Genomic DNA, 115,343 nt, shown 5'->3' with positions numbered 1-115,343 from the left:
TATCCGTTCCGATTATACGATCCATGCAGTGGATGATGTTTCCTTCAGTATCCGGGAAGGTGAGATCATGGCACTGGTGGGAGAGACCGGCTGCGGAAAATCCACGACAGCCAGAACGCTTGCAGGAATCTACCGGCCTACAGGCGGGGAGATCTTTTATCAGGGAGAAAGAGTGCCGGATAAAAAGGATCCTTTCGGAATGCGGAAGAAAATGCAGACGGAGATCCAGATGATCTTTCAGGATTCAGGCGCTGCACTGAATCCCCGAATGAGCATACGGCAGATCATGCTGGAGCCTGTAAAGATCAGCCGCAGGATCCGTGACAGAGAAATGCTGGAGAACAGGCTTCGGGAAATCCTGAAGGAGACAGGACTGGATGAAAGCATTCTTTCGAAAAAGCCGGGAGAGCTTTCCGGTGGACAGAGACAGAGAGTTGCCATAGGAAGAAGCCTTCTCATGGAACCACGTCTTATCATTGCAGATGAACCCATCGCATCGTTGGACATTTCTATCCAGGCACAGATCGTCATGCTTTTTAAAAAGCTTCAGCAGGAAAAAAGATTTTCGTTTCTTTTTATTGCCCATGATCTGTCCATGGTACGTTTTTTAAGTGATACAACCGGTGTGATGAAAAGCGGAAAGCTGGTAGAAATGGCACCTACAAAAGAGCTTTTTGAAAATCCGCAGCATCCTTATACACAGTCCCTGCTTTCTGCGATTCATATCCCGGATCCGCTGGAAGAGAGAAAACGGAGGCTGATCGAGTATGAAGAGCCACAGTCTCTTGGAGAGGGCTGGAAAGAATTATCCGCATGTCACTGTGTGAGAATATAAGAACATGATGGAATACATATGCATGACAAAATGGAATATGTAAAATCCCCCCGCCGGGGTTGTGGCAGAACAGCTGTGTTGTTAAACTTTTGTTATTCGAAATACTGAGAAACAAAGTGCGGAGAGGAAAATATGGGAAAATATATAATAAAACGGTTGCTGCAGCTGATCCCGGTCCTGATCGGGATCACATTTCTTTCTTTTGCCATGATGCGGCTTGCCGGCGGAGATGCAGTAACTTATATGTATGAAAATGCAGGCTCTGCAGTATCCCAGGAAGTCATTGACAAGGCAAAGGCAGAATATGGCCTTGATAAACCATTCCTTGTACAATATGCTGCCTGGTTTGCGGGAATGGTAACCGGAGATATGGGAGAGAGCTATGTGTCTCACAGAGATGTCTATGAAACCTTTATTTCAAAGCTTCCGGCAACGATGATGCTGACTCTGTCATCAATCCTTCTTACAATTGTTCTTGCGATCCCGTTGGGAATCCTGTCAGCAGTAAAGCACAACAAATGGGTAGATTATCTGATAAGATTTTTAAGCTTTATCGGCAATTCCATGCCGAATTTTTTTGCTGCCATGGTCCTGATGTATTTTCTGTCCATCAGGCTGGGCGTTTTACCGGTAGTCACAAATACAGATCTCGGACAGAGTATTATTCTGCCAACACTGACACTAGCAATCTCCATGGCTGCAAAATATACCAGACAGGTGCGTGCCACGGTTCTTGAAGAACTGAATAAGGATTATGTGACCGGAGCCCGGGCAAGAGGGATCCGCAGTCGTGTGATCATCTGGAAGAGTGTAATGAAGGCTTCCATGCTGACGATCATCACACTGCTGGCTCTGTCCATCGGCAATCTTCTGGGAGGAACTGCCATTGTGGAAAATATCTTTATGTGGGATGGTGTCGGAAAACTGGCGGTAGATGCGATCACCATGCGTGACTATCCGATCATCCAGGCTTATGTGGCCTGGATGGCGGTTATTTATGTTCTGGTAAATCTGGTGACAGATATTATTTACCACTATCTGGATCCGAGAGTACGACTTGGAGGTGACAGAGCATGAGTGGAAAAAATAATATCACAGTCCGGAAGCAGAAGATCCGGAAAAATCATACAAAAGCAAAGCTTGTCTTTTTTCTTGTGCTTACAGCATTGCTTCTGTTTGTAGCGGCATTTGCAAAATATCTCTGCCCTTATGATCCTTATGCCCAGGATCTGGCACTTGCCCAGAAACCGCCGGGACCGGAGCATCTGCTCGGGACAGACCGTTATGGAAGAGATATGCTTTCCCGTGTGATCATAGGAAGTACGACCAGTATTTATGCAACGCTGTTCTTGGTTGCGGTGATCACTGTGGCGGGAACGGCTATTGGTATTTTCTGTGGTTGGAAGGGCGGCAAAGCCGATACCGTTCTGATGCGTATCTCCGATCTGTTCCTGGCTTTTCCGGGACTGGTATTTGCCCTGGCAGTAGCAGGTGTTCTGGGAGGCGGTATCCAGAATGCGATCATTGCCCTGGCAGTGATCAGCTGGCCGAAGTTTGCGAGACTTGCCAGAGGGCTTACTCTGACTCAGAAGGACTCTGCATATCTTATGGCTGCGAAGCTTTCCGGAAGCAGTACAGGAAAGCTTCTGTTCAAACATATCCTTCCCAATATCGCAGGCCCCATCCTTGTTACCTCAGTTCTTGATATCGGAACCATGATGATGGAGCTGGCAGGACTTTCCTTTCTCGGGCTTGGGGTAAAGCCTCCAATGGCAGAATGGGGAAGTATGATCAACGATGGAAGAAGTATGCTGCAGATTTCACCATGGATGGTACTTGCGCCGGGAATGGCGATTTTTATTACAGTAATGATCTTTAATCTTCTGGGAGATACGATCCGGGATTATATGGATCCGAAGGAACGAAACAGGAGAAAAGGATAACAGGCACTTATAAATAAACATAATAGAGAAAGTGAGAGCGGAGATTATGAAGAAAAAGATTCTGGCAGCAGTGCTTGCAGCGGCAATGGTCATGAGCATGACAGGAGTTTCGGCAGCAGCAAAAAGCAAAGAAAAGAGTGAAGGAACTACCTTTGTTTACGGAACTACCGGATATAGTGAAGAAATGGGAGATGCAGGATTAAACCCTCACGACAATTATTCCGGATGGAGCTGTCTTCGTTATGGCGTAGGAGAAACACTGTTTAAGTACAATGACAACATGGAGGTAGAGCCATGGCTTGCTACAGACTATGAATTTACAGATGATAATACAGTAAAGATCACCCTTCGTGATGGTGTGAAATTTTCCAGCGGAAGAACCATGGACGGAGAAGCGGTAAAGGAATGCCTGGAGGATCTGATCGCAAACCATGACCGTGCACCTTACGATATGAAGATCGATAAGATCGAAGCAGATGGAATGACAGTAACGATCCATACTTCCGAACCATGTCCGGCACTGATCAATTATCTCGGTGATCCATATGGTGCTATCATTGATATGGATTATGGCGTACAGGGAGAGGGCGGCTCTGCAAATGTGGCAGGAACAGGCCCTTATGTTGCAACAGAGGTATCTCCAACAGAGATTAAGCTGGTAAAAAATGAGGATTACTGGGGCGGAGATGTAAAGGTAGACAACGTTATCGTAAAATCCTTCTCAGACGGAAGTGCTCTGACAGCGGCATTGCAGACAGGCGATATACAGGGAACCTATGGACTTCAGTATGATAACTATGCACTTTTTGACGGAAATCCGGACTATCAGATCAGCTCTGTAGCAACAAGCCGTTGTTTCTTCGGACAATTTAATATGGAATCCGAGCTGATGCAGGATCAGAATGTGAGAAAAGCCATTGAGATGGGAATCGATAAGGACGGCTTCTGCAGTGTGATCATGGAGGGACGAGGTGTTCCGGCAGTGGGAGCCTTCCCAAGCAGCTTTTCCTATGGAAACGATGCAGTAAAGGCACCGTCCTATGATCCGGAAGAGGCGAAAAAGCTTCTGGAAGAATCCGGATGGACAGATACGGATGGAGATGGCTATGCAGATAAGGACGGAAAGAAGCTGTCCATCACATGGCTGACCTATCCAACCCGTCTGGAACAGCCTAAGCTTGCAGAATATGCACAGTCCACTTTAAAGGACATCGGAATTGAGGTCAATGTTAACAATACAGCAGATCATGCGACGTATGCGAAGAACGGAGAATTTGATGTATATGTAAGCTCACTTACAACTGCACCTACCGGTGATCCGGAATATTTCTTCACAAGTACAGTTGTATCTGACGCTGCCAAAAATTATGGCAAATACAGCAATTCGGATGTTGATGATATCGTAGCGAAGCTGCATGAGACCTTTGATACAGATGAGAGAGGTAAGCTTGCTGTGGAAGCACAGCAGACCATTCTGGATGATGATGCGTATTTCTTTGTTTCTCATCTGAATATGGGACTTGTGTCAAAGTCAAATGTATCAGGGCTGACTGCTCATCCATGTGATTATTACGAGATCACGGCAGATCTGGAAGTGAAATAAGATGGAGTCATTGTTGAAGCTTGAGCATGTGACGATCTGCTACAACGGAGAGCCGGTTGTACGTGATGTGGATCTGGAACTAAATAAAGGGGAGATCCTGGGTGTGGTAGGTGAATCCGGAAGCGGAAAAAGTACCATTATCAAGGCAATCATGGGACTTCTGGGAAATGAAGGCATGGTGACAGAAGGGGATATCTGGTACAAAGGAAAAAATGTGGTGGATATGCCGGAAAAAGAATTACGCAGACTTCTGGGTCCTGAGATCGCCATGGTCTTTCAGGATTCAGGAGCAGCCCTTTGTCCCATCCGCACCGTAGGCGATCAGATCTATGAGAGTATGCGGGAGCATGAAAGGATCAGCCGTAAGGAATGTGCGGAGCGTGCCGTCCGGATGATGGCTAAGATTGGCCTCAAGGATGGGGAACGTGTTTTGCAAAGCTATCCCTTTGAATTGTCCGGCGGCATGAATCAGCGTGTGGGAATCTGTATTTCCATGCTGCAGAATCCGTCGCTTCTTCTGGCAGATGAGCCTACCAGTGCCCTGGATGTAACCATACAGAAACAGGTAGTTGAGGAAATGCTGCTGATGCGTGAGGAATACGGAACAGCCATGATCGTTGTCACACACAACATCGGTGTGGTGGAAAAAATGGCAGATAAGGTTCTGGTACTGAAAAACGGAAAGGTGAGGGAATACGGAAAAACAGCTCAGGTTCTGACAGCTCCGGAGGATCCCTATACAAAAGAGCTTATGAGTTCGGTACCTCGTCTGAAACGTACAGGCACCGGAAATGGAGGCAGATGATGGCAGAAAACAAAAACATTCTGGAAGTGCATCATTTGAAAAAAAGCTTCATCACCGGTAAAAAATCCTTCACGGCTGTAGAAGACGTAAGCTTTTCTCTGAAAACGGGGGAAGTATTAGGAATCGTAGGTGAATCCGGCTCAGGAAAAAGCACTGTGGCGAAGATGATCACACATCTGACAGAACCCACCGCCGGAGAAATTTTTCTCATGGAAAAGGATATCACACATGCAAGGGGAAAAAATCTCCGGGAAATCTACCGGGAAATGCAGATGATTTTTCAGACACCGGCAGAATCCTTTGACCCCAGATGCACTCTTGGGGACGGAATCGGGGAAAGTCTCCGGAATATGGGGATAAGTAAGAAGGAAACCAGGAACCGTGTGGAAAAACTTCTTCTTACCTGCGGACTGACTCCGGAATATGCAGATCGGTATCCCCATCAGGTCAGCGGAGGGGAGTGCCAGAGAGCGGCTATTGCCAGAGCCCTGGCTGTGGAACCCAGAGTGCTGATCTGTGATGAAGCAACCAGCGCCCTGGATGTGACTGTGCAGAAACAGATCATGGAGCTGCTTCAGAAGTTAAAAAAAGAAAACCAGCTATCCTTTCTTTTTATCTGCCATGACCTGGCCCTTGTCCAGCTGTTCTGCGACCGGGTGATCGTGATGCATGACGGACATGTGGAAGAGGAAGGGACACCGGAAGAGATCATTGAGCATCCGAAGACAGAGTATACGGAGCAGCTGATCCGGTCGGTGCTGTGATAATGACAGATAAAAACAAAAGAACGAAGTCCTCAGTAGTGCGAATACTGAGGGCTTTTTTGTATGTTACACGTTGACGCATTTTCCCTCACCCGATATAATTAAAAAAGAACCAAAACCGAATGAAAACGGAATAAATAATATAGAGGAGACCACAAAAAATGGCAGAAAATTTACAGATCAGACTGGCAGATCCAAAGGAGGCAGACCGTCTGGCAGAAATCGAGGCAATCTGTTTCCCACCTGCGGAAGCAGCAAGCCATGAGGACGTTGTGAACCGTATGGGAGCATTCCCGGAGAACTTTGTAGTAGCGGTAAAGAACGATCAGATCGTAGGATTTATCAACGGAGGAACCACAGATAAACCGGTACTTCCGGACGAATTTTATCATGATATCACTCTTCACAAAAAAGACGGAGAGATCCAGACCGTATTCGGACTGAACGTGATCCCAGAATACCGTCATCAGGGAATCGCCGGAGAACTTGTGGAATACTTCAAGAACCTTGCGAAAGAGCGTGGAAAAAAAGCCCTGATCCTTACCTGTAAGGAGCATATGATTCCATTCTATGAGAGCCACGGACTGAAGAAACTGGGCGTTGCAGATTCCTGCCACGGCGGAGCAACCTGGTATGATATGCAGATCTGGTTCTGAGAGAGGAAAAACAAATGAGAATACGAATGTACAATGTAGGATTCGGGGACTGTTTCTGCATTCGTGACAGAAAAAGCAGCCTGCTTGTGGATTTCGGGGCAGCCAACAGCAAGATCGAAGGACGGCCGCGCAGAGAAGTTTTTGACGTGATCATCTCAGACCTTACCACCATCCGCAAAAAAAATCTTCTTCTGACACATTTTCATCCGGATCATGTTTCCGGACTTCTTTATATGATGCGTTATCGGAGAGATGCCTACGAATTTGAAAAAATCTATCTTCCTGATGTGTTTTCCGGTCCGGAAATGAAATACACACTGGCACTTCTGCTCCTTGCGGATGTGACAAAAAAAGCCAGCCTTCCGGGAAGACGTGTGAGCCTTTTTGCCCTGGCAGAAGCCCTTTGCGCCAGAAAAGTAAAGATCGACCTGTTATCCAGAGGCTCTGAGTTTGAGGGAAAGTATACAGCACTCTGGCCGGATGTCAGTGAAGTCAGCCGGGAGACTGAGGAGGTATTTAATTCCCTGATCGAGAATCACGAAAACGCGATGACAGAGCTTGTGAACATTGCGGAGGAAGTGAGAGAGCTGTTTCTGTCCATGACAGAAGATAAAAAAGAAGCCGGACTTTCATCGGCAGACGAGGATGAGGAGAAAGTTACAGAACAGCAGGAGAACGGAGAATCTTCTGCGGAGCATACGCAGATAAAATTGGAGTTTGACAGCGAAGAGAAAGCTTTGGAAGATGTTGAAAAAGAAAAAATGCGCCGTCTCAGACCGGAAAAGCTGGAAAAGAAATTCCGTGAATTACAGGCGACAGAAGAATTTCAGGCACTTCTGGAAAGTGCGGAAAAACAGGGGCATTCCCTGCGGCAGTTCCGTCATAAGATCAGCCTGGCATTCCAGAATACCAGCGATGGTGAACTGAACCTTCTGTTTACCGGTGACGTACAGCCACAGTATATGAAGATGATTGTAGAGAACTACGATGGAAAGATTCCGCTTCATGAGCATTACTGGTGTATCAAGGTACCTCATCATGGAACAGAATCCCATTTCTTTGACTTCAGCGGTTTTTCCCCGGAGAACATGATGATCCCCAACGGAGCGTACTATGATAACAGCAAAAAGAAATCCAAAAATCAGCGGACGTCCATGCAGTATGGCGGATTATTCTATATCAGTGATGCCCACATGTATTGTTCTAACTGTGACTGTTGTGACAGTTATGAAAATGGCTGTTCCTGCAGAGAGTATGATGTAATTTCGCCATCCTATTATAAGGATATCTGATTAAGGGTCAGAGAGAAAATTTTTAATCTTCCTGATGAAGACAGAATGTATGAAAAAGAAAGAAGAGATTGTATGGATACAACAAATGAAAAACAAAGAGCAAAGAATCTGACCAGCCTGAATATTATTGCACTTCTTATTGCAATTCTTCCATTTCAGCTTACCTGGATTACTTATGCAGCAGGAATTTATTTTCCGTTTTCCTGGCTTTTGCAGCTTCTGGAGGCATTTGCAACAGGAATGGTTATTGTTTATGCATATCACAGAGAGTGGATGTATGTAATTATTTACGGCGTTTCCAGTACAGTTGGAAGAATTTTGCTCTGTCTGGTGCAGCTGAGTATGGGATATTATTTTTCTGGATGGAATATTATAGAGCTGGTTGCGGGAGCTGCAGTTGCCGGCGCCCTGTTTCTGGAGGAAGAGTATCTTCAGGAAAATTCCTCCAAAATTTTTATTATGACAGGATCTTCCATAGTTCTTTCATTGCTAACACAGTGGATTTCCATATTCAGAATACTGTTTTTTTACAGATATTCCATAGGAATTACAAGCTTTTCCCCTTCTCTGGATATGTTGATAATACTGGGTGTTGTTCTGATGTTTCTTGAGGAGAGTGACACGTTTTACAGCATTTTCTGGGGAAAGACAGAACAGCCGGGCTGGATGAGACAGCGCCAGATAAGGACGTACAGAAACAGTGGTTCAGTTGCTGTACAGGGCACTGGAAACGGTTTGGCTGTGATTGGCGGAAATCTGTTTCTGGCATTTGCGATTTTGTATTCGCTGCTTCTGGTATATGATATTTTTTCCGGATTTTCCATATTCAAGATATTTTTCAGCATTTTCAGTATTCTGACCTGCGCCGGAATCTGGATGGCGTACAGTTCCGTAAAAACCAACAGCCCCAGTTCCGCCGGATTTACAATGGTGTTTGTCATTATGATAATAAAAATTGTAGGAATTACACTTCTTGGCTTGGCGGTTACAGTGGGAGGTGCAATTGCGTGGGCGGCTTATGATACGGGAATTGCGATCGGCTGGGCCATTGGCTGTTTAGTGGTGGTTCTGATTACACTGGCTTATTATGGAACACTGGGAAAAACGGTAGAAGATCTGTCGAAAGCAGCTAAAGGGGGAAGAAACGGTATTTCAACTTATATCTATTCCATGGTTGGACTGGGATTCCTTGCTTTCCGGAAACTGCTGACCCTTATCTGGTCTCTGGCGCTTGCGGCAACGGCCCGTGGAATTACCAATGGTATGTATGGATATGGAAATGATTTCTCATCTTACATAGAACAGCTGTTTGAAGAGGCTGGCCTGGGGTACAGCTATGGTTACCGGGCTTCCTCATCCCTGACGCAGTCAATGATCCGGCCGCTAGCAGACTGGATTCAGAAAACTCTTGGATTATCCACAAATCCGCTTATTCTCATTGCAGCAGTTGCAATGCCAATACTTGAAATTATTATTCTGGTACAGATCCGCGCAGCGGAAAATCGTAGATGACAGATAATAAACAGATCTCTCTGGGGGAATAATAAATCTCTTAAAGATGATTTCCAACCTTCAATTATCCACGTATCCTTTTCAAAAAAGGAGTTGGAATACAAATGAAGGACGGATTATTAGGAGATACGATCCGACAGGCGAGAATGGACAATAAGATGACACAGGAGCAGCTGGCAGAAGCGATCAATATCAGTCCCACGCATATGAAACACATCGAAAGTGAACACAGGAAACCTTCCGTAGACGTACTGTTTTCCCTTGCGGATGTACTGAGTTTTTCCATGGATGCCATGCTTATGGAAACGCAGTCTACCGATCATGCAAAACGTGTAAATGAAATCAACCTGCTGATGAACAAATGCACAGATGAAGAGCTGGATATTTTTCTGGCAGCTTTGCGTGAACTGATGAAGCAGAAGAGATGAAATGGATAATTTTCCACAGGCAGCTTGACTTCCACAAAAAAATCATATATAATCCACTCATTAACGCAGACAAAGGAGTCTATAAATTCCTTTGCCTGCGTTTTTTATTTGGACTAAATTAGTCAGAACTAACCAATGACAGGCAAAAAGGAGGAAGAAACGATGAGACTTACCCCGAAGGAACAGGAAAAACTCATGCTCCATATGGCCGGAAATCTGGCAAAGGAGAGGAAGGAACGCGGACTGAAACTGAATTATGTGGAAGCGCTGGCTTATATAAGCTCAGAGCTTCTGGAGCTTGCACGTGACGGCAAAACAGTCGTGGAACTGATGCAGCTTGGAACCAAGATCCTCACAAAGGACGAGGTGATGGAAGGCGTGGCAGATATGCTTGGCGAAGTGCAGGTGGAAGCAACATTTCCTGACGGAACAAAGCTTGTGACTGTACACAATCCGATTCAGTAAGGAGGAATTGACATGAAAATTGGTGAAATCATTCCCGCAGACAGAGAAATTACACTAAACGAAGGGAAAAAGACCACAAAAATTCTGGTTGCCAACAAAGGCGACCGTCCTGTACAGGTAGGTTCTCATTTCCATTTTTTTGAAGTAAACAAATGCCTCTCTTTTGACCGTGAGGCCGCTTATGGATATCATCTGGATATTCCGTCCGGTACATCGGTACGTTTTGAACCGGGTGAAGAAAAAGAGGTACAGCTGACAGAGATGGGCGGCAGAAAACGCGTATTTGGTCTGAATGACCTGACAAGAGCAAGGGCAGCAGAGGACACTAAGAAAGCCTCCATGGAAAAGGCAGCATTAAAGGGATTCTTATAAGGAGGGACACAAATGAGCGTAAAAATTTCCGGTGAAAAATATGCAATGATGTACGGCCCTACAGTTGGCGACAAGGTAAGACTTGCAGATACCAGTCTTGTAATCGAGGTCGAAAAAGATTACACCACATATGGAGACGAGGTGAAATTCGGCGGAGGAAAAACCATTCGTGACGGAATGGGTCAGTCGGTAAAAACATGCAGCCGTGACGGAGATCTGGATCTTGTGATTACCAATGCTCTGATTGTGGATGCCACAGGAATTGTCAAAGCCGATATCGGAATCAAAGACGGAAAAATTGTCGGAGTCGGAAAAGCGGGAAACCCGGATATCATGGATGGTGTGACTCCCGGAATGACGGTAGGAGCTTCCACAGAAGCACTGGCAGGAGAAGGTATGATTGTCACAGCCGGTGGTATTGATACCCACATTCATTTCATCAGTCCGCAGCAGATTGACTGTGCCCTGTACAGCGGTGTCACAACCATGATCGGAGGCGGAACCGGTCCTGCAGATGGAACAAATGCAACAACCTGTACTCCGGGACCGTGGAATCTTAAGATGATGCTGAAAGCTGCCGAGGAATATCCGATGAATCTTGGTTTCCTCGGAAAAGGAAACTGCTCCGATGAGGCTCCACTGATCGAACAGGTAAAAGCCGGTGCCATGGGACTGAAGATCCATGAAGACTGGGGAGCAACACCGGCAGTAATTGACCATTGCCTGAATGTTGCGGATGAGTATGACGTGCAGGTTGCTATTCATACAGATACCTTAAATGAGGGTGGATGTGTGGAAGATACTCTTGCTGCCATCGGTGGAAGAACCATCCATACTTACCATACAGAGGGTGCCGGCGGCGGACATGCACCGGACATTATCCGTGCTGCTGCCGCAGGAAATGTTTTGCCATCTTCTACAAACCCGACCATGCCGTATACGGTAAATACGCTGGACGAGCATCTGGACATGCTGATGGTATGCCACCATCTGGACAAAAAAATTCCGGAGGACGTGGCTTTTGCAGACTCCCGTATCCGTCCTGAGACCATTGCAGCGGAAGACGTTCTTCACGACATGGGAATTTTCAGTATGATGAGTTCCGATTCCCAGGCAATGGGACGTGTAGGAGAAGTTATCACACGTACCTGGCAGACAGCCAGCAAAATGAAAGATGAGCGGGGGGCCCTTCCGGAAGACGAAGGAAAAGGAAATGACAATTTCCGTGTAAAACGCTATATTGCAAAATATACCATCAATCCAGCCATTACGCATGGAATTTCCAGTTATGTAGGATCTGTTGAGGAAGGAAAACTTGCAGACCTTGTTCTGTGGAATCCTGCATTTTTCGGTGTAAAGCCGGATATCATCATCAAAGGCGGAATGATCATCGCTTCCAAGATGGGCGATGCCAATGCGTCCATTCCAACTACACAGCCGGTTATGTATCAGCCAATGTTTGCTGCTCATGGAAAAGCAAAGAACGAGGCATGCCTTACTTTTGTTTCTCAGGCTGCATATGAGGCGGGCATTAAGGAGGCTTATGGTCTGGAAAAAACAGTCGTGCCTGTAAAAGGATGCAGAAACATTGCCAAGAAGGATATGGTATTCAACAACCGTACACCGGAAATTACCGTAGATCCTGAAACTTATGAAGTAACGGTAGACGGAGAGGCCATTACATCCAAACCTGCCGAGAAACTTCCGCTTACACAGCTCTACAATCTGTTCTAAAAGACATAGCAGTTAATATTCGTTCGGACTGCAGTCTTCCGGGACGCGTAAAGGTCTCCGGAGACTGTTTCCGGACGGACAGACTTTACCATAGGGAGGAAAACAGATGTTAGGAGTATGCCTTTTATTTGTAGGAATTGTTCTGATCAATAACGGAATGTGTACCTTATATAATGTAGATGGAAAATCCGCTGCAGTTATGAATATTTTTACAGGCGGACTGTCTCTGTTTATTAACTTTGTAAACCTTGTACAGGGAAATTACTATGCGGCGGGAACAGGACTTCTGTTCTGCTTTACCTACCTGTTTGTCGCTTTTTCAAAAATTCTGAAACTGAATCCGGTTCCTTTTGCCTGGTTTTCCACATTTGTAGCTGTCAATGCAGTTGTATTTGGAACCATTGAGGGATTTTTGGGCAGCGAGGTTCTTGGAATTACACCGGATCTTCGCTGGGCAGGAATCTGGTATCTCTGGGCAATTCTCTGGGGAACAGCCTTTGTGGAGGACATCATGGGCAAAAAACTTGGAAAATTTGTTCCGGGGCTTCAGGTGTTTGAAGGAGTGGTTACAGCCTGGATACCGGGCGTAATGATGCTTCTTGGAGTATGGTAAAAACAGAGGAGAAAATATATGCTTTGTGAAAAAATTCTGGGAAAATTAAAGGATTTTGATCTGACCGGAAAAACGGTGGAATATGTGGATATTGAGTGGCATGAAGCGTTCAAGAAAATTCACAGAAAGATTACGGACAAAGACCGTGAAATAGGGATTCGCCTGGATGATTCCGTGCTTACAAGAGGACTTTTTCAGGATGATGTGATCGGTGAAGAGGATGGAGCGATAATTGCTGTGAATACACCGCCCTGTGAGGTAATCGAAGTATCTCTGGAACCGGGACATGAAAAATATGTGGCAAAAGTCTGCTATGAGATCGGAAACCGCCATGCACCGCTTTTCTGGGGAGACCAGGAAAACACATTTATTACAATCTATAATGAACCGATGATGGTTATGCTGGAAAAGATTCATGGTGTAAAAGCAGAGAAAAAGACTGTGAAACTGGACTTTGACCGGAGAATCTCAGCAGCTGTCCACAATCATCATCATTGAGGAATCTGTATGGATAAAAAGAAAGAAATCCGCCGTTTTTTTCTTCTGCAGGTAAATGATGCTCTTTTTCCAATCGGAGGTTATTCCCATTCCCAGGGACTGGAGACGTATATTCAGCAGGGAAGGGTCCATGATGAAAAAACGGCGGCAGAATATATCAGCAAAAAACTGAAACTGAATCTGGCCTGCACAGATCTTCTGGGTGTAAGACTGGCTTATGAATATGCACTGAAAGAAGATGTGGATGCGCTGGATATACTGGAAGAAATCCTGGGTGCATCCAGAATTCCCATGGAACAGAGAGAGGCATCCAGAAAAATGGGTTCCCGCTTTACGAAAACGGTCTGCAAACTTCCACAGGAAAAAATTCCTATGGAAAAGAGAGAAGTTTTTGAAAAATATCTGGAAACCCGAAAGGGAAAACCGGTAAGCCACTGCTGTGCATATGGGGTATTTTGTGCCGCTCTTGGTATTGAAGAGGAAGAGACTCTTTATCACTATCTTTATGCCCAGACATCTGCAATGGTGACCAACTGTGTAAAGACTATCCCGCTGAGTCAGAGTGCGGGACAGACACTTCTCTGCGGGTGCTATGAGGAATTCGAAGAAATACTGTCCTATATTATGGACTGTACGGAGGACGATCTCTGCCTGTCCGCACCTGGATTTGATATTCGCGGAATTCAGCATGAGAAGCTTTACTCCAGACTTTATATGTCGTAAACAGAGAGGAGATTTTTTTATGTCATATGTAAAAATCGGTGTTGCCGGACCGGTTGGTTCCGGAAAAACAGCGTTGATTGAAGCCTTATCCAGAAAAATGGCAAAGGACTACAGCATTGGTGTTATTACAAACGATATCTACACCAAGGAGGATGCCCAGTTTCTTGCAAAAAACAGTGTACTTCCGGTAGAACGTATCATCGGTGTTGAAACCGGAGGATGCCCTCATACTGCCATCCGTGAGGATGCATCCATGAATCTTGAGGCTGTGGATGAAATGATGGAACGCTTTCCTGACATTCAGCTGCTCTTTATTGAGAGTGGTGGAGACAATCTTTCTGCAACGTTCAGCCCGGAGCTTGTCGATGCGACGATTTTTGTTATTGATGTGGCAGAAGGAGATAAGATTCCGAGAAAAGGAGGACCGGGTATTACCAGATCAGATCTTCTGGTGATTAACAAGATTGATCTTGCACCTTATGTTGGTGCAAGTCTTGAAGTTATGGAACGGGATTCCAGAAAAATGAGAGGGGAAAGACCTTTTGTGTTTACCAATATCCGCGGAGATGAGAACGTGGATACAGTTGTGGAATGGATCAAAAAGAATGTATTGCTGGAAGGTCTGTAAGAAAGGCGGGATAATTTTTGTCTGAGAATAAATTTGGAAAACTTTCCAGGCTTTCTCTGCGTACCGGATTAAGAAATGGAAAGACGATAATAGAAGATGTTGCTTTTACCGCACCTTATAAGATTATGAATCCCTTTCCAAAGAAAAACGGAGGAATCTCGGTAATGCCACTGTGTGCTTCTGCGGGGATTATGGAAGGAGACAGACAGGAGTTTGATTTTTCTGTGGCAGAAGGTACAGACATGGAATTTTTGTCCCAGTCTTTTGATAAGGTTCATAAGATGAAAGAAGGAGAGGCTGTCCGTCACGTAAAGGCTCAGGTGGAGAAAAACGCTGTTTTTTATTATTATCCACAGCCTGTGATTCCTTATGCCCAGTCTGCCTTTGACAGTACCATGGAAATTGATCTGGCAGACGAAAGTGCCAGGTTGTTTCTGCTGGAAATTATTTCCTGCGGAAGAAAGGCATCTGATGAGCAGTTCCGGTATCGGAAATTTGCGTCCAGAGTGAATATCCGACGGGAAAACCGGCTGGTTTACCGGGATAACACGCGTTATATTCCGGAAATAATGGACATGAAGTGCCTGGGAATGTATGAGGGGTGTACGCATATGGCAAACATATTCTTAAGTGGTCCGGCAGGCGATATGCAGGAGAAAATCTGGGAAATTCTGGAAGCTGAGAAGGAGTGTGACGGTGGCGTGACACAGCTGGTCCACGGAGATCTGGCTGTCCGTATTCTGGGACACCGTGCTCAGAAACTTCAGGAAGTGGCAGAGGAAATCAAGGCAGTTTTTGAAGAAAAAGAGAATCCCTTTTGAGGGGATTCTTTTTTTATGGGAATTTTTTCATAACAGGAAAATGGAAAACAGGATGTACATGCCGCCGGTGGGAAATTATAATACAGGTAGGAATGCTTTACTACAGGAGGAAAAATTTTGAAGCAGATTGCAGATTTACACATCCATTCCAGATTTTCCATGGCAACAAGTAAAGACGGGACGATGGAGATGTTGGATCTCTGGGCCAGAAAAAAGGGAATTACACTGATTGGAACAGGAGATATGACACATCCGCTCTGGAGGCAGGAATTAAAAGAAAAGCTGATTCCGGCGGAGCAGGGCCTCTTTCGGCTGAAAGAGGAGTATGTTCTCCCCGAAGCCTTGCAGTATCCGGGAAACGTCCCCAGATTTGTGTTGTCAGGAGAAATCAGTTCTATCTATAAAAAAGACGGAAAAACCAGAAAGGTACACAGCCTGATCCTGCTTCCCGGATTCCATGAAGCAGATGCTTTTGCCGCAAGGCTTGAAAAAATCGGAAATATCCATTCCGATGGCCGGCCTATTCTGGGGCTGCCCTGCCACGATCTTCTGGAAATCATGCTGGAAGTCAGTGAGGAAGGCATGTATATTCCGGCGCATATCTGGACGCCACATTTTTCTCTGTTCGGGGCAAAATCCGGTTTTGATACCATAGAAGAGTGCTTCGGGGATCTGACACCGTATATTCATGCGCTGGAGACGGGATTATCTTCAGATCCGGTGATGAACTGGCAGATTTCGGCACTGGACGGTTATCAGCTGGTATCTCATTCAGATGCCCATTCACCATCCAAACTGGGAAGAGAGGCAGATCTTCTGGATATGGAACTTTCTTACGAAGGTCTGTGGAATGCTGTCCAGAAGGGGGAAGGGCTTGAGGGAACTATTGAGTTTTTTCCGGAGGAAGGAAAGTATCATTACGACGGACACAGAAAATGTGGTGTCTGTTTAAGTCCACGGGAAGCCGAAAAATATAATGGAATCTGTCCGGTCTGTGGAAAGAAACTGACCATGGGAGTGGATCACAGAATTCTGCAGCTTTCGGACAGAGATGAAGGTGCGGCTGCCATGCCGGAAAGTGGACGACCCTATGAAAGCCTTGTGCCTTTACCGGAGGTGATTTCCGCCTGTGTGGGATTTTCCACAGCAAGCAAAAAAGTTCAGGGACAGTATGAAATGCTTCTTGGAAAACTGGGTGCCGAATTTGAAATTCTGCGTAAGGTACCCTGTGAAGATATCCGGACTGTGGGCGGGGCTTCCCTGGCGGAGGGAATTCGTCGCCTTCGTGCCGGAGAAGTTATACGGAAACCAGGATTTGACGGAGAGTATGGAAAGATAGAATTATTCTGACGGAGGAAGATATGAAAGAAAAAATTGGGATTATCTCAGATACCCATGGCCTTCTGCGCCCGGAGGTGCTGGAAATTTTGAAAGACTGTAAATACATTCTTCATGCGGGAGATGTGAATAAGGATGAGATTCTGGACGTGCTGCGTTCTATGGGAAACCTTTATGTGGTTCGTGGAAATAATGACAAAGACTGGGCAGAAAACCTGCGTACCAGTTTAAGCTTTACCATCGCCGGAGTGAAATTTTTTATGGTTCATAACAAAAAAGATGTGGCATGGGATCTGGGAGACACGCAGGTTGTAATTTTCGGGCACACCCATAAGTACTTTGAAAAGTACGTAGATGGCCGTCTGTGGCTGAATCCGGGAAGCTGTGGAAGAAGTCGTTTTGGAGGAGAGGTCACTATGGCGGTAATGACCGTGGAGGACGGACAGTATCAGATAGAAAAGATTATACTGTAGCTTTTTTGTACTTTATGGGAAACAATCCTTGTAATTTAAGATTTGGAGCGTATAATAAGAAAACGTTTAAAACAAAAAGTGGTAAGACCACTTTTGCAATGTCCGTTTGAAATGAATCAGGAGGGATGTAACATGAAGTACGTGCAGCAGTTCAGCATCATCCTGCTGATTTCCGTCATTGGAGAATTACTGAAAACTTTTCTCCCACTTCCGGTACCGGCCAGTGTTTATGGTCTGGTGATTATGCTGGTGGCACTGCTCACAGGTATTCTGAAACTGGATCAGGTAAAAGGTGCGGCAGATTTTCTGGTTGAGATTATGCCGGTGATGTTTGTGCCGGCAGGTGCGGGGCTGATTACAGCCTGGAGTTCTCTGAAACCGATCTGTGTACCGGTTCTCATCATGACGTTTATCAGCACGGTGGTTGTAATGGTCGTAACAGGAAAAGTGACACAGGGAGTAATCCGAAAAGGAAAGAGAGGAACTGAAAAATGATGGAATTCATAAAAAACTCCGCATTTTTCGGAGCGATGATAAGTCTGATTGCCTATGAGATTGGTCTTATCCTGAAAAAGAAATTTAAAATGGCGATTTTCAATCCCCTTTTGATTTCAATCATCTGTGTCATTGGTGTTCTTCTGATATTCCACATTGATTACAATGATTATAACGAAGGTGGAAAATACATCAGTTATCTTCTGACACCGGCAACCGTATGCCTGGCAGTACCTCTTTATGAGCAGATCCATCTGCTGAAAAAGAATCTCAAGGCAGTAGCAGCTGGAATTATTTCCGGAACCCTGGCAGGACTTTGCAGTATTCTGCTTATCTCCAAACTGTTTGGTTTCAACCATCAGGAATATGTCACTATGCTCCCGAAGTCCATCACAACAGCTATCGGAATGGGTGTTTCCGAGGAACTTGGCGGCATTGTGACGATCACAGTTGCCGTGATCATTATCACAGGAGTTCTTGGAAATATGATCGCAGAGGTTGTGTATAAGATTGCAAAGATCGAGGAGCCGATCGCAAGAGGACTTGGACTTGGGACTTCCGCCCATGCCATCGGAACAGCCAAAGCCATGGAGCTTGGTCCTGTGGAAGGTGCTATGAGCAGTCTTGCTATTGCAGTGGCCGGTTTGCTTACTGTTGTAGGCGCATCGGTATTTGCCGGAATGATGTAATCCTGTTTCCATAGAAAAGAAATGTGTATGAAAGGTCTGCTGTTATTGGCAGACTTTTTTCTTGCTGTAAAATCGAACATATTTTTGTGCAAAATAAACAAATGTTCGGAAAAACCATGTTTATACCGTTTTATCGGACTTATAATGCGCTATAATACCAACATACAGAAAATATGTTTGGAAAATATGTTCGATAAATCGTGAATGAACATATAACAGGGAGGATGGATCTTATGTGGAATACAGAGAACAGCAGGAAGGTTGCACTGGCAGAGGGAAGATACGTGGAGACAGAGCACAGACACACCGGGAAGCAGAAGCTTTCTTCCGGAATGGCTATGATTCTGGGAGCACTTCTGACAATAGAGATCATGATCGGTGGCGCGATGATCCTTAATTTTGATTTTAAGGGAGCGGATATCATTGCTGTTGTGCTCGCATTCATGGTATTATACTTTGCAGTGGTTGCCTCACTGACAGATAAATAGAACGGAGGAGTCGGAATGCCCAGGGTTTTTAACCAGAAAATAAAAATTTTATATCTGATGCGTGTTTTTCTGGAACGGACAGATGAAGAACATCCGATGTCTGTGAAGGAACTGATCATTTATCTGAACAGCCTGGGAATCAGCGCAGAGCGCAAAACCGTATACGATGACATTGAAACATTACGGAATTTTGGAATGGACATTCTCAACCGCAGAGAACAGCCGGCAGGTTTTTATCTGGCCAGCCGGAAATTTGAGCTTCCGGAACTGAAACTTCTGGTAGATGCGGTACAGTCGTCCAGATTTATTACCAGTGGGAAGTCCCGCCAGCTGATCGGGAAGCTGGAGAGCCTTGCGAGTGTCCATGAGGCCAGACAGCTGCGTCGCCAGGTTTTTGTGCAGAACCGTGTGCGGACTATGAATGAGAGTGTGTATTACAGTATTGATGAGATTCAGAGAGCACTTACCGAGGATCAGCAGATTTCGTTTCAGTACTGCGAATGGACAGTGGAGAAGGAGCTGCGGCTGAAGAAGAATGGAGAACGGTACCGTGTCAGTCCCTGGGGACTTGTGTGGCAGAATGAGAATTATTATCTGGTCGCCTGTGATGAGAAGTGTGGCAGAGTGAAGCACTACCGGGTAGACAAGATCATGCAGATCCGCCTTGAGGAGGCAGCCCGCAGCGGCAGGGAGCTTTTTGAGAATTATGATGCGGGAGAGCTGACATCCAGAACCTTTGGGATGTTTGGCGGTAAAGAAGAAACCATATGTCTGGAAGCGCATAACCGTCTGGTCGGAGTTGTACTGGACCGGTTTGGCAGGGACATTATGATCCAGAGGAAGGATCATGAACATTTCAAAACGCTGGTCCGTGTAAACGTCAGTGATCAGTTTTTTGGCTGGATAGCCAGTCTTGGCCCGGATGCGGTAATCGCGTCACCAGATGATGTACGCGGCAGGTACCGGGAATTTCTTGAGAAAAGTCTTTCTAATTACAAATGATAAATCTATACCAAAGAAAATCTGCGTATACTACAGATTCAGGAAGATTTATTCCTGAATCTGTACGTTTTCTGCAGAAATAATTCCCAAAAAAATTAATGAAAACAGACAAAAATGAGAAAAATTATATAATAAACATATCTGAAATATAAAAATAATATAGACAGCATATGTAAAAAAGATAATAGACATCGCGATGTTTAAGTGCTATAATGCTTTCGTCTCTTGGAAGGGAACAAATTTTGCCATTTCAGGCAGATTATGGACGGTGAAGATATGACTGTAAAAGCAAGAATGCTGAAGCTTCTGGAGCAGCACGAGAATGAACTGATATCCGGAGAAGCGGCAGCAGCAGAACTGAACTGCACAAGGGCAGCCATCTGGAAAGCTGTGAAATCCCTTCGGGAAGAGGGATATACCATAGAAGCGGGACCAAACAAAGGCTATGTACTTCGAGGCGGCAGCCGTTTATCAGAAGAAGGAATACGGCTTTACCTCGATCATCCGGATGTCCCTGTAAAAATATACAGAGAACTGGATTCTACAAACCGGGCAGCCAAGGAGGCTGCATTTTCAGGAGAAGCAGGCCATGGCGCACTGATACTGGCGCGCAGGCAGAAAAGCGGAAGAGGCCGCAGAGGCAGAAGTTTTTATTCCCCTGAAAATGCAGGACTTTATATGAGTATCGTTCTAAGACCAGACCGGACTCTGAAGGAAGGCCTTTTGATCACGACAGCGGCAGCAACTGCAGTGTGCCGTGCTGTGAAGAAAATCTGCGGGATTGACCTTGGGATCAAGTGGGTCAATGACCTGTATCTTCACGACAGGAAAGTGTGTGGAATACTGACTGAGGCTGTTACAGACTTTGAAAGTGGAAACATCGAGTTTGCGGTTGTTGGAATCGGATTGAATCTGTATGTACCGGAAGACGGATTTCCGGAAGAGATACAGGAAACGGCAGGTGCACTGTTTGGAAGCAGGGAGGCTGCAGAACATGTGAACTGCAGTATTCTTGTGGCGGAGATTGCCAATCAGCTTCTTATGGAAGTAGAAACTCCGGGACTTTCCAGAGAATATACAGAAAATAATATCATTCCTGGAAATATGATCGTGATCACAGACGGAGCGCGTACAAGGGAGGCTTATGCCGAGGCTATAGCACCGGATGGAAGGCTTGTTGTAAGAGAACAGGATGGTTCAGAAACCCTGCTTTCCTATGGAGAAGTTTCCGTACGCAGGAAGCCGGATGAGGATCAGTCAAAATGAATTGTCTATTTTGCACAAAAAATAGATACATTTTTATGCAAAACAGGCAAAAATAATATTGACATTCTGGAAATGCGGAGTAAAATAAAGTCAACTACAAGGCGTGGTCATACCAATTATAAAAAGATGCGATCAGCGCCAAGAGAAAAGGAGGGAGAAAAACGGGAGATTTATCAAGTACACTGGCAGAAGAGCTAAACAGCAAGACAGCCTTTACCATTCCGGTGTTTGGTGGAATACCAATTGCAGAATGTGTGGTAGTCACATGGGTCATCATGGCGGTTCTTGTGATTCTGTCTCTGATCTTAGTTCGGAATCTCAGTGTTGAAAATCCGGGTAAGAAGCAGTTGCTTCTGGAATCCGGGGTAAGTTTTCTTCAGGATTTCTTCATGGGTATCCTTGGAGAAGAAGGCAAACAGTATGTGCCTTATTTGATGTCAACCGTAATTTACATCGGAATAGCCAATATCGCAGGCGTGTTTGGTTTTACACCACCAACGAAGGACATGAACGTGACCATTGCGCTGGCGCTGATGAGCATTATTCTGATCGAATATGCAGGCTTTCACAAAAAGGGACTGAAAGGTTTCCTGAAAAGCTTTGCGGAGCCGGTTCCGATCATGCTTCCAATCAATATTCTGGAAATCGCGATCAGACCTACATCTCTCTGCATGCGGTTGTTTGGTAATGTTCTGGGAAGTTTCGTAGTTATGAAACTGCTGGAGTTTGTTTGTCCGGCTATTCTTCCCATACCATTCAGTCTGTATTTTGATTTCTTCGACGGATTCATACAGGCATATGTATTTGTATTCTTAACATCCTTGTTTATCAAGGAAGCAATTGAGTAGTGAAGCGGAACATCCGCTTGATTCAAAAATGAAAAAAATTGTATTTTACAGGAGGAAAAAACTATGTTAATCGCAATTGGTGCAGCTATCGCAGTTCTTACAGGTATCGGAGCAGGTATTGGTATCGGTCTCGCAACATCCAAAGCAGTAGAAGCTATCGCAAGACAGCCTGAGGCAGAGAGCAAGATCAGTAAAGCACTTCTTCTTGGATGTGCTCTTGCAGAGGCAACAGCTATTTACGGTTTCGTAATTGGTCTTCTGATCATCATCATGCTTGGCTAATAGGTAAAGACGAGACAATAAATTCAGGATTAAGAGAGGCAGGTGGACCAGGTGATTAAAATTGATATCAACCTTGTCTTTACTATTATAAACCTGATCGTTCTTTATCTTTTAATGAAAAAGTTCCTTTTCGGACCGATCATTGCTGTCATGGAAAAGAGAAAAGCCATGATCGACGAACAGTTTGCTTCAGCTGAGAAGACAACCGCTGAAGCAAACCAGCTGAAAGGACAGTATGAGGATGCACTGAAATCTGCGAAGGAAGAATCCTTCAGTATTGTAGAGCAGGCTAAGGACGAGGCAAAAGTACAGGCAGACAGCATCGTGAAGAGAGCCAATGATCAGGCTGGTCAGATTCTTGAGAAAGCAAGAAGAGATATCAGCACTGAGCAGGAGGCTGCTATGAAAGCGATGGAAGGCAAGGTTGCCGAGCTGGCTATGGATGCAGCATCCAGAATCATGGGAAAAAAGAACGACGAAGCACAGGATATGTCCCTATATGACCAGTTTTTAGAAGGAGCAGGTGATCCTCATGACAGAGACGTCCATTAATTATGCAAAAGCATTATACGGTCTTTCTGTCCCGGGGGAGGCAATCTGCGAAACAGGAAGGATTTTTAAGAATACACCTGAGATAGGTAAGATGCTTGAAAATCCACTTGTTTCCCTCAAAGAAAAAGAACAGGTAATAGAGCGGGTTTTTCCGCAGGAAATGAAGAGTTTTCTTAAAGTAACGTGTAAGTATCAGAAGATTGACAGAATCGGAGAGATCCTTGAAGCTTATGATGCTTACAGCCGGGAACAGAAAGGAATTCTCAAGGCAGAGCTTCTTTATGTAACACGTCCTGCCGAAGAGCAGGAAAATAAGATGAAGGAGTTTCTCCGTAGCCAGTTTTCTGCCAGAGAAGTGGAACTTACCCTTACAGAGGATAAAAGCCTTGTAGGTGGATTTGTTCTCAGGGCAGGAGATCGTGAGTACGACTGGAGCCTCATCGGACGTTATAAGAAACTGAAACAGAAATTAACCCGGAGGTGAAATTGAATTGGGTGCAATAAATCCAGATGAAATCATTTCGATTCTCAAGGAAGAAATAAAGAACTATGACGAAATCAGCAAGGACCAGGAAGTAGGCACTGTCATCTCCGTGGGAGATGGTATCGCAACTGTTTATGGCATCGATCATGCCATGTACGGTGAGGTCGTGACCTTCGAGAATGGTCTGAAAGGTATGGTACAAGATGTCCGTGCCAACAGCATGGGATGTATTCTTTTCGGAAAGGATACAGGAATCAAGGAAGGCACCAAGGTTGCCAGAACTGGCAAGCAGGCAGGTATTCCGGTAGGGGATAAATTTATCGGAAGAATCGTGAACGCACTTGGTGAGCCTATTGATGGAAAGGGAGAGATCCAGGCAGAGGAATACCGCCCGATCGAGAATCCGGCTCCTGGAATCATCGACCGTAAGTCTGTAACTGTACCTCTGGAAACGGGAATCCTTTCTATTGATTCCATGTTCCCGATCGGCCGTGGACAGCGAGAGCTGATCATCGGCGACAGACAGACAGGTAAAACATCCATCGCAACCGATACGATCATCAACCAGAAAGGTAAGAATGTGATCTGTATCTATGTTGCCATCGGACAGAAAGCTTCTACCGTTGCAAAGGTAGTTTCCAATCTTGAAAAATACGGTGCAATGGAGTATACAACCGTATTCTCCGCAACAGCCAGCGACTGTGCACCGCTTCAGTATATTGCTCCTTATGCTGGTACTGCTCTTGCAGAGTATTTCATGTATCAGGGTAAAGATGTACTGATCGTATATGATGATCTTTCCAAGCATGCAGTGGCATACCGTGCGCTGTCACTTCTGCTTGAGCGTTCTCCGGGACGTGAAGCTTATCCTGGTGACGTATTCTACCTCCATTCCAGACTTCTGGAGCGTTCCAGCCGTCTGAGTGAAGAGGCAGGTGGCGGATCCATCACAGCACTTCCGATCATTGAGACTCAGGCCGGTGATGTATCTGCATATATTCCTACAAACGTAATTTCCATCACAGATGGTCAGATTTTCCTGGAAAGTGATCTGTTCTTCTCAGGTATGCGTCCGGCAGTCAATGTTGGTCTTTCTGTATCCCGTGTTGGTGGTGCGGCACAGACCAAGGCTATGAAGAAAGCTTCCGGTAGCGTACGTATCGATCTGGCACAGTACAGAGAAATGGAAGTATTTACCCAGTTCAGTTCTGATCTGGATGAGGCTACAACTGCACAGCTGAAATACGGAAGCTGTCTGATGGAACTTCTGAAACAGCCTCTTTGCAGTCCGTTAAGTCTTCATCAGCAGGTAATTACTCTCTGTGTTGCAACTCACAAGCTGATGGTCGACGTAGAAAAGAAAGAGATCAAGAAATACCAGAAAGACCTTCTGGAGTATTTTGATAATGTATATCCAGAGATCGGCAAAGAGATCGAAACTACAAAACAGCTCTCTGATGAGCTTGTAGAGAAAATCATAAAGGCGGCAGAAGAATTCAGAGATAAGAGCAGGTAGGTGTTGATATGGCAAATGCAAAAGAAATACAGACTCGTATGAAAAGCATTCAGGACACCATGAAGATCACCAATGCGATGTACATGATTTCTTCTTCCAAGATGCAGAAGGCGAAGAAGATTCTGCAGGATACAGAACCATATTTCTATAATATGCAGGCTGCCATTGCCAGAATCCTCCGTCATATGCCGGATATCCAGCATCCTTTCTTCAGTGAGCGTCATCTTGTTCCAAAGGAAGAGAGAAAGGTAGGTACCATTGTCATTACAGGTGATAAAGGTATGGCTGGTGCATACAATCATAATGTACAGAAAATGACAGAAGATTTCATGGAAGAGGTACCGGGACATCATAAACTGTATGTTCTGGGTATGGTAGGACGTCAGTATTTCGGCAAGAGAGATGTGGATATGGACGGCAGTTTTCAGTATACAGTACAGAAGCCGACCATGCACAGAGCGCGTCTTATCACAGAAGAGATCGTACGGGCATTTCTGGAAAGAGAGCTGGATGAAATTCACATTGTCTATACACAGATGCAGAATGCAATGGCGATGGAGAATGTGAATATGCAGCTTTTACCGCTGAAAAAAGCTGATTTTAAAGTTGGTCAGGTTCCGGCAGACATTTACCAGGAGGAGATCGTGTTATCTCCATCTGCGGATGTACTTCTGGATACCATGATCCCGAACTACCTTACAGGTGTGATCTATGGATGTCTTGTAGAGGCATATGCCAGTGAGAACAATGCGAGAATGACAGCAATGCAGTCCTCTACAGATAATGCGAAGGCGATGCTGAAGGATCTTTCCATTCAGTACAACCGTGCACGTCAGGCTGCGATCACGCAGGAGATCACAGAGGTTATCAGCGGTGCTAAAGCACAAAAAAGGAAGTGATGACTATGAATAAAGGTAAGATTGTACAGGTTATGGGACCTGTTGTAGACGTTGTTTTTGAAGACGGACAGCTTCCGAATATCAAGGATGCGCTTGAAGTTGAGAACAACGGTAAGAGATGCGTTATGGAGGTGTCCCAGCACCTTGGAAATAATATCGTACGCTGCATCATGCTGGGAGCCAGTGAGGGCCTGCAGCGGGACAGAGAAGTAACAGCTACCGGAAGCGGTATCAAGGTTCCGGTTGGAGATAAAACACTTGGTCGTCTGTTCAACGTTCTTGGAGATACCGTAGATGGTGGTGAATCTCTGGAGGGCGAAGAGCATTGGGTCATCCATCGTGATCCGCCTTCATTTGAAGAACAGAAACCGGCAGTTGAGATCCTGGAGACAGGTATCAAAGTTATCGACCTTCTTGCACCATATGCCAAAGGTGGTAAGATTGGTCTGTTCGGTGGTGCCGGTGTTGGTAAGACAGTCCTTATCCAGGAGCTGATCCAGAATATCGCTACCGAGCATGGTGGATATTCTATTTTCACCGGTGTCGGTGAGCGTTCCCGTGAAGGTAATGACCTTTGGACCGAGATGAAGGAATCAGGTGTTCTTGAGAAGACAGCCTTAGTGTTCGGACAGATGAACGAGCCGCCCGGAGCACGTATGCGTGTTGCTGAGACAGGACTTACCATGGCAGAGTATTTCCGTGATCAGGAACACAGAGACGTACTTCTTTTCATTGATAATATCTTCCGTTTTGTACAGGCAGGATCTGAGGTTTCCGCTCTGCTTGGACGTATGCCATCCGCAGTAGGATATCAGCCTACACTGGCAACTGAGATGGGTGAACTGCAGGAACGAATCGCATCTACCAAGGAAGGATCTGTTACATCTGTACAGGCAGTATATGTACCGGCCGATGACTTAACTGACCCGGCTCCGGCAACAACATTTGCCCATCTGGATGCAACAACAGTTCTTTCCCGTAAGATCGTTGAGCAGGGTATTTATCCGGCTGTAGATCCTCTGGAATCTACTTCCCGTATCCTGGAGGCAGATATTGTCGGTGAAGAACACTATGAAGTAGCACGTAGAGTACAGGAGATTCTTCAGAAGTATAAAGAACTGCAGGATATCATTGCTATCCTCGGTATGGAAGAGCTTTCAGAGGAAGATAAGCAGACTGTATTCCGTGCAAGAAAGATCCAGAAGTTCCTTTCCCAGCCATTCCATGTAGCTGAGAACTTCACCGGTATCAAAGGTAAATACGTACCACTGAAAGAGACCATCCGTGGATTTAAGGCAATCATCGATGGCGAGATGGATGATTATCCTGAGAATGCATTCTTTAATGTTGGAACTATTGATGACGTAATTGCAAAAGCAAAAGCCGAGGAGAACCGGCAGTAAGGAGCGGCTATGAGTGAGACATTTGGCCTGGAAATTTACGCCAGCAATAAACTGGCTTATGCAGGACGTGCTCAGAAGCTCATTATTCCGGCAGTGGATGGTGAGCGGGGATTTCTTGCTCATCATGCGAATGTCGTAGAAGCTATCATTCCCGGTGAGATGCGTTTTGCGGATGCAGAGGGCAATGAGCATATTTTTGCGGTGAGCAGCGGATTTGTTGAGATGATCAACAACCGTGCCAAGCTGTTCTGCCTCAGCGTAGAGAGCCCGGAGGAGATTGATATCCGCCGTGCACAGGAAGCCAAGGAGCGTGCAGAAGAGCAGCTTCGTCAGAAGCAGAGCATTCAGGAGTATCATATGAACCAGATGGCTCTTGCGAGAGCGATGACACGTCTTAAAGTAACACATAAGCAGTAAAAAATATATTACAGAAAGCACCTGTTGAATAGTAAAATAAACGTAGATCATAAGTTGGTTACGTTTATGACCATGTGACAGAGCGGAATGAGAACAGCCGCTTTGTACAGAGAATATTCAAAAGGTGCTTTTTTATTATACTGATATAAAAAAGCCAGAGTATGCAAAGAAAAAGGAGGAGAAAAAATGAAGAAAGGAAGAGCAAAAAAATTACTGGGTATCTGTATATTTCTTATGGGTCTCATGATCTTTTCCGTACTGCCAGTGCAGGCGGCAGCACCCAGGATGTATACAATTCAGCCGGGAAAAACCTGGACAAGGTATGATATTACCGGCGATGGAAAGAAAGACAGGATTAAGGTTGTCCGGAAAAAAAGTCAGTATGATGGGTGCTGGAACGGTGCAGATATTTATGTAAATAATACAAAAGCCTGTGCAATAAATAAAGCTTTTATGGATATGTCCATTCGTATTATTACATTATCTAATGGAAAACCTTTCCTGTGTCTGAGAGGTGGTACGGATAATGATATCAGTGTATTCCACGGACTTTATCAGTACCGTAACGGAAAAATCGTTCAGGTTGTAAATTTCATTAATGAAACATATGGACGACCGGTAAATGAAGCGAAAATTTACCTGAGTGGTAATACAGTTCGTGTAAGAACGGAGGCTATGTCATATTCTCTTGGATATTGTACAACAGAATTTACATACAAATATCAGAAAGGAACATTACTTCGTACATCCAATTACGGAAAATATATAAAACTTAATGCTGCTAACAAGAGAACAGGACTTTTTGCAGCGGCAAAGAACATACAGGCGTACACAACTCCCACTTCCGGAAGTAAAGCATTTGTGATCCGCAAGAATACGGGCGTGAAAATTCTGAATTTCTGGATCGCTGGGAATAAGATGTATATTCGTGTAAAAAATGGTTCCAAAACAGGCTGGATCAAAGCAGTAACATTTAAGGAATCACAGGGCCATGCAGGGTCACCGCAGTTTTCCAGGGTTATGTATACAGGCTGATGAAAATAAAAAGATCCGTTGTCGGAAGACTTCGGATCTTTTTTTGAAGTTACTGATTATTCAGAGGAAGAGGTATCTTTCTTATTTTCGGAAAGGACAGCATTTTCAGAAGGAATACTATTTTCAGAAGAAATATTGTCCTGAGAAGAAAATGTCTCAGGATTTTTTTCAGCAGCTTCTGAATTATCATCAGGGGAAGCTATTTGCTGATATGGACGGTACGGTTCCCAATAATGCTCATCTTTATTTTTTTCTTCCTCCAGTTTCTTTTTTTGTTGAGTGAGCAGATAAATACCTGCAGCAATGATACCGATAGCAATGGCAATCTGAGGAAGACTATTGCAGATATTGTATACATAGTCTTCCAGATCATACGGTACAATGAGGTACAGAAGACTTGTGAAACGACTCCACAGGATACAGATACCAAACAGGATCAGGATCCAGGCAGTTGTATTTCGATGCTTCTGTAAGAATTTTCCGATATCACCGGAAAACTGATCCATGTGAAGAATGTAATTATCATCTACAGAATAAAATTCTTCTTTTGACAGTGACTTCAGATTATGGACATTGAAAAAACTGTAGAACCATATCACAGGGAGAAACATGGCCAGCCATCCAAGGCCGGTAATGGAAGCCAGCGCAATTGTTCCCCAGAACAGCAGCATAATACTGATTCCCTGTTTTTTGAATCCCATATACATTTCTCCGGCACCGGGGATCAGGGAAAAGATAAATACCCAGAAACCATGTTTTTGTTTTTTCATATATTTACTTGCCTCCGTTTATAATTTTATTCGTAAGATCACTCAGATTATCACTGATATTCTGAGAATTTTCACTGAGCTGGGAACCTACCTTCCTGGAAAGCTGGCTCAGATTGAAACCAATGTCAAGGGATGAAGATATCTTAGCTTTTGTTTCCGGTGAAGTATGAAGAGCTGTAAAATCTGTCTGCGATACAGAAAAAAGCATGATCAGCGCAACACCCATACCCACTGCAGTACGTAAGCCTGTGCAGAGAAGCTTCATCCAGTAAGCAGTTTCATGTATTTTTCTGGAAGTTTGTACTTCAGGAGAAGCTGCTTTTTTCAGAATTTTATCCTGAAGATAGGCAGGAGCATGTTCAGAAGAAGTTTCCTCATCCTGAAGCAGCTGTTCCAGGCAGAAATCACATTGATCTATATGTTCCAGAAAATAGATCATTTCGCCTGTATTCATAGTCCCGTCTTGAAATTTCTGTAATTCATCCTGTGGTATATGCATCTAATCACTCCTTTCCAACAGTGCCTTCAGTATAGATCTTGCACGGTAGATCTGAGTCTGGACTGTCTTTGTATTTTTATTTTGTGAAGCTGCAATCTCGGCTGCAGTTTTTTCTTCACAGAAATGAGCGGTGGCCACTTCTCTGTAGGGACTTTTCAGATCGGAACAAAGCTGTCGGATCCGATTCTGGAAATCTTTGTCCAGGCAGGCCTCTTCTGGGGAGAATTCTTTATCACGGAGCTGTTCAAAATAAGTATCCTCTGTGGGAATGGTACGTCTGCCGGCAGCCTTCAGGTGATCCAGGCATTTTCGGATTGCAATCTTGCTGAGCCAGGCTTTTTCGTAGGTACCGTCAAAACGGGAGAGATTTTTGTAGGCGGAAAGAAAAACATCCTGTGTCAGATCCTCGGCGTCAAAAGGATTGCCCACCGATTTCAGACAAATGGAAAATATTAAATTTTGGTATGTATGTATCAGATATTCCAGATATTCTTCCCGTGTGATGTGATCAGCTCCTTTCTCAGCCCGTTCACTTATTATAACGCGTAAGACAGAGATAAAACTTCAGTTTTAAAAGCAATTTTTTGAAAAAAATAGAATTCTTATAGCAGGGAACCCCAAATTGGTCTATACTATAAAACGTCAAAGCAGAGATGCAGAAAGGATGAGACAGATGACAGAGACAAAACGCTTATATTATGAAGATGTATATAAAAAAGAATTTACAGCCAAAGTCCTGGAGTGCAGAGAAGCGAAAAAAGGCTTTCATATTATTCTGAATGAGAGTGCTTTTTACCCGGAAGGTGGCGGACAGCCAAGTGATATCGGATATCTGGGCGATGTGAAAGTAAAGGAAGTTCACGAAAAAGACGGAGAACTTCTTCATTATACAGATAAACCGCTGGAAGCCGGAACCGAAGTACAGGGGCGTATCAACTGGGCAAGAAGATTTGATCTGATGCAGCAGCATTCCGGTGAGCATATGGTGAGCGGACTGATCCATGAGGCTTACGGATACGATAATGTAGGGTTCCATATGGGAAGCGATACTATTACGGTAGATCTGAATGGTCCACTGGATGAGGCACAGCTTGCCGAGATCGAGCGGAAAACAAACGAAAAGATCTGGGAAGATACGGAGGTTAAGATTTTATATCCTACAGCAGAAGAATTGGAAAAAATTGATTACCGAAGTAAAAAAGAACTTACCGGCCAGGTGCGTATTGTGGAATTTCCGGGCGTGGATATCTGTGCATGTTGCGGAACCCATGTGACACATACCGGAGAGATCGGTATGGTGAAGCTTCTTTCTGTGGAAAAATTCCGTGAAGGTGTCCGTATTGAGATGATCTGTGGAAAACGTGTTCTGGATTATCTGAATATGGTCAACGATCAGAACCATCAGATTTCTGTAAAACTTTCCGCAAAGATGGACAAGACCGCGCAGGCAGTGGAACGTCTTCAGGAAGAGAATTTCCGCCTGAAGGGACAGGTTGGCCAGATGGTAGATGACATGTGCCGTAAAGAGGCAGAGCGCTATGCAGGAAGCGGAAGTGTTCTTATCTTTATGGACGGAATGGATGCGGACAGTGTGAGGAAACTTGCGGATGCCGTAACACAGACCTGTCAGGGCTGCTGTGCGGTATTTTCCAAAAATGCAGATGGAAGTTACAAATATGCAATGGGTGAAAAAGATGGCGATTTCCGCCAGTTTACAAAAGAGATGAATGCAAAATTAAACGGACGGGGAGGCGGAAAGCCATTCTTTGTGCAGGGATCTGTACAGGCAACTGAGGAAGAGATCAGAAGATTTTTTGAGCAGTGATGAAAATGTTTGGAGAATGTCATGCACATATATTTCTCAATGGCTATGATTACCGGAAAGCCGTTGAGACACAGAAAAACGGGCCACAGGATGTACTGATCCGAAGCCATCTTGAGGAATACCAGAAAAGAGGAATCCGTTTTGTAAGAGATGGAGGAGATCATTATGGTGTTTCCAGAAGAACCGCGCAGCTGGCCGCAGAATATGGAATTGATTACCGTACGCCGGTTTTTGCTATTTATAAAGAAGGGCATTACGGAAAAATTGTCGGAAAAAGTTTTTCGGATATGAAGGAATATCACCGCAGAGTTCTGGAAGCCGCTGAGGAAGGGGCTGATTTTATCAAGATCATGACTACCGGCCTTCTGGATTTTGAGGATCACGGAAAGATCACGGGAACTCCGCTTTCTGCGGCCGAAGTGAAAGAAATGGTACATATTGCACATGAAGAAGGTTTTGCAGTGATGAGCCATACCAATGGAAATTATGGGGTGCAGGCGGCAGTTGAGGCCGGTGTTGACAGCATCGAGCATGCCAATTACATGGATGAAGAAACCCTCTCCATGCTGGCAGACAGCAAAAGTGTGTGGGTACCTACTCTTGTGACAGTTCGGAATCTGATGGACTGTGGGAGATTCGAAAATGAGATCCTGTCCTCCATTATCCGGACAGGAGAAGAAAATCTGAAAAAAGCTTTCCGAAAAAAAGTGCATGTGGCAGTTGGCAGTGATGCCGGTGCATTTAAGGTTCTTCACGGAAAAGGTGTGGAAGATGAATGCAGAGCTTTTTTTGACATCTTAGGTGAGACACCGGAGGTGTGCGCCTGGATGGAAGAGGGGGAAGAAAGAATCCGAACGCTCTTCCGTCACGGGTCTTCGAATTTAATACAGGTATAAATATTGGAGGTGCGTGATTTCGCAGGGTTAAAGGTAACCCGGATGTCCGCACCTTCTTCCATTCCACTGGTGGAAAGATCCTGTACATTTTCACGGCTGCAGAGAATTTTTACACCATCATAAGTCTGGATCAGTACGGTATTGGCGGTTGTGGCCAGGATTGTACCGGTTACAGTGGATGAGATATTGCGGACAGAAAGTGTATCCGGATCTTCACCGGTAATTCCGCGGATTTTCATGCCGCTGGTGGATTCTCCATTGAATTTACCGGTATAGATAATATTTACATAAGAACCAGGTGCCATGCCACCTTTAAAGTATACAGGAACAGAAGTGATTGGAACAGTCAGTTCCGAACCTGTGGTCTGAGGGATAACGGTCATGGTACTGGTGCTGACACTTACAATTTTTGCCCGGAGATGCTGTTCTATTTTCTTTGGTGCTGGGGAAGGGGTTGGGGTTGCGGCAGGTACTTTCAGAGGATCGGTGTCAGAAACACTGATCACTTTTGTGAAACTGCCATTGTACTGTTTGTCTCCGACTATGGTTTCGTTGATGAATTTGCCACGAAAATGGACATAGACCCACCTGCCGGCTTTGATTCCTTTTTTATAGTATTGTCTGACACCGGTGACAGGAAAAGTTACGGTATTGCCTTTTTCTGTAACAATAACGAGTGCGTTGGAAGTAAGTTTTTTTACTTTTCCTTTCAGGGTGCGGTTTTCCAGAGGGGTTTCGTTATGATATTTGTCAGTTACCTTGATTGGAGAAATGGTGCTGATATCGGTTCCGGAAAGCTGTCCCTGATAGATGATGCTGACCTGGTCGCTGAACACAACGCCGTATTTACATTCCAGCCGTGTGTTGGAAACGTCAAAGACATAGGTTTCTCCGTCACTGGAAATAGTCAGATTTGTGCCGTCAAAATTCTGCAGTGTGCCGGTAATTTCATCCATATAAACACGTTCTTCCTGGGAAGAATCCAATGTTTCCTGGGAAGCGGAATCTGAAGATGTGGCATTTGAAATTTTATCCTGAAGGGAAATAATGTGATCATCGATCTGATCATTGCTGCAGCCACCCACAAACAGGGAAAGGCCCAGAATCATACATGCAGCAGACAGTTTTTTCATTTGTGTCCTCCGACCTGGGATAACGGTCAGTCCTGTTTATCTGTAAGGTCCTGAGATTCCGGTACCGGCACAAAATCGAAGATCTGGCGGAAGGATTCCCATTGCTCACGGCTGTCTATTCCATGGTTGATCAGACCCGTGCATTCAGTACAGGCATTGGTATCCAGATAATTTTTGTAATTAATGTGATAGGGATTTTTTTTGTTTTTTTCCTGCGGATCGTTCATGGGATCAGTCTCCTTATTGATTGATAAGGATCAGTATATGAAAGCAGGAAAGATTCTATACATGTTAAAAGTATTATAGCAAAAAGATTTTTTGATTTCTACAGGGATTTTGTGAAAATCCCTGTATTTACTGAAAGCGTGTTCCGACAGGCTGTACGCGGAACCAGTAAGTATAAAAATACTGGAAACCAAGAGAGCTGTAAAGCTTTTCTGCGGAATCATTATTTTTTACCACCTGAAGATAAGCGTGACGTGCACCTCTTTTTTTACCTTCATTGAGAAGACCGGTGCAGATCTGACGGGCATATCCTCTGCGGCGGTAATCTTCACGTACATGGATTGCATAGATACCGATATAGTCACGGTCCAGAATTCCAAGCCCAGTGGCAATGATCTGGCCGTTTTTTGTGATGGAAGCGCAGACCGTCTCTTTAAGAATGGCCCGGTACATGGAAGGAACCACACTTCTGTGGATTGGATTGGTGGTTTTTTTCAGGTCAAAAAGACTGTGGATCCAGAAATCAGGGATCTCATTGGTAAAAAGAACATCTGTGACAGGGGCATCCAGAACAGCCTTATCCAGATCTACAGTCATGACATTGGTTACATGCTGAATGGAATAGCCACGGTTTTCCAGCATGTAGTCAAAATCCTGGGATACAAGTGGACTGATCTTAAAGATTGCAGGAGTTCCCAGACGCTTATAGACCTGCTCGCAGTAGGGGATTTTTTCCCGCCATGGGAGGGTGGAAGTTCCAAACTGTTCCACACTGTTGGTTCTGTGAGTGTAAAAGTAAGAAAAACGGAGAATCCATCCGTCATAAAGTTCCATTTTATGGGATGGCCAGGCGTTCAGTGACATATCTTCAATTTTTTTGATTGCTTTTTCCATAATATTACCTTTCTGATGTGATCAATGTATAAAGTTTTTCAGCCAGAATCCGGTGTCCCTGCCGGGTAAGATGAATGCCGTCTTCCGTTATGGCTGACATTCCATGCAGAGAAGCTTCCTGATTCAGATCGTTTTGCAGCGGGACAAAAACGGCACCGTATTTTTGACTGATTGTTCGGATATGTGAGGACATCTGCGAAAGAAGGGGAAACCAGGAAGCATAACAGCGTGGCCATGGAAAAACAAACGGTTCCAGGAAAAAGAGTTCCCGTTTCCGGGAGTCTGTGCCGGAGAGCTTCCGGGCAAGCTGTTCGTACCGGGCAGCGAATATTTCCATTAAATCCTGCTGTTGTGTGGATGAACGTCGGGTGTTCATCATGATTCCAATATCGTTGATTCCGATCAGCACAGTAACAATATCCGGATCAGAGGCTTTAAGCCAGAAATCCGTGTTCTGAAGAAGCCGTTCCAGGGTAAAACCATCAATTCCTTTGTTTTCCACGGAAAAATCATGGCCGGCATTATGAAGGAGGCCGGAGAGAATCTTCACATATCCATTTCCCAAAGGATCTGTGGAAAAAAGCCGGCCACAGTCTGTGATGCTGTCGCCAAGACACAGGAGACGGGGCATAAAAAATCCTTCTTTCTGTAACATTTAGTGCTTTGATAGTAGCACTTACACCCACAGTGGTCAAGCGCATGAAATACCGGAAAATGGGTAAAAAACGAATAAACATGAAAAACATGAATTTTTTTAAAAAAAATTAAAAAAAGTACTTGCATTTTGAAAGAAAGTGTTATATACTAACGAAGTCGGTTGAGGGAAACAACTTAAACGACAGAAACAAATGAATATGGCCAGTTGGTCAAGGGGCTAAGACGCCGCCCTCTCACGGCGGAAACACGGGTTCGATTCCCGTACTGGCTATCAGATGAAGCAGTTAGAAATCTTATTCTAACTGTTTTTTCGTTATATTCAGATAATGCAGCAATGAGATTGCGAACAGCTTCTTGAATGTCAGAATTTGTCGAACGAAAATGCTGGACAAAAGCTTTATAGAATCCTATAATAAATTTCACCAGAGATCTTCTGGTATCGATCACCGCCAGGTCAGGCGGGAAATTCCACATTTATCTAATTGAATAAACATATATTTGTAATAAGAAAGGGGTGTGTATGTCTTTTGGTATATTTTTACCTGTAGTGATTTCAGCAGTGGCCGTATGGATGGATCTGAGAGATGCATCTGTAGATAATGGCTGGATTTTGTTTTCATTTATTATGGGACTTGTGATCCAGGTTATGGAAAAAGGGCCGAAGGGAGGAATTATATTTCTGACAGGGGCTGCAGTTCCGGTCATTCTTCTGGGAATTCTTTTTGTACTTCGGATGCTTGGGGCCGGAGACATTAAACTTCTGTGTGCTCTGGGTGGAATTATGGGACCCCGGACAATTGTGGAATGTATTGTTTATTCTCTGCTTGCAGGTGCGTTCATCTCTCTGGCAATTCTTCTTTCTACAGGCGGTATCCGCCAGCGAATCCTCTATTTATGTCAGTATATGAATGAATTTTACTGTACAGGCGAGATACGGCCTTATTACCGAAAAGGAATGGAATTTCCGGAGAATTTTCATTTTACAGTGCCAGTATTTTTAAGTGTGTTGCTTTATGTAGGAGGTGTGTATTGAAGAAAAACATATTTGCAGTCTGTGATCTGGAAGTGGAATACGCTTTTAATTTCATGGACTATCTGAACCAGAAAAGAAATCTTCCCTTTGAAATCCAGGTATTTACCACGGCGGAAAGTCTTGTTGCCTATGGAAAAGAAAATCATATTGAGTTGCTGCTGATTTCGGATAAGGCAATGCAGAGAGAGGTACGTGAGCTTGGAATCGGAAAGATTATCATTCTTTCGGAAGGAGTACATCCGCCGGAACTGGATCAGTATTCAAGTGTGTATAAATACCAGTCCTCATCCGATGTAATACGCGAAGTAATGGCCTGCTATGGAGAGGAAAAGTCATTAAACCCTGTGGATTTTCCGGCAATGAAAAAGAATATGGACATTATCGGTGTTTTTTCACCACTTGGCAGATGCCTGAAAACATCCTTTGCGCTTGCGTTGGGGCAGATTCTGGCAAAAGAACGGGCGGTTCTTTATCTGAATCTTGAAGAATATTCCGGATTTGAGGAGCTTTTTGGAAAAAAGTTTTCTGCAAACTTAAGTGATCTTTTTTATTATGTACGGCAGGGAAATGAGAATCTGATTCGCAGAATGAACGGAATGATTCAGTCCGTGAATAATCTGGATTTTGTACCGCCGGTACGGACACCTTCGGATATTCAGACCGTGTGCTGGGAAGACTGGGAACGGCTTTTGCAGGCGATAACTCTGCAAAGTTCCTATGAAGTTCTGATTCTGGATATCGGAGGAGGTGCGGATGAAAATTTTCAGCTTTTGGAGTTGTGTAACAGAATTTATATGCCGGTTTTGAATGATACCATGTCTGCCTGTAAGATTACACAGTTTGAAAATCTTCTGCGTATCTGGAATAAAGAAAAAATTCTGGAAAAAACAGAAAAACTGCATTTACCCTTTCATGCAGATAACATATCTCCGGAATCTTACGTGGAACAGCTGGTCTGGAGCCAGCTGGGAGACTATATACGCAAACTGTTAAGAAAGGAGCGGACATGAACAGAGAACGTTTCCGGGAAATTCATGATCTCCTCATGGAACAGCTGGATGTTTCCCGTGAGCTGTCTGATGAAGAAATCCTGGAGGTGATCGATGATCTGATACTGAATCAGTCGGGCAAGACAGTTTTTTCACTGAAAGAAAAAGTGGAACTTCGTCAGGAGCTGTTCTGTTCGGTGAGAAAGCTGGATGTACTACAGGAACTGATTGAAGATGAAAGTGTAACAGAAATTATGGTCAATGGACCGGATGCTATTTTTGTGGAGCGGGCGGGAAAACTGACCAGATGGAATAAAACTTTTACATCAAAAGAAAAACTGGAAGATGTGATTCAGCAGATTGTAGGGCGATGCAACCGTGTAGTAAATGAATCCATGCCAATTGTGGATGCGAGACTGGAAAACGGAGCGAGGGTTAATGCGGTAGTTTATCCGGTAGCCCTCAATGGGCCAATTTTGACAATTCGTCGATTTCCGGATGATCCGATTACCATGGAGAAACTGATTTCCCTGGACAGTATTACGGAAGAATGTGCTGAATTTCTGAAGAAACTTGTGCAGGCAAGGTATTCGATGGTAATTGGCGGTGGTACGGGCAGCGGAAAAACAACATTTCTTGGTGCTGTTGCGGAGTATATTCCGAAGGATGAACGTCTGATTACGATTGAAGATAATGCTGAGCTGAAGATCCGTGGCATTGAAAATCTGGTATGTCTTGAGGCAAAGATGGCAAATATGGCAGGTGCGGCTTCTGTGACAATCCGTGATCTGATACGGTCTGCACTCAGAATGAGGCCGGACAGAATAATTGTAGGCGAAGTTCGAGGAGGAGAAGCGGTAGATATGCTGCAAAGCCTTATATGTACTATATAATAATTATATATATAACGTATATAAGGATGGAAAATATAGATTAGAGGGAGAGACATAGGAACGATATGAACATTAAGTATAGGTTATTGTGTAAAAGGTTAATAGAGGAAAGGAAGAGAGTAGGTGTCATTCAATATTATAATGTACTGTTCATAATGGAGTTAGTGTCAGATAAAGACATATGGTCTTTAGAACAGTGGGTGAATGGTATAAATAACATATATATGAAAGATATACATAATTGGTGTAGAATACATTTTGTTAAATATCACACTGTATTTGTTTACAGGAAAGAGTATCCGGTAAAAGCAAATATTTGGAATGGGTATTCATATATAAGGTGGCGGATGGAGCGGATGATGAATTTGGGATAAGATAAAATAGTGATTCTCTTATACGTTTGCCTATAAGTGCATAATTTATTTCCATGTCCTCACCTCCTTTCCAACACAACTTGACTTTTTTGTGTTGTAGATAGGAAAAATGGTGAGCTATACAACAGCAATTGGTTGTATAAAGAGAAGTATATCATATGTATATAGCAAAAAGAAGATTGTCGATTGATGGGAGAAAAAGGCGATAAGTGTAATTGAACAACAGCGAAAAAAGGGTTATCACTTATGTATTAAAAATTATGTTTGGGAGGAAAATACATGGCAGATAAAGAGGAAATCAAAACACTGGAGGAATTAGAGGAAAAAGGAAGAATACTGCGGGAGTACAAAGAAAAATTCCGGCAGATGTGCCAAGGAAATAAAATGATAAAGGGTTCGACAGTGCTGAAATTATATGATAAAATTGAAGAAATACAAAGAGAATATGAGCATTTAGATAATAAGCTGACATTAATGGAATACAACTTTATATAGTTCTATTTTTTTTGTTTTAATACTACTGTTTCCCTTAGTAAATACTTGTAAGATACATCTCTAATATTTTTGTGGATTTCTAGTTACAATTAAGGTAACTACTATCGGAAAGAGGTGTATTTACTTGCGTACAGAGGATTATATTGCGGACAATATTATAGCTTTATGTAAAAAACGTGATATGAGTAAATATCGGCTGTCACAATTGACTGGTATATCTCAATCTTCGATTGGAAAAATTATTGCTAAAGAAAGTTTACCAACTATGCCTACTGTAGAAAAGATATGTGATGCACTGGGAGTAACAATGGCACAATTCTTTGCCGGAATGGATGTTCCAGTAAGCTTATCAGAATCACAACAAGAGGTTCTGAATATTTGGAATAATCTTGATGAAAAAGAACAGAATGTAGTGATACAAATGCTCCGGGGACTTCAAAAATAAAGGAAACAGTTGTAACGAAAATGTTGACTGTTTCTTTTTTTATGGAGTTGGGAGATTATGGTGATTGAAAAGAAATATTATGATATTGCACAGCGTGAATTGGAAGAAATGCAAAGAGAAATTAATGAAGAAAAAGCGCAAATGTCAGAAGAAGAGATACTAGAGGATAAAAAATGGCATGATGAACAATTGGAAACAATTATTAAAAAGGCAGAAGCTCATATGCGTCGTTTTAAGAAAGTTCCAGATTCTCAAAAAGTAGTGAAATTCACTTTTTTACAAAAAGATGCATTGGAAATTGCACGAAATATGCAGATGAATATAAAAACTGAGCGTAAAGAAGATGATTTATGGGGGACGATAGAAATGTCATTTAATAATATGTGGTTTTTAGATTCGGCTCCTAGTGAATGGAAAGATATTTGGAATAACTTGATGAAGGAAGCTCAGAGAGTGTATATAGAAGCAAAAGATAACATGATCATGTATCAATATTATTATGATTTGGCGGTAGAAGTTCCTTGTGTGCAGACACAATACAAATAATGATATATGAATGCTGTTCTGTAATAATTTTATGATATACTGTGGATATGATATGTAAAAATAGTCGGAGAAAGATTTGTGAATGCACGATTATTTAGGAGGAAAAAAGCATGACAGATGCAGAACAAAGAGAGGCTGCCCGTCAATTTGTAAACCGATGGATGGGAAAAGGGAAAGAAGATGAAGATGGACGTTCTTATTGGATTGATTTATTGACGAACGTTTTGGGAATAGATAATGTGACAGAACATTTGAACTTTGAAAGCAAGTGGTATTCAATATAATATTAAATGGAATTATATTGATTCGAATACCAGCACTGAAACAACTGTTACAGAAAAAACTGATTCTGAAGAATAAAAGAAATCTTTAAACAAGAAGACATCAGCATTATGCTGGTGCCTTTTTTTTTGATTTTTCAATTTGGGGTAGGGAACCCAAATTGGCAGTTTTGCGGAAGTGTATCCACACTTCCTGTCCTTGCTGTTTTTATAATCACACAGTGATTTCACAGGGATATAGGGATATTTAGCCTATTTTATATCCCTGTGTTGTGACCGGAAAAATTCGGGGAACCAAGTGTATATTTATGCTGAATGTGAGGAACTGGGGAGCACAATCCTCAGCAAGATTCCTACGTCCGGAAAATACTATATTGCTAAAATAGCGATATGGTATTACCGGGGTGGATCTTGCTCTAGTGTGTACTGAGACCTCGGCATAAATAGAAAAATGGGTTTGGGGAATCCCCAGCAAGATGAAAACCTGATGAGAGAATATTGTGATGAAAGACAATATTGTTAAACACAGGTGGATCTTGCTCTGGGGTAAGAAAGAAGTATCTTTATATTATCAAAATGATATTTGGAGTTTATGTTGTTGGAAAGTCGTAAGCAGGAAGATAACTTCAAGTTGTTGGTGCAAATATAATGAATAGAAGTGTCCAGTACATTTTTGGTGATGGGTATTTTGGTGGAATCCATTTTTATTTATTTTTGAATAATAAAATTTTGAATCTGCAGCCGATTCTGCCTGCCGGACAATGTTTTTAGATATCTGTAAACGTCACGGACCGGAACTTGATGAAGAACCATCGGATGATGGAAGAAAGTATTTGGAAACACGATAGAAGCAAACGCTGTACTTATCGTCTTGTCTGGCAGGGAAGATTATTAGGCATTAACCAGAGAGATATCGGCAGAGAAAACAGAAGTGATAGACAATGATATTTGTTAGATATGCTTCTTGTCGTTGGCTGCATCATATTAAAACGCTTTTTACGTTAAAAAAGTGCTGTGATCACAAGGCTTTTTGCAAGCAAAAATGAAAAGGCTATATATAGGTAGCCTGTGAAACTGGAAGTGCCCATTTTGGGCCTGATTTAAAGAATAATGTTCTGACAGAGACCAATGGAATGACTCTCTGCTGGGGCTCCAAAAGAAAGGAGAAATGATTATGAAAAAAATGATGAATACAAAAACAGAGGGTAACACATTTACAAAGAAAATCGGGCAGACAGTCTATGTTGTCCGTTATCATTTCAATGAAAATGCAAAGGAAACAATGCAGGAGAAGATTAACCGGATGCTGGTTACAGAAGCAAGTCGACAGGCAGTGTATTAAAATTAGGTGGATGTAATTGAAGAAAAAATATGATATCATGTGAGTAACAAATCGGTATTTGGAGGTAATTTAAATGGAAAACAAAATTGTAGGTGCTATTTTCTGTTTCATGTCAGCAGTTTTAATTTCTGCACGATATATTTCTGCTGCGATATTTATGAGTGGAGTAGTTTCGTGGAATGCCACTTTATTTGCAGCCGGTCTTGAATGTGTAGGTCCTTTTTTAGCAATAGCGGCTGGTATTGCGTTTATTATTGGAATCCTTTTTCTGGGATATGGGCTGTATCTGGATATTAAAAAGATGAAGAAGTAGAACAATTCCCATTTATTGGGAAGTCGCTGAGAACGAAAAATCGGAATTTGTGTGTGGAGGTGATGGTTGTGAAGAAAAAAGTAACAATAGCGTTTGTCATCACTGGCATTCTTGCTATAAGTACAATGATTATATTTTCAACATATAAGTCTTCGGAAGCCTATCGAAAAGCAAAAGCAAAGACACAGTGGGAGTGTTCTGTGGTCTGTGCGGAAAAGTCAACGCCTGATTCCTATGTAATTACATATTCTGACGCAAAAATTTTGTCTAATACAGGCGTGTTGACAGTCCAGAACAGAAACGATTTTGACATTACTGTACATCTGCTCTGTGAAGGAAAACAGGAACTTGTATCTGACAGTATTCCTGCTGGCGGTTGCTATTCTTTTCAGAATGTTACAGATAAAGAATACACGGTAGGTATTCATGCTGAGGTTGATGAAAATACGGATATAAAAGCATTTGTATATGATGGAAAAGACACTGAACCATATACAAGATAAATGGTTTCTAATTGCAAGATAAATTCAAGTTTGTAGAATTCAAAAATTTAATATGAAATGTGAGATAGAGCGTATGGAAATAATCTATACGTTCTATTTTTTTGCCTTTTTTGAAAAAGTGATTAAAAAACTATTGACATTTTGTTACTGGTAGAAGCAGATGGTTATAAAAAGCTTTTGATAACTATGAGTGCAAAAACAGATAGCTGCGAAAATTTATTATGAGCTAATAGCAAAATTTGATATTTTGTGATATTGAGGGTATGGGGAATCGTAATCTCCATTAAGTTCGTCAGAGAATCATAATCCAGAAATGGGATTTTGAGTTACTCTAGGCGATACTTGCTTTAGAAAATGATTTGCCATAATGAGTTAGAACATGGGAGGAGGAAGCGTTAAAAAAAGAGAGAGCCATAAGCAACTCTCTCTGTGATAAAACCAAAAAGTTATAGTATCAGTGATTCGGTAAGATTACAAAAATCCTTAACAGGAATATTTTCTTTAAGTGGTAAAGCTGTCTCTAAAAAGGTTTCGTCTGCAAATCTTTCGAGTTCAGAATCAAAATGTATAATAGAAGCATTTGTATTTAATTGGTATGGCGGAATTGTAATAAAATAATCATAATCTTCGTAAGAAGGAGTGGCGCAAGAAACTTTGATTTTTCCGCCCAATTTCAATTTTGCAAATTCTCCATAAATGGCAGTTAAGGCTTTTTTCCTTTCTTCATCAGAAGCAATTCTATCTACATATCTAATATACCAATAATCTATATTTCCCTCTTTTAATTCAATTAAATAATCGTATGATCTGGGCGTTCCAGATTTTATTGTCCATTCAACTTTATGAAGACTTGTCATCATGGAAAGTCCACGCATTAAGGTAGAAAAAAACTTTTCATGCACCTGAACAGTAGAGAGATCCAAAGAAAATCCATTGTCTGCAATTATCTTTTTTCGTTCCCGTATTTTTTTAGAAGAATATCCCGTTGCATCATATAATTCTTGGATAAGTTCTGGATCATCAATGGCTTTTGCAATTTTATCAATAGTGCTTTTATATGGTCTTCCAGATCGGACACCGTTGAGCATTCGTGAAATGGTTGCATTATTTAAGCCTGTTTGTTCAGATAATTCTTTTTGTGTTTTTTTCTGTAAAATGATTTGAAGTATATTGATGAATCTTTCCTGATCGTAAACGCTGTCAGGATTTATTAGTGTGCCTGAATTTGATATAAATTCGTTCATTCAAATCTCCTCTTGACTTCTTTGACTTTGTATAAATTGACTTCTTGTATTTTATTTTATCAATTATATCCCTAAAAATCAATTTAAAACATAAAGAAATCAAAAAATGCTTTATTGATATTCTCTTAAAAGTCAAAGAAGTCAAAAACGTAATTGACATTTTGATATCTTTGTGTATAATGTAAATCAAGAAGTCAAAGAAGTCAAACGAATCGAAAAGAAAGGAAGGAGGGCTGTGGATTGAAATATAGGGTTGTTTCGGTTTTGAAAGATAATAGACCACGTTTTTTGATTATTTCTGATATTGAAGAAATTGAAATCCTTCCATCAAAGTATTTGAAGCATCTGGATCAGATTAATGCTTCTCCGAATACTGTAAAATCCGTAGCCTTCGCACTTTCATATTATTACAATTATCTGCAGGAGCAAACGATAGGATTGGATGAGATTACATTGCTATCCTATTCAGAGCAGAATAAACATTTTATTGATTTCTTGTATTGGGTTAAGAGTGGAAAGCATACTGAGCATAATACACAGACGAGCAATAAGACCTGCAATATGTATCTTGGTGCAGTCTTCAGATACTACCAGTTTTTGGCACTGGAAGATGTTTTGCCAATGCTTAAAGTCTTACGAGTAAAAAAAGTATCGTATTTTGACAGTATGGGAGTAAATCATCAAAATGCAGTGAATTCGTTTAAAGGTTTCTTCAAAGAAGAAGAACCTAATCTGGAAGAAATAACATCCGAAGAAATACAGGAGCTGATAAATGCCTGTTCGAATGATAGAGATCGATTGCTGATAGCAATGATGGCAGAAACCGGTCTTAGATTAGGGGAAATTCTGGGAATCCATTATACCGAAGATATTGATTTTGAAAGAAGGACGGTTCGGGTAAGGTATCGTGAATCCAATACCAACTTGGCAAGAGCAAAAAATGCAGAATATAGAATGGCTTTGTTAAGTAATACAACTTTTGAGTTCTTGGTTAAGTACATTTCTGATAACCGAAAAAGTCTGATGAACTCGGAGTATCTATTTACAAAATTAACTGGAAAAAACAAAGGAGAGCCATTAGATGCGGATTCTGTGTATAGCATGTTGAAAAGGCTATCCAAAAAAACGGATATCAATTCCCATCCGCATCAGCTCCGACACTATTTTGCGGAGGAAAGAAGAAAAGAAGGATGGGATTTGAATGACATTCGTTTTGCCCTGGGGCATAAGAAAGTTGAAACTACCATTAAATACTTGGGTGAAAATAATGAACGATTGATAGAAGCGACAGATCAATACTACTCAAATAATGAAGATTTATACCAAATTGCAGATTTTCTGTAAAAGGAAGGAGGGATTACCTTGGCAGTATTAAAAATTGTTCCGAAGTTATATCAGGAAAAAATATCCGAGAAATTAAAGGAAGAAATATCTTTAGTTACGAATGGAGAAGCAAAATACTATAACCGGTTATACAAATTTTTCCAGTATACAGATATACAGTGTACTGCAGATATTAACTATGAAACGAGAAAAATGTATATGGATTCTCTTGAAAAAGAGGATATTTCAGAAAAATATAAAGCGGAATTACTGAGCTTATTTGATCGTTTAAAAATAGAAAATATGCCGGATGTCTATTCACAAGGAAATCCCTTCTCTGTAGAACAGGAGTTTTTTAAGCAAGACAAATTGTTTTTGCTGTATGTCCCCAATAAGAAGAAAGCACAATCTTTTCGTCAGGTGGTCGATAAGAATGATTTGTTATGGGACTTAACGAGGATCCATTCATCACAGTTGGTGCGACAGACAAAAATATTGCTGTGTGAAATTCTGAATATGGATAAGGTACAAAGACATCGAAGATATTTTTTAGAACCATTAAAAGCACTTATACGGTTTTGCGATAAGTACGGAATAGATGATATTGAAGAAATGGAACAGGCAGATGAAAACAGATTTTATCTGTATTTAAACAAAGAGTCGGAAATTATAAAAAAACAGGCTTCTAAGATTGTTGAGTTTGCGAGAAGAACGTTATTTCTAACAGATTCAGAGACAAATTGGCAAGCGTGTATCTGGTATATGGATAGGTTTCAGTTTGATAAATCGAGAATCAATGCCAGTTCACCTGTTAAAAGCCTTTCATTTATTAATATTTACGAAAAAGAAAATCGTTGGTATTTACAATTATACGCAAAATATTTGGTCGGGATATCTGATCTGTCTTTATCAAATATCCGAAATACAATAAGTTTTATTTCACAATTTTTAAAATATCTGGATGGACAGAGTAAGAAAGTAACTGAACTGGAGATGCAAGATATAGCGGATTATGTGTCTGTTTTGGATGAGTCCGATATTAAGTATTCCACTTTTAACCGATATATCACACATATGCATACATTTCTACAGTTTTTGAAAATGAAAAATATTGAAGTGGTGAAGTTTTATCCTGAACGATTTTTAAAAAAAGGTTTTTCGGAACACAATGAAAGAAGTGTTCCAGAAAAAACAATTGCTCATCTAATTAAGGAGCTGCCGGCATTCCCAGAGCATTTACAGTTGATGTATTTGATTTTGTTTTGCACAGGAATTAGGAAAAGCGAGGTTTGTACAATAAAATCGGGAGCCTTTTATTCACAAGGCAATGAGAATTGGATGCGCATATATCAAAGCAAAATGCGGAGAGAAAAAGTCATTCCTGTTCCTAGTTTATTGGTTGGACTGGTGAATGATTATGAAAAAAAGTACGGAATAAAAAATGGGGAGTATTTATTCAAAAATAAAAAGGGTGGTGCATTTAATGGACAGACATTTTCAAATCAGATGATTCGGGAGTGTAAGGTTCGTGGGATTGCCTGCGGAGATTATATCTTTAGAGCACACGATTATAGACATAACCTTGCAACTTCAATGTACGGAAATGGGGTTTCTATACAAGGGGTACGAGATTATCTAGGACATTCAAGTGAGAATATGACAAAACAGTACATTGATTTCATGCCGGAACGTATTGTATCGGCTGAAGATAAATATTTCTCTAAAAATCAGTCATTTAAATTGAAAGGAGCAGAAGATGATGAAAGGTAATATTAATTTGATTTCGTATGACTGTTATCAACAAGCTACAGAAAAACAGTTGGCAGGACTGAAATGGAAGGAAAACAGGGTGTACTACATATCAGAGATTCATAATGAAAAGATGCAGGATGAGATTTATGGGTATATCGATGATAGATGTAGACGTTTGTCATTATCAACAGTAGTAAATGATATTTACAGATTTGATCTGTTGAAAGAATTTCTGAATGAGAAGTGTACAAGTTGTAGCAGCATCACTGATAAAAAATGGGAAGAACTGGAGAGAAGTTATAAAGCATTTTTATATAAAAAAGGATTGGCGCTGTATGTTAGAAGAAATAGACCGGATAGGCGGAATGTTGAGCAACAAAGTAGCGCTCAGATTTCTTTTCTGAAAATGTATTATGAGTATGTTGTGAAGTGTAAAACAGCAGATATTCCAGAAAATGAAAAAGATGTATGGGATATGAGAAAGTTGGATATTGTGCCAAGGAGTAATCCGATTCGTGGAAGATATAGATTAGATTTTCGTGAGATCAGGCAGAAAGAATTTAAAGAGATAATAAAGAAAATATTGTATAGCCACTGCCAGACAAAAGCAATGGGTAGTATAAAAGGTGAATTGCGTGGATTCCGTCGGTTTGCTAGTTTCATGTATGATCGATTCCCAGGAGTAAAGCACTTTACAGAAATTAGCAGGGATATGATAGAAGATTATCTGGTTTATATAAAAACGGATACCGGTCTTACATCAGTCAGTTACACGACAGAGCTGTCGGTTTTGGATAATCTGTTGGATGAAATAGGGCGTGAACTGGAAATAGGAAATATATGCAACCTTTTTCTGTCCAGTGATTGCAGAGCACATGACAACGCTTTACCAGAAGCGTATTCAGATGCAGAAATCAGAAGATTTAATTGTGCATTAACAAAATTAAAGCCCCAGTTAGGCAGATGTTTAATAATACATCAGATGCTCGGTACAAGAATAGAGGATACGTTGACTTTGCGAAGGGATTGCTTATCTGAGAAATCTGGACATTATTTTATAACTATTATCCAGCAGAAAACAAGGAAATACAAAAGACCAGTTAGCGATCAGCTGGCAGAATTGATTGGAAAAGCAATAGAAGTTTCAGAAAAGGAGCATCCAGATTCAGAATATATTTTTCTGCAAGATAATGGAAAATTGTATACAGATTCAATGCTGAAATATCATGTAAATATCATGATTTATGAAAATGATATCAGGGATGATAATGGAAATTATTTTGAGTTTCGTACACATCGTTTTAGACATACTTTTGGAGTAAAACTTACAGAAATGAAATTAGATGATGATAGCATTGCAAGGCTGTTGGGGCATAAGGATACACGAACCATACCACATTATCGGCGGTTAAGAAACGAAGCATTAGCGGAGGATACAAAGGCTGTACGAGATGAAATGAATGAATTATTAGCACAATACAGGAGGGAAAAGGAAAATGCAGAAACACGATAAAATGGTAGCACTGGCAAAAGAAAAAAGTGCGGAAATGACGGAAACAGCAATAACAGCTATTGAAACAATGTATAGAAAAAATATAAAAATTTCAGTTGCTGAACTTACAAAACTAACAGGACTTTCTAGAGGTTTTTTCTATAATAATCCGAATGTGAAACAGGTCATGATGGAATTGAAGGAAAAACAACAGGGAATGATATTGCGAAATCCTAAAAGTGATGCTATTGCAAAAGCACAGGAAGCACGGATTAAGAGTTTAGAACAGAAATTATCCGATAGTGTTCCGAAAAACGAATATGAAAGTCTTCAGAAAAAATATGAAGAATTACAGGTGAAATATAGTCAAATGAAAAAGGGAACACTGTTGAAGATGTACGACCAATTATAGGAAGAAAAGGAGAATATTTTATGCAGAACGAAATTTATGATGAGAAAAATGGACTTACTTATATGTTATGTGGTGATTATTATTTGCCAGAATTGGCACTTATAGATATCGAACCAACTTATGGGAAATATGGGATGCTTCGTAAAAGCTATTTACAGGAACACAGAAAGGCAAAATATCAAATATTGTTGTTACAAGGAAAACTTGTCGAGCATTTGAATCAGATTGATGCAGAAGCAAGGGATAGAGAAGAACAATTAGTAAAACAGATGATGGAGAAAGAAGGAATTACAGAGGAATTAAAAAGGCAAGACAACATGGAATGGACAAGGAGGATGAATACCCTTTGTCATGATGCAGAAGAGATGATTTTGACGGAAATGATATACACGAAAGGATAATGAACTGTATTGGATAGCAAGAATTTTGTAGCCCGGATAGCAAAAAAGTGGAAGTCCGGATAGCAAAAAAATAGAAGTCCGGATGGCAAGATTCTTGCTGTCCGGAAAGATAAAAAAGGGAGGGATTAAAAATGTTGGTTAAGTACATAATAAAAGTGTTTTTATATTTAATTCTTGCAGTAATGACCTTGATTCACTGGTTATTAAAAATTCCGATGATATTGGGAAATATTTTGCTTTACTTTTTATCAATTATATTTATTCTGACAGGTGTTTTGAGTTATGGATTTGCATTGGAATCTGTAAGAGAATGTGGTCGAATGATAATAATTGGGATGGCATTTGGTGCAATACCAGACTTTGTCCCATTTTTTGGAAAAAGTTTAGAGACATTGGTTGCAAAACTGTTGAGTATGACAAATGAATGAGAAAGTCGATATGAAAGAGGGCTGTGAAAGGCGCTCTTTTCTTTTTGCAACTGTGGAATGGCAAGATAATAACGTTATATACAGTGTATATTAAGTAAAGATATTGTATTTCTGCATGATGGAAACATAGGGAGTCCATATAAAGGCACTGAATACAGGACATGATGGGAGTCTGTCTACTCTTCATGCAAACAGCAGCAGAGATATGCTGTCCAGAATAGAAACTATGACGCTTATGGGAATTGATCTTCCCCTGGAAGCGATACGCAGGCAGATTGCCTCTGGCGTAGATGTTCTGGTACACCTTGGGCGAATGCGGGACAAAAGCAGAAAACTGCTTGAGATTACGGAGGTGTGTGGTTTTGAGAATGGAGAGATTCAGACACGGCCGCTGTATCGCAGGGAAGAAGGAAAAGGACTTGTAAAAGTAAATACACTTTTACGCTGTGAAAAAATGGAACGGGCGGGAATTAAATTATGAAAGAACGGAAAGGAAAGAAATGGGAATTTACGAGGAAAGATTACAGGACATATCATTTTACGGCGAAGGAGACAGCAAAGTATCTTCTGGAGGGAGTTGCCGTATGCGCTGCAGCCGATTATCTGTTTTATCAGAGCCTACCAGTACTGCTGTTTATGTTGCCGGTACCGGTGATTTTTCTGAAAATCCAGAAGAAAAAATGCATTGCAAGACAACAGCGGAATCTGAATTATCAGTTCCGGGATGCGCTGACATCCATGAATGTAGCCGTACAGGCCGGGTATTCTGCGGAAAATGCTGTGCGGGCCAGTGTGAAGGATCTGGGAAGACTCTACGAAAAGGGAAGTGATATTCTGGAAGAATTTCGTTATATCGAGAGTCAGCTGCGTTTAAGTGTTCCTGTGGAAGAACTGTTTCTGGATTTTGGAAAACGAAGCGGCGTGGAAGATATTGAGAATTTTGCGGCGGTATTTTATACAGCGAAACGGACTGGCGGAGATATGACGCAGATGATTCAGAAGGTTGCCAGGATGCTGGGAGATAAGATTGAAGTAAAAAAAGAAATAGAGGCAACGCTGGCTGCAAAAAAATCTGAACAGATGGTTATGAGCGTTATGCCGGCCGGCATTATCTGTTATCTGAAGCTGACTTCTCCGGGATTTCTGGATGTACTTTACGGAAATCCCTTTGGAATCTGTGCCATGACAGTTTGTATGGTAATTTATGGATTGTCTTACTGGCTGGGAGTGAAAATTGTAGATATAGAAGTGTAGGTGTGTGTGATGTGGATACATATTGTGATATTTATGGTGATTCTTGGAGCTTTTCTTGCCGGAAAGCTGGGGCGTCTGCCGCCGTGGGCAGGGAATGCAGAAGGACAGAAACTTTTTATCCTGGTAGCGCTTGCCGGAAATATCATCGGAATGCTTCTGACCGTTCAAAGTGGCGGAGGTACGGTGTATTCATCCGGATACCGTATGGAAAAAGAGGAGACAGGTGCTTACGAAGAGAAATTCATAGTATCTGTAGACGGAAAAAAAGCCGGCTCCCTGTATGTGCAGGTGCCGGAAAAGGAAACGGAAAAGTCCGGGGAAGAGCCGGAAACTGAGAAAGAACTGAGCGAAGAACAGCAGCGCGAGAAAGAACTGCAGGATATGATCGTACAGTATAACCAGAAAAAGAATGATCCCAGGTACTATTATCTTCCGGAAGAATGGAATGGAAAACACCTGGAATGGGAGCAGCCGAAGGATACAACCGGAAATCTGATTTCCGCATTGGGACTGGTTGCGGCAGCAGCAGTGGTAATCGCAAAAAGAAGAGAAGAAGAATCTGTTCAGATAAAGAGAAGAGAACAGATGCTGATGGATTATCCGGGGCTGGTTATGAAATTCACTCTTCTGGTACAGGCAGGTTTAACTGCGAGAAAGGCATTTCAGAAAATTGCCATGGATTATGGAAAAAGAGAAGAGGGAAATAAACGCGCAGCATATGAGGAAATCCGTACAGCATGTTATGAGATGGACAGCGGCGTTTCGGAAGCAGAGGCTTATCGTAGATTTGGAGAGCGGTGTGGACAGGTAAAATATAAAACGCTGTCAACACTTCTGATTCAGAATCTTCAGAAAGGAAGCCGGTATCTGTCTGATTTACTGGAAAAAGAATCTGTGGAAGCCTGGGAGGAAAGAAAAAGAAAGGCAAGAGTACTGGGCGAGGCGGCAGCAACGAAACTGCTTCTTCCGATGGTACTGATGCTTCTGGTTGTGATGGCAGTAATTATGCTGCCGGCCTGTCTTTCCTTTTACGGCGGATAGAAGAACCGTGTGAAAACACAGAAATGAGAGGTGACAAATGAAAAATATCTGGAAATATATGAAAGAATTTGTGGCGGAAGAAGATGCAGTGGGAGTTGTGGAGATTATTCTGATTCTGGTGGTTCTGATCAGTCTGGTTGTCATCTTTAAGCAACAGCTCACTTCGCTTGTTAAAAATATCCTTTCAAAAATCACCAAACAAAGTAATTCAATCTGAGAAGGATAAAAAACGGTAAGCGATGATTTACCGTTTTGGAAAGGAGAGGTACCCTTTGGCAAAGACAGTGAAAAAAGGCAGTATTACGATTTTTCTGGCGCTGATTCTGAGTGTTGTTCTGTCACTTGTATGTGCCAGTATCGAATCTGTACGTATGTCAGCTGCCAGGACGCAGATACTGAACAGTATGGATATCGGACTTTATTCCCTGTTCGGGCAGTACGACAGGACACTGCTTGAAAATTATGATCTGTTCGCATTCTATGCAGGTGGAAAAGATGAGGTAGATATGGCCTCTGTGTATGATAATTTTGAGTCCTATATGAAACCTGTATTAAAACAGAACAGTCAGAAACTGGAACTTTTGCAGGGAGGATTTAATGGATACCGTCTGCTGACTGACGGAGACGGAGAAGTTTTTTATCAGCAGGCTGCCGGTTATATGCGGGAAACACTCGGAAGTCAGGGGGTACAGATCCTTCTCGAAAAACTGAAAGACCAGGAAGAAAAAACAGACGAAGCGCAGAGAAAAGGAGAACAGTCTGAAAACGGTGGAAGTCTGGATTCCTATGATTCTGAGATTTCAAATGCGGCGCAGAAAAGTGAAGAAGCAAAGAATAACCAGGAGAATCAGAAGGAACAGGGAGATTTCGGAGATGGAGGAAGTGGAGATGATTTTACCGGTGGAGCAGATACAACCGTAGAAAATCCGATTCCGGTTATCAGAAGAGTCCGAAAAATGGGACTTCTCGATCTGGTAGTTCCGGCAGAACGTGGAATTTCAGATGCTTCCACAGACAGGAGAACATTGGCGTCAGGAAGAAAACTTCAGACGGGAATGGTAATGAATTCGGATATTCAGTCAGATACTTCCTATACTTCAGGAATTCTGTTTGGCCAGTATCTGCTGAAAAAACTGGGAAATTATCGAAAGCCTGCGTCTTCGGGACTGAACTACCAGGTGGAGTATATTCTGGGAGGAAAAAACAGTGACCGCGAGAATCTGAAATCTGTAGCAACAAAACTGCTTCTGATCCGTCAGGGCGTGAATATGGCATATTTAATTTCTGACGGAGGAAAACGTATCCAGGTAGAAACACTGGCTCTGGCAATTGCATCGGGTTTTTTGATTCCGCCGGCAGCAGTAGTAATTGAAGCTGCACTGATATTCTGCTGGGCGTTTGCGGAAAGTATTCTGGATGTGAGGGAACTGTTTGCAGGCGGGCATGTTCCGCTTGTAAAAACAGCAGCAGACTGGCAGCTATCTCTGGAAAATCTGGCGCATATTCTGGACAGGCTGGATTCTTCCAGAAAAGATTCCAGTGGAGGGATGTCTTATGAGGATTATCTCCGGGTTCTTCTTATGGCAAAAGGAAAACAGGAAAAAGTTACGAGAGGAATGGATATGATTGAATGTGCGATCCGTGAAAAAGGAAAAAGACCGGGATTTCAGATGGATCATTGTGTTGTTGCACTGGAAGCATCCGCAGATGTAAAAGCAAACAAAAAGAAAATATTTACGGTTACAAGGCAGTATGCCTATGAATAGAAAAGGAGGTGCACAGGGATGCTTTTTCAGAAAGAAAAAGAAGATAAAAATCAGATAAACAGACTGGATCAAAAAAGAGAAAGGCGCTCTCAAGGAAGGTTATTTCTGTTTTCCCCGATAAGCAGAAAACCGCTTTCTGAAAAAGTATCCCCGTGCACCTTTTTAAAGAAAGCAAGTCTTACACTGGAGACTGCACTGGTTTTGCCAATGTTCTTTTTTGGAGTGATTGCACTGATTTCATTTATGGATATTTACAGAGTCCAGACAGAGCATCTGACTGGTTTATGCCAGAAAACAAAAGAGGCAGGAATGTATGCTTATGGAACTGGCAGTTCCGGAGCAGAAACTGTTACATTGCCGGATGTATATTCCTATCAGCCTATCGGTGGTCTGATTCCGCTTCCAAAAATATGGTTCCACAACACGGTAAAGGTTCATGCATGGACAGGAGTGCTCTATGAAGAAGGAAATGATGCAGTGGAAAGCCAGCCAATGGTCTATGTGACAGAGTCTGGAACCGTGTATCACAGAACACTTGGATGCAGTTATCTGAATCTGTCTGTGCAGCAGTTATCCGGATCTTCGGTAAAAAATCTCAAAAATACATATGGGGAAAAATATCAGGCATGTGAACTTTGCAGTCGCGGGCAGGAACCGGCGGGAACTGTGTATATTACAAAAAAGAGCAATCGTTTTCACAACAGGGAAAGCTGCAGTGCACTGAAACGGTCTGTGCGAATGGTAAAAGAAGCAGAAGTATCCGGTGAAATGAGTGCCTGCGGGCGCTGTGGTTAAAAGGAGGAAGACTATGGACAGGCTGGAAATCTGTATGACTGTATTCCTGGGAATTAATACATGGACAGACATTCGGAAAAAAGAAATTTGTGTTCCGGTATTAAGTGTTTTTCTTGCAGGGGGAATTCTGTGGAGAATATGGGAAGGAACGTTTTGGGCAGATGGGCTGATTTCTATGGGAGCAGGTACAATTGCGGCGGTGATATCGGTGCTGACCAGGGGGGAAATCGGATTTGGAGACGGACTTCTGATTCTGGCAATGGGATCTGTACTGAAAAGTGGAGAATTACTGGGAGTACTCTGCGCTGCGCTTTTGCTGTGTGGAATCTATTCAGGCCTGCAGCTTCTGGTGTTTAAAAAGAAGCGTGATACGGAAATACCTTTTGCACCGTTTCTGCTGGTCGGATATCTGGGAGGAATACTTTTATGAAAAAACTGAAAAAAGGAAGTTTTACAATAGAAGCGGCATTATTGATGCCGTTGATCCTCATGGTGTTGATGGGGCTTCTGTATCTGGATTTTTTTGTACATAACCGGGCATGGCTGACGTCAGCGGCATATGAGGCGGCAGTCAGTGGAAGTATGGAAGGTTATAAAAAAGACGGAGACATATATGAAAAAGCAGATATTCAGGGTAGAATGCTTGGGAGTACCGGACTTCCGGGTGGTGAAAACCTAAGTATGCAGACCAGTGCAGGGAAAACCGTACAGGTAACCTATCAGATGGATGTACCGGCTGGTTTTCTGTCACAGAAATGGAAGATTGAAGTTTGCGGAAAGGCAGCTGTTTTGCGTCCGACAGGATGGATACGTAAAGTGAAGGGAACGGTGGATGTTTTGGAAGAGGTGAAAAAATAAAATGAAATCAGAATATAAGAGAGACATGAATCATAATTATCTGATTCTGACAGGAGAAGAGGCAATTGATACCAATTCCTATCAGGTTCGAATGATTGTGGCAAATGCAGTACCGGATCTTCTTCAGTGCCGGATTCAGGGGATAGATGGAAAATTCATGGTGTATTACGATGTGACTTCCAGGCATTCAATGACTGCTCTTTTTGAAGAAAAAAAGATTGGGATGGAAGAACTTCAGGTAATTCTGGGAGGATTTGTCCAGGTTATGGAAGCAATGTCCGAGTATCTTCTGAATCCCTGCCAGTTGATTCTGGAACCGGAATATATTTATCTGGATGCGGAAAAACAGAATGTCCGGTTCTGTTATCTTCCAGGATTTCACAGCGAGATACAGAAACAGTTTCAGAATCTGGCTGAATATATTCTTCCAAAGCTGAATCATGAAGACGGAAAAGCGGTTATGCTGGGATATGGCGTATACAGACGTGCACTGGAAGATAGTTTTCACCTGGAGTATATCAAAGAAGAACTTTATAAAGTGAAAAATGGAAAGGCATCAGATTTTGCCGCATACGAAAAAAAGAAGCCATTTAAGCAGGCAGAGAAAAGCCAGGAAGAGCATAAAGAACAGGAAGAACTCTGGCAGATGGAAAACTGGAACAGAGAAGACCTGGACGGGGTGGAAAAAAAGAAAAAGGACAGTAAGCCAAATAACAGAGAGGTGAAAAAAGAGAACAGGGACAGACTGTGGAAAACGGCAGGGTTTCTTTTGGCACTTCTGATTCTTCTGGGAATTACTGCGGGAATGGCGGCAGGATATCTTCCAAGAGTAAGCACCGGCGTATTTCTGTCTGTGATTCTGGGGTTGATGGTCCTTGGAATGCTGAGTTATATTCTGATGAAAAAGATTCCTGAGAAGAAACAGAATCCTCATGAGGAAACAGACAGGATCAGAGATTTTCAGGAAAAGAATATTTATGAGATTCCGCAGGAAAAAGAAAAACAGCCGGAAATAAAAGAGCACGAAGTATCAGAAGAAAATACGGAGTGTTTTGGAGAGACCGTAGTTCTTTCGGCAGGAATAACAAAGGGACCGGCTACTCTGGTCAGCCATGAGCCAGGAGAGCTGGCAACCATATATCTGGACCGGGATATTACAGTAATCGGAAAGCTGGAGACTGCAGCGGATGCAGTGATCAATATGCCTACCGTAAGCCGTATCCATGCAAAGATTCGAAAAAGAGATGGGGAGTATTATCTGACAGATCTGAATTCCAGAAATGGAACATCTGTTAATGGCCAGATCCTGAAAAACGGAGAAGACCGCCTTCTGGAAGACGAAGATGAAGTGGATTTTGCACAGGCTCGTTATATTTTTTTGAAATAACAGAGCGAAAATATCAGGTTTATGTCGTATTATATAATGGACCACAGGTTGTCTGTATAATGGAAATCTGTTAAAATAGTCCAATAGATTTGAATTTTCAGATTATAACGGCGCAGTTTTTGAGACTATCATGAAAAACTGCAGAAAAGAGGACTAAAGTGGAAGAAATAAAGAGAGAACCTGTGACTGCACTACTGATTTTGTTGAATACTCTTATTTTTCTTATTGTGGAATTCACCGGTGGTTCAGAGAATGGACAGCATATGCTGGAATGTGGTGCTGTTTATGCACCACTTATCATAGAGCAGGGACAATGGTATCGCATGATTACCAGTATGTTTCTGCATTTCGGTGCGCCACATCTGATTAATAACATGCTGGTACTGTTTGTTCTGGGACAGCGCCTGGAACCAGTTAACGGAAAAATGAAATTTCTGCTGATTTATATTCTTGGAGGACTGGGCGGGAATCTGATTTCTCTGATCTGGGATATGCGGACAGGAAATTATTCACTGTCAGCAGGAGCTTCCGGAGCTGTTTTTGCAGTGATGGGTGGAATGATTTATGTGATCATACGTCACAGAGGAAGAGTCGCAGATTTGAATATGAAGCAGATGCTGCTTATGGCTGCATTTTCTCTTTATTTCGGCTTTGCAAGTGGTGGAGTAGATAATGCAGCCCATGCAGGCGGTCTGTTGTGTGGCTTTATTGCTGCTGTAATCGTTTATCATCCAAGAAAAATATGGAAAACGGTTCCCTGACCAGGAGTACTCTCTATGGAGATACTGCCGTGATGAGCTTCAATAATCTGTCTGGAAATGGCAAGTCCGAGGCCGGTGCCAGATTCTTTTGTTGTGAAAAACGGCTGAAAAATATTGTCCAGCAGTTCTTTTGAAACCCCGCATCCATTGTCTTTAATATCGATACAGATACCGGATTTTTTGGAAAAAGCAGATACGGAAATTTTTCCGCCGGGAACAGGAACGGCTTCCCATGCATTTTTCAGAAGGTTCAGCAGCATTTCCCGGATTCGAATTTTGTCAAGCATTAAAACTGGAAGAGATTCCGGGATATGGGATTCAAAAGTAATACCCAGATAATCAAGAGTAGGTTTGATGGAAGAAATTACTGTTTTCAGATAATCGCAGGTATCTGTGGCTTCCAGCCGGATACGTCCTGCATTATTAAAAACAGAAAGATCATCAAGAAGATCTGTTACATAAGCGAGATTATCCATGACATCGTTCCAGTGGTCGTAATCTTCAACTTCTGGATGAGCGGAAGAAATCATCTGGAGTTCACTGCTGATCAGTGTTAGAGGATTTCGGATTTCATGAGAAAATTTGGAAAGTGTGTAATGAAAATCGTTTTTTAATTTACTGACTGTGTCATCGTTGCACATATTATCACCTCGGAGAAATATTAACATCAGAAATTTCAAATATCAACAAGAACAGTATTGAAAAAATCGACAAAATACGACACAATAAGAATAAGTGAAAATATTTTCTGAAACAGGAGGGCAATAAAATGGGAGATTGTATATTTTGTAAAATTGCAAATGGAGAAATTCCGGCAGCAACACTTTATGAGGACGAAGATTTTCGGGTAATTCTTGATCTGGGTCCTGCCAGCAAGGGGCATTCACTGATTCTTCCAAAGAAACATGCAGCCAATATTTATGAGCTTCCGGATGAAACTGCAGGAAAAGCTATGATCCTTGCAAAAAAAATGGCTGGCAAGCTTAGCGACGCACTGAATTGCGATGGCTTTAATATTGTGCAGAACAATGGAGAAATTGCGGGACAGACTGTATTTCATTTTCATATGCATCTGATTCCGAGATATAAAGGAGACGGAGTTGGACTGACCTGGACTCCGGGAGAACTCAGTGATGAGGTGAGAGACGAAATTCTAAAAAAGGTCAGAGACTAATCAATACCTACTAAAGAGGAAAAATGAAAAATCAGACATATGAAGAGTTTTACCTTAAGTATCGAAAAATATCCAGAGCATATGCATACGGAGTTTTGCATGACTGGAACATATCCGACGATGTCAGTCAGGATGTACTCTACAAAATGTATACCAAGCGGAAACATCTGAATATTGATAATGAAAAAATGATGTATTCTCTGATACGGAGAGCATCGGTGAATAAGGCGATGGATTACAAAAAGAAATCCAGTTTCCGGCATGAAGTTATCTGCACAGCCGACGTTACAGAAGTTCTGAATGTATATAAGACGGTTGATGCGGAAGAAGAACTTCTGCGTAAAGAGAAGAATAAATTTATGTATATGGTACTGGAAAGATTTCGTGAGTAGCAGCCTGTTAATTATGACATTCTGATTCAGGTTAAATATCTGGATGTTCCCGTTGAAGTAGTTGCAGAAGAGTACGGACTGACCAAAAGTGGCGTTAATAACAGGATATATAAGGCAAAGCGCTGGCTGAAAGAAGAATTTCGGAAAGTATACGAATAAAAAAAGAAAACCCTGCCGTATCTGAAAAAGAAATGGCAGAGTTTTCTGTATGAGAGCGGTGTGTCAGGAACGGGCACACTCTTCAATAAGATCGGTAATCTTGCTGATAGAATCCACACGGCCGTTTCCTGCCATGGCATCTGTATATTTCTGGCGGTCAGTATAAAGCTGGCGGATTGTATCCAGAAGTTTGGCTTCTGTGATTTCTTCTTCCTCCAGTACCATGCTGAAGCCCTGACGTTCGAAAGAACGGGCATTGAGAATCTGATCACCACGGCTGGCTTTTGCTGAGAGTGGAATCAGAAGATTAGGCTTATGAAGCTCGCGGATTTCGCAGATTGCGTTGGCACCTGCACGTGAAATTACGATATCAGCCATGGCGAACAGATCTGGAAGCTCATCCTGAATATATTCATACTGAACATATCCGGCAGTACCGTTAAGGCTTTCATCTGTTTTACCTTTTCCGCAAAGATGGACAACCTGGAATTCTTTCAGAAGTTCAGGGAGAATTTTGCGTACATTATCATTGACGGAGGCTGCACCAAGGCTGCCACCGATGACCATAAGTACCGGTTTGTCCGCTGTGAAACCACAGAATTTGCGTCCGGCTTCGGCACTTCCGGAAAGAAGTTCCTGGCGGATTGGAGTTCCTGTAAGAACTGCTTTTTCGGCAGGAAGATTTGCAACTGTCTCAGGAAAATTACAGCAGATTTTAGATGCTGAAGAGAGACAGAGTTTATTGGCAAGACCCGGGGTCATATCGGATTCATGGATAAGAGCCGGAATTTTTAAGCGTTTTGCAGCAATTACAACTGGAACGGTAACGAATCCACCTTTGGAGAAAACAACGTCCGGTTTCAGCTCTTTGAGAATTTTTCTGGCCTGGCTGAAGCCCTTCAGGACACGAAACGGGTCAGAAAAGTTTTTGAGATCGAAGTAACGTCTCAGCTTTCCGGATGAGATTCCATAGTAGGGAATTCCCAGTTCTTCGATCAGTTTTTTTTCGATTCCATTATAGGAACCGATATAGGAAATTTGATAACCAAGCTCCTTGAGCCTTGGAATCAGGGCAATATTTGGAGTTACATGGCCGGCAGTACCACCGCCGGTAAGTACGATGTGTTTCATTTGGATTCCTCCTGAATAGTCATATATACTATCATTAAATATGAACTCTAACGGAGGAATTGTCAAGGAAAGATACGATTGCAGGAGAAAAATAATGGTAGATTTCAGGGATGATGAACTGAAAAAATGGTTGGCAGAAGAATACGAACGAGAAATCGACGAAATGGAAAAAGTGCTGTTTCCGGATGGAGTCCTTCCAGATGACGGGGAAACAGAAGAAGAGGCAAAAGCTGCTTATCAGAAACTTGTAGCGAGGCTGAAAGCAGATGGGGTTTATGAAGAAGATGAAGAAAATGGCAGCAAAGAGGCTGATGACCATAAAGCAGATACAAAGGAAAAAATTGTCTATCTTCCTGAAAAAAGGCATCATAAACTGGCCCGTGTGGCGGCTGTGGTGCTTGTATGTGCAGCAGGCGTATTCGCCGCAGGAATGACCAGCCAGGCGAATCGGAGTTATTTTATTGATTCTGTGAAGATATGGACGGGAAATGATACGAGCATTAGTATAGATAATGATGCGACCAGTGATGAAGTTGAGAGAGATGAGCAAGGTGCGATTGATGATATAAAAAATCAAATGGGATTTGATAAAATTCCTAAATTTATGTATCGTCCCGAAAATTTTAAGTATAAAGATTATTTAATCCATTCCAATACAGGTATTGCATTAATGGAATACTGTTATGGAAAATCTGTTATAACGGTTTATATCAGTGATTATAGAAATAACAGTAAGACAACGGATTATGTTCTTGATGGGCAGATAATAGAATCATTAAAAATAAAAGATGAAAAATTTGAAATTGAAATACGAAAAGTAAAAGATAAGCAGGATAAGAAAGAAAATTATGTTGCATATTGGAAAACAGATAGAGCATTTTATCAAATCAGCGGAAATATGGAAGAAAAAGAATTTATAAAATTAATAGAAAATATACATTTTTAAGAGAGCATTTTATTTTAATATCGTATAAGTTTATGTAATGGAAGTTACAGGAGTGAAGGGAGCAAGTATGATAGGAAAAATGAAAAGAGTGCTCGGAATCTTATTTTTAGTATTATGTCTTGGTAGTATAGGTGTAGTTACTGCTTCAGCCGGAGAAATAGCCGATAGTGATCTGGAAACAGATGAAGATTTTGCTGAAGATACAACGTATAGCATGTTACGTGGAAATAATCTGAACTTTGGAACTACAGCTATCAATAAATTGGCCAGCAATAAAGTTGCCATCTCAGGAATTACACAGTGCCATCATGTCTGCAGTACAGTTTATTTGACTTTAACACTGGAGCGAAAAGTGAAGGGAACATATTCTACATATAAGAGTTGGGAATTTACAGCCTCTAATGCTACCAATCTTGATAAAAACTTAACAGTACTTGTACCAAGCGGCTACTACTACCGTGTACGTGGCTATCATGCAGCAAAAGACGGAAGTAAAGAATCTGTCTCAACCTTAACCAAAGGCGTTCTGGTAAAATAACAATCATCAAATAAAAAAATCCAAAATTCAATCCCCGGTGATGTTCACCCCCTTTTAAAAAAAACAAAAATCCAGTAAACTTACATTACCTTCGCCGGGGAGAATTCAAAAATTCTGAAATATTCTGAAAAATAAAAACAATTCTCCAAAAATCAATTCTAAAAATTCGATATATTCCACAAAAAGACTGTCAAAAATAAAACATTTCGTGTATAATAAATACAATAACAAGCCGTTTCTAAACAGAATGTCCGTTAATTCTGTTTGAACACGTTATTTTATAAATTGCGGTGTTTCAGGAAATTCTCTGTATGATTGCCAGATTCAGCGCTTTCTGTGATACAGAAATTTTTAAAACACCGGACGGAAAAGGGGGCTTATGCATGAAGATAACATTTATCGGCGCAACGCATGAGGTGACCGGAAGCTGTTATTATCTGGAAGCGGCGGGCCGGAAGTTCCTGGTAGATTATGGAATGGAACAGGGACCGGACTACTACGAAAATAAGGAATTGCCAGTAGCTCCAGGTGATCTGGATTTTGTGCTTCTGACGCATGCACATATGGATCATTCAGGAAATCTTCCCGCTTTGTATGCCAAGGGTTATCAGGGACCGATCTATGCAACAGAGGCGACCTGCAATCTCTGTGATATTATGCTTCGTGACAGTGCACACATCCAGATGTTTGAGGCAGAATGGAGAAACCGTAAGGGCCGCAGAGAAGGCAAGCCGGAATTTGTACCTGCTTATACTATGGAAGATGCCATGGGAGTGCTTCGGAATTTTGTCAGATGTCCGTACGATAAGATTATTAAACCTGCAGAAGGAATAGAGGTACGTTTTGTAGATGCAGGACATCTTCTTGGTTCCAGCAGCATTGAGATCTGGCTCACCGAGGATGATAAAAAGGAAAAAATCGTATTTTCCGGTGATATCGGTAATCTTAATCAGCCGCTGATTAAGGATCCGGTATATATTAAAGAGGCAGATTATGTTGTTATGGAATCTACCTATGGAGACAGAAGTCACGGAGAGAGGCCGGACTATCCGGCTATGCTGGCTGAGATTATCCAGAGAACCTTTGACAGAGGAGGTAATCTGGTAATTCCGTCCTTTGCAGTAGGCCGTACCCAGGAGATGTTGTATTTTATTCGTCAGATCAAGGAGATGGGTCTGGTCCATGGACACGATGGATTTACCGTATATGTAGACAGTCCTCTTGCCAATGAGGCAACTACGATTTTCAGTGAGAATGCCTACACCTGCTATGATGAAGAAGCGATGGATCTTTTAAAGAAGGGGATTAATCCACTGTCTTTCCAGGGTCTGAAGACGTCAGTTACTACAGATGATTCCAGAGCCATCAATTTTGACGAAAACTGCAAGGTGATTATTTCCGCCAGCGGTATGTGCGATGCAGGACGTATCAAGCATCATCTGAAACACAATCTGTGGGACCCGAGAAATACAGTACTTTTTGTAGGATACCAGGCAATTGGAACACCTGGCCGGGCTTTGCTGGAAGGTGCCACAGAGATGAAACTGTTTGGTGAGACTGTGCAGGTAGCAGCGGAAATCTGTAGGATGCCCGGAATCAGCGGCCATGCAGATGTAAACGGGCTTCTGGACTGGGCGAAGGCATTTGAGACGAAACCGAAGCATGTGTTTGTCACACATGGAGACGATACGGTAACAGAGGTTTTTGCACAGAGACTGAGAGAAGAACTGGGATATGATGCCACAGCGCCGTTCAGCGGAACCGAATATGACCTTCTGGAGAATAAATGTATCCATGAAGCTGTGGGAGTCCGTATTGTAAAGGCAACCGCTTCACCGAAGACAACCAAAGCTGCACGTGCATACGAGAAACTTCTGGCTATGGGACGCCGCCTGATGACCATAATCCGGAAGAATGAAGGCTGCCCGAACAAAGATCTGGATCGTTTTGCAAGAGATATTCAGTCACTGTGTGATAAATGGGACAGAACGGATATCTGACAGAAAAAAATCACCCTGCGGAAAATCTTCGCAGGGTGATGATTTAACAGAATCTCTGATTGGCAGATCAGCCTTCGTTCAGTGCCTGACGGATAGCTTTTGCCAGCTGATCCGGACATGAAGTAGGCTTGAATCCACAGCGTATTCCTTCCAGACGGCTGATTACTTCATCTGCATCCATTCCTTCTGCAAGATGGGCAACGCCCTGAGTATTTCCGGAACATCCACCTGTGAATTTGATGTTGTGAACTTTCTTATTATCGTCGATCTCGAACTCAATTCCCTGAGCACAGACACCTTTTGTCTTATAAACCATGAATGGTACCTCCTTATATTTATTTGCTGTTCACAAAGTGAGCAGTGACTTTCTGTATCTTCCGATTATATCATCTCTCAAAAAAAGTTTCCATAAAAAATAAAATTTGTTATAATGAACGTTGTAGAAAAAGAAAAAGCACTTCTGGGCAGAAAAAAACAGAAACTCAGAGGGATACTATATTGAAAGAGAGGATTTACAGATCATGAAATGTGTTGGAATTATAGGTGCAATGGAGCAGGAAGTTGCAAGACTGAAAGAAGTTATGGAGAATGTTTCCATTACAACAAGAGCTGGCATGGATTTCTATGAAGGAATTCTGGAAGGAAAGAAAGTAGTAGTAGTACAGTCCGGAATCGGTAAGGTAAACGCGGGAATGTGTACCCAGATTCTGGTGGATCTTTTTCAGGTAGAGGCTGTAATCAATACCGGTATTGCAGGCAGTCTGAATAATGATATCAACATCGGAGATATCGTACTTTCCACAGATGTTCTTCATCATGATATGGATGCAACAGGATTTGGATATCCGAAGGGACAGATTCCGCAGATGAAGGAATTTTCCTTCCAGGCAGATGAGTGCCTGCGTAAAATTGCTCACAATGTATGTGAGGAAGTAAATCCGGAAATTCAGGTTTTTGAGGGAAGAATTGCTTCCGGAGACCAGTTTGTATGTGATCAGGGCGTGAAGGATGCCATTGTAAAAGAATTTGGTGCATATGCAGTTGAGATGGAGGGTGCGGCAATTGGACAGGCAGCAGCCCTTAACGGGGTACCGTTTCTGATTATCCGTGCAATTTCCGATAAGGCAGACAACAGTGCAAATATGGATTATCCTGCATTTGAGAAACTTGCCATTGAGCATAGTGTCCGCCTGACACAGGGAATGCTGAAACAGATGGCATAATAGGGATATCCGCTTTACAGGCAGAACGGGAACCGTCGTATTTCTGCTGCATATACTGGAAGAGATAGCAGAGAGAGGACATAAGGACTGTTATGCTTTATCGAGATTTTTATCCGTTTTATGCTGCACAGGGGAATCCTGTTTTTTATAATGAAGAGCGGGAGCAGGAGAGAGAATTTGATCTGATGAGATCCTACTATCCGGATACAGCCAGAAAGATTCAGGAGAAGGCGGAAGCACAGTGTCAGCTTCTGGATTATGAAGGCAGCCGTCTTTATGATGAATATCCGGATCGTTTCATGCTTTATCATATATGCAGCCAGATAAAAGAGGAAATGGCAGCAGATACCAGTGCACAGGAAATGCCGGGAGGTTTTCTGGATGATCTGATTGAAGTACTGGTATATCAGGAGATTTCCAGAAGAAGATGCAGAAGACGGAGATGCAGGTCGTATTTTCCACGTTGAAAATACGCTTACCCCTGGATGAGGACAGAATCAATGACAGGTTCGTCCAACATCTGTCCATATACAATAAAACAAAAAATGAATATAATGGAAGTATGATGAAAACAATAAGGGAATTTTTAGAAGAACAGATTAATGAACAGCTGATTCAGGCTGTTGTCAGCGGCCGCAGGACCGGCGAGGGACCTTCCAAGGTGAAGCTTCGTCCTGTGGAGCTGAAAGGAAAGATTTTTTACCAGGCGTCCATGACTGAGGGGCCGAAGGTTTATCATAAGAATTATTCAAGAGAAGAGATGATTGATTATCTGGAACATGCCATGGAGGAATTCCGACAGCTTCAGGCAACCGGACGCAGTCAGGATGGAAGCATTCTTATCAGCAAAAAAGGAAAGGCAACCATCAAAACCAAACATCATGAAACCACACAGAATGAGAAGGTAAAGATTGCGCCCCACAACCGGGTAAAACAGTATATTCTCAAGGAGGGAACGGCAGCCCCGTTTCTGGTAGACCTGGGTGTGATGACAAAAGACGGGAAAATTGTTGCTTCCCGATATGATAAGTTTAGACAGATTAACCGTTTTCTGGAGTTTATCCGGGATATTCTTCCGAAACTTCCAAAAGACAGAGAGATTACGATTCTGGATTTTGGATGCGGAAAGTCCTATCTGACATTTGCGATGTACTACTATCTGCGGGAGCTGGAGGGATTCGATGTAAATGTCATAGGTCTGGATCTGAAAGAAGATGTGATCCGTCACTGCAGTGAACTTGCCAGATCTTACGGTTACGACAAGCTGCATTTTTATCAGGGAGATATCGCCGGATATGAGGGCGTTTCTTCTGTAGATATGGTGGTGACGCTTCATGCCTGCGACACAGCTACAGATTTTGCCCTTGCGAAGGCGGTGGAATGGGGGGCACAGGTAATTCTCTCGGTTCCGTGCTGCCAGCATGAACTGAACCGTCAGATCAGAAATGAAACTTTACAGCCGATTATGCGATATGGGATTCTGAAAGAGCGTATGGCGGCACTGATTACAGACGGTCTGCGTGCCGAATTGCTGGAAAGTAAGGGATATGATACGCAGCTGCTTGAATTTATTGATATGGAACACACACCGAAGAACATTCTGATCCGTGCAGTAAAAACCGGAAAGAAAAAGAGCAGGGACAGTTTTGCGGACTCCATGAAAGCTCTTCACGTGAATCCTACACTGGACAGGCTCCTCTATCCGGATGAGTCAGCCTCACAGAAGGGAGAGTGACATGAAAAAAATCCTACGCAAGGGAGCAATACTGCTGGTGATTTTTGTGGCAGTTGTGGCAGGTACGTCACTTCTGATGAACAGTCAGTCTACGGATAACCGTTCTGATATGAATGATGCCACGCTTCCGGAAGTAATGGTAAAAATTGGAAGCACGCAGGCGAATAAAATGTATGGCTATAAGCAGCAGATGCAGACAGATTTTATGCGTGGCAGTATTACACCGTTGGATACAACCAAAAAGGTGACTTTTGAAATCAATCCATATTCAGATACAGTAACAGGACTTGCTTATGAAGTACGGACTTCAGATGGAAGCAAGGTTATGGAGAACCGTAAGATCAAGAATCTTACAAAAGAAGAAAATGGATATCTGAGTACGGAGATCGAAATAGGAAGCGATCTTCGCATGAACCAGGAATATTCCATGCAGATTACACTGGATACCAATGAGGGAGAAGTTTATTACTATACCAGGGTGGTTTCCAGAACGCAGTTGAACACAGAGGAGTATCTTCAGTTTGTAAAAGATTTTTCTGTTAAATGTCTTGATAAGGAACAGGCAGATACCCTGGCCGGTTACCTGGAAGCGGAAGATACATCCAGTGGAACGAATTTTAATAATATTACGATTAACTCAGGACTGTCCAACATCAGCTGGGGTTCACTTTCCCCAAAACTTTATATGGAAGGCGTTCCGCTGATTGATGATATCAATGAGACGACCGCAAGTATTACACTGAATTATCAGATTTCCGCACAGAATGATGAGGATAAAACCGAAATTTATGATGTTACGGAATTTTACCGTATGCGTTACACAGAAACAAGAATCATGCTTCTTGATTTCAAACGGTCTGCAACAAAAGTTTTTGATCCATCTCAGACAGTTGTTTCGGATGCAGGCCTTCTTCTTGGAATCCGGGACAAAAATGTCACCTATGCAGTAAACGGCGATGGAAAAATTGCTGTTTTTGAACAGGATGGAGATCTCTGGTCTTATGCACCGTCAAGTGGTAAGATTACAAGAATCTTCAGTTTCCGCAAGGATGAAGAGAATGATTCGCGATATGTGCGAAACGAGCACGATATCAAGATCATTCGTGTGGCTGATAATGGAGATGTGGATTTTGTATTATATGGTTATATGAACCGCGGTGTTCATGAAGGATACAGCGGTGTCTGTGTCTATCATTACAACAGCGACCGGAATGTGGTAGAAGAAAAAGTTTTCATACCAAGCACGGAATCTTACGAGTTTCTGAAAGAAGATCTTGGTACGCTTACTTATGTAAACAAAAATAATCAGCTGTTTCTGCTTTTTGCCCAGAAACTTTATCAGGTAGATATTGAGACGGGAACTTCAGAGGTTCTGGAAGAAGGTATCAAACAGAATCATTTTGTGGTTTCCGATACCAAGGCACATGCCGCATGGCTGATTACCTCCGGAGATGACCAGGGGAAAATCAGGGAGATTGAATTTGATTCACTGAAAACAAGAGATCTTTCCCCGGAGAATGGGCAGAAACTGCGGGTTCTGGGATTTATGAATGAAGATCTTGTATATGGAATTCTTTCGGATGCGGACATCCTTACCGATGCCAACGGACATGAGACAGAAGGTCTCAGTACTTTCCGCATTGAAAGTTTTAAAGGCAAGGTAAAGAAAGAATACCATCAGGACGGACTTTATATCACAAATGTAACTGTCGGCAGTACCATGATGGAGTTTGAGCTTTCTGCCAAATCCGGAAATGCCTATGCTGTTCAGAAAAAAGATAATATCATGAATAACAAAAAAGCATCCGGAAGTCAGGTGGATGTAGCTCTGATTACTACAAACCGTGCCGGAACCATGATTCGTTTGACCATGAATCAGAAACCGGAAACCGATAATCCGCTGCTTGTTTATTCAAAAATTGAAAGTACAGAGGATTCACCGGTAACACTGGACACTACAGTTCCACAGGGAGAACTCTACTATGTCTATGCATATGGTACGCTTGACCGGATCTATACAGATCCTGCGGCTGCTGTAAAACGTGCAGATGACCAGACAGGAGTTGTTCTTAACCGTGCCCAGCAGTACGTATGGGAACGTGGAAATAAGAAGACAAAGATGCAGCTGAATATAGAGGATGTACCGGAAATCATACGTACAGCCAACTGGAAAAAGAAAGAGCTTCAGGATGGCCTGGGAGATGCCGGAACCGTGATTGACCTGACTGGCTGCAGTCTTGACAGTGTTCTTTATGAGGTAAGTGCCCAGAGACCTGTAATTGCCAAAACAGGAGAAAATTCCAGTGTGGTGATTGTAGGGTATGATGAATACAATACGTATCTTTATGATCCGTCTACAGGACAGACAGCGCCATATGGACTGAATGACAGTACAGCACTGTTTGAAAGTGCGGGAAATGTATTTCTTACTTATATAGAAAATATTACCGAGTAATATAAAAAATGGCCGGACAGAGGCCCTGGGGTTACAGCAGAATGGCATACGGGAAATCCCGTTTGGCATAAATCGGAAAACGTGGTGAAACATACACCCGTTTTCCGGAAAAAGCGCGACAGGAAAGGGGAAAATGCAATGTTAAGTGAAAGTATCAAAAAACTGGTGCAATATGGAGTGGAGAGTGGTATTACACCGGAATGTGAAAGAATCTATGCAACAAATCTTCTTCTGGATGCCTTCGGTGAAAGCGAATATACAGAACCGGAGACAGAATATGCTAAAATTGACCTTGAGGAAACTCTGAATGAGCTTCTTGATGAAGCTGTAAAGAGGGGCATTATTGAGGACAGTGTCGTATACAGAGATCTCTTTGATACAAAACTTATGAACTGTCTGATGCCACGTCCGGCGCAGGTGCAGAAAGAGTTCTGGGATGCTTATAAAGAAGATCCGGAAAAAGCTACGGATTTCTTTTATAAACTGAGCCAGGACAGCAACTACATCAGACGTTACCGTGTGAAAAAAGATCAGAAGTGGACAGTAGACAGCAAATATGGTAAGATCGATATCACCATCAATCTGTCCAAACCGGAAAAAGATCCAAAGGCAATTGCAGCTGCCAAACTGGTGAAGTCCAGCAGTTATCCGAAATGCCTGCTTTGTCCGGAGAATGAAGGATATGCAGGAAGGGTGAACCATCCGGCGAGAGAGAATCACAGAATTATTCCAATTACGATTAATGACAGTCCATGGGGCTTCCAGTATTCCCCATATGTTTACTACAATGAACATTGCATCGTATTTAACAGCAAACATACTCCGATGAAGATTGAGAGAAATACATTTATCAAGCTGTTTGATTTTGTGAAGCTGTTCCCGCATTATTTCCTTGGTTCCAATGCAGATCTTCCGATTGTTGGTGGTTCTATCCTGAGCCATGATCACTTCCAGGGCGGACATTATACGTTTGCCATGGCGAAGGCTGAGATTGAGAAACATGTGACGATTCCGGGATATGAAGATGTGGAAGCCGGTATTGTTAAGTGGCCGCTTTCTGTTTTACGTATTCGCAGTAAAGATGAGAAACGACTGATTGATCTGGCAACACATGTGCTGGCGAACTGGAGAGGTTATACAGATGAAGCGGCATTTGTTTTTGCAGAGACAGATGGGGAGCCTCACAATACGATTACACCAATTGCACGTAAAGTGGGAGATACTTTTGAACTGGATCTGACACTTCGAAACAACATTACAACAGACGAGAATCCCCTTGGTGTTTATCATCCTCATGCACAGTATCATCACATCAAGAAAGAAAATATCGGTCTCATTGAGGTTATGGGACTGGCAGTTCTTCCGGCTCGCCTGAAAGAGGAACTGGAACTTCTGGAAGAGTATATTTTAAGCGGCAAAGATATTGCTTCCAACGAGAAGATTGAGAAACATGCCGCATGGGTTGCAGAATTTCTGCCGAAATATGAGAAACTTGACAAAGATAATATTCAGGAAGTTCTCCGCAAAGAAGTGGGCAATGTATTTGTTCACGTGCTGGAGGATGCCGGTGTTTATAAATGCACACCAGAGGGCAGAGAGGCATTTATGAGATTTATCAACACTCTGTAGTATACGGAGGCGCACCGGTGATGGGTATGTATTTCAGGAGGAGTTTATTTATATGAAAAAAACACAGAGAACCGGAAAAGCCTTTCGAATAAAATGGCTTGTACTGGCACTTGCTGCGATGGCACTGATTCTTATGCCAGCTGCTTCGCAGAAGGTATCAGCAAGTAAACTTGTTTATACTGTGAAGTTTAATAACAATTCCGGTACCAGTAAAAGCAAAACCTATACATCATTGACACGGAATGTCACACTGAACACAACGATTAAGCTTCCGTCCGTTCCGAAAGCAGTCGGTTATCAGAACCTTGGCTGGACCACACAGAAAGGAAGCACCAAGGTTGTATATAAGGCCGGCGCAAGTGTAAAAGTCAAAAAAGATATGACACTGTATGCGGTTCGCAGAAAGAGCAAGTACTATACAGTAAGTTTTTATCTCGGAAACGGAAGCACCAATGCTGCCTACAAGAAACTTACCAAGAGTGTGGAAGAGGGCACTTATTATACATTGCCTTCCGTACCGTCCAGAACTGGTTATGTAAACCTGGGATGGTCCACAACCAAGAATGGCAAGTCTTCCACCGCAAAAAAAGCAGGAACAAAGATCAAGATAGCAGGCAACATCAAATACTATGCAGTGCAGATGCAGTCAGTCAGTGTAAATCTCTGCAAGGCAAACGGAACCGTATGGAAGACGGTAACGCTTGGAAAAGGCGGATACCTGAAGCTTCCTTCCGCATCCAATGCATCAGGATATACGTTTATGGGATGGTCGAAGACTAAACGCTCCGGCTCAGCGGCAGCTCCGGATTATGAAGCAGGCGAACTTTTGAAAGTCAGCAAAAACACCGGCCTGTATGCTACAGTATTTAACCGCTCTAAAGAGAGAGATATTACAGCAGATGAGATGGCACGCCCGGCTGTCGGAATGAAATACAGCAAAGTGATTTTTGTAGGAGATTCCCGTACAGTTGGAATGTATGCAACACTGAATAAGCAGATCGGCAGTTCATCGTCCAGTGGAGTTTCCTTTGTGGCAAGTGCAGGCCAGGGCCTGAGCTGGTTCCAGAGTGAAGGCTATGCAAAATTGCTTAAAGAGGTTGAGAAAGCCGAAGGATCTCTTCCGGTGGCGGTAGTCTTTAATCTTGGTGTAAATGATATGGCGAATGCAAGCAATTATGTAAGCTATATGACCAATATTGCATCTACACTGAAAAATAAAAACTGTAAACTGTTTTACATGTCTGTAAATCCGCTTAACAGTACCATGATTACGAAAGCAGGAAAAGGAAGCCGAACAGAGGCACAGGTCAGAGAGTTTAACAGCAAGATCCGCTCGGGACTTTCTGCAAATTACAAGTATATTGATACCTACAGTGTACTGATGAAAACCGGATACGGAACCAACGCTTCTTATAATGGGGAAGACAGTGTCAGTGACGACGGACTTCATTATACAACCAAAACATTCAAGAGAATCTATTATTACTGCGTGATTTATCTGAATACAGGAAGCATTGATTCATTCTATTATTAACGGTTTGACAGCAAAGCTGATCCCGCATACCGGAATCTGTCCGGTATGCGGGATTTTTTATCCCTGTGAGAATTACTCCTTGCACGAACCATAAGAATAGTCTATACTTAATTCGATACGGACATTTGGAAGTCCGCAGGGACGTGTAATCCTGAATATGAGGAATGAGGTATAGATTATGAAACTGACAACAGTGAAAGAAATTTACAGAAACCGTGAACAGTATCTCGATAAAGAGATCACCGTAGGCGGCTGGGTACGAAGCGTTCGTGATTCCAAGGCTTTTGGCTTTATCGTACTTCATGATGGAAGTTTTTTTGAGACTCTTCAGATTGTATATCATGACAATATGGAGAATTTTGCAGAAGTTTCCAAACTGAATGTTGGAGCAGCCATCATTGTAAAAGGTACACTGGTAGCTACCCCGCAGGCGAAGCAGCCATTCGAGATCCAGGCAACAGAGGTATCCGTAGAGGGAACTTCCGCACCGGATTATCCGCTGCAGAAGAAGCGTCACAGCCTTGAATATTTAAGAACTATGACCCATTTAAGACCGAGAACCAACACTTTCCAGGCTGTATTCCGTGTACGTTCTCTCTGTGCATATGCCATCCATAAATTTTTCCAGGAGAGAGGCTTTGTTTATGTGCATACACCGCTGATCACAGGAAGTGACTGTGAAGGTGCCGGAGAGATGTTCCAGGTAACAACACTTGATCCTGCGAACATGCCGATGACAGAAGATGGAAAGGTAGATTATTCACAGGATTTCTTTGGAAAAGAGACCAACCTTACTGTAAGCGGCCAGCTGAATGGTGAGACTTATGCACAGGCATTCCGTAACATCTACACATTCGGACCGACTTTCCGTGCAGAGAATTCCAACACAACCCGTCATGCAGCTGAGTTCTGGATGATCGAGCCGGAGTGTGCATTTGCAGATCTTCAGGATGATATGGAGCTTGCGGAAGCTATGCTGAAATATGTGATCCGTTATGTCCTTGAGAACGCACCGGAAGAGATGAATTTCTTCAATTCTTTCATAGATAAGGGACTTCTTGACAGACTGAACCATGTGCTTAATTCTGAGTTTGCACATGTAACTTACACAGAGGCTGTTGAGATTCTTGAGAAAAACAATGACAAATTTGACTATAAGGTATTCTGGGGATGCGATCTTCAGACAGAGCATGAGCGCTATCTGACAGAACAGATTTACAAGAGACCGGTATTTGTTACTGATTATCCAAAGGAAATCAAAGCATTCTATATGAAGCTGAATGAGGATGGCAAGACAGTTGCAGCTATGGACTGCCTTGTACCGGGAATCGGAGAAATCATCGGAGGAAGCCAGAGAGAGGATGATTACGGTAAACTGAAAGCACGTATGGACGAGCTTGGACTGAAACCGGAAGATTATGACTTCTATCTGGATCTTCGTAAATACGGTTCTACCCGTCATTCCGGATTTGGCCTTGGATTTGAGAGATGCGTTATGTATCTCACAGGTATGGGTAACATCCGTGATGTGATTCCGTTCCCGAGAACTGTAAAGAACTGCGATCTTTAATGATTGCGTGTAAGGAATACACAAGGGAGACACTATTATGAGATTTATTCATCTTGCAGACGTGCATCTGGGCGCTGTTCCTGACAGGGGCTGCCCATGGAGCAAAGAGCGGGAGGAAGAAATCTGGAGCACTTTCCGCCGGGTTATTGCGGGCATCCGCGAAGATCCGGTGGATTTGCTATTTATATCCGGAGATCTGTTCCACCGCCAGCCGCTTATGAGAGAGCTTAAGGAAGTGAATTATCTGTTTTCCACCATTCCGGACACCAGAGTGTATCTGATGGCGGGAAACCATGATTTTATCAGCAGGGATTCTTTTTACAATACATTTGAGTGGAATTCCAATGTGACTTTTTTCAAAAGCAGAGAACTGACCTGTGTCAAAGATCCAAGGCTGGATGTTTATGTGTACGGACTCAGTTATTATGACAGAGAAATCAAAGAAGGGCTTTATGATAAAGCTGTGCCGATTCAGGAAGAGGGAATTCATATTCTTCTTGCCCATGGCGGAGATGAGAAACACATTCCGTTAAGTGCGGCTTCCCTGGCTGCGGCAGGATTCGATTATGTGGCACTGGGACATATCCATAAACCACAGATTCTGATTCGTGACCAGGCCGCTTTTTCAGGTGCGCTGGAGCCCATCGACAGGAATGATACCGGAGAACATGGCTATATGGAAGGACGTCTGGTGGATGGGAGAATCCGCACGGAATTTGTTCCGTTTGCCTGCCGTTCCTATCAGCAACTGGTGATGCCTCTTCATGAAGAAACAACGCAGATTTCCTTGGAAGAAGCTGTGAAATCTCAGATTTTCCGCAGAGGCGGCAGGAATATCTACCGGATTATCCTTCAGGGAATGCGGTCGCCGGATATTCTTCTGATTCCGGAAAAACTGAAAAGTCTGGGAAATATCACAGAGGTGGTAGATGAATCCTGGCCTGCCTATGATCTGGAAGATCTTTATAAACGGTACAGCGGTACGCTGATTGGCGATTATATCGGTTATTTTCTTGCCAAGGGAAGGATGGATACTGTGGAAAAAAAGGCACTGTATTATGGACTTCAGGCACTGCTTGAGACAAGCAGCAGGCGATAACCAGAAAGCGCAGGAGGATAGTGGAAGATGGTTATCAGACGTTTGAAAATAAAAAATTTCGGTAAAATACGGGATAAGGATATGGAACTTTCTCCGGGGATCAATGTACTTTACGGAGAGAATGAGAGCGGGAAAACAACAACACATACCTTTATCCGTTCCATGTTTTACGGGGTTCGCAGACTTCGTGGAAAAGCCTCTCAGAATGATACATATACGAAATATGAACCCTGGGAAAATCCGGCGGAATATGGCGGAATTCTTTGGTTTACAAGTAAGGGAAAGAATTATCGTCTTACCAGAAATTTTTACAAAGAAAAAAAACTGGGGGAGCTTCTCTGCGAGGATGATGGAAGTCTTGTGGATGCGGAACAGGGAGCTCTAGGTACGATTCTCGGAAATGTGAGTGAGGCAGTTTATGATAACACGGTTTCCGTGGCGCAGCTGAAAAGCGTTACCGGAAAAGATCTCGTCCGCGAACTGCAGAACTACATGGCAAGCTATCAGGGAACCGGCGACAGTTCCGTGGATATGGGACGTGCCATGCAGATGCTGAAAATGTCCAGAAAAGGATATCTGACAGAATCTGCACGCAGAAAAAAAGACCTGGAAAAAGAAAAGGAAAAAATTTCCGCAAATATGGAATATATCCGTCGGGAAATCAGAGAACTGGATGAAAAGCGGGACAGAATTACACAGCAGCAGAATGGCATGAATATGGGAACCCGGGATAAAAGCACGGAAGATCTTCTGGAACTTCGAATTGACCGTGTGAAAAGAAGACGGGAGCTCAACGGGGCATTCCTGGCGGTTGTTTTTCTGTGCGGTATTGCCGGAACCGGCTGCCTGGCAGCTTTTTCCGGACAGATTATTTTAAGTCTCCTTGCCGGTGTGGCAACAGCGGGAGTTACAGTGGCAGCTTTGTTTTTCCATGTACGGCTGAGCCGGGAACTGAATAAAAGAGAACGTCAGAGAGAGCGCTGGCTTTCCAGACATGATGAACTGACCTGGAACCGCAACAGCCTGGACAGTGACTATGAAGAAAAATATACGGCACTTTCCAATCTTCAGTCAGAACTTCAGGAATGTGAGGAAAATACAGAGGTATTAACTCCGGAAGAAATGGAAATCCAGGCACTGAATATGGCTATGGATACGATTGAAGCACTTTCAGGAAACATCACCGATCAGGTAGGAATCCGCCTGAAACGCCGTACCTCAGAAATTTTAAGTGAGATTACCGGTGGAAAATACCGGGAAGTTCTGATGGATGAGGAACTTCACATGTCTGTGAATACCGGTGACAGAACCGTTTCCATTGAACGACTGAGCCGGGGGACTCTGGAGCAGATTTATTTTGCACTCCGTATGGCGGCAGGAGAGCTTTTTTGTAAAGAAGAACCGTTTCCTGTAATCCTGGATGATGTATTTGGAATGTATGACGAAGACCGGCTTGCGGCAGCTCTCCGGTGGCTTCATAAAGAAAACAGACAGGTGATTATAAGCACCTGCCACAAGAGAGAAATGGAAATTCTGGATAAAGAAGGAATTCCATATCAGAAACTTTTTCTGTGAGGATGAATAAAAAACAGCGGTTACACTTTCTGACAATCAGGATACTGATTACAGAAAGCGTAACCGCTGTTTCTTTTTTGGGATTATTTATTTCTCATACTGGCTCATGTAGTTTGTTACACAGCGTTTGATTCTGTCTACCGGATTCAGAAGGTGGCTGACAGAAGTATCATGATTCAAAGTATCAATAATCAGTGCGATGTACTTGCTCATATCACAGCTGATGTAGTATGGCTTCTCAAGAAGCTCCGGTGCCTGGTAAACCAGGTTGGTAGTAAGGAGTTTGTCGAAGTAGCCTTTCTTGTAAGCATCGTCAAATTTCTCAAGCCCGTCTGTGAAGAAACCGAATGTAGAGCAGATATAAACCTTGCCTGCTCCTTTCTCTTTCAGGAGAGAAGCGATTTTCAGGATTGTATCACCGGAAGAAATCATATCATCGATCAGGATCATATCCTTGCCTTCAATCTTCGGTCCGAGGAACTCATATGCAGCAATCGGATGACGGCCATTTACATATCTTGAGTAATCCAGACGTTTGTAGTACATACCCATATCAACACCAAGAACGTTGGCGAGATAGATTGCACGGCTCATGCTTCCCTCGTCCGGGCTGATGGTCATGAAATGATCTTTGTCAATGTGGAGTCCTTCTTCATTTTTAAGAAGAGCCTTGATAAACTGGTAAGATGGCTGTACAGTCTCAAAGCCGTGAAGAGGAGTTGCGTTCTGTACACGGGAATCATGTGCGTCAAAGGTGATGATATTCTCAACACCCATGTCGATCAGCTCATGAAGTGCATTGGCACAGTCAAGAGACTCTCTTCCGACACGTTTGTCCTGGCGGCTCTCATAGAGATATGGCATGATTACGTTGACTCTGCGGGCCTTTCCGCCTACAGCAGCGATAACACGCTTCATATCCTGGAAGTGATCATCCGGGGACATAAGATTTGTGTAAGGTCCGATCGGATAGGATAAACTGTAGTTAGTTACGTCTACCATGACGTAAATATCATCGCCACGGACAGATTCATTGATGGTACATTTACCCTCGCCGGAACCGAAACGTGGAGTCTTGGCATCGATGATGTAAGAGTCACGCTTGTATCCCTCGAATGCGAAGGAATCCATTCCAGGATACTGTCTTTCGGCACGCCATTTAACCAGCCAGTCGTTCACTTTCGCACCTAATGAGCTGCAGCTCTGAAGGGGAATCAGTCCAAGTCTTCCTACCGGGAGTGTGGAAAAATCTTTTGTAGTTACCTGTGCCATTTTAATTTCCTCCTAAAAATATTTTCTGTATACGGATGTCTTTCCCGATCAGCGATATCATCTGATAATTGCTGGCAATACGGGAAAAGGTTCTCTCGGAATAGGTATCCGAGAAATTCTTGAGCGTCAGATTCGTGGAAATGATCGTAGATTTTCTACGCATGATCCGTTCATTGAGACAGAGAAAAAGCTGTGAGGATACGAAACTGTTGGTAAGTTCCGTTCCCAGGTCATCAATGATCAGAAGATCACAGTCATAGATCAGTTCCTCATCAGTGCCGGTATCTTTTCTGGAAAAAGAATTCGCAGCCATCATATCAAAAAGATCGTAGGCTGAAAAGTACAGGACACAGTGGGTGGATCTGAGAAGCTCCCGTGCGATGCAGTGTGAAAGAAATGTTTTTCCCACACCGGTATCGCCATACAAAAACAGGTTTTCAAATTTATGGTCGAAGTCCTGCACAAAGCGCTGTGCAGTATCGTAGGCCCGTCTGGCTGTTTCCAGTGCAGACAGTCCCGTGGCTTCGTTTTTTATTGTAGCAGAATAATAGTCAAATGAAAAGCTGTCAAAATTTTCTTTTTCCAGAATTTCGTTCAGATTGGACTGTGCATAGAGCAGTTCGATCTCAGCTTTTTTAAAACAGGTGCATTTTTTGCTGCCAATGTAGCCGGTGTCCTGACAGGCAGGACAGGTATAAGGCATTTCCAGATAATCTCCGGGGAAGCCGTTGGCAACAAGAAGAGTGATACGCTCATCGGAAAGTTCCTGAATGGCAGCTCTCAGATCAGCAGTGCCCTTCTCTTCCTTGTTTAGGAGACGCCGTACTTTGGCTGCGCTTAAGGTTGCCACCTCATCGTCAATTTCTTTCAGACGGGGGATTTTTCCGTAAGCCTCGGCAGTATGTTCTTCCAGAATCCGGTGGTTCTGTGCCTGACGGCGGCTGTATTCTCTCATTATAGTATCATACTGAAAATTCTGTAAAGGCATAAAAAGCTCCTTCCAGTTTCTGTTACTGGTTGTTTAAAAGACGTTTTTCGTATTCTGCAAAATCATAATCACGCTGGTGGAAATTGTTGAAACGGTTATTATTCTGGGGCTGTGTGGCTTGCTGCTTTTTGGGGGCAACAGATTTCTCAAGCTGACGTTTCTTGTGTTCGGCGTCCAGAATACGGATATCCTCCAACGTATGTACATTTTTCTTTTTCCAGCCCGAGAGTATTTTATCTGCATACTGGAAACTTGGCTGTCCGGTAGCGAGAACTGTCCGGCTGCAGGCTTCCTGGATCAGGTCCAGGTCAAAACCGTAAGTCTTGCGCCAGGTATCAATATAAGTGATTTCGTTATCAACCGGATTACGGCCGCTGATTCCCATTGCTTTCAGAATGGTATAATAATCTTTTGAAAAACGGGAGCTGGCATCGCGGGCCATTTCAACGGTGGTGACGCCGTCTTTCGCCCAGGCGAGGGCAACAGTTTCAATATAACGCATACTCTTGCGGCCTCTGGAAACACAGTATTCCACAAGATATTCAATCAGATCCGCGGACATGTGCAGTTCATCATAGAAGAAAAGAATCTTCTGCATTTCCGTAGGAGTCAGTGTCTTGGCAAGGTACTGCTCGGCGATGTAGAGAAGCTGGCTGATCTCTTCTTTCTGTTTCAGCTCCTTAATCCGGTCCGGAGTAAGGCTGCGGATATAATCAGAAGATTCCGGAATGGTGGTATCTGTATTACCGGAAACGGCAGCAGGTGTTGTCTGAGCAGCAGTTGTACCTGCTTCCATGGAAGCGCTGCTCTCCATATGACCGGCGTCCGCAAATGGTTCCAGAAGAGTAATTCCGGAAAGCTGCTGGTTGGCTGTATAGGTCAGTGAAACTAGTTTCTCAGATTCCCAGTATTTCAGTGCACGGGAGATATCTCTTTCAGTGCAGAAGAGGCAGTCAGCCATACGCTCCAGACTGAAAGAAGAAGGAGCGGCAGATACCATCCGCAGAAGATAGATATATACCTTCACGAACTCTCCGTTGGCACGCGGCATAAAATTGTCAATAAAACGATTGGAAAGAATCGTCACCTCCTGTTCGGAGGAATTCTGAAGCGAAACCAGACTCATGATCAGCAGCTCCCTTTCTTTATCTTTTTCTTTAAGCGGTGCAAAAGCCCGCTTTTGCTAAACAGGATTATAGCACAACCACTTTTAGTTGAGAATAGTTTATTTTCACAGGGGGTGTGCATCAATCCACATGTGGAAAATGTGGATAATGTGGAAAACTTTGAGGATAACATTATCAGCAACTTGCAAAAACCTCGATTTTATAAGAAAAATGCGGTATTTGTTGAAATTGGCTGTTGAATTATGTCAAGTGGGTTATACACAAAAAAATCCACATGCCAGGCACGTCTGGAATGTGCATAAGCATGTGGATAATGTGGATAACTATTTTCCGAGGAGGTGTTCTCCAATATTTACAACGTCTCCGGCGCCCATAGTTATCAACAGATCACCATGTGCACAACTTTTTAAGAGGAAGCTCTCGATTTCATCAAAAGTCGGGAAATATTCGCAGGGGGTTCCAAGTTCCTGGATCTGTTTCTGGAGATCCTGGGAAGAAATACCAAGATCGTCTGTTTCACGTGCGGCATAAATATCAGCCAGCACAACATGGTCAGCCAGAGTCAGGGCTTTTGCAAATTCAGGAAGAAGAGCCTTGGTACGTGTGTAGGTATGAGGCTGGAATACACACCATACTTTCTGATGCGGATAATTCTTCGCCGCGTGAAGGGTAGCTTCGATTTCTGTTGGATGATGTGCGTAATCATCAATGATGGTAACGCCGCCGATTTCTCCCTTGTACTGGAAACGGCGGTCTGTGCCTGTAAAGCTTCCGAGGCCTTTGACAATCACATCATCCGGAAGATCCAGAAGGCGTCCTACGGCAATGGCGGCCAATGCGTTGGAGACATTGTGGATGCCCGGTACACGAAGGTAATAGCTGCCGATTTTTTTGCCCTGGAAAAGAACAGAGAAGGAAGGATGTCCGTATTTATCCCAGGTGATATCTGCAGCTGTATAATCTGCGTCATGCTCAAGACCGTAAGTAAGAACATGACATGGAAGATCACGGGTAATAGTTTCATATTCCGGTGTGTCAGCATTGATGATCAGGGTGCCGTCAGCAGGAAGAAGTTCTGCAAACTTCCGGAAGGAATGGCGGATATCGTCAATATCCTTGAAGAAATCCAGATGGTCCGCATCCATGTTCAGGATGACACTGATTTTCGGGAAGAAGCTTAAGAAGCTGTTGGTATACTCGCATGCCTCTGTAACAAAAGTTTCAGAATTTCCGACGCGGATATTTCCGTGGATAGCAGGAAGGATTCCTCCTACACTGATGGTAGGATCACATTCGCCCTCAAGAAGGATGTGGGAAACCATGGAAGTTGTGGTGGTTTTTCCGTGGGTACCGGAAATTGCGATCGGTGTATCGTAGTTACGCATGATCTGACCGAGAAGTTCCGCACGTGTGAGCATTGGAAGCCCTTTTTCTTTTGCACAGGCGAATTCCGGGTTGTCCGGATGGATTGCTGCTGTATAAACAACCACGTCCACATCATCTTTGATGTTGGCTGCACGCTGTCCGTAGTAGATTACGGCACCGCGCTCTTCCAGGGTACGGGTCAGCGGACTGGCCTTGGCATCGGAACCGGAGATCTTAAAATCTTCTTCCAGAAGGATCTCTGCGAGGCCGCTCATGCTGATGCCGCCGATGCCGATAAAATGAATATGGAGTGGTTTATGAAAGTCTATCTGATACATAATAATCTCCTTATATATGTTATTTTCGGGGTTCTTTAGTCTGTTTTATTATAACGCCAACAGAAACAATTGAAAAGTGGTACTTTTGGATAAAAAATGGTTTTCTACGGAGTGTAAAAGTAACTAGAAAATATTGTTGAAAAATGTTGAAATTTACCAGAAGAATGAAAAGAATGACAAGTCTTACCAATTTATAGTATACAATAGCGATAAAAAAAGTAAAACGCAATCAAAATAATTGTAAAAAATGTTCACTAATACAGTAAAGTATGTTATAATTAAATAATCATAACATACAAGAGGTGATCGCATGATTAAGAAAGAGATGATTGCCATGCTCTTGGCCGGTGGGCAAGGTAGCAGGTTAGGAGTTTTGACAGAAAAGGTTGCAAAGCCGGCAGTCGCTTTTGGTGGTAAATATCGTATTATCGATTTTCCACTGAGCAATTGTATTAACTCGGGAATTGATACGGTGGGTGTGCTGACACAGTATCAGCCGCTTCGCCTGAATACACATATTGGGATTGGTATTCCGTGGGATCTGGACCGTAATGAAGGCGGTGTTACAGTTCTTCCGCCATATGAGAAGAGCACAAGCAGCGAATGGTACACAGGAACTGCAAATGCGATTTATCAGAACCTGGCTTATATGGAACAGTATAACCCGGATTATGTACTGATTCTTTCCGGTGACCATATTTATAAGATGGATTACGAAGTGATGCTGGATTTCCACAAGGTGAACAAGGCAGATATTACCATTGCATGTATGCCTGTTCCGATCGAGGAAGCCAGCCGTTTTGGTATTATGGTCACTGATGAGAGTAACCGTATCACTGAATTTGAGGAGAAACCGGAACATCCAAGCAGCAATCTTGCTTCTATGGGTATTTATATTTTCTCATGGCCGGTTCTGAAGGAAGCGTTGATTGCGCTGAAAGATCAGAACGGATGTGATTTCGGTAAACATATTCTTCCGTACTGCAAGGAGAAGGGACAGCGCCTTTTTGCCTATGAGTACAATGGTTACTGGAAAGATGTCGGAACACTGGGTTCTTACTGGGAAGCAAATATGGAGCTGATCGATATCATTCCGGAGTTTAATCTCTATGAAGAATTCTGGAGAATTTACACCAAGGGTGATGTGATTCCTCCGCAGTATATTTCCGAAGATGCGGTTGTGGACAAATGTATCATTGGTGAGGGAACCGAAATCTACGGTGAAGTACATAATTCAGTAATCGGTCCGAATGTTGTTATTGGCAAGGGCAGTGTGATCCGTGATTCTATCATCATGAAGAACACATCTGTTGGTGAGAATGTTGTTATGGATAAAGCCATTGTGGCAGAGGATGTTGTTGTGGGAAATAACGTTGTAATCGGATGTGGTGAGGAAGCACCTAATGTTCTGAAACCTGCCGTATATTCCTTCGGCCTTGCGGCAATCGGAGAAAACAGCGTGATTCCGGACAATGTTAAGATCGGTAAGAATACCGCCATCTCAGGCGTTACAACGAAAGAAGACTACCCTGACGGAGAGCTGGCAGCTGGCCAGGTAATTGCAGCAAAGGACGGTGGGAAAGAATGAGAGCGATAGGTATTATTTTGGCAGGCGGTAACAATAACCGTATGAGAGAATTATCAAACAAAAGAGCGATTGCGGCGATGCCTATTGCAGGAAGCTACCGTGCAATCGATTTTGCCCTCAGTAACATGGCGAATTCACATATCCAGAAGGTTGCTGTGCTGACACAGTATAATGCCCGTTCCCTCAATGAGCATTTAAGCTCATCCAAATGGTGGGATTTCGGAAGAAAGCAGGGAGGGCTTTATGTTTTTACGCCAACCATTACCAGAGACAACAGTTTATGGTATCAGGGAACTGCTGATGCGATTTATCAGAATCTGACTTTCCTTAAGAACAGCCATGAACCGTATGTTGTAATTGCTTCCGGCGATGGAATCTACAAGCTGGATTACAATAAAGTTCTGGAGTATCATATTGCGAAACGTGCAGACGTTACCGTTGTATGTACCACATGCCAGGATCAGAGCCAGGTTGAGAGATTTGGTGTTCTTCGTATGAATGAAGACTGCCGGATTGAGGAATTTGAGGAGAAACCGATTGTTTCTTCTTATAACACTGTGTCTACAGGTATCTATGTCATCCGCAGAAGACAGCTGATTGAGCTGATCGAGCGTGCGGCCCAGGAGGGAAGACATGATTTTGTAAATGATATTCTCATCCGATATAAGAATCTGAAGAGAATTTATGGATATAAGATCGATACCTACTGGAATAACATCTCTACTGCAGAGGCTTATTATCAGACAAATATGGATTTCCTGAAACCAGAGATCCGTAATTATTTCTTTAAACAGGAACCTGCAATCAAGACCAAAATTGCAGACGTGCCACCGGCAAAATATAATCCTGGTGCAGCTGTAAAGAACAGCCTGATATCCAGTGGATGTATTATCAACGGAACCGTAGAGAATTCTGTTTTGTTCCGTGATGTATTTGTAGGCAATAACTGTGTAATCAAAAACTCTGTAATTCTCAATGATGTATACCTTGGAGATAATACACATATTGAGAATTGCATTGTTGAGAGCCGGGATACCATCCGGGCGAATTCATATTACTGCGGCGAAGAAGGAGAAGTGAAAATCGTCGTGGAGAAAAACGAGCGCTACGTATTGTAAATGCAGAAATTCCCGCAGATACGTTTAGCGAAATGAAAGGGGCAAGTAACAATGAATATTACAGATGTACGTGTGAGAAAGGTAGCAAAAGAAGGGAAAATGAAGGCCGTTGTGTCTGTCACTATAGATGACGAGTTTGTGGTACATGACATTAAGGTAATCGAAGGAGAGAAAGGTCTGTTTATCGCAATGCCGAGCCGCAAGGCAAGTGACGGAGAATATCGCGATATCGCACATCCCATTAACTCCGCAACAAGAGAGCGGATTCAGACCATTATCCTGGACAAGTATCAGGAAGTAATGGCTGAGGAAGCTGAAAATGAGGTTCTTATGGAGGCTGCAGAGTAAATACAGCCAAAGGGTGTATGGCAATGACAGCGGAGAAAGATCCGCATAGCTGACGACTTGGGAATTGAGACTGCATAAGATAAGGTAAATAAAAAGCTGTTGTTTTACATGGAAAATCTGTAAAGCAGCAGCTTTTTTGGTGGGCTTTTGTTGCAGAGAAATTGTAATTATTACGTATTTGTTACAGAAATAAAATAAAATTGTTGCTTTTTATGAAAAATGTGTTATACTATAACCCATGAAAGGACGAAAGGTGTTTATATGAAGAATAGAAAAGTTTTCACATTACTGCTGACAGGTATGCTCACCCTTTCCATGGGAAGCACTGTATATGCATCCAGCACAGAAGCTGCCATTGCAGATGCACAGGCGCAGAAACAGGCCGCTCAAGAGGGTCTGGCGCAGGTACAGAGCAGCATCGGAAGTCTGGAGAGCAAGAAGCAGGAGCTGGAGAGCTATCTGGCCGATTTAAACGCACAGTATGAGGATCTTACCAACAGTATTGCAGAACTGAGCATTCAGGCTGCCGAGAAGGAAGAAGAATTAAATAGAGTAAAAACCGAACTTACAAAAGCAAAAAAAGCTTCTGCAGATCAGTACGAATCCATGAAGCTTCGAATTGCATATATGTATGAGAATGCCGGAACTTCCGCATTGGAAACATTGCTTTCCTCCGAGAGCCTGGCAGAATTTCTGAACCGCGCAGAGAATGCGATCCAGATTTCCACATACGACAGAAATATGCTGGATAAATACATAAGCCTTCAGAAAAATATTCAGGAAAATGAACAGAAGGTAGAGACAGAATCAGCAGAGATTGATAATCTGATGACAGAGCGTGCGTCCAAACAGCAGGAAGTGCAGTCCATGGCCGCAAGTACAAGCAGCGATATCAACTCTTATGTGAGTCAGATCAGTGCCAGCCAGGAAGAAGCCCAGCAGCTGATGGCGGATATCAGCAATGCGGACAGCAGTATTACTGCTCTGGTACAGCAGGCAGAAGCTGAGAAAGCAGCCGAAGAGAAAAGACAGGCGGAAGCTGCAGCAGAGGCGAAGAGACAGGCAGAGGCAGAAGCAGCAGCTGAGGCGGAAGCCGCACAGGATACAGAAGAGAGCGATGCAGACAGCAGTTCCGGTTCTGAGGATACAGCAGCGGATGATTACGATTACGGATATGACCCGGATGAGGATACTACAGAATCTTCCAGCAGCTCTACAAGTTCTGAGGTTGTTGTAGAGGAAGAAGATGAGGAAGACGATGTACAGTCTGGAAGTTCTTCAGATTATTCTGATGAGAGTTCTGAGGACACATCATCCGAAGATACATCTTCAGATACAACCGATACATCTTCAGATTCCGGTTCTTCCAGTCAGGGAACTTACCTTGGAAACTTTACACTGACTGCATATTGTAACTGTGCACAGTGTTGTGGTACAGCAGGTAATCTTACAGCCAGTGGTACGGTTCCGACAGCAGGACGTACAGTTGCAATGGCAGGAGTACCTTTTGGAACCAAACTTCTGATCAATGGTAATGTATATACAGTAGAGGATCTTGGAACTCCTTACGGACATGTAGATATTTATTGTGGAAGCCATGAGGAGGCATTAAGTTTCGGACTTCAGTCTGCGGATGTATATCAGGTAGGCTGATTCTGACAGGGGGAGAAAATATATAAGATGAAGACAGCACCGCAGAATCGTGTTACGATTTTCTGTGGCGCTGTTTTTTGCGGTAACAGGGTTACAAAAATTTTCTATAAATATGGGGTACCAGGAATCTCCGGATAGGTTCCCATGCCGATAAGAAGTTCAAGTCCTGTCTGACGGCCTTCCAGTACGGCTGCTTTTACTGCACTGGCGTCACCGGAGATGGCAATGATTACCTCGTTGGAATGGCTGGTGCCGATATCCGGGGTCATGTATTTAGTAATGGAAACAGCAGCGGATTTTACGGCATTGTCAGCCATAACAAGTCCGATTGCGGCGGGGGAACCTGCCATGAATCCGAATGCTTCACCAAGTGGTGTGCCGAAAGCTTTATGGATTGCAGGGCCTGCGCTGGCAGAAAAAGCAAATTCCAGATGTCCGGATTCGCTGATGTAAACTTCACCGGCATTTTTGTTGGTCAGTTCCAAAGCCAGTGAAATGGCGTGGCGTACATCGGATACGTCATTTCCACCAAGTACAATGTAGTTTCCATGTCCGCCCCAGCCTTTTGTGTCTCGTGGAAGTTCAATGGAAAGAACTTCCGTATTGGTTGCTTTTACTGCATCATCAATGGCTGTGATCTGTCCGGCAGCACCTGTTCGGGAACTGAAAAGTCCGAGACAGTGGTATTTTGTGCCGACATTCATCTGCTGAAGAAGGGAATCGTCAACTCCGGAAATCACAAGTCCGATGGTGTCAAGGACTGCAGTTCCCACGAATTCCGTCCGGGTGCAGGTTGTGCTGATGTTGTGTATATCATGTATATCCATATGGAAAAATCCCCCTTTTTAGGCTGAAAAATCATTACTTTCAGTATAACATCGGAGAAGAAATTTTGAAAGCAGAAAAAACGTAAACTGTAAGAGAAGAAATTGGTTGACAATCTAAACGCGCTGTGTTAAATTATTAACAGCAAAAGACGGAAATCATTAGGAAAAGATGTAAGACGATTTTCCGGCAGGGAAAGCAGAAAAGGAAAGAGAGGACTTAGGTTATTATGACAACAGCGGCAGCAACCAGAAGCAAGACTTACGATCTTGTTTATATCGCGGTTTTTGCAGTAGTGATGGCAGTTTGCTCATGGATTTCCATTCCGGCACAGGTACCATTTACTTTGCAGACATTTGGTGTATTTATGGCAGTAGGTGTACTTGGAGGAAAAAGGGGAACTCTGGCAGTTCTGGTTTACGTTCTTCTTGGAGCTGTAGGCGTTCCGGTATTTGCGGGATTTTCCGGAGGAATCGGATCTCTTCTTGGAAATGCAGGTGGATATATTATCGGATTTATCTTTTCCGCACTTGTTATGTGGGCCATTGAAAGTGTTTTTGGCAGAAAGCCGGTTGTTCAGATCATTTCCATGATCATTGGACTGATCGTATGCTATGCATTTGGAACCGCATGGTTTATGTTTGCTTACACAAGAAGCACAGGTCCGGTAGGTCTGATGGCAGTTCTTGGCTGGTGCGTATTCCCGTTTATCATTCCGGATCTTATCAAGATCGCACTGGCTTATGTTTTATCAGGAAAGGTACGTAAATATGCAAGATAAAAGCATTGCTGCGGCATATGCTTCTGATGAGGGCACAGAGGAAATAATCATTCCTCTGCGCCCTCATCATGGTATGTGCCTGGCGTATTTTAAGGGGGAAGGCTACAGTAACGGTTTTACTGCACATATGTCCGAGATGCTGAAGATTTTTCTGGAGGGAAAGAAAATAAGGCTTCATGTGGATACGGATGAGATCTGCTCTGCCTGTCCGAATAATCTGGGCGGACATTGCGAAGCCGGAGATAAAGTGGCAGAGTATGACAATGCCGTGCTGGAAAAATGTGGACTGAAGGCCGGACAGACATTGCACTTCAGCGAATTTACAAAAAAAGTACAGGAAAAAATCCTTGCGATGGATAAACGTAAGGAAATCTGTGGAAACTGCCAGTGGAACAGTATCTGCGAAGAACAGAAGAGCCGCTGGGCATAAAAGAAAGCAAAAATATAGAAATATAAAAAGTATATGATCTGAGAATGCCGGAGGAAATGGCAATGGCTGTTGCATTTCCTGAAATGATGTCTTGGAATATATACTTTTTTTATTTGAAATATCAGATAATAATATAAATATTTTGAAAACAATTTCTAGTTGAGAAAAAAACAACAATAACCGTGAGGCTTTTTTGCCAGATATGTATAGACAAATAATTTAAGCATTGATAAAATGACAATATGTTAGTTTGAACAAACTAAAGCGTGCTTGACAGAGCACTTCTGCAGAAACTGACATATGTTGAATATCCTGCAGAAGAAATTTCAATTAACCAGAGCAGCTGTAAGGTCATAATCTGGTATAAAGTCGTGTAATATAAAAGACAAAGAGGAGGACAGGTATGCATAAGTGGAAGCTTTTTAAGAAGTCAGCTGCACTCGTTCTGAGTTCAGCGGTGATCGCGTCAGGAGTGCCGGTAACGGCAATGGCGTCTGAGGCGGAAGTTTTTAGTGATGTGTCAGGAGAAACACAAGGAGAGACAGCACAGGAAGAAGGAGAGAACGAGGATCAGGAGTCGGTTTCCCAGGACCAGCTGGAAGTTGGTGAAGCTGATATTCAGTCGGAAGAGCCGGAAGAAAGTGATGCAGAAGCTATTCAGGAAGAAGTAGCAGAAATTTCAACAGAAGAGATTCAACAGGAAGAGGAACCGCAGATCCAGGAGGATACAGAAGAGGCATTCGGTGATGGAGAAGCATTTATGGCAGAAGCAGGCGAGGTTCTTCAGGATGCTTCTGAGATCACTGTTGCAGGAGTGAAATATCTCTGGTCCATGCAGCCGGCAGAGGGATATACACAGATAGGAACAACAGGCGTTTATGTAAAAGTGGCAGACGGGCAGACAGCTCTGAACGGAAAGCTGTACGGAACGACAACCTTAAGTTATTCGGAATTTTATGCCGGGGATACCACTCAGGAGAGCTATGACGCTATCACTTCGGCAACAACGAGTAAAAATCAGATTTTTGCTAATGAGGACAGCACAGAGGTGACCTCTTCCGGATATCAGATCCAGGGTGTGAAGAATGTAAGTGTTGCAGTGGACGCGGAAACCTATGTAGATGCACAGGCGCTGAAAGCTGCTTCCAAGCTTCCGAGAGAGGGTGTCTATACAGAGGCAGCAGATATTACATTGAATGAAGCGCCGTCACAGGAAACAGGACAGTATAAAACACTGAATACAGACGGAACATACAGTGCAACAAAATTCGATGTAAAAGCAACAGTCACAGATGCATCTGCCCAGATCCAGGCACCATCGATCTGGGGCGATTACATGCTGGTGGTAAAAGAAGCCAGCACAAAATATCTCCGCAATTCCAGGCAGGGTGATTTTGCCGTAGGTGGAAATACACTGGGAGTGATCCTTGAAACTGCCTGTGGTAAGAAGGTAGGACTTCGTCATACCTATGAAATCTGGGTACAGCCTTATGAACTTGCATTTTCAGCAGAGTCCGGGCTTATCGGGGAAAAAATTTCAAAAGTGACTTATATTACTCCGGATGGTTCCTACGTATATGAGTTTGGAGATAAAGCACCTCTTGTGAAAAAACAGCCTGAAGAGGGAATGAAAGTACAGGCGGCTTTTGTAAAAGAGAGTACAACCCAGATTAAAGTGGACGGACTTGACAAATATGAAAATCCCAAAGTTTCTGTCTATTATACAACAGGAAGCGGACATGGAAAGCAAACAACCTATGTCGTAGACCATGCAGTGGCAGAAAACGGAATTGTAACTTTTGACAGCAGTGTTGCCAGAGCAGAAGATGAGATCTACACAGTTATGATCTCAAGCGACAATTACGTGGATATGACAAAGAATATCACGCTGACAGGAGAGCCGATCACAGTTGCCAATGTATCTTATTACTGGGTAAAAGGAGCAACAGAAGGATATACACAGATTCCGGGAAGTGATATTTATTATAAAGTGGCAAACGGTCATGAAGCGCTGACAGGAAATCTTTATGGTACAGCGACTCTGACATATGAGGAATTTTATGCAGGAGATGCAACGAGCCGCAAATATGATTCCGTTACATCTGCTACAACCAGAAAAAGCACTGCTTTCGGAAATGCAGATGTTCAGAATCTGACAGAAAATGGATATGAGATCGCAGGAGTAAAAAAGGTTAGTGTAGCTACAGATGCAAAAACGTATGTAGAGGCGCGGATCCTTTCAGAAGCGGGAGAACTTCCGGAAAGCGGAGTATATACAGAAGCAGCAGGGATCACCCTGGGGCGTACTCCGGCGGTAGAGCCTGGGCAGTATAAAAAATTGAATACAGATGGAACATACAGTGCTACAAAATTTAATGTAAAGGCAACTGTGACAGATGCGGAGGCAACACTCAATACATCTTCTCGTTGGGGAGATTATGAGATCAAAGTAAAAGAAACCAGCACAAAATATCTCCGCGACACAAAGAGTGATGCTGATTTTGCAGTTAACTCCGGGATCCAGGGAATGATCCTGGAAACAACAGATGGCGGAAAATATGGTATGCGCCATATGAGCGAGATGTGGCTGCAGGTATATGAGGTTGCGTTTGCAAAAGATGCAGGTCTTGCAGGAAAAACCGTAAACAGGATTACATATATCATGGCAGATGGAGCTTATGTATATGAGTTTGCAAATGGTATTTATATCAAACCGCAGGCAACAGAAGCAATGGCTGTTTCTCCGGAATTTACAGACAGTACCCATGTAAAACTTGCAAATCTTGATAAATATAAAAATCCGAAAGTATCTGTTTTCTATACAACAGGTGTGGGACATGCTTCAAAGACAACATATCTTGCACAGGATGTGGCTGCCGCAAATGGAGTGGTTACATTGGATTCCACTGTAGCGAGACCGGAGAATGAAACTTATACGGTAAAAGTTTCCAGTGATGATTATGCGGATGTTTCTGTTCAGCTGGTGTATGGAACAATTGCCTTTAAAGAAAAGTCGGGAATTCTTTACATTGGAAGTTCCAGACAGCTTGAAGCTACAGGTGAGAACTGCAAAGATGTAACATATTCTTCCAACAATGAAAAAGTTGCATCTGTGGACGCAAACGGAAAAGTAACTGCAAAGGCAGCGGGAACAGCCGTGATCACGGCAACATCTGCAGCAGGAAAGGCTGCACAGTACAAACTTACGGTAAAAACTCCATCCGTGAAACTGAATGTTTCAGCAAAAACACTTTATGTAAAAGGAACTCCGGCTACTGTTACACTGAAAACAACAACAGCAGGTGTTACCGGAAAAGTAACTTATACAAGCAGTAAATCTTCCGTTGCTTCTGTAGACGCAAAAGGAAAAGTAACTGCTGCGTCAGCAGGAACTGCTGTAATTACAGCAAAATGTGGTAATTATAAAGCAACCTGCAAAATTACCGTTAAAAAACCAACTGTAAAAGCTACGGCATCCGTAAACACTTTGTTTGTAGGCGGGACAAGTCAGGTTAAGGTGGACAGAACAGGGCTTACCGGAAAAGTAACTTATGGAAGCAGCAGTAAATCCGTTGCCACAGTAAGTACAAGCGGAAAGATAACAGCGAAAAAAGCCGGAACAGCTACGATCACAGTAAAATGTGGAAGTTACAAAGCAACCTGCAAGATCACTGTTAAAAAAGGCAGCCTGAAGATCACGTCTAAAACTGCGGTAACTGTAAAGACAAAGAAAACAACAACCATCAAGGCGACAGCTACTTCAAAGGCAAAGATCACTTACAGAAGCAGCAATACAAAAATTGCAACGGTAAGCAGCAAGGGTGTTGTCAAAGGTGTGAAAAAAGGAAAAGCTGTTATCTATGTAAGCAGTAACGGAGTTACAAAGAAAGTGACAGTTACAGTAAAGTAATATCCGCTGATATTCCATCTGAAATATTATAACCGAAATATAAAAAACCTTTCCAGAAACCACTTCAGGTCTGCGAAAATACAGTCCTGAAGTGGTAAAAAATAAAAAATTCGATTTTTTTGAAAAATTTTGATTTTTTCTATTGACAAAGGACAGAAACTCTAATATAATAGCTCTTGCAGTTGAACAACACACAAACAACTGAAAACAAAATAACGAAGCGTGGCTCAGTTTGGTAGAGCGCTGCGTTCGGGACGCAGAGGTCGCAGGTTCAAATCCTGTCGCTTCGACTAAAGCTTTAAGAATCCCTTGGCTGAGGGATTCTTTTTTGTTTATGAAAAATAAAAGAACGTAAGTTTGAGTTACCTCGTGTTACCACGACAGGAAAGCCGGAATGGGAATGTACGCTTTCCTGGAATGATTTCCTGCAATTTTCATATATATTAACGAAACCGAAATATCGGAGGGACGTGCGTTGGCTGGATATCAGCGTTTTGTTGCATATGTATATGAGTATCGCAAAGGAAAAAAAGACAGCAGCAGCGGCTATGTGAGAGTGGAAGCAAGAGATCGGCGGTGTCTGATTGAAGTTCATCTTCGCTGTGTTGGGCTGGAGCCGGGGAGCCGGTGCCGGGTGTACGGATTTGTGCGGCGGGAAGGCCTGATGGATGGAATCTTGATCGGAAGCTGTGTGACCGGGCGGGAACAGATTGAGTGTGTTCTGGAAACAGAGACGGAGAATATCGGGGATAGGGGAAAAAATCTCCGGGATCTTGGGGGAATGCTGCTGATTTCAGACGCAGGAGGATTCTGGGGAACAGAGTGGGATGACCAGCCCATCCGGCCGGAGAATTTCCGGGAGTGGAAGAAGGAGAAAACGGAGCCGCAGAAAAAATCGGAGAAAACAGGCATAGAAAAGGCAGGAGCGGAGGAGCAGAAAAATCAGAAGGAAGCAGACAAGATTATGACGGTGGAGGAAGTTCAGGAAGAAGAGGAAGGGATTTCCGCGAGCATGATGAATCAGGAGTCAAAGAAAGTGCCGCAAGAGGACAGAATTGTTCCGGAAGAGAATAAGCTGGAGATGTCAGAAGCAGGCCCCCCACATCCAGGCCCGGGCCCAAGGCCACCGGAACCACCGCATCCAGGTCCGCGGCCGCCCAGACCACCGCGCCCGGTTCCAGGTATCCCCTACGATCCATTTAACGATGGTCAGTTTACAGACTGCCGCAAGATCAAACCATCCGACTGCAGTACCCTGTGTAGAAAAAACGGCTGTTTCTGCAACAACCGTTTTGTCATGTACGGATATCAGAATTTCGGGCATCTTCTGCTGTGTCAGAACTACCGGGGACAGTACATACTGGGAGTCCCCGGCAGCTACAGTCAGCAGGAACGATTTATGGCAAATATGTTCGGTTTTCCCTATTTCAGAGAAAGCCCTGAAATTCATATTCCGGGAGGAAAAGGCGGATACTGGTATTGTTTTATCAATGTCTGAACAGAATAATTCTCCGGAATTACAGATCCATACCACGAATTTCAACTATCGGGATTGTCCGAGAAAGGATATCCCGGTAGTTTTTCATTTCATCCTCTGAGCAGGAAGAAAATCCGGGCATCAGAACTCCATCGGAATCCCGGTAAGCCTGAAGATAATAAGCCTTTGCATCATGTAGCCACTGACCGATTTCCAGGAAATCTTTTTCTGTATGAAGCTCCCGTACAACGGTGGTACGAAATTCATAGTCCAGATCGCCCTTCAGCAGCCACATGGCAGTTTCACGGATGGCATCCAGGTCGGCAGCTACACCGGTAAGCACATGATAATTGGAAGGACAGGCCTTGATATCCATGGCGACCTTGTCGATGAGGCCATCGGCTGCGAGATTTTTTACCACAGAAGGACGGGAACCGTTGGTATCAAGTTTTACATCGTAGCCAAGATTTTTGATTTCATGAAGAAAATCCGGAAGCTCAGCGGAGAGCGTCGGTTCTCCACCGGACACGCACACGCCGTCCAGAATTCCCTTCCTTTTTTTCAGAAAAGAGAGAATCTCTTCCCGGGAATATTCCGGCTGTGTATCCGGTTCCACAACAAGCGCGCCATTCTGGCAGAACGGGCAGCGGAAGTTGCAACCGCCAAGAAAAATGGTGCAGGCAACACGGCCCGGGTAATCCAGTAAAGTTGTTTTATTAAATCCACATATTTTCATAGGAAAATCCCCTTATTTATCTTATTTATGATACTACAAGCATACTCTCCCTCGGGAAAAGCCGCAAGAGCATGATTGCACAGGAAAGGAAAAAAACGTATAATTTATTCCAATTAATAGCCTTATATTGCAAAAGAAAGGATATAGACATGGCAGAACATACATTGTTAAGAAAACTGGAAAGCCTGTGGGGAGTTCCAATTTTTTATGCAGACGAAACAGGGGAAAATATCCAAAGTCTTGGAGTGTTTTCTGAAAAACAGAATCCGTTGACTGTATCTGAAGAATTGCGTCGGTCTCTGATCTGCCAGGCAAAAGAACAGAATGTACCGGCTATTTGCAAAATATCCGGGAAAATCTATTTTTTCTGCGTACAGAGTGGAGAAAAATATTATCTGTCAGGCCCTGTTTGTGTGGAACAGCTAAGTTATGTGGAAATTCACCAGTTTTACAAAAAATACCATATGTCTGTGAGGGAGGAGCGCCATCCGGACAGAATGACCCTGAACCGGATGCTGAATTTCGTAAGTTTTCTGTATGAGCTCCTGGAAGGAAACGATGTACAGCCAGACGATCTTATGGAGAAAAACAACCTCATCGAGGAAAAAGAGATCCGGGAGGAGAACGATACGGTTCGTATCGAACTGGATAAACCAGATGGGACAGCTTACCACCATACATACATGGAAGAACGCTATGTAATGGACTGTATCCGAGAGGGAAACGTGGAGGAAATTAATGAGCGGGCATCCGGACTCTTTGAAAAAGCAGGAATTCTTTCCAAGAAACATTTTAATAATCAGCGAAATCTGGCTATTGTAACAACAACTATGGCTACAAGAGAGGCCATAGCGGGAGGCGTAGCGCCGGCAGATGCCTACCGCCTCAGCGACTATCTGATTAACCAGATTGATCAGTGCCAGACAATGGAAGAGATGATTGAGCTGAACCGAAGATGTCTTTATAAATTTACAAAACTGGTGGCAGATACCAAAAAAACGAGAAATTTTTCCAGCTACACAGAACAGTGCAAGGATTATATCTCCCAGAATTATCACCATAAAATCTATCTGGAGGATATTGCAGAAGCCATTGGAATCAGCCAGGGGCATCTTTCCAGGATTTTCCGTCAGGATACAGGGGAAAAGATTCAGGATTATATTCTGAAATTCCGCGTAAAAAGAGCTGCCAATCTCCTGAAATATTCGGATGCGACTCTGTCGGAGATCAGCGATTATGTCTGCTTTAATTCCCAGAGTCATTTTGGCAGTGTATTTAAAGAATTTATGAAGATGACTCCCAGGCAATATCGGGAAAAATATAAGCGTAAGGAATTTTATTCCTGAATGAGTTTATAAAAATATTAGAATTATGTTGGAAAAATAACAAAAACATCAAAAATATGATAACGAAAATCGAAAATCTTTGCTTATAATATGCTTGTGGTTGAGACATACCTAATTGATCCGCCAGGAGCAGGGCGCGCAGAAAAATTTACATGTTCTGAAACGGATCGTTAAATCAACATAAAAAAGGTGGAGGAAAGAAATGCAAAAGTTAAAACACGAACCGGCATATTATGAAACGACAAAGTTTAAATGGAGACAGCGTATCGGTTTTGGTATCAGTGACTATGCTTGTAATCTTGCATACCTTCTTGCCAATACATATCTTCTCTTCTATTACACAAACTGCGCGGGACTTGCAGCTGGAGCTGTTGGATTTATGTTCGTTGTAACAAAATTCATCGATGCTTTCACAGACTACATGGTAGGTGCAATGATCGACCGTACAGATACAAAAATGGGACGTTACCGTCCGTGGATGCTTTATGGAGCACCGGTCCTTGCAGTTGGTATGGTTCTTCTGTTTTCCGTTCCGACAGGATGGAGCGCAGGCGCAAAACTTGCATGGGCATATGTAACTTACGTTATCTTCTCATTTGGTTACACTCTGGTAAACATTCCGATGGCACCGATCGTATCTTCTTTGTCACCGTCCGCAACAGAGCGTACAAAGATTTCAACAACACGTACTGTATTTTCAAACCTTGGATCACTGACCTCTTCCCTGTTTGTGCTTCCGATGGTATACTTCTTCTCCGGATCCAAAAATGCAACAGGAGCAGCACTGGCTACCGGATACCGTAACACAAACATTGTACTTGGAATCATCGTTATCATCATCATGGCAATCTGCGTATTCTCTATCGTGGAGATCAACCCGCCGACACAGTCCGCAGGAAAAAGCTCCCTTGTTAAAGATATCAGCAGCCTTGTAAAGAACAAATATTACATCATGTTCCTGGGTGAGGTATTCTTCCTCTTCCTTGGATACCTTTCCATGTACGGAGCAATGCAGTATTACTATACTTACATTGTTGGTGATGTAAGCGGAATGTCACTTGCACTTACTTTACTTACCTTACTTGCTATCCCGACCATGATCCTTGCCGCTTACCTCAATGGTAAGGGAATCGCGAAGATCAAACTGATCCAGTTTGGTGCGATTGTAGATATCATTGGTTATGCAATCCTGTTCTTCACATCTGACGGAACAATTGCAACCGCAGCACTTGGACTGATCGGACTTGGATTTGGTTTCCGTTCCAGTATGTTCTTCTCCATGATGCCTGACATCTTTGACTACACAGAGTGGCAGGTAGGAAGAAACCTTGGTGGAACACAGAACGCAATCCAGGGATTTGTAAACAAAGTTTCATCTGCAGCAGCATCTGCTATCGTATCTGCTCTTCTTGTATGGGGTAACTACGATGCATCCAAACTTGACAAAGCAATCGCAGATGGTGTAGATATCGCAACAAAATATCCGCAGACACATACAGCAATCAACTTTGCATTTGGTGGTCTTGCGCTGGTATCTACAGTGATGGCAGTTGTTGTACTTCTTCCGTATGATCTGGATAAAAAATATCCGCAGATTCGTGCAGATCTTGACAAACGCCATAAAGAGAACGCATAAAACAATACAGAAATCAAAATAAGGAGCATCGAAAGGTGCTCCTTTCAATTACAGAAAAAGAAATTTTCAGGAGGAAAAATAATATGTGGAATTATGCCTATACAGTACCGGAAAACAAAAAAGTAAGAGTGATTGTGCACACAGACTGCAAAAACGAGGCAGATGACCAGTATGCGGTAGCACATCATCTCATGACACCAAGATTCGATGTAAAAGGTCTTGTTGCAGGTCATTTCTGGAAAAACCCACAGCAGTACGGTGAGCTTGGTACTGCACAGGCAAGCTATGATGAGATCATCAAAGTTATGGATCTTATGGGCCTTAAGGACCAGTATCCGGTAAAACTTGGTGCGCCGCGTGCCCTTGAGGATGAACACACACCAATCGATTCCGAGGGTGCAAGATTCATCATTGAAGAAGCGATGAAAGAGGATAAAAGACCGTTATACATCGCATGCCAGGGCGCTATCACAGATGTTGCATCCGCACTTCTGATGAAGCCGGAAATCGCAGAGCGAATGACAGTAATCTGGATCGGTGGAGCGGATTATCCAAAGGGAGGATTTGAGTTCAACCTGATGATGGATATCAACGCCGCAAACGTAGTATTTTCCTCCAAAGTACCGGTATGGCAGGTACCGATGAGCCTTTACAAAGTGATGGCTGTTTCTCTTGCAGAGCTTCAGCTGAAGGTCCGTCCATGCGGAAAGATCGGAAAATATCTTTTCGAGCAGCTGGTAGATTTCAACCATGTAGCAGCCAAGTACGAAATGGACTGGCCGCAGGGTGAAATCTGGGGACTTGGCGATCAGGGAACCATCGCGGTTCTGATGGAAGAGCTGGAAAAAGTAAGCTACGATATGGTACCTGCTCCGAGAATCGCTGAGGATATGACTTACATTCACGGACAGAACAACCGTGAGATCCGTGTTTACAAATATCTGGACGCAAGACTGACACTGGAAGATTTCTTTGCAAAACTTGCACTGAATTTCGGTGACGAGAAATAAATTCTGAGGTAAAATGAAAATGAAAAATTATCTGGTTTTTGATGCAGGCGGAACATTTACGAAATACGCGTTAATGGACGAAAATGCAGAAATTCTTGAAAAAGATAAAGTTCCTACACCGGACTATCGAACAAAGACAAAAGAGGACTATTATGCGGTTCTGGACGGTGTTGTAGAAAAATACAGAAACCGCATCGAAGGGATTGCCATCAGCATGCCTGGTATGCTGGACAACAAGGACGGTTACTGTGTAACCGCGGGATATCTTGCATATCTTGCAGGAAGCACAGTTGGAACAGAGCTTTCCAAACGTTACGGAATCCAGGTTTCTGTAGAAAACGATGGAAAATGTGCGGCACTTGCCGAGTTCTGGAGAGGAAGCCTTAAGGGCTGTACAAACGGAGCGGTTGTTGTTCTGGGTTCCGGCGTTGCAGGCGGAATTATCCTCAACGGAAAACTTTTCCGCGGAAATCATTTCACAGCGGGTGAGTACAGCTATGTGTGCACAGATGCGAAGAAGCCGGAAGAGATGGACAGTTACTGGGGAATGAGCAGCGGTGCGGAAGGTCTTGCAAAGATTGTTGCAAAGCATACGGGTGAGGACTGGCAGACTTACGACGGGCTGAAGATATTCAGCCTGGCAAATGACGGTGATGAAAAAGTTCTCGCAGGACTTAAAGAATATACGGACAGTCTGGCTGTACAGATCTACAACCTGAATATTTATCTGGATCTGGATATTATCGCGATCGGCGGCGGTATCAGTCAGCAGCCGATTCTGCATAAATATCTGCAGAGGAGCCTGGATGAGGTACTGGAAAATATTCCGCTGAGAAAAATCTCTCCATACGTTCCGGAACCAAAGATCACAAACTGTAGATTTTACAATGATGCAAATTTGATTGGTGCTTTATATCACTTCATGAACAAATAAGCGGTGAAAACCACTTATTTATTCATGAGGAAGTAGCGAAGCGGATTCCGAATGTCCGTTTGAATATATTACATAAGGAGGACTCCAGAATGTCATTTCCAAAGAATTTTTTATGGGGCGGCGCAGTTGCTGCCAATCAGTGCGAGGGTGCATACAATGAGGACGGAAAAGGTTTATGCACACAGGATGTAACACCACACGGAATCGTAGGACCAAGAACAGAAGAGCCTACAGAAGACAACATGAAACTTATCGGAATTGATTTTTATCACCGTTACAAAGAAGACGTGAAATTATTTGCAGAGATGGGATTCAAAGTATTCCGTACCTCTATTGCGTGGAGCCGTATTTTCCCGAACGGAGATGAGGAGACACCAAACGAAAAAGGCCTTCAGTTCTATGATGATCTTTTTGACGAGTGCCATAAATACGGAATTGAGCCGTTGGTAACAATTTCCCATTATGAGACACCACTTCATCTTGCAAAGACCTACGATGGCTGGGTAAACAGAAAGATGATCGGCTTCTATGAGAGATATGTAAGAACTATTTTTGCAAGATACGGAAAAAAAGTTAAATACTGGCTGACATTCAACGAAATCAACTCCGTTCTTCATGAGCCATTCTTAAGCGGCGGCATTTACACAGAAAAGGACAAGCTTTCCCAGCAGGATCTTTATCAGGCTGTTCATCATGAACTGGTTGCAAGTGCCCTTGCTACAAAGATCGGCCATGAGATGATGCCGGATGCCAAGATCGGCTGCATGATCTTAAGCATGCCGATGTATCCGCTGACACCGTGCCCGGATGATGTGATCAAGACTATGGAGAGCGTTCACAAGAACGATTTCTTTGGCGATGTACATGTTCGTGGATACTATCCAGGATACATGAAACGCTATTTCCGTGAGAACAATATTGAGATCAAATTTGAGCCAGGCGATGAGGAGATCCTCAAAAATACCGTGGATTTTGTTTCCTTCAGCTACTACATGAGCATCTGTGAGACAGCAGATCCTGCAAAGCAGACAAAAGGAAAAGGCAATCTTATGGGCGGTGTTCCGAACCCGTATCTGGAAGCTTCCGACTGGGGATGGCAGATCGACCCGAAAGGTCTCCGCTATGTGCTGAACTACTACTGGGATCGTTACCAGAAACCGCTGTTCATTGTTGAGAACGGACTGGGCGCAGTAGACAAGCTTGTTGAGAAAGACGGCGTTATGACCGTTGAGGATGACTACCGTATCGACTACCTCCAGAAACATCTTCTCCAGGTAGAGGAGGCGCTCGAAGATGGTGTAGACGTTATGGGTTACACATCCTGGGGCTGCATCGACCTTGTCAGCGCGTCCACAGCAGAGCTGAAAAAACGCTACGGCTACATCTACGTAGACCGCAATGATGACGGAACCGGAACTCTGAACCGTTATAAGAAAAAATCTTTCTACTGGTATAAAGATGTGATTGCTACCAACGGAGAAGCACTTCATAAATAATTACTCAAAATATGAGAAAGCGCCGCAGGAACTTTTTTTCTGTTCCTGCAGCGCTTTTTTTTGTGTGCTGCGAAGAAAAGCAGCGGCTCAGACTGAAGTTCCGGCCCGGATTGACAGGGGAAGGGACGGCAGATATAATTCTAACAGAAAGCAGATGTTTGATTAAAACCACAGGAGGAAAAAAACGTGACAGACCAGGAACGTTTTATGAAAGAGGCGATCCGCCAGGCAAAAAAGGCCCGTGCGCTGGAGGAAGTTCCGATTGGCTGTGTAATTGTACACGAAGGGAAAATTATAGCCAGAGGCTACAACCGCCGCAATACAGATAAAAATACGTTATCCCACGCAGAGCTGAATGCAATCCGGAAAGCCAGCAAAAAACTGGGCGATTGGCGACTGGAAGGATGTACCATGTATGTGACACTGGAACCCTGCCAGATGTGTTCAGGAGCTCTTGTACAGTCCAGAATTGATGAGGTGGTCATCGGCTGTATGAATCCGAAAGCAGGTTGTGCAGGTTCTGTCATGAATCTTCTTCAGATCGAAGGGTTTAACCACCAGGTAAAGATTACCGAAGGAGTACTGGAAGAAGAATGTTCGGAAATGCTTTCTGCATTTTTTCGTGAGCTCCGCGAAAAAAAGAAGCAGGCAAAAATTCTGAAGAAACAGGAAGCAGAACGCCTTGCCGGGCAGCAGACACAGACGGATGGCACAGAATAAAACAGAACGGGATAAATATGGAACAAAAAGTTCTCTGCGATTTTCTCTTGACAGAATTACAGAGAAATATCAAAATAAAACCAGATAAAAATGAAAGCCGTTCCGGCAGAGGACGACAGAAAATGGAGGACCACATAATGGAACTTGAAGTTTTAAGAAAAGATATGGTAGCAGCAATGAAAGCCAAGGATAAGGTAACCAAGGAAGCAGTTTCCTCACTGATCGCAGCAGTAAAGAAAGTTGCCATTGATGAAGGATGCCGTGATGATATTAAAGGAGATCTGGTAGACAGAGTTATCCTGAAAGAGCTGAAAACAGCAAAAGAACAGATCGACACCTGCCCGGCAGACCGTACAGACCTGAAAGAAGAGTATCAGGCAAGATATGACATTATTGCAAAATATGCTCCGAAGCAGATGGATGAAGCGGAGATCAAGGCTTATATCGAGGAGAAATTTGCAGATGTTCTTGCAACCGGAAATAAGGGCCAGATCATGAAAGCAGTCATGGGAGACCTGAAAGGCAAAGCTGACGGCAAGTTGATCAATCAGGTAGTTGCCGGATATTGTAAATAATACAGAAATACAGGAAAACACCGGAAGCCGGTTAAGGACTTCCGGTGTTTTTTTTAATAAAAAATCCCGCCGGATCAGTCATAAATGACGAACCCGGCGGAAATGCTGTTTATATAGAGATCATATATTATAACCTTTTTTTACGCGCGCCGCACCTCGGAATGGTCTCACAGACGTTACCTTTACAGTTAACTCAGCCCAGGCACCCTCACGGCACACAAGAGCTTCTGCTTAGTGCTGCTGCATTCCTGCCCTGACACGGTTCACAGATTCCTGTTGCGTAAGACCCAGACGTCAACGCCACTTATAAAGGGCTGCTCCACAAGATACAAGCCTCAGATTGGCATCACCCCTGCTGTAGCGGATTGCAGGTACAGGGCACCGCTATCTCCCCGGCTGCGCGGAATTTAATTATAGACTCTTATGGCGGATTTGTCAAGAAGCACGAAAAAATTTCTGCCGGATGAAAAAGGAGCATTTCATGTTGTATACAGCCTGAAAATGCTTTATAATATTATAATGTGTAAAACTCTGTGAAAAGAGAAAACAATGGAGCTGTTTTGCAGGAAAAGATCCGCCAGAATGCCGGATTTCTGTAATGGACAGCAACAAATAAAATGTGCACATAAGAGGGCACAGAATGGAGGACGCTATGATTAAAAGAATCGGCCTGCTGACAAGCGGTGGTGACTGTCAGGCATTGAACGCGACCATGAGAGGCGTTGTAAAGGGACTGAGCAACAGCGTTGAGAACCTTGAGGTTTATGGTTTTGATGACGGATATAAGGGACTGATCTACGGGAAATACCGTATGCTCACAGCCAAGGATTTTTCCGGAATCCTGACTCAGGGCGGAACCATTCTCGGAACATCCAGACAGCCGTTTAAACTGATGCGGGTTCCGGATGAGAAGGGACTGGACAAGGTTGAGGCAATGAAGCAGACTTACTATAAACTCTGTCTTGACTGTCTTGTGATCCTCGGCGGAAACGGAACACAGAAAACAGCCAATCTTCTCCGTGAGGAAGGCCTGAATATCATCCATCTTCCGAAGACCATTGATAATGATATCTGGGGCACAGATATGACCTTTGGTTTCCAGAGTGCTCTGGAGATCGCAACCAATGCTATTGACTGTATCCATACAACAGCTGCATCCCACGGACGTGTATTTATTGTTGAGATCATGGGACATAAGGTTGGAAGCCTGACGCTGAATGCTGGTGTAGCAGGCGGAGCGGATGTAATCCTGATCCCGGAGATCCCGTATGACATCAACAAGGTAGCGGAAGCCATCCAGAAACGTAACAAGGCAGGCAAGCGTTTTACCATTCTTGCAGTAGCTGAGGGAGCCATCTCAAAAGAAGACGCAGAGCTTCCGAAGAAAAAATACAAAGAGAAACTTGCGGAAAGAGCAAAGAAATATCCGTCTGTATCCTATGAGATCGCAGACCAGATCCAGCAGGTAACCGGAAGCGAAGTACGTATCACAGTTCCGGGTCATATGCAGCGAGGCGGAGAGCCATGTGCATATGACCGCGTTCTTTCCACAAGGATCGGTGCAGGCGCAGCACAGGCGATCATGGATGAGGAATATGGCGTTATGATCGGTGTTATCAATGGCAAGATCAAACGTGTTCCTCTTGCTGAATGTGCAGGCAAGCTGAAGATGGTATCCCCGAAAGATCAGCTTGTAAAAGCAGCCAAACAGATTGGAATCAGTTTTGGCGATTAATGAATCATAAGTCATCTGGCCGCCGCGGAAGTCTTTCCGCGGCGACTGTGGCGAAGAGAAGGAGAGTTTTATGAGTTATACTGCTCTTTACCGTAAATTTCGTCCCGATAATTTTGACGACGTAAAAGGACAGGATCATATTGTGACAACACTGACCAACCAGATCAAGGCGAACCGTATCGGACACGCATACCTGTTCTGCGGAACGAGAGGTACCGGAAAGACTACGGTTGCAAAGATCCTGGCGAAGGCAGTAAACTGCGAACATCCTGTAAACGGCAGTCCCTGCAACGAATGTGCCATGTGTAAGGCTATTCAGGCAGGAACCGCCATGAATGTGATCGAGATCGATGCGGCATCCAACAACGGTGTTGACAACATCCGTGAGATCCGTGAGGAAGTTGCCTACCGCCCGACAGAGGGTAAATACAAGGTTTACATCATCGATGAGGTGCATATGCTCTCAACAGGAGCATTCAATGCTCTTCTGAAAACACTGGAAGAGCCGCCTTCCTACGTTATTTTTATCCTGGCGACCACAGAAGCCCATAAGATACCGATCACCATCCTGTCCAGATGCCAGCGTTATGACTTCCACCGGATTTCCATTGATACCATAGCAGCCAGGCTTTCCGAGCTTCTGGCAGCAGAAGGCGTGGAAGCGGAGGAAAAAGCCGTGCGCTATGTGGCAAAAAAAGGTGACGGATCCATGCGAGATGCCTTAAGTCTTCTGGATCAGTGCATTTCTTTTTATCTGGGACAGGTGCTTACCTATGATAAAGTCCTGGACGTTCTGGGAGCTGTGGATACAGAGGTATTTAGCAAGCTCCTTCGGAAAGTGCTTTCCGGTGATGTGACCGGTTCCATCCATGTGCTGGAAGACCTGATTACAGGAGGTCGGGAACTGGGGCAGTTTGTATCCGATTTTACCTGGTATATGCGAAATCTTCTCCTTGTGAAGACTTCCGAGAATCCGGAGGAGGCAATTGATGTTTCTTCCGAAAATCTGAAGCTTCTGAAGGAAGAGAGCGAGATGACAGATGTGGAAACCCTGATGCGGTATATTCGTATTTTTTCCGATCTGTCCAATCAGATCCGTTTTGCAAGCCAGAAACGTGTGTTGGTGGAAATTGCGCTGATCAAGTTGTGCAGACCGGCTATGGAGACCAATCTGGACTCAGTTCTTGACCGGCTCCGTGTTCTGGAAAAACAGATGGAAGAACGGCCGGTGCAGCAGGTGATCGTCCGGGAAGGCGATGTCGGCACATCCGGGGAACCGGGGAATGCAGTGCCAGGTGCGGTGCAGTCACAGCAGCCCAAACCACAGAAAGCAGCTCCAGAAGATCTTCAGAAGATCGTAGCAGGATGGCGAGCCATTGTGGGGCAGACGACAGGACTTTTCAAACAGTCCCTGCAGCGGGCAGTCCCCAAGTATAACGGGGAAACAGGGGATCCTATCCTTTACGTGGAATTTCAGGATTTCCTGGGAATGAATTATGTAGACAATCCGGAGGCGCAGAAAGAACTTCAGGACATTATCGCGGCCCGGACAGGCAAGAGCGTGGAGATACATATGCTGGTAGCCAACAAACATCAGCACACCAATCTCGCGCAGATCACAGTAGACGATGCACTCCGGGAGAACATCCACATGGATATCGTAGTGGAAGAAGACCCGGACGATGAGTCATAAATCTGTAAAATAAAAATAGGAGGATCATTATTATGGCAAAAAGAGGTGGATTCCCAGGCATGGGTATGCCGGGAAACATGAACAATCTTATGAAACAGGCGCAGAAAATGCAGCGTCAGATGGAAGAGAATCAGAAGGCTCTTGAGGAAAAAGAGTTCACAGCAACCGTAGGCGGCGGAGCTGTTTCCGTTACCGTTTCCGGTAAACGAGAAATAACAAAAGTCACACTTTCCGAGGAAGCAGTAGATCCGGATGATATTGAGATGCTTGAGGATATGATCGCGGCAGCAACAAATGAGGCACTCCGTCAGGTTGAGTCTGAGTCAGCAGCAGTGATGTCCAAACTGACAGGAGGCCTTGGCGGTCTTGGCGGAGGCCTTCCTTTCTGATGGAATATTACAGCAGCCATATCAATAAACTCATTGAGCAGCTTTCCCATCTTCCGGGAATTGGAGCAAAATCTGCCCAGCGTCTTGCGTTTCATATCATGAATATGCCAAAAGACCAGGTTGAGCAGCTGACAGCTTCCATTACCGATGCAAGGCAGAACGTTCAGTACTGCAAATGCTGTTATACACTGACAGACCAGGAACTCTGCCCGATCTGTGCCAATCCAAAACGAGATCACAGCACCATCATGGTCGTTGAGAATACCAGGGATCTGGCAGCATATGAGAAAACAGGCAAGTTTGACGGGGTTTACCATGTACTTCACGGCGCGATCTCTCCAATGCTTGGAATCGGACCGGATGATATCAAGCTGAAGGAACTGATGAAGCGCCTTCAGGGAGATGTAAAAGAAGTTATTGTGGCGACCAATTCCAGCCTTGAGGGTGAAACTACAGCCATGTACATCAGCAAACTGATCAAGCCCACCGGAATCAAAGTAAGCCGTATTGCCAGCGGAGTTCCGGTTGGCGGTGACCTGGAGTATATTGATGAAGTGACACTTCTACGCGCCCTGGAGGGAAGGGTAGAACTTTAACCGGATCAGGTGAAAAATTTTCCCAGGCAACAAAGGAGGTGAGCCGGTGGCAAAAAAGAAAGCAACTTCATCGGATGTGGCAGCACGCGCCGGGGTTTCCCAGGCAACGGTATCTATGGTGCTGAACCGGAAATACAATGTTTCCTTTTCAAGAGAAACCGTAGAACGGGTGGAGCAGGCAGCCAGAGAGCTTGGCTACGAGCTTCCGGGACGTCGGAAACATAAAGATAACAGAAAAGAAAAGTTGATCATTGTTTTCTGCCCCACACTCACCAGTCCCTATTATGTACTGTTGCTTCAGGGAATCGAGGCCGTAGCCAATGAGCAGGGATACGGGGTATTTATCTGTAACACCCAGCGAGATGCAGGTTTGGAAGAAAAATATCTCCGTATGATGCAGACCATGCGGCCGGCAGGAATCATTTATACCTGCAATCCCCATCCGGATTTTCAGCATCAGGTAGAAAAGATCGCAAAAGAAACGCCCCTTGTTATCATCAGCAACAAGGAAAAAACAACCACAGTAGATGCCATCAATCAGGATAATACGGTGGTAGGAAGGCTGATGGCCAGGCATCTTCTGGATCTGGGGCATACCGATGTGGCGTTTATTACGCCGCCTCTTACCAGACGCCAGTGGCAGCGCTCCAAACGTGTAGAAGGTTTTGTCCGCGAGTTTGAAAAAGAGGGCAAAAAAGATCACGTGATCATCAAGGCGGCAGATGAGTCCAATGACAGAAAAATCCCGCGAATGGATTCGGAGTATGCCATGGGCTACGAGCTGACTATGGAGCTTCTCCGTGAAGGCAGAAAATTTACGGCTATCGCAGGCCAGAATGATATGATGGCCATAGGTGCCATTGATGCACTGCATGAGATGCGCCTCCATGTGCCAAAGGATGTTTCAGTCATCGGATGTGATAATATTTTTTATTCCAGTATCCGCAGGATTTCACTGACCACCATTGATCATTTTGTAGCGCTGAAGGGAAGAGATGCCTGCGACATCATTATCCGTAAAATCGATATGAATGATAAATTTTACCTGGATGAAAGACCTGCCAGTCTGTATAATATCGAATATACCCCGAAACTGATTACGCGCCGCACAACGGGGTATGCAAAACTGGACAGAAACCTGCCCGGCGAGCAGAAAAATAAATAATGGCGTATAAATTATTAATAATAATATATAAAGAGAGTTTCTATGACGTATTCGAATAAAAACTGTGGTAACAGTGGTAATTGCAGCGATATTCGAAATCGGTAAAAATGGAGATAAGCTGTTTTGGGTGAAAAAATTGACAGACACTGTTAATAAAACAACATTTTATTAATAAAATATTTATTAATAAAAAAGTAGTGTCTTGACCCTCACAATGAGTTTGTTATAATGGAATCATCAAGAAAAAGAACGAACGTAAAACAGGAGGAAAAAACAATGAAATTTTTTATCGACACAGCTAAAGTAGAGGATATCAGAGAAGCAAATGACATGGGAGTTATCTGTGGAGTTACAACAAACCCGTCTCTGATCGCCAAAGAAGGAAGAGACTTCAACGAGGTGATCAAAGAGATCACAACGATCGTTGACGGACCGATCAGCGGTGAGGTTAAAGCTACCACAACAGATGCTGAGGGAATGATCCGTGAGGGACGTGAGATCGCAGCCATCCATCCGAACATGGTTGTTAAGATTCCTATGACAACAGAGGGACTGAAGGCAGTTAAGGTTCTTTCCTCTGAGGGGATCAAGACAAACGTTACTCTGATCTTTTCTGCTAACCAGGCACTTCTTGCAGCAAGAGCAGGTGCTACATATGTATCTCCGTTCCTTGGAAGACTGGATGACATCTCCACAGATGGCGTTGAGCTGATTCAGCAGATCGCTGAGATGTTTGCAGTTGCAGATATCCCGACAGAGATCATCGCAGCAAGCGTTCGTCATCCAATGCATGTAACTGCATGTGCACTTGCAGGCGCAGATATCGCTACGGTACCGTTCAAGGTAATTGAGCAGATGACACATCATCCGCTGACAGATGCAGGTATCGCTAAATTCCAGGCTGATTACAAGGCAGTATTCGGTGAGTGATCGAAACCTCTTTTATATACAAATTCCCTGTGAACAGCAGGGCACTAAAAAGGAGACATTAATAACATGGATAAGTTAGAACTTCAGAAAGTTGCCAACGAAGTCCGCAAGGATATCGTAACAGCAGTCCATGCAGCAAAGGCCGGCCATCCGGGCGGATCCCTTTCTGCAGCAGACGTGTTCACCTATTTATATTTTGAAGAGATGAACATCGATCCGAAGGATCCTAAGAAGGCAGACCGTGACCGTTTTGTCCTTTCCAAAGGACATACAGCACCGGGACTCTATTCTGTACTTGCAGAGAGAGGATATTTTCCAAAAGAGGATCTGAAAACACTTCGTCATCTGGGCTCCTATCTTCAGGGACATCCGGATATGAAGCATATTCCGGGCGTTGATATGTCCAGTGGTTCTCTTGGTCAGGGAATCTCTGCAGCAGCAGGTATGGCTCTTTCTGCCAAACTCAGTAATGATGACTATCGAGTATATACATTGCTGGGTGATGGTGAGATCGAGGAAGGCCAGGTGTGGGAGGCAGCTATGTTCGCAGGCTTCCGTAAACTGGACAACCTGGTTGTGATCGTAGATAACAATGGACTTCAGATCGATGGTGACATTGCAGATGTATGCTCCCCGTATCCGATCGACAAGAAATTTGAAGCTTTCAATTTCCATGTGATCAATGTTGCGGACGGCAACGATATGGATCAGCTGAAGGCTGCTTTTGATGAGGCAAGAGCTACAAAGGGTATGCCGACAGCTATCATCATGAAAACAGTAAAAGGTAAAGGCGTTTCCTACATGGAGAACGCAGTAGGCTGGCACGGAAAAGCTCCGAATGATGAGCAGTATGCACAGGCAATGGAAGATCTGGAGAAGGTAGGTGAAGCATTATGTCAGAAGTAAAGAAAATCGCAACGAGAGCAAGCTACGGCAGTGCCCTCATAGAATTAGGAAAAAAACACGAGGATCTTATCGTTCTTGACGCTGACCTTGCTGCAGCTACACAGACAGGTATGTTTAAAAAAGAATTCCCGGAGCGTCACATTGACTGCGGTATCGCAGAGTGCAACATGATGGGTATTGCAGCAGGAATCGCTTCCACAGGTAAGGTTCCCTTTGCAAGTACTTTTGCAATGTTTGCAGCAGGACGTGCTTATGAGCAGGTTCGTAACTCCATCGGATATCCGAAGCTGAATGTAAAGATCGGAGCAACTCACGGCGGTATTTCTGTAGGTGAAGATGGCGCCACACATCAGTGCCTGGAGGATTTTGCCCTGATGAGAGTGATTCCGGGCATGGTCGTTGCAAGTCCTTCTGATGATATCGAAGCAAAAGCTATGGTTGCTGCTGCTTACGAGCATCAGGGACCGGTATACATGAGATTCGGACGTCTTGCTGTTCCGGTTATCAATGACAGACCGGATTATAAATTTGAGCTTGGTAAGGGCATCGTTCTCCGCGAGGGAAAAGATCTTACCATCATCGCAAACGGACTTTGCGTTGCACCGGCTCTTGAAGCAGCTGAGAAGCTTGCAGCAGACGGAATCGATGTAAAAGTAATCAACATCCATACCATTAAACCTCTGGATGAGGAGCTTGTTGTTGCAGCTGCCAAAGAAACAGGTAAAGTTGTAACTGTTGAGGAGCATTCCATCATCGGTGGTCTTGGCGGAGCTGTATGCGAGTGCCTGGCTGAGAAGGCACCGGTACCGGTAAAACGTATCGGAATTCATGATGTATTCGGTGAGTCCGGACCGGCTGTAGAGCTTCTCCATAAATATGGTCTTGACGCTGAGGGTATCTACACACAGATCAAAGATTTCGCGTAATCTGTAGGAGGTAAGTCTGCTTCTGCAGGGAGGATCTTCAGGATTCCTCCGGCAATTGCATCCGCCAGAGTGACCACGGTAGAGAGCCGTGTAGTCTGCAAGGTAAGATGCTCCATGATCCCGGCGGTATTTACAATGCCGGTAATGTGAATGTCACCTACAGGAGGAAGATTTTTCTGAACACCAGCACCTGGGTAAAGTGCACCATTTCCAATGGTCACATAGCCCAGGTGCTTTTTTTGTCCAAGAGAAGCATCTATGGCGATTATAAGGGCATGGGGATGAAATCTTTTGATCAGCGATGAAGTTTTTTCCAGGTTTAAGGCATGAACCGGACAGGAAAGGGTACCGTAGACAAAAATATGCCCGGTTTCATGTGGCGTAAGCAGGTGTCCAATATATGGGCCTAAGCAATCGCCGGTAACACGGTCACTGCCGATACATAGAAAAACGATTTCAGTCCATTTTTTTGGACAGTGAAGAATGCATTTTTTTAAGAGATAAGCAATCTCGCCGGATGAACCGTTTTTTCTGGCATCAATGTAAAAAGCCATGGGGAACCTCGATTCTTTTTTCCCTCTATCATATCCTGAAAAAAGGAAAAATATGCATGATGCGGAATCTGTCGTTAAATTCTCTGGATAGGCTCTTACATTCTGCTAAAATCCGCATTTTTACTGTGTTATGCTTGGGGACAGAAGGGGTGATATGAGATGATAGAGGTCATTTATAAGGAGGACAAGGAAGATCAGGAAACCGTACAGGAACCGTTTTCCATGCCGAGAAACGTAAGACAGATCGGTCTGACGAATGGAGATTATAGAATCTATGTGGAAGACTATGTATACACTTTTCTCAGCAGTCTGGCAGAGGAAGAGAAGGCGGAAGGCCGGGGAATGGCAGCAGTGCTTACCGGAGAGATTCAATGGACAGCAGATATGACCTGTATTTTTGTAAAGGGAGCGATTGCCGCGGATTCTATGGATGCGGCTGCGGAACATATCGACTTTTCAGAAAAGGTCTGGCAACAGCTTCAGGATGATAAAGAACAGTATTTTCCGGAGCAGGAAATTGTGGGATGGTTTTTTGCACAGCGGCAGATGGTATTGGAGATAACAGAACTTTTTGTAAAAGTGCATCTTCGGCATTTTGGAGGGGAAAAAGTTCTGATGCTGATGGAACCAGGAGAACGGGAAGATGCTTTTTTTCGTTATGATAACGGGACGATGGTTCAATTAAACGGTTATTATATTTATTATGAAAAAAATTCTCAGATGCAGACCTATATGATTGAAAGAAATCAGAGGAAAGGCCAGGAGACGTCAGAGAAAGTGGAGGACAAGGCTGTCAGGAATTTCCGAAAAATTATAGACAGCAAGAAGCCAGAAGAACGGGAGGAGGAAAAAACTTCCGTTTTTTCTTATGCTGCTACAGTATGTCTGGCTTTGGCTGTTCTTGTGGCAGGTGTAAATTTTTATCGGAATCAGCAGGAAAACGCAGGAATCCCGGAAGATTTCCGCGAAACTTCCGCAGCTGTGGCACAGATGACGCCGGTAATCACAGCTGAAGAGATTGTGACTCAGACGGAGACACCGACACCGACCGCAAGAGCGCAGAACAGGGAAAAAATCACAGCAACTCCGATTGCAGGCACAACAGTAACGGTAACAAAAGTTCCGGTTCCTACGAAATCTGCAGAAATAAATAAGGCAGATACAAAAAAACAGAAAAGCTCAGAAGAAAAGAAGAATTCGGATTCAAAAATTTCTGCAGAAGAAACTGTCACATCAACAGAAAATAAAAGGGAAACGTATGTGATACGTCCTGGTGATACTTTGTATCAGATCAGCCTGAATCGTTATGGAACAGTGGAGGCGATGGAACAGATCTGTGCATTGAACGGAATTTCTGCCAACGAAATCATTTATCCGGGGCAGGTAATTGTTTTACCATAAAGAACTGTGCTATAATAACTGGAAAATAAAACAGATAAGGTAAGGGATACAGTTGTGAATATTATAAAAAAAATACAGAAACGACAAAAGCGCAAAAAGCTTATGAAGCAAAAAGCAAAATTGGCACAGGAACAGGCAGCGCAGGAAGGCGCTTACCGTGGAAAATCCTCCCATCATCGTAGGATTTCCAAAAATGGAAAAAAGGTGATTGCAGTTGCCGCGGTTGTTGCAGCAGTCTGCCTGGTTTTTCTTTTTGTGGAAAAAAGAAGTTATCACAGTTATAAGGTATTAAATACAAGTGAGCAGGAGGATGTTGTTTCCACCCAGTATGTGGAAATGGATGGCGATATTTTAAGATACAGTCCGGATGGCGTGTCCGTAGTAGATGGCAGTATGAATACCGTGTGGAATGAAACGTATACCATGCAGAACCCTATTGCAGATGTAAACGGAAGCAAAGCGGTAATTGCGGACAGCGAGGGAACATCTCTGTATATCTGTGACAAAAAAGGAATTACAGGAACAGTTACCACTTCCTATTCCATCGTAAAAGTCCGTGTTGCGGCGAATGGAATGGTTGCGGCGATTCTTGATAATGATGAAAATACCTGGATTAATTTTTACAATCCGGATGGAAGTCTGGTTGCGGAAAATCTTACCAAGATTGACGATCCGGGATATCCACTGGATGTGGCAGTATCTGACAATGGTGTTATGATGGTGACATTCCAGTATGTAGACGGAAACAAAACCACAAGTTATGTGGCATTCTATAATTATGGAGATGTAGGACAGAACGAAGCAGACCGGATTGTAAGCGGTTATACTTATGAGAATGTAGTAATTCCACAGGTAGAGTGCATCAGCGCGAACCAGTATATTGCCTTGCGTGATGATGGATTTTCTACTTATCAGGGAAGTCAGATTCCAAAAGAAAGCAAAACAATTAATGTAAAGCAGGAGATTGTAAGTACATTTTTCAGTGATGACAGAATTGGTCTGGTGTTTAAGAACAATAATAAAGATGACCTGTATACAATGGAAGTTTATAATATGAGCGGACAGCTGAAATTCCGCAAGAATTTCAATGTTCCATATACGACCATAAAAATGAGTGGAGATAATATTATCATGTACAACAGTTCTCAGATCTGTGTGATGAACAGCCGTGGTGTGCAGAAATATATGGGAAGTGTTGATGGAACGATCCGCGACTTTTTCAAGATCGGTTGGAACAAATATCTTATGGTGCTGGATACCGGAGTCAGTACCATAAAATTCAGTTAGGGAGGCAGACATGAGCTGGACATGGCTGGGACTGGCTGTGCTGGTCCTTCTTGCCTTTTCTGTAGTAGACGGATACAGAAAAGGATTTATAAAAGAAGCAGTATCTGTACTCCTTGTGCTGATTTCCGTTGTTCTGGTATGGTTGATTAATCCTTATGTTAATCAGTTTCTAAGAGAGAATACATCGGTTTATGAAAAAATACAGACTTCCAGTGAAACATTCGTGGATTCTCTGGCAGCTGGAAATGGGGTACTGGACGAAGAAACACAAAATGAATTGATCAGTAATATGGGACTTCCGGAACTGCTTCAGAAGGGAATGAGTGAAAACAATACAGCATCGGTATATCAGTATCTGGCAGTTAATACATTTGCTGGATATATTTCCGGTTATCTTGCAAATGTGGCAGTGAACTGTCTTTCTTTTCTGGTATCGTATATATTGTCATCAATATTAATTCATGTGCTGGCATATGCACTGGACATTCTGGCAAAACTTCCGGTCATATGTGGGATAAACAAACTGGCTGGAGCGGTAATTGGCGGAGGAAAGTGTATTATCTTCGTATGGGTAGGAATGCTGGTGCTGACAGTTTTGTGTAACACAGAAATCGGACAGAAAGGTCTGGGATTGATTCGGGGAGATACCGTGCTGAATTTCCTCTACGATAAAAACATCTTTATCCGTATTTTTACGGGAATATTTTATCAAAGTTAAATAAAACCGCATTCTGCAGACAGAAGAATACCTGAATTCAGGTGTTACACGGTCCGCAGAATGCGGTTTTTTACGCAAAAACACGTTTTTTGAAAAAAATGTAAAATTCTGTAAAAAACATGTTGACAGAAAAAAGAAAAGATGCTATTCTATCAGAGTTGTTGGAAACAAATTGTTTTTGCGAAAATGATAAAGAAATCATGTTTCAGAAAAAATAAAAAAGTAGTTGACAAAAGACAGAAGATATGATAAAGTATCCAAGTCGTCAACAAAACGACAACAAAATCTTAACTCAAAAATGTTT

117 protein-coding genes, 2 tRNA genes, 1 other RNA gene and 3 pseudogenes (1 of these 123 running past the window's edge) are annotated in these 115,343 nt (G+C 43.2%); 104 read left to right on the top strand and 19 right to left on the bottom strand.

Features of this window, described 5'->3' with window-relative positions; all coding sequences use genetic code 11:
- The 34 genes and pseudogenes from GPK88_RS19240 to GPK88_RS02455 form a co-directional block, all read left to right on the top strand.
- A protein-coding gene (locus tag GPK88_RS19240; RefSeq protein ID WP_274602769.1) for a dipeptide ABC transporter ATP-binding protein crosses the window boundary here: on the top strand, window positions 1–835 show its 3' end. Its footprint begins 1,115 nt before the window's first position; only the last 835 of its 1,950 coding nucleotides appear in the window; the start codon falls outside the window, past its left edge; it ends in the stop codon at window positions 833–835.
- Window positions 836–967: 132 nt separating this feature from the next.
- Window positions 968–1,912: a nickel ABC transporter permease gene (gene nikB, locus GPK88_RS02610; protein WP_118062337.1), complete on the top strand. Its 945-nt coding sequence runs from the start codon at window positions 968–970 to the stop codon at window positions 1,910–1,912.
- Window positions 1,909–2,778 (top strand): nickel transporter permease, encoded by an 870-nt coding sequence (gene nikC, locus GPK88_RS02605; RefSeq protein WP_173722334.1) that lies wholly within the window; start codon window positions 1,909–1,911, stop codon window positions 2,776–2,778. The genes nikB and nikC overlap by 4 nt, the downstream gene beginning before the upstream one ends.
- A gap of 46 nt (window positions 2,779–2,824) precedes the next feature.
- The gene (locus tag GPK88_RS02600) at window positions 2,825–4,381 is read left to right on the top strand and encodes an ABC transporter substrate-binding protein (protein WP_173722333.1); all 1,557 of its coding nucleotides are present in this window, start codon (window positions 2,825–2,827) and stop codon (window positions 4,379–4,381) included.
- A 1-nt stretch (window position 4,382) separates the two neighbouring features.
- Window positions 4,383–5,186, top strand: a complete 804-nt coding sequence (locus GPK88_RS02595) for an ABC transporter ATP-binding protein (protein WP_148446036.1) — start codon at window positions 4,383–4,385, stop codon at window positions 5,184–5,186.
- Window positions 5,186–5,950, top strand: a complete 765-nt coding sequence (locus GPK88_RS02590; RefSeq protein WP_114001506.1) for an ABC transporter ATP-binding protein — start codon at window positions 5,186–5,188, stop codon at window positions 5,948–5,950. The genes GPK88_RS02595 and GPK88_RS02590 overlap by 1 nt, the downstream gene beginning before the upstream one ends.
- A 161-nt stretch (window positions 5,951–6,111) precedes the next feature.
- Window positions 6,112–6,606: a GNAT family N-acetyltransferase gene (locus GPK88_RS02585; RefSeq protein WP_173722330.1), complete on the top strand. Its 495-nt coding sequence runs from the start codon at window positions 6,112–6,114 to the stop codon at window positions 6,604–6,606.
- A gap of 14 nt (window positions 6,607–6,620) precedes the next feature.
- Window positions 6,621–7,898, top strand: a complete 1,278-nt coding sequence (locus GPK88_RS02580; RefSeq protein WP_243278937.1) for an MBL fold metallo-hydrolase — start codon at window positions 6,621–6,623, stop codon at window positions 7,896–7,898.
- 72 nt (window positions 7,899–7,970) lie between these two features.
- On the top strand, window positions 7,971–9,410 hold the full coding sequence (locus GPK88_RS02575) for a hypothetical protein (protein WP_173762921.1): 1,440 nt from the start codon (window positions 7,971–7,973) through the stop codon (window positions 9,408–9,410).
- A 104-nt stretch (window positions 9,411–9,514) separates the two neighbouring features.
- Entirely contained in the window at window positions 9,515–9,838 is a 324-nt protein-coding gene (locus tag GPK88_RS02570; protein WP_148446028.1) for a helix-turn-helix domain-containing protein, read from the top strand.
- A 162-nt stretch (window positions 9,839–10,000) separates the two neighbouring features.
- Entirely contained in the window at window positions 10,001–10,303 is a 303-nt protein-coding gene (gene ureA, locus GPK88_RS18775) for an urease subunit gamma (RefSeq protein ID WP_148446026.1), read from the top strand.
- Window positions 10,304–10,315: 12 nt separating this feature from the next.
- Window positions 10,316–10,675, top strand: coding sequence for an urease subunit beta (gene ureB, locus GPK88_RS18770; protein ID WP_148446024.1), 360 nt, complete (start codon window positions 10,316–10,318; stop codon window positions 10,673–10,675).
- Window positions 10,676–10,687: 12 nt separating this feature from the next.
- Window positions 10,688–12,409, top strand: a complete 1,722-nt coding sequence (ureB, locus tag GPK88_RS02560; protein WP_148446022.1) for an urease subunit beta — start codon at window positions 10,688–10,690, stop codon at window positions 12,407–12,409.
- A 106-nt stretch (window positions 12,410–12,515) separates the two neighbouring features.
- Complete coding sequence (locus GPK88_RS02555) at window positions 12,516–13,022, top strand: AmiS/UreI family transporter (RefSeq protein ID WP_148446020.1); 507 nt, start codon at window positions 12,516–12,518, stop codon at window positions 13,020–13,022.
- 18 nt (window positions 13,023–13,040) lie between these two features.
- Entirely contained in the window at window positions 13,041–13,520 is a 480-nt protein-coding gene (locus GPK88_RS02550; RefSeq protein WP_173762377.1) for an urease accessory protein UreE, read from the top strand.
- A gap of 9 nt (window positions 13,521–13,529) precedes the next feature.
- Window positions 13,530–14,243, top strand: coding sequence for an urease accessory protein UreF (locus GPK88_RS02545; protein ID WP_173762376.1), 714 nt, complete (start codon window positions 13,530–13,532; stop codon window positions 14,241–14,243).
- 19 nt (window positions 14,244–14,262) lie between these two features.
- Window positions 14,263–14,871 carry an urease accessory protein UreG gene (gene ureG / locus GPK88_RS02540; RefSeq protein ID WP_173762375.1) on the top strand — a complete coding sequence of 203 codons (609 nt, stop codon included), beginning with the start codon at window positions 14,263–14,265 and terminating at the stop codon, window positions 14,869–14,871.
- Between the two features lie 17 nt (window positions 14,872–14,888).
- Window positions 14,889–15,692 (top strand): urease accessory protein UreD, encoded by an 804-nt coding sequence (locus tag GPK88_RS02535; RefSeq protein WP_173762374.1) that lies wholly within the window; start codon window positions 14,889–14,891, stop codon window positions 15,690–15,692.
- Window positions 15,693–15,851: 159 nt separating this feature from the next.
- Window positions 15,852–17,039 (top strand): annotated as a pseudogene (locus tag GPK88_RS02530) (endonuclease Q family protein); the annotation flags it as partial.
- A gap of 14 nt (window positions 17,040–17,053) precedes the next feature.
- A complete protein-coding gene (locus GPK88_RS02525) occupies window positions 17,054–17,503 on the top strand; it encodes a metallophosphoesterase family protein (RefSeq protein WP_148446010.1) in 450 nt (149 codons plus the stop codon).
- Between the two features lie 132 nt (window positions 17,504–17,635).
- Window positions 17,636–17,998 (top strand): CidA/LrgA family protein, encoded by a 363-nt coding sequence (locus tag GPK88_RS02520; RefSeq protein WP_148446008.1) that lies wholly within the window; start codon window positions 17,636–17,638, stop codon window positions 17,996–17,998.
- The gene (locus GPK88_RS02515) at window positions 17,995–18,687 is read left to right on the top strand and encodes an LrgB family protein (RefSeq protein WP_173762373.1); all 693 of its coding nucleotides are present in this window, start codon (window positions 17,995–17,997) and stop codon (window positions 18,685–18,687) included. The genes GPK88_RS02520 and GPK88_RS02515 overlap by 4 nt, the downstream gene beginning before the upstream one ends.
- Before the next feature lie 233 nt (window positions 18,688–18,920).
- Entirely contained in the window at window positions 18,921–19,175 is a 255-nt protein-coding gene (locus GPK88_RS02510; protein ID WP_148446006.1) for a hypothetical protein, read from the top strand.
- Window positions 19,176–19,190: 15 nt separating this feature from the next.
- Window positions 19,191–20,177 carry a helix-turn-helix transcriptional regulator gene (locus GPK88_RS02505; RefSeq protein WP_148446004.1) on the top strand — a complete coding sequence of 329 codons (987 nt, stop codon included), beginning with the start codon at window positions 19,191–19,193 and terminating at the stop codon, window positions 20,175–20,177.
- 261 nt (window positions 20,178–20,438) lie between these two features.
- Window positions 20,439–21,443, top strand: a complete 1,005-nt coding sequence (locus GPK88_RS02500; RefSeq protein ID WP_330384911.1) for a biotin--[acetyl-CoA-carboxylase] ligase — start codon at window positions 20,439–20,441, stop codon at window positions 21,441–21,443.
- 182 nt (window positions 21,444–21,625) lie between these two features.
- The gene (locus GPK88_RS02495; RefSeq protein ID WP_148446002.1) at window positions 21,626–22,291 is read left to right on the top strand and encodes a F0F1 ATP synthase subunit A; all 666 of its coding nucleotides are present in this window, start codon (window positions 21,626–21,628) and stop codon (window positions 22,289–22,291) included.
- Window positions 22,292–22,354: 63 nt separating this feature from the next.
- The gene (gene atpE, locus GPK88_RS02490) at window positions 22,355–22,573 is read left to right on the top strand and encodes an ATP synthase F0 subunit C (protein WP_021652814.1); all 219 of its coding nucleotides are present in this window, start codon (window positions 22,355–22,357) and stop codon (window positions 22,571–22,573) included.
- 51 nt (window positions 22,574–22,624) lie between these two features.
- Window positions 22,625–23,125, top strand: a complete 501-nt coding sequence (gene atpF / locus GPK88_RS02485) for a F0F1 ATP synthase subunit B (RefSeq protein WP_295272265.1) — start codon at window positions 22,625–22,627, stop codon at window positions 23,123–23,125.
- Complete coding sequence (atpH, locus tag GPK88_RS02480) at window positions 23,106–23,609, top strand: ATP synthase F1 subunit delta (protein WP_015525579.1); 504 nt, start codon at window positions 23,106–23,108, stop codon at window positions 23,607–23,609. Before atpF ends, atpH begins: the two co-directional genes overlap by 20 nt.
- 7 nt (window positions 23,610–23,616) lie before the next feature.
- Window positions 23,617–25,125 carry a F0F1 ATP synthase subunit alpha gene (gene atpA, locus GPK88_RS02475; protein ID WP_021977340.1) on the top strand — a complete coding sequence of 503 codons (1,509 nt, stop codon included), beginning with the start codon at window positions 23,617–23,619 and terminating at the stop codon, window positions 25,123–25,125.
- An 8-nt stretch (window positions 25,126–25,133) separates the two neighbouring features.
- The gene (gene atpG / locus GPK88_RS02470; protein ID WP_021977341.1) at window positions 25,134–26,024 is read left to right on the top strand and encodes an ATP synthase F1 subunit gamma; all 891 of its coding nucleotides are present in this window, start codon (window positions 25,134–25,136) and stop codon (window positions 26,022–26,024) included.
- 5 nt (window positions 26,025–26,029) lie between these two features.
- The gene (atpD, locus tag GPK88_RS02465; RefSeq protein ID WP_021977342.1) at window positions 26,030–27,427 is read left to right on the top strand and encodes a F0F1 ATP synthase subunit beta; all 1,398 of its coding nucleotides are present in this window, start codon (window positions 26,030–26,032) and stop codon (window positions 27,425–27,427) included.
- Window positions 27,428–27,436: 9 nt separating this feature from the next.
- Window positions 27,437–27,844, top strand: coding sequence for an ATP synthase F1 subunit epsilon (gene atpC, locus GPK88_RS02460; protein WP_021977343.1), 408 nt, complete (start codon window positions 27,437–27,439; stop codon window positions 27,842–27,844).
- A 186-nt stretch (window positions 27,845–28,030) separates the two neighbouring features.
- Entirely contained in the window at window positions 28,031–28,879 is an 849-nt protein-coding gene (locus GPK88_RS02455; RefSeq protein ID WP_118169535.1) for a hypothetical protein, read from the top strand.
- Between the two features lie 56 nt (window positions 28,880–28,935).
- On the opposite strand, the gene GPK88_RS02450 is transcribed toward GPK88_RS02455, so the two are convergent.
- The 3 genes from GPK88_RS02450 to GPK88_RS02440 are packed head-to-tail and all read right to left on the bottom strand — an operon-like array spanning window position 28,936 to window position 30,622.
- Window positions 28,936–29,649, bottom strand: a complete 714-nt coding sequence (locus GPK88_RS02450) for a hypothetical protein (protein WP_215707510.1) — start codon at window positions 29,647–29,649, stop codon at window positions 28,936–28,938.
- 4 nt (window positions 29,650–29,653) lie between these two features.
- Window positions 29,654–30,148, bottom strand: coding sequence for a hypothetical protein (locus GPK88_RS02445; protein ID WP_148445988.1), 495 nt, complete (start codon window positions 30,146–30,148; stop codon window positions 29,654–29,656).
- Complete coding sequence (locus GPK88_RS02440) at window positions 30,149–30,622, bottom strand: RNA polymerase sigma factor (protein WP_294408924.1); 474 nt, start codon at window positions 30,620–30,622, stop codon at window positions 30,149–30,151.
- Window positions 30,623–30,770: 148 nt separating this feature from the next.
- Here GPK88_RS02440 and GPK88_RS02435 point away from each other — a divergent pair, with 148 nt between their 5' ends.
- Both GPK88_RS02435 and GPK88_RS02430 read left to right on the top strand, forming a co-directional pair.
- A complete protein-coding gene (locus GPK88_RS02435; protein ID WP_256442535.1) occupies window positions 30,771–31,973 on the top strand; it encodes an alanyl-tRNA editing protein in 1,203 nt (400 codons plus the stop codon).
- 5 nt (window positions 31,974–31,978) lie between these two features.
- Window positions 31,979–32,869: an amidohydrolase family protein gene (locus GPK88_RS02430; protein WP_173771629.1), complete on the top strand. Its 891-nt coding sequence runs from the start codon at window positions 31,979–31,981 to the stop codon at window positions 32,867–32,869.
- On the opposite strand, the gene GPK88_RS02425 is transcribed toward GPK88_RS02430, so the two are convergent.
- The 4 genes from GPK88_RS02425 to GPK88_RS02410 form a co-directional block, all read right to left on the bottom strand.
- Complete coding sequence (locus GPK88_RS02425; RefSeq protein ID WP_173762368.1) at window positions 32,839–34,002, bottom strand: hypothetical protein; 1,164 nt, start codon at window positions 34,000–34,002, stop codon at window positions 32,839–32,841. The two genes, GPK88_RS02430 and GPK88_RS02425, sit on opposite strands and share 31 nt — an antisense overlap.
- A gap of 26 nt (window positions 34,003–34,028) precedes the next feature.
- Window positions 34,029–34,229, bottom strand: coding sequence for a hypothetical protein (locus GPK88_RS02420; protein WP_148445980.1), 201 nt, complete (start codon window positions 34,227–34,229; stop codon window positions 34,029–34,031).
- A 127-nt stretch (window positions 34,230–34,356) separates the two neighbouring features.
- Complete coding sequence (locus GPK88_RS02415; protein ID WP_173762367.1) at window positions 34,357–35,121, bottom strand: GNAT family N-acetyltransferase; 765 nt, start codon at window positions 35,119–35,121, stop codon at window positions 34,357–34,359.
- Between the two features lie 4 nt (window positions 35,122–35,125).
- Window positions 35,126–35,752, bottom strand: coding sequence for an SGNH/GDSL hydrolase family protein (locus GPK88_RS02410; protein ID WP_173762366.1), 627 nt, complete (start codon window positions 35,750–35,752; stop codon window positions 35,126–35,128).
- Window positions 35,753–35,977: 225 nt separating this feature from the next.
- Here GPK88_RS02410 and GPK88_RS02405 point away from each other — a divergent pair.
- From GPK88_RS02405 to GPK88_RS02355, 11 genes and pseudogenes are all read left to right on the top strand, one after another.
- A tRNA-Glu gene (locus GPK88_RS02405) sits at window positions 35,978–36,049 on the top strand.
- A gap of 249 nt (window positions 36,050–36,298) precedes the next feature.
- Window positions 36,299–36,811 carry a prepilin peptidase gene (locus GPK88_RS02400; RefSeq protein WP_173762365.1) on the top strand — a complete coding sequence of 171 codons (513 nt, stop codon included), beginning with the start codon at window positions 36,299–36,301 and terminating at the stop codon, window positions 36,809–36,811.
- Complete coding sequence (locus tag GPK88_RS02395; protein ID WP_215707509.1) at window positions 36,808–37,821, top strand: P-loop NTPase family protein; 1,014 nt, start codon at window positions 36,808–36,810, stop codon at window positions 37,819–37,821. The genes GPK88_RS02400 and GPK88_RS02395 overlap by 4 nt, the downstream gene beginning before the upstream one ends.
- Window positions 37,818–38,678: pseudogene (locus tag GPK88_RS02390) on the top strand (ATPase, T2SS/T4P/T4SS family); the annotation flags it as partial. The gene GPK88_RS02395 and the pseudogene GPK88_RS02390, both read left to right, overlap by 4 nt.
- A 668-nt stretch (window positions 38,679–39,346) precedes the next feature.
- Window positions 39,347–39,562 (top strand): hypothetical protein, encoded by a 216-nt coding sequence (locus GPK88_RS02385; protein WP_215707508.1) that lies wholly within the window; start codon window positions 39,347–39,349, stop codon window positions 39,560–39,562.
- Window positions 39,563–39,686: 124 nt separating this feature from the next.
- Window positions 39,687–40,007 (top strand): helix-turn-helix domain-containing protein, encoded by a 321-nt coding sequence (locus GPK88_RS02380; protein ID WP_013976760.1) that lies wholly within the window; start codon window positions 39,687–39,689, stop codon window positions 40,005–40,007.
- Window positions 40,008–40,064: 57 nt separating this feature from the next.
- A complete protein-coding gene (locus GPK88_RS02375; RefSeq protein WP_055150161.1) occupies window positions 40,065–40,553 on the top strand; it encodes a hypothetical protein in 489 nt (162 codons plus the stop codon).
- A 110-nt stretch (window positions 40,554–40,663) separates the two neighbouring features.
- Window positions 40,664–40,837 (top strand): hypothetical protein, encoded by a 174-nt coding sequence (locus tag GPK88_RS02370; protein ID WP_215707507.1) that lies wholly within the window; start codon window positions 40,664–40,666, stop codon window positions 40,835–40,837.
- A gap of 1,171 nt (window positions 40,838–42,008) precedes the next feature.
- Complete coding sequence (locus GPK88_RS02365) at window positions 42,009–42,176, top strand: transposon-encoded TnpW family protein (protein ID WP_173792391.1); 168 nt, start codon at window positions 42,009–42,011, stop codon at window positions 42,174–42,176.
- A gap of 73 nt (window positions 42,177–42,249) precedes the next feature.
- Window positions 42,250–42,489, top strand: coding sequence for a hypothetical protein (locus tag GPK88_RS02360; protein WP_008374227.1), 240 nt, complete (start codon window positions 42,250–42,252; stop codon window positions 42,487–42,489).
- Between the two features lie 62 nt (window positions 42,490–42,551).
- Window positions 42,552–42,992: a hypothetical protein gene (locus tag GPK88_RS02355; RefSeq protein ID WP_005334752.1), complete on the top strand. Its 441-nt coding sequence runs from the start codon at window positions 42,552–42,554 to the stop codon at window positions 42,990–42,992.
- 446 nt (window positions 42,993–43,438) lie between these two features.
- Here the strand turns inward: GPK88_RS02355 and GPK88_RS02350 are convergent, their stop codons facing one another.
- A complete protein-coding gene (locus GPK88_RS02350) occupies window positions 43,439–44,236 on the bottom strand; it encodes a helix-turn-helix domain-containing protein (RefSeq protein WP_173792698.1) in 798 nt (265 codons plus the stop codon).
- Window positions 44,237–44,476: 240 nt separating this feature from the next.
- Here GPK88_RS02350 and GPK88_RS02345 point away from each other — a divergent pair, with 240 nt between their 5' ends.
- From GPK88_RS02345 to GPK88_RS02270, 16 genes and pseudogenes are all read left to right on the top strand, one after another.
- The gene (locus GPK88_RS02345; protein WP_215707506.1) at window positions 44,477–45,580 is read left to right on the top strand and encodes a tyrosine-type recombinase/integrase; all 1,104 of its coding nucleotides are present in this window, start codon (window positions 44,477–44,479) and stop codon (window positions 45,578–45,580) included.
- An 18-nt stretch (window positions 45,581–45,598) separates the two neighbouring features.
- Window positions 45,599–47,329 (top strand): tyrosine-type recombinase/integrase, encoded by a 1,731-nt coding sequence (locus GPK88_RS02340; RefSeq protein ID WP_215707505.1) that lies wholly within the window; start codon window positions 45,599–45,601, stop codon window positions 47,327–47,329.
- Window positions 47,316–48,824 carry a tyrosine-type recombinase/integrase gene (locus GPK88_RS02335; RefSeq protein WP_252197662.1) on the top strand — a complete coding sequence of 503 codons (1,509 nt, stop codon included), beginning with the start codon at window positions 47,316–47,318 and terminating at the stop codon, window positions 48,822–48,824. Before GPK88_RS02340 ends, GPK88_RS02335 begins: the two co-directional genes overlap by 14 nt.
- Complete coding sequence (locus tag GPK88_RS02330) at window positions 48,808–49,215, top strand: DUF6262 family protein (RefSeq protein WP_008374214.1); 408 nt, start codon at window positions 48,808–48,810, stop codon at window positions 49,213–49,215. The genes GPK88_RS02335 and GPK88_RS02330 overlap by 17 nt, the downstream gene beginning before the upstream one ends.
- Window positions 49,216–49,235: 20 nt before the next feature.
- Window positions 49,236–49,616: a TnpV protein gene (locus GPK88_RS02325; RefSeq protein ID WP_173725449.1), complete on the top strand. Its 381-nt coding sequence runs from the start codon at window positions 49,236–49,238 to the stop codon at window positions 49,614–49,616.
- 131 nt (window positions 49,617–49,747) lie between these two features.
- Window positions 49,748–50,044 (top strand): hypothetical protein, encoded by a 297-nt coding sequence (locus GPK88_RS02320; RefSeq protein WP_215707504.1) that lies wholly within the window; start codon window positions 49,748–49,750, stop codon window positions 50,042–50,044.
- Between the two features lie 139 nt (window positions 50,045–50,183).
- Window positions 50,184–50,525 (top strand): annotated as a pseudogene (locus tag GPK88_RS02315) (ATPase, T2SS/T4P/T4SS family); the annotation flags it as partial.
- A complete protein-coding gene (locus tag GPK88_RS02310; protein WP_173762361.1) occupies window positions 50,522–51,298 on the top strand; it encodes a type II secretion system F family protein in 777 nt (258 codons plus the stop codon). The pseudogene GPK88_RS02315 and the gene GPK88_RS02310, both read left to right, overlap by 4 nt.
- A 9-nt stretch (window positions 51,299–51,307) precedes the next feature.
- A complete protein-coding gene (locus GPK88_RS02305; RefSeq protein ID WP_148445941.1) occupies window positions 51,308–52,339 on the top strand; it encodes a type II secretion system F family protein in 1,032 nt (343 codons plus the stop codon).
- Window positions 52,340–52,376: 37 nt separating this feature from the next.
- Window positions 52,377–52,556: a Flp1 family type IVb pilin gene (locus GPK88_RS02300; protein ID WP_173762360.1), complete on the top strand. Its 180-nt coding sequence runs from the start codon at window positions 52,377–52,379 to the stop codon at window positions 52,554–52,556.
- A 55-nt stretch (window positions 52,557–52,611) separates the two neighbouring features.
- Entirely contained in the window at window positions 52,612–54,105 is a 1,494-nt protein-coding gene (locus GPK88_RS02295) for a DUF5702 domain-containing protein (protein ID WP_243278976.1), read from the top strand.
- 18 nt (window positions 54,106–54,123) lie between these two features.
- Window positions 54,124–54,900 carry a hypothetical protein gene (locus tag GPK88_RS02290; protein WP_148445937.1) on the top strand — a complete coding sequence of 259 codons (777 nt, stop codon included), beginning with the start codon at window positions 54,124–54,126 and terminating at the stop codon, window positions 54,898–54,900.
- 13 nt (window positions 54,901–54,913) lie between these two features.
- On the top strand, window positions 54,914–55,330 hold the full coding sequence (locus tag GPK88_RS02285; RefSeq protein ID WP_148445935.1) for a prepilin peptidase: 417 nt from the start codon (window positions 54,914–54,916) through the stop codon (window positions 55,328–55,330).
- On the top strand, window positions 55,327–55,758 hold the full coding sequence (locus GPK88_RS02280) for a TadE family protein (RefSeq protein WP_148445933.1): 432 nt from the start codon (window positions 55,327–55,329) through the stop codon (window positions 55,756–55,758). The genes GPK88_RS02285 and GPK88_RS02280 overlap by 4 nt, the downstream gene beginning before the upstream one ends.
- A 1-nt stretch (window position 55,759) precedes the next feature.
- A complete protein-coding gene (locus GPK88_RS02275) occupies window positions 55,760–57,145 on the top strand; it encodes a DUF6382 domain-containing protein (protein ID WP_148445931.1) in 1,386 nt (461 codons plus the stop codon).
- Between the two features lie 158 nt (window positions 57,146–57,303).
- On the top strand, window positions 57,304–57,906 hold the full coding sequence (locus tag GPK88_RS02270; RefSeq protein ID WP_330626526.1) for a rhomboid family intramembrane serine protease: 603 nt from the start codon (window positions 57,304–57,306) through the stop codon (window positions 57,904–57,906).
- On the opposite strand, the gene GPK88_RS02265 is transcribed toward GPK88_RS02270, so the two are convergent.
- Window positions 57,873–58,547, bottom strand: coding sequence for a two-component system sensor histidine kinase NtrB (locus tag GPK88_RS02265; protein WP_173771627.1), 675 nt, complete (start codon window positions 58,545–58,547; stop codon window positions 57,873–57,875). The two genes, GPK88_RS02270 and GPK88_RS02265, sit on opposite strands and share 34 nt — an antisense overlap.
- 128 nt (window positions 58,548–58,675) lie before the next feature.
- On the opposite strand from GPK88_RS02265, the gene GPK88_RS02260 reads away from it, so the two are divergent.
- Window positions 58,676–59,080, top strand: a complete 405-nt coding sequence (locus GPK88_RS02260) for an HIT family protein (RefSeq protein ID WP_173771626.1) — start codon at window positions 58,676–58,678, stop codon at window positions 59,078–59,080.
- A 23-nt stretch (window positions 59,081–59,103) separates the two neighbouring features.
- On the top strand, window positions 59,104–59,472 hold the full coding sequence (locus GPK88_RS02255) for an RNA polymerase sigma factor (protein WP_215707503.1): 369 nt from the start codon (window positions 59,104–59,106) through the stop codon (window positions 59,470–59,472).
- Window positions 59,473–59,694: 222 nt separating this feature from the next.
- On the opposite strand, the gene murG is transcribed toward GPK88_RS02255, so the two are convergent.
- The gene (murG, locus tag GPK88_RS02250; protein WP_173762355.1) at window positions 59,695–60,762 is read right to left on the bottom strand and encodes an undecaprenyldiphospho-muramoylpentapeptide beta-N-acetylglucosaminyltransferase; all 1,068 of its coding nucleotides are present in this window, start codon (window positions 60,760–60,762) and stop codon (window positions 59,695–59,697) included.
- 94 nt (window positions 60,763–60,856) lie between these two features.
- Here murG and GPK88_RS02245 point away from each other — a divergent pair, with 94 nt between their 5' ends.
- The 3 genes from GPK88_RS02245 (at window position 60,857) to GPK88_RS02235 (ending at window position 64,246) form a co-directional block, all read left to right on the top strand.
- Window positions 60,857–61,708 (top strand): DUF4367 domain-containing protein, encoded by an 852-nt coding sequence (locus tag GPK88_RS02245; RefSeq protein ID WP_173762354.1) that lies wholly within the window; start codon window positions 60,857–60,859, stop codon window positions 61,706–61,708.
- A 67-nt stretch (window positions 61,709–61,775) separates the two neighbouring features.
- On the top strand, window positions 61,776–62,246 hold the full coding sequence (locus GPK88_RS02240) for a DUF6147 family protein (protein WP_180215121.1): 471 nt from the start codon (window positions 61,776–61,778) through the stop codon (window positions 62,244–62,246).
- Window positions 62,247–62,629: 383 nt separating this feature from the next.
- Window positions 62,630–64,246, top strand: a complete 1,617-nt coding sequence (locus GPK88_RS02235) for an MBL fold metallo-hydrolase RNA specificity domain-containing protein (protein WP_173771622.1) — start codon at window positions 62,630–62,632, stop codon at window positions 64,244–64,246.
- 67 nt (window positions 64,247–64,313) lie between these two features.
- Here the strand turns inward: GPK88_RS02235 and GPK88_RS02230 are convergent, their stop codons facing one another.
- Window positions 64,314–64,562, bottom strand: coding sequence for a TIGR03905 family TSCPD domain-containing protein (locus tag GPK88_RS02230; RefSeq protein WP_173762352.1), 249 nt, complete (start codon window positions 64,560–64,562; stop codon window positions 64,314–64,316).
- Between the two features lie 205 nt (window positions 64,563–64,767).
- Between GPK88_RS02230 and GPK88_RS02225 the strand changes: the two genes are divergently transcribed.
- The 9 genes from GPK88_RS02225 to GPK88_RS02185 all read left to right on the top strand — a co-directional run bounded on the left by GPK88_RS02225 (window position 64,768) and on the right by GPK88_RS02185 (window position 77,066).
- Window positions 64,768–65,469, top strand: a complete 702-nt coding sequence (locus GPK88_RS02225) for a 5'-methylthioadenosine/adenosylhomocysteine nucleosidase (RefSeq protein ID WP_148445914.1) — start codon at window positions 64,768–64,770, stop codon at window positions 65,467–65,469.
- A 92-nt stretch (window positions 65,470–65,561) separates the two neighbouring features.
- Entirely contained in the window at window positions 65,562–65,936 is a 375-nt protein-coding gene (locus GPK88_RS02220; RefSeq protein WP_148445912.1) for a hypothetical protein, read from the top strand.
- Window positions 65,937–66,034: 98 nt separating this feature from the next.
- Window positions 66,035–67,204 carry a class I SAM-dependent methyltransferase gene (locus GPK88_RS02215; RefSeq protein ID WP_173771631.1) on the top strand — a complete coding sequence of 390 codons (1,170 nt, stop codon included), beginning with the start codon at window positions 66,035–66,037 and terminating at the stop codon, window positions 67,202–67,204.
- Between the two features lies 1 nt (window position 67,205).
- Window positions 67,206–69,659 (top strand): hypothetical protein, encoded by a 2,454-nt coding sequence (locus tag GPK88_RS02210; RefSeq protein ID WP_148445910.1) that lies wholly within the window; start codon window positions 67,206–67,208, stop codon window positions 69,657–69,659.
- A 138-nt stretch (window positions 69,660–69,797) separates the two neighbouring features.
- Window positions 69,798–71,288, top strand: a complete 1,491-nt coding sequence (gene galT / locus GPK88_RS02205) for a UDP-glucose--hexose-1-phosphate uridylyltransferase (protein ID WP_173762351.1) — start codon at window positions 69,798–69,800, stop codon at window positions 71,286–71,288.
- Between the two features lie 52 nt (window positions 71,289–71,340).
- A complete protein-coding gene (locus GPK88_RS02200) occupies window positions 71,341–72,822 on the top strand; it encodes an InlB B-repeat-containing protein (RefSeq protein WP_215707502.1) in 1,482 nt (493 codons plus the stop codon).
- Between the two features lie 178 nt (window positions 72,823–73,000).
- Window positions 73,001–74,392, top strand: a complete 1,392-nt coding sequence (asnS, locus tag GPK88_RS02195; RefSeq protein WP_173762349.1) for an asparagine--tRNA ligase — start codon at window positions 73,001–73,003, stop codon at window positions 74,390–74,392.
- Window positions 74,393–74,429: 37 nt separating this feature from the next.
- Window positions 74,430–75,491, top strand: coding sequence for a metallophosphoesterase family protein (locus GPK88_RS02190; RefSeq protein WP_173762348.1), 1,062 nt, complete (start codon window positions 74,430–74,432; stop codon window positions 75,489–75,491).
- 27 nt (window positions 75,492–75,518) lie between these two features.
- Window positions 75,519–77,066, top strand: coding sequence for an ATP-binding protein (locus tag GPK88_RS02185; RefSeq protein ID WP_215707501.1), 1,548 nt, complete (start codon window positions 75,519–75,521; stop codon window positions 77,064–77,066).
- Between the two features lie 87 nt (window positions 77,067–77,153).
- On the opposite strand, the gene prs is transcribed toward GPK88_RS02185, so the two are convergent.
- The 4 genes from prs to murC form a co-directional block, all read right to left on the bottom strand.
- Window positions 77,154–78,338, bottom strand: a complete 1,185-nt coding sequence (prs, locus tag GPK88_RS02180) for a ribose-phosphate pyrophosphokinase (protein ID WP_148445899.1) — start codon at window positions 78,336–78,338, stop codon at window positions 77,154–77,156.
- 1 nt (window position 78,339) lies between these two features.
- Window positions 78,340–79,326 (bottom strand): ATP-binding protein, encoded by a 987-nt coding sequence (locus GPK88_RS02175; RefSeq protein ID WP_173762346.1) that lies wholly within the window; start codon window positions 79,324–79,326, stop codon window positions 78,340–78,342.
- A gap of 22 nt (window positions 79,327–79,348) precedes the next feature.
- On the bottom strand, window positions 79,349–80,452 hold the full coding sequence (locus tag GPK88_RS02170; protein WP_173762345.1) for a DnaD domain protein: 1,104 nt from the start codon (window positions 80,450–80,452) through the stop codon (window positions 79,349–79,351).
- Between the two features lie 324 nt (window positions 80,453–80,776).
- Entirely contained in the window at window positions 80,777–82,156 is a 1,380-nt protein-coding gene (murC, locus tag GPK88_RS02165) for a UDP-N-acetylmuramate--L-alanine ligase (RefSeq protein WP_173762344.1), read from the bottom strand.
- Window positions 82,157–82,466: 310 nt separating this feature from the next.
- Here murC and GPK88_RS02160 point away from each other — a divergent pair, with 310 nt between their 5' ends.
- From GPK88_RS02160 to GPK88_RS02145, 4 genes are all read left to right on the top strand, one after another.
- The gene (locus GPK88_RS02160; RefSeq protein ID WP_173762343.1) at window positions 82,467–83,744 is read left to right on the top strand and encodes a glucose-1-phosphate adenylyltransferase; all 1,278 of its coding nucleotides are present in this window, start codon (window positions 82,467–82,469) and stop codon (window positions 83,742–83,744) included.
- Complete coding sequence (gene glgD, locus GPK88_RS02155; protein WP_148445890.1) at window positions 83,741–84,862, top strand: glucose-1-phosphate adenylyltransferase subunit GlgD; 1,122 nt, start codon at window positions 83,741–83,743, stop codon at window positions 84,860–84,862. Before GPK88_RS02160 ends, glgD begins: the two co-directional genes overlap by 4 nt.
- Before the next feature lie 51 nt (window positions 84,863–84,913).
- A complete protein-coding gene (gene spoVG / locus GPK88_RS02150; protein ID WP_148445888.1) occupies window positions 84,914–85,210 on the top strand; it encodes a septation regulator SpoVG in 297 nt (98 codons plus the stop codon).
- Between the two features lie 261 nt (window positions 85,211–85,471).
- Window positions 85,472–86,863, top strand: a complete 1,392-nt coding sequence (locus tag GPK88_RS02145) for a PcsB-like coiled-coil domain-containing protein (protein WP_173762342.1) — start codon at window positions 85,472–85,474, stop codon at window positions 86,861–86,863.
- A gap of 104 nt (window positions 86,864–86,967) precedes the next feature.
- Here GPK88_RS02145 and pduB read toward each other — a convergent pair whose 3' ends face one another.
- Window positions 86,968–87,690 (bottom strand): microcompartment protein PduB, encoded by a 723-nt coding sequence (gene pduB / locus GPK88_RS02140; protein ID WP_021977988.1) that lies wholly within the window; start codon window positions 87,688–87,690, stop codon window positions 86,968–86,970.
- Between the two features lie 227 nt (window positions 87,691–87,917).
- Here pduB and GPK88_RS02135 point away from each other — a divergent pair, with 227 nt between their 5' ends.
- The 5 genes from GPK88_RS02135 (at window position 87,918) to GPK88_RS02115 (ending at window position 94,307) form a co-directional block, all read left to right on the top strand.
- On the top strand, window positions 87,918–88,469 hold the full coding sequence (locus GPK88_RS02135; protein WP_148445884.1) for a biotin transporter BioY: 552 nt from the start codon (window positions 87,918–87,920) through the stop codon (window positions 88,467–88,469).
- Complete coding sequence (locus tag GPK88_RS02130; protein WP_173762341.1) at window positions 88,459–88,899, top strand: DUF1284 domain-containing protein; 441 nt, start codon at window positions 88,459–88,461, stop codon at window positions 88,897–88,899. The genes GPK88_RS02135 and GPK88_RS02130 overlap by 11 nt, the downstream gene beginning before the upstream one ends.
- 403 nt (window positions 88,900–89,302) lie before the next feature.
- Window positions 89,303–92,809: an Ig-like domain-containing protein gene (locus tag GPK88_RS02125; RefSeq protein WP_173762340.1), complete on the top strand. Its 3,507-nt coding sequence runs from the start codon at window positions 89,303–89,305 to the stop codon at window positions 92,807–92,809.
- A gap of 216 nt (window positions 92,810–93,025) precedes the next feature.
- A tRNA-Pro gene (locus tag GPK88_RS02120) sits at window positions 93,026–93,099 on the top strand.
- Window positions 93,100–93,284: 185 nt separating this feature from the next.
- The gene (locus GPK88_RS02115; RefSeq protein ID WP_173762339.1) at window positions 93,285–94,307 is read left to right on the top strand and encodes a DUF6128 domain-containing protein; all 1,023 of its coding nucleotides are present in this window, start codon (window positions 93,285–93,287) and stop codon (window positions 94,305–94,307) included.
- 19 nt (window positions 94,308–94,326) lie between these two features.
- Here the strand turns inward: GPK88_RS02115 and GPK88_RS02110 are convergent, their stop codons facing one another.
- On the bottom strand, window positions 94,327–95,022 hold the full coding sequence (locus GPK88_RS02110; RefSeq protein WP_173762338.1) for an anaerobic ribonucleoside-triphosphate reductase activating protein: 696 nt from the start codon (window positions 95,020–95,022) through the stop codon (window positions 94,327–94,329).
- 149 nt (window positions 95,023–95,171) lie between these two features.
- On the opposite strand from GPK88_RS02110, the gene GPK88_RS02105 reads away from it, so the two are divergent.
- From GPK88_RS02105 to GPK88_RS02075, 7 genes are all read left to right on the top strand, one after another.
- Window positions 95,172–96,368, top strand: coding sequence for a helix-turn-helix domain-containing protein (locus GPK88_RS02105; RefSeq protein WP_173762337.1), 1,197 nt, complete (start codon window positions 95,172–95,174; stop codon window positions 96,366–96,368).
- Window positions 96,369–96,570: 202 nt separating this feature from the next.
- Window positions 96,571–98,004 carry an MFS transporter gene (locus tag GPK88_RS02100; RefSeq protein WP_173762336.1) on the top strand — a complete coding sequence of 478 codons (1,434 nt, stop codon included), beginning with the start codon at window positions 96,571–96,573 and terminating at the stop codon, window positions 98,002–98,004.
- An 83-nt stretch (window positions 98,005–98,087) separates the two neighbouring features.
- Entirely contained in the window at window positions 98,088–99,014 is a 927-nt protein-coding gene (locus GPK88_RS02095; protein WP_173762335.1) for a nucleoside hydrolase, read from the top strand.
- Between the two features lie 19 nt (window positions 99,015–99,033).
- A complete protein-coding gene (locus GPK88_RS02090; protein ID WP_173762334.1) occupies window positions 99,034–99,948 on the top strand; it encodes an ROK family protein in 915 nt (304 codons plus the stop codon).
- 89 nt (window positions 99,949–100,037) lie between these two features.
- Window positions 100,038–101,444 carry a glycoside hydrolase family 1 protein gene (locus GPK88_RS02085; RefSeq protein ID WP_148445866.1) on the top strand — a complete coding sequence of 469 codons (1,407 nt, stop codon included), beginning with the start codon at window positions 100,038–100,040 and terminating at the stop codon, window positions 101,442–101,444.
- 186 nt (window positions 101,445–101,630) lie between these two features.
- Window positions 101,631–102,164, top strand: coding sequence for a tRNA adenosine(34) deaminase TadA (gene tadA, locus GPK88_RS02080; RefSeq protein WP_173762333.1), 534 nt, complete (start codon window positions 101,631–101,633; stop codon window positions 102,162–102,164).
- Window positions 102,165–102,301: 137 nt separating this feature from the next.
- Window positions 102,302–102,739, top strand: coding sequence for a GatB/YqeY domain-containing protein (locus GPK88_RS02075; protein ID WP_021977973.1), 438 nt, complete (start codon window positions 102,302–102,304; stop codon window positions 102,737–102,739).
- Between the two features lie 142 nt (window positions 102,740–102,881).
- On the opposite strand, the gene ffs is transcribed toward GPK88_RS02075, so the two are convergent.
- Window positions 102,882–103,143: signal recognition particle sRNA large type (gene ffs / locus GPK88_RS02070), an RNA gene on the bottom strand.
- Window positions 103,144–103,391: 248 nt separating this feature from the next.
- Between ffs and GPK88_RS02065 the strand changes: the two genes are divergently transcribed.
- From GPK88_RS02065 to GPK88_RS02030, 8 genes are all read left to right on the top strand, one after another.
- On the top strand, window positions 103,392–104,474 hold the full coding sequence (locus GPK88_RS02065; RefSeq protein WP_118062409.1) for a 6-phosphofructokinase: 1,083 nt from the start codon (window positions 103,392–103,394) through the stop codon (window positions 104,472–104,474).
- Window positions 104,475–104,544: 70 nt separating this feature from the next.
- On the top strand, window positions 104,545–106,167 hold the full coding sequence (gene dnaX, locus GPK88_RS02060; protein WP_119248102.1) for a DNA polymerase III subunit gamma/tau: 1,623 nt from the start codon (window positions 104,545–104,547) through the stop codon (window positions 106,165–106,167).
- A gap of 32 nt (window positions 106,168–106,199) precedes the next feature.
- Window positions 106,200–106,556 carry a YbaB/EbfC family nucleoid-associated protein gene (locus tag GPK88_RS02055; RefSeq protein ID WP_015525666.1) on the top strand — a complete coding sequence of 119 codons (357 nt, stop codon included), beginning with the start codon at window positions 106,200–106,202 and terminating at the stop codon, window positions 106,554–106,556.
- Window positions 106,556–107,152, top strand: a complete 597-nt coding sequence (gene recR / locus GPK88_RS02050) for a recombination mediator RecR (protein ID WP_015525667.1) — start codon at window positions 106,556–106,558, stop codon at window positions 107,150–107,152. The genes GPK88_RS02055 and recR overlap by 1 nt, the downstream gene beginning before the upstream one ends.
- A gap of 46 nt (window positions 107,153–107,198) precedes the next feature.
- Window positions 107,199–108,317 carry a LacI family DNA-binding transcriptional regulator gene (locus GPK88_RS02045; RefSeq protein ID WP_119248103.1) on the top strand — a complete coding sequence of 373 codons (1,119 nt, stop codon included), beginning with the start codon at window positions 107,199–107,201 and terminating at the stop codon, window positions 108,315–108,317.
- Window positions 108,318–108,593: 276 nt separating this feature from the next.
- Window positions 108,594–109,247, top strand: a complete 654-nt coding sequence (gene fsa / locus GPK88_RS02040) for a fructose-6-phosphate aldolase (protein WP_015525668.1) — start codon at window positions 108,594–108,596, stop codon at window positions 109,245–109,247.
- 66 nt (window positions 109,248–109,313) lie between these two features.
- Window positions 109,314–110,153 (top strand): transketolase, encoded by an 840-nt coding sequence (locus GPK88_RS02035; RefSeq protein WP_015525669.1) that lies wholly within the window; start codon window positions 109,314–109,316, stop codon window positions 110,151–110,153.
- Entirely contained in the window at window positions 110,141–111,079 is a 939-nt protein-coding gene (locus GPK88_RS02030; RefSeq protein ID WP_173762332.1) for a transketolase family protein, read from the top strand. Before GPK88_RS02035 ends, GPK88_RS02030 begins: the two co-directional genes overlap by 13 nt.
- Here GPK88_RS02030 and yyaC read toward each other — a convergent pair.
- A complete protein-coding gene (yyaC, locus tag GPK88_RS02025; RefSeq protein ID WP_148445858.1) occupies window positions 111,052–111,633 on the bottom strand; it encodes a spore protease YyaC in 582 nt (193 codons plus the stop codon). The genes GPK88_RS02030 and yyaC overlap by 28 nt on opposite strands.
- Before the next feature lie 159 nt (window positions 111,634–111,792).
- Here yyaC and GPK88_RS02020 point away from each other — a divergent pair, with 159 nt between their 5' ends.
- From GPK88_RS02020 to GPK88_RS02010, 3 genes are all read left to right on the top strand, one after another.
- Entirely contained in the window at window positions 111,793–113,034 is a 1,242-nt protein-coding gene (locus GPK88_RS02020; RefSeq protein ID WP_173762331.1) for a LysM peptidoglycan-binding domain-containing protein, read from the top strand.
- 102 nt (window positions 113,035–113,136) lie between these two features.
- The gene (locus GPK88_RS02015) at window positions 113,137–114,321 is read left to right on the top strand and encodes a DUF5711 family protein (RefSeq protein WP_148445854.1); all 1,185 of its coding nucleotides are present in this window, start codon (window positions 113,137–113,139) and stop codon (window positions 114,319–114,321) included.
- 10 nt (window positions 114,322–114,331) lie between these two features.
- A complete protein-coding gene (locus GPK88_RS02010) occupies window positions 114,332–115,039 on the top strand; it encodes a CvpA family protein (protein ID WP_148445852.1) in 708 nt (235 codons plus the stop codon).
- Window positions 115,040–115,343 lie beyond the last annotated feature (304 nt).

The sequence above is a fragment of the Blautia sp. MCC269 genome (genome assembly GCF_018785655.1).
Lineage (GTDB): Bacteria > Bacillota > Clostridia > Lachnospirales > Lachnospiraceae > Blautia_A.
Note: the sequence above shows the minus strand (reverse complement) of the source record. Positions and strands in the feature narration are given on the sequence as shown.

Bases quoted from the DNA above. Each gene is read 5' to 3' on its own strand.
- ureB (WP_148446024.1), top strand. From the start codon at position 10,316: ATGAAAATTGGTGAAATCATTCCCGCAGACAGAGAAATTACACTAAAC.
- murG (WP_173762355.1), bottom strand. From the start codon at position 60,762: ATGAAACACATCGTACTTACCGGCGGTGGTACTGCCGGCCATGTAACT.
- GPK88_RS02355 (WP_005334752.1), top strand. From the start codon at position 42,552: ATGGTTGTGAAGAAAAAAGTAACAATAGCGTTTGTCATCACTGGCATT.
- GPK88_RS02015 (WP_148445854.1), top strand. From the start codon at position 113,137: ATGAAGCAAAAAGCAAAATTGGCACAGGAACAGGCAGCGCAGGAAGGC.
- GPK88_RS02110 (WP_173762338.1), bottom strand. From the start codon at position 95,022: ATGAAAATATGTGGATTTAATAAAACAACTTTACTGGATTACCCGGGC.
- atpE (WP_021652814.1), top strand. From the start codon at position 22,355: ATGTTAATCGCAATTGGTGCAGCTATCGCAGTTCTTACAGGTATCGGA.
- ureB (WP_148446022.1), top strand. From the start codon at position 10,688: ATGAGCGTAAAAATTTCCGGTGAAAAATATGCAATGATGTACGGCCCT.
- galT (WP_173762351.1), top strand. From the start codon at position 69,798: ATGTTAAGTGAAAGTATCAAAAAACTGGTGCAATATGGAGTGGAGAGT.
- GPK88_RS02550 (WP_173762377.1), top strand. From the start codon at position 13,041: ATGCTTTGTGAAAAAATTCTGGGAAAATTAAAGGATTTTGATCTGACC.
- GPK88_RS02215 (WP_173771631.1), top strand. From the start codon at position 66,035: ATGAAAACAATAAGGGAATTTTTAGAAGAACAGATTAATGAACAGCTG.
- GPK88_RS02365 (WP_173792391.1), top strand. From the start codon at position 42,009: ATGAAAAAAATGATGAATACAAAAACAGAGGGTAACACATTTACAAAG.
- GPK88_RS02020 (WP_173762331.1), top strand. From the start codon at position 111,793: ATGATAGAGGTCATTTATAAGGAGGACAAGGAAGATCAGGAAACCGTA.
- GPK88_RS02055 (WP_015525666.1), top strand. From the start codon at position 106,200: ATGGCAAAAAGAGGTGGATTCCCAGGCATGGGTATGCCGGGAAACATG.
- GPK88_RS02350 (WP_173792698.1), bottom strand. From the start codon at position 44,236: ATGAACGAATTTATATCAAATTCAGGCACACTAATAAATCCTGACAGC.
- GPK88_RS02200 (WP_215707502.1), top strand. From the start codon at position 71,341: ATGAAAAAAACACAGAGAACCGGAAAAGCCTTTCGAATAAAATGGCTT.
- GPK88_RS02290 (WP_148445937.1), top strand. From the start codon at position 54,124: ATGCTTTTTCAGAAAGAAAAAGAAGATAAAAATCAGATAAACAGACTG.
- yyaC (WP_148445858.1), bottom strand. From the start codon at position 111,633: ATGGCTTTTTACATTGATGCCAGAAAAAACGGTTCATCCGGCGAGATT.
- GPK88_RS02255 (WP_215707503.1), top strand. From the start codon at position 59,104: ATGAAAAATCAGACATATGAAGAGTTTTACCTTAAGTATCGAAAAATA.
- GPK88_RS02570 (WP_148446028.1), top strand. From the start codon at position 9,515: ATGAAGGACGGATTATTAGGAGATACGATCCGACAGGCGAGAATGGAC.
- GPK88_RS02580 (WP_243278937.1), top strand. From the start codon at position 6,621: ATGAGAATACGAATGTACAATGTAGGATTCGGGGACTGTTTCTGCATT.
- GPK88_RS02190 (WP_173762348.1), top strand. From the start codon at position 74,430: ATGAGATTTATTCATCTTGCAGACGTGCATCTGGGCGCTGTTCCTGAC.
- recR (WP_015525667.1), top strand. From the start codon at position 106,556: ATGGAATATTACAGCAGCCATATCAATAAACTCATTGAGCAGCTTTCC.
- atpG (WP_021977341.1), top strand. From the start codon at position 25,134: ATGGCAAATGCAAAAGAAATACAGACTCGTATGAAAAGCATTCAGGAC.
- GPK88_RS02375 (WP_055150161.1), top strand. From the start codon at position 40,065: ATGGTGATTGAAAAGAAATATTATGATATTGCACAGCGTGAATTGGAA.
- GPK88_RS02100 (WP_173762336.1), top strand. From the start codon at position 96,571: ATGCAAAAGTTAAAACACGAACCGGCATATTATGAAACGACAAAGTTT.
- fsa (WP_015525668.1), top strand. From the start codon at position 108,594: ATGAAATTTTTTATCGACACAGCTAAAGTAGAGGATATCAGAGAAGCA.
- nikC (WP_173722334.1), top strand. From the start codon at position 1,909: ATGAGTGGAAAAAATAATATCACAGTCCGGAAGCAGAAGATCCGGAAA.
- GPK88_RS02030 (WP_173762332.1), top strand. From the start codon at position 110,141: ATGTCAGAAGTAAAGAAAATCGCAACGAGAGCAAGCTACGGCAGTGCC.
- GPK88_RS02600 (WP_173722333.1), top strand. From the start codon at position 2,825: ATGAAGAAAAAGATTCTGGCAGCAGTGCTTGCAGCGGCAATGGTCATG.
- GPK88_RS02595 (WP_148446036.1), top strand. From the start codon at position 4,383: ATGGAGTCATTGTTGAAGCTTGAGCATGTGACGATCTGCTACAACGGA.
- GPK88_RS02135 (WP_148445884.1), top strand. From the start codon at position 87,918: ATGACAACAGCGGCAGCAACCAGAAGCAAGACTTACGATCTTGTTTAT.
- GPK88_RS02160 (WP_173762343.1), top strand. From the start codon at position 82,467: ATGATTAAGAAAGAGATGATTGCCATGCTCTTGGCCGGTGGGCAAGGT.
- spoVG (WP_148445888.1), top strand. From the start codon at position 84,914: ATGAATATTACAGATGTACGTGTGAGAAAGGTAGCAAAAGAAGGGAAA.
- GPK88_RS02065 (WP_118062409.1), top strand. From the start codon at position 103,392: ATGATTAAAAGAATCGGCCTGCTGACAAGCGGTGGTGACTGTCAGGCA.
- GPK88_RS02265 (WP_173771627.1), bottom strand. From the start codon at position 58,547: ATGTGCAACGATGACACAGTCAGTAAATTAAAAAACGATTTTCATTAC.
- GPK88_RS02425 (WP_173762368.1), bottom strand. From the start codon at position 34,002: ATGAAAAAACTGTCTGCTGCATGTATGATTCTGGGCCTTTCCCTGTTT.
- GPK88_RS02130 (WP_173762341.1), top strand. From the start codon at position 88,459: ATGCAAGATAAAAGCATTGCTGCGGCATATGCTTCTGATGAGGGCACA.
- GPK88_RS02420 (WP_148445980.1), bottom strand. From the start codon at position 34,229: ATGAACGATCCGCAGGAAAAAAACAAAAAAAATCCCTATCACATTAAT.
- ureG (WP_173762375.1), top strand. From the start codon at position 14,263: ATGTCATATGTAAAAATCGGTGTTGCCGGACCGGTTGGTTCCGGAAAA.
- dnaX (WP_119248102.1), top strand. From the start codon at position 104,545: ATGAGTTATACTGCTCTTTACCGTAAATTTCGTCCCGATAATTTTGAC.
- GPK88_RS02300 (WP_173762360.1), top strand. From the start codon at position 52,377: ATGAAAAATATCTGGAAATATATGAAAGAATTTGTGGCGGAAGAAGAT.
- GPK88_RS02445 (WP_148445988.1), bottom strand. From the start codon at position 30,148: ATGCATATACCACAGGATGAATTACAGAAATTTCAAGACGGGACTATG.
- GPK88_RS02175 (WP_173762346.1), bottom strand. From the start codon at position 79,326: ATGCCTTTACAGAATTTTCAGTATGATACTATAATGAGAGAATACAGC.
- asnS (WP_173762349.1), top strand. From the start codon at position 73,001: ATGAAACTGACAACAGTGAAAGAAATTTACAGAAACCGTGAACAGTAT.
- GPK88_RS02170 (WP_173762345.1), bottom strand. From the start codon at position 80,452: ATGAGTCTGGTTTCGCTTCAGAATTCCTCCGAACAGGAGGTGACGATT.
- GPK88_RS02430 (WP_173771629.1), top strand. From the start codon at position 31,979: ATGTTTGGAGAATGTCATGCACATATATTTCTCAATGGCTATGATTAC.
- GPK88_RS02085 (WP_148445866.1), top strand. From the start codon at position 100,038: ATGTCATTTCCAAAGAATTTTTTATGGGGCGGCGCAGTTGCTGCCAAT.
- GPK88_RS02360 (WP_008374227.1), top strand. From the start codon at position 42,250: ATGGAAAACAAAATTGTAGGTGCTATTTTCTGTTTCATGTCAGCAGTT.
- GPK88_RS02260 (WP_173771626.1), top strand. From the start codon at position 58,676: ATGGGAGATTGTATATTTTGTAAAATTGCAAATGGAGAAATTCCGGCA.
- pduB (WP_021977988.1), bottom strand. From the start codon at position 87,690: ATGGATATACATGATATACACAACATCAGCACAACCTGCACCCGGACG.
- GPK88_RS02455 (WP_118169535.1), top strand. From the start codon at position 28,031: ATGAAGAAAGGAAGAGCAAAAAAATTACTGGGTATCTGTATATTTCTT.
- GPK88_RS02400 (WP_173762365.1), top strand. From the start codon at position 36,299: ATGTCTTTTGGTATATTTTTACCTGTAGTGATTTCAGCAGTGGCCGTA.
- GPK88_RS02320 (WP_215707504.1), top strand. From the start codon at position 49,748: ATGTTGGTTAAGTACATAATAAAAGTGTTTTTATATTTAATTCTTGCA.
- GPK88_RS02325 (WP_173725449.1), top strand. From the start codon at position 49,236: ATGCAGAACGAAATTTATGATGAGAAAAATGGACTTACTTATATGTTA.
- GPK88_RS02035 (WP_015525669.1), top strand. From the start codon at position 109,314: ATGGATAAGTTAGAACTTCAGAAAGTTGCCAACGAAGTCCGCAAGGAT.
- GPK88_RS02310 (WP_173762361.1), top strand. From the start codon at position 50,522: ATGAAAGAACGGAAAGGAAAGAAATGGGAATTTACGAGGAAAGATTAC.
- glgD (WP_148445890.1), top strand. From the start codon at position 83,741: ATGAGAGCGATAGGTATTATTTTGGCAGGCGGTAACAATAACCGTATG.
- GPK88_RS02105 (WP_173762337.1), top strand. From the start codon at position 95,172: ATGGCAGAACATACATTGTTAAGAAAACTGGAAAGCCTGTGGGGAGTT.
- GPK88_RS02415 (WP_173762367.1), bottom strand. From the start codon at position 35,121: ATGGAAAAAGCAATCAAAAAAATTGAAGATATGTCACTGAACGCCTGG.
- GPK88_RS02505 (WP_148446004.1), top strand. From the start codon at position 19,191: ATGCCCAGGGTTTTTAACCAGAAAATAAAAATTTTATATCTGATGCGT.
- GPK88_RS02225 (WP_148445914.1), top strand. From the start codon at position 64,768: ATGAAATGTGTTGGAATTATAGGTGCAATGGAGCAGGAAGTTGCAAGA.
- GPK88_RS02335 (WP_252197662.1), top strand. From the start codon at position 47,316: ATGATGAAAGGTAATATTAATTTGATTTCGTATGACTGTTATCAACAA.
- GPK88_RS02520 (WP_148446008.1), top strand. From the start codon at position 17,636: ATGAAGTACGTGCAGCAGTTCAGCATCATCCTGCTGATTTCCGTCATT.
- GPK88_RS02545 (WP_173762376.1), top strand. From the start codon at position 13,530: ATGGATAAAAAGAAAGAAATCCGCCGTTTTTTTCTTCTGCAGGTAAAT.
- GPK88_RS02145 (WP_173762342.1), top strand. From the start codon at position 85,472: ATGAAGAATAGAAAAGTTTTCACATTACTGCTGACAGGTATGCTCACC.
- GPK88_RS02240 (WP_180215121.1), top strand. From the start codon at position 61,776: ATGATAGGAAAAATGAAAAGAGTGCTCGGAATCTTATTTTTAGTATTA.
- atpH (WP_015525579.1), top strand. From the start codon at position 23,106: ATGACAGAGACGTCCATTAATTATGCAAAAGCATTATACGGTCTTTCT.
- GPK88_RS02075 (WP_021977973.1), top strand. From the start codon at position 102,302: ATGGAACTTGAAGTTTTAAGAAAAGATATGGTAGCAGCAATGAAAGCC.
- GPK88_RS02125 (WP_173762340.1), top strand. From the start codon at position 89,303: ATGCATAAGTGGAAGCTTTTTAAGAAGTCAGCTGCACTCGTTCTGAGT.
- GPK88_RS02555 (WP_148446020.1), top strand. From the start codon at position 12,516: ATGTTAGGAGTATGCCTTTTATTTGTAGGAATTGTTCTGATCAATAAC.
- GPK88_RS02450 (WP_215707510.1), bottom strand. From the start codon at position 29,649: ATGAAAAAACAAAAACATGGTTTCTGGGTATTTATCTTTTCCCTGATC.
- GPK88_RS02500 (WP_330384911.1), top strand. From the start codon at position 20,439: ATGGACGGTGAAGATATGACTGTAAAAGCAAGAATGCTGAAGCTTCTG.
- GPK88_RS02280 (WP_148445933.1), top strand. From the start codon at position 55,327: ATGAAAAAACTGAAAAAAGGAAGTTTTACAATAGAAGCGGCATTATTG.
- GPK88_RS02285 (WP_148445935.1), top strand. From the start codon at position 54,914: ATGGACAGGCTGGAAATCTGTATGACTGTATTCCTGGGAATTAATACA.
- GPK88_RS02305 (WP_148445941.1), top strand. From the start codon at position 51,308: ATGTGGATACATATTGTGATATTTATGGTGATTCTTGGAGCTTTTCTT.
- GPK88_RS02010 (WP_148445852.1), top strand. From the start codon at position 114,332: ATGAGCTGGACATGGCTGGGACTGGCTGTGCTGGTCCTTCTTGCCTTT.
- GPK88_RS02245 (WP_173762354.1), top strand. From the start codon at position 60,857: ATGGTAGATTTCAGGGATGATGAACTGAAAAAATGGTTGGCAGAAGAA.
- nikB (WP_118062337.1), top strand. From the start codon at position 968: ATGGGAAAATATATAATAAAACGGTTGCTGCAGCTGATCCCGGTCCTG.
- atpD (WP_021977342.1), top strand. From the start codon at position 26,030: ATGAATAAAGGTAAGATTGTACAGGTTATGGGACCTGTTGTAGACGTT.
- GPK88_RS02515 (WP_173762373.1), top strand. From the start codon at position 17,995: ATGATGGAATTCATAAAAAACTCCGCATTTTTCGGAGCGATGATAAGT.
- GPK88_RS02510 (WP_148446006.1), top strand. From the start codon at position 18,921: ATGTGGAATACAGAGAACAGCAGGAAGGTTGCACTGGCAGAGGGAAGA.
- GPK88_RS02185 (WP_215707501.1), top strand. From the start codon at position 75,519: ATGGTTATCAGACGTTTGAAAATAAAAAATTTCGGTAAAATACGGGAT.
- GPK88_RS02230 (WP_173762352.1), bottom strand. From the start codon at position 64,562: ATGGTTTATAAGACAAAAGGTGTCTGTGCTCAGGGAATTGAGTTCGAG.
- GPK88_RS02220 (WP_148445912.1), top strand. From the start codon at position 65,562: ATGCTTTATCGAGATTTTTATCCGTTTTATGCTGCACAGGGGAATCCT.
- GPK88_RS02090 (WP_173762334.1), top strand. From the start codon at position 99,034: ATGAAAAATTATCTGGTTTTTGATGCAGGCGGAACATTTACGAAATAC.
- GPK88_RS02235 (WP_173771622.1), top strand. From the start codon at position 62,630: ATGAAGATAACATTTATCGGCGCAACGCATGAGGTGACCGGAAGCTGT.
- GPK88_RS02575 (WP_173762921.1), top strand. From the start codon at position 7,971: ATGGATACAACAAATGAAAAACAAAGAGCAAAGAATCTGACCAGCCTG.
- GPK88_RS02410 (WP_173762366.1), bottom strand. From the start codon at position 35,752: ATGCCCCGTCTCCTGTGTCTTGGCGACAGCATCACAGACTGTGGCCGG.
- atpC (WP_021977343.1), top strand. From the start codon at position 27,437: ATGAGTGAGACATTTGGCCTGGAAATTTACGCCAGCAATAAACTGGCT.
- GPK88_RS02590 (WP_114001506.1), top strand. From the start codon at position 5,186: ATGGCAGAAAACAAAAACATTCTGGAAGTGCATCATTTGAAAAAAAGC.
- GPK88_RS02095 (WP_173762335.1), top strand. From the start codon at position 98,088: ATGTGGAATTATGCCTATACAGTACCGGAAAACAAAAAAGTAAGAGTG.
- GPK88_RS02275 (WP_148445931.1), top strand. From the start codon at position 55,760: ATGAAATCAGAATATAAGAGAGACATGAATCATAATTATCTGATTCTG.
- murC (WP_173762344.1), bottom strand. From the start codon at position 82,156: ATGTATCAGATAGACTTTCATAAACCACTCCATATTCATTTTATCGGC.
- ureA (WP_148446026.1), top strand. From the start codon at position 10,001: ATGAGACTTACCCCGAAGGAACAGGAAAAACTCATGCTCCATATGGCC.
- GPK88_RS02525 (WP_148446010.1), top strand. From the start codon at position 17,054: ATGAAAGAAAAAATTGGGATTATCTCAGATACCCATGGCCTTCTGCGC.
- GPK88_RS02585 (WP_173722330.1), top strand. From the start codon at position 6,112: ATGGCAGAAAATTTACAGATCAGACTGGCAGATCCAAAGGAGGCAGAC.
- prs (WP_148445899.1), bottom strand. From the start codon at position 78,338: ATGGCACAGGTAACTACAAAAGATTTTTCCACACTCCCGGTAGGAAGA.
- GPK88_RS02330 (WP_008374214.1), top strand. From the start codon at position 48,808: ATGCAGAAACACGATAAAATGGTAGCACTGGCAAAAGAAAAAAGTGCG.
- GPK88_RS02210 (WP_148445910.1), top strand. From the start codon at position 67,206: ATGAAAAAAATCCTACGCAAGGGAGCAATACTGCTGGTGATTTTTGTG.
- GPK88_RS02385 (WP_215707508.1), top strand. From the start codon at position 39,347: ATGGCAGATAAAGAGGAAATCAAAACACTGGAGGAATTAGAGGAAAAA.
- GPK88_RS02370 (WP_215707507.1), top strand. From the start codon at position 40,664: ATGACAGATGCAGAACAAAGAGAGGCTGCCCGTCAATTTGTAAACCGA.